This window comes from Alcanivorax sp. MD8A (assembly GCF_002888555.1).
Lineage (GTDB): Bacteria > Pseudomonadota > Gammaproteobacteria > Pseudomonadales > Alcanivoracaceae > Alcanivorax.
The window spans coordinates 1-113715 of record NZ_AQOQ01000003.1; the positions used below are offsets into that span (position 1 = coordinate 1).

General features: G+C 59.0%; 111 protein-coding genes and 1 pseudogene. 48 read left to right on the forward strand and 64 right to left on the reverse strand.

Annotated features, from left to right (window positions below; genetic code table 11):
* Positions 1-90 precede the first annotated feature (90 nt).
* Complete coding sequence (locus A15D_RS02040) at positions 91-1587, reverse strand: CoA-acylating methylmalonate-semialdehyde dehydrogenase (RefSeq protein ID WP_102790560.1); 1497 nt, start codon at positions 1585-1587, stop codon at positions 91-93.
* A 101-nt stretch (positions 1588-1688) separates the two neighbouring features.
* Here A15D_RS02040 and A15D_RS02045 point away from each other — a divergent pair, with 101 nt between their 5' ends.
* Positions 1689-2597 carry an AraC family transcriptional regulator gene (locus tag A15D_RS02045; RefSeq protein ID WP_102790561.1) on the forward strand — a complete coding sequence of 303 codons (909 nt, stop codon included), beginning with the start codon at positions 1689-1691 and terminating at the stop codon, positions 2595-2597.
* Positions 2598-2599: 2 nt separating this feature from the next.
* On the opposite strand, the gene A15D_RS02050 is transcribed toward A15D_RS02045, so the two are convergent.
* The 4 genes from A15D_RS02050 to A15D_RS02065 form a co-directional block, all read right to left on the reverse strand.
* Positions 2600-3322 (reverse strand): DUF1963 domain-containing protein, encoded by a 723-nt coding sequence (locus tag A15D_RS02050; protein WP_102790562.1) that lies wholly within the window; start codon positions 3320-3322, stop codon positions 2600-2602.
* Between the two features lie 148 nt (positions 3323-3470).
* Positions 3471-4907, reverse strand: a complete 1437-nt coding sequence (locus tag A15D_RS02055; RefSeq protein WP_102790698.1) for a GTPase/DUF3482 domain-containing protein — start codon at positions 4905-4907, stop codon at positions 3471-3473.
* Positions 4897-6285, reverse strand: coding sequence for a DUF2868 domain-containing protein (locus A15D_RS02060; protein WP_102790563.1), 1389 nt, complete (start codon positions 6283-6285; stop codon positions 4897-4899). The genes A15D_RS02055 and A15D_RS02060 overlap by 11 nt, the downstream gene beginning before the upstream one ends.
* A 12-nt stretch (positions 6286-6297) precedes the next feature.
* A complete protein-coding gene (locus A15D_RS02065) occupies positions 6298-6606 on the reverse strand; it encodes a hypothetical protein (RefSeq protein ID WP_102790564.1) in 309 nt (102 codons plus the stop codon).
* A gap of 122 nt (positions 6607-6728) precedes the next feature.
* Between A15D_RS02065 and A15D_RS02070 the strand changes: the two genes are divergently transcribed.
* On the forward strand, positions 6729-7502 hold the full coding sequence (locus A15D_RS02070; protein ID WP_102790565.1) for an ATP-binding protein: 774 nt from the start codon (positions 6729-6731) through the stop codon (positions 7500-7502).
* A gap of 110 nt (positions 7503-7612) precedes the next feature.
* On the opposite strand, the gene A15D_RS02075 is transcribed toward A15D_RS02070, so the two are convergent.
* The gene (locus A15D_RS02075; protein ID WP_102790566.1) at positions 7613-8641 is read right to left on the reverse strand and encodes an alpha/beta hydrolase; all 1029 of its coding nucleotides are present in this window, start codon (positions 8639-8641) and stop codon (positions 7613-7615) included.
* A 28-nt stretch (positions 8642-8669) separates the two neighbouring features.
* On the reverse strand, positions 8670-9269 hold the full coding sequence (locus tag A15D_RS02080; RefSeq protein ID WP_102790567.1) for a porin family protein: 600 nt from the start codon (positions 9267-9269) through the stop codon (positions 8670-8672).
* A 90-nt stretch (positions 9270-9359) separates the two neighbouring features.
* Here A15D_RS02080 and A15D_RS02085 point away from each other — a divergent pair, with 90 nt between their 5' ends.
* Positions 9360-10277 (forward strand): phosphotransferase, encoded by a 918-nt coding sequence (locus A15D_RS02085; protein ID WP_102790568.1) that lies wholly within the window; start codon positions 9360-9362, stop codon positions 10275-10277.
* Positions 10278-10328: 51 nt separating this feature from the next.
* Here A15D_RS02085 and A15D_RS02090 read toward each other — a convergent pair whose 3' ends face one another.
* The gene (locus tag A15D_RS02090) at positions 10329-11420 is read right to left on the reverse strand and encodes a cellulase-like family protein (protein ID WP_233192007.1); all 1092 of its coding nucleotides are present in this window, start codon (positions 11418-11420) and stop codon (positions 10329-10331) included.
* Between the two features lie 149 nt (positions 11421-11569).
* On the opposite strand from A15D_RS02090, the gene A15D_RS02095 reads away from it, so the two are divergent.
* Positions 11570-11923 carry a hypothetical protein gene (locus tag A15D_RS02095; RefSeq protein ID WP_233192010.1) on the forward strand — a complete coding sequence of 118 codons (354 nt, stop codon included), beginning with the start codon at positions 11570-11572 and terminating at the stop codon, positions 11921-11923.
* A gap of 38 nt (positions 11924-11961) precedes the next feature.
* On the opposite strand, the gene A15D_RS02100 is transcribed toward A15D_RS02095, so the two are convergent.
* Entirely contained in the window at positions 11962-12858 is an 897-nt protein-coding gene (locus A15D_RS02100) for a metal ABC transporter substrate-binding protein (RefSeq protein WP_233192011.1), read from the reverse strand.
* 123 nt (positions 12859-12981) lie between these two features.
* Here A15D_RS02100 and znuC point away from each other — a divergent pair.
* From znuC to A15D_RS02115, 3 genes and pseudogenes are all read left to right on the forward strand, one after another.
* Positions 12982-13772: pseudogene (gene znuC, locus A15D_RS02105) on the forward strand (zinc ABC transporter ATP-binding protein ZnuC).
* Entirely contained in the window at positions 13765-14544 is a 780-nt protein-coding gene (gene znuB / locus A15D_RS02110) for a zinc ABC transporter permease subunit ZnuB (protein WP_102790571.1), read from the forward strand. The pseudogene znuC and the gene znuB overlap by 8 nt, the downstream one beginning before the upstream one ends.
* Before the next feature lie 213 nt (positions 14545-14757).
* Positions 14758-16038, forward strand: a complete 1281-nt coding sequence (locus A15D_RS02115; RefSeq protein ID WP_102790572.1) for an MATE family efflux transporter — start codon at positions 14758-14760, stop codon at positions 16036-16038.
* On the opposite strand, the gene A15D_RS02120 is transcribed toward A15D_RS02115, so the two are convergent.
* From A15D_RS02120 to rd, 5 genes are all read right to left on the reverse strand, one after another.
* The gene (locus A15D_RS02120; protein WP_102790573.1) at positions 16035-17096 is read right to left on the reverse strand and encodes a GGDEF domain-containing protein; all 1062 of its coding nucleotides are present in this window, start codon (positions 17094-17096) and stop codon (positions 16035-16037) included. The two genes, A15D_RS02115 and A15D_RS02120, sit on opposite strands and share 4 nt — an antisense overlap.
* 230 nt (positions 17097-17326) lie before the next feature.
* On the reverse strand, positions 17327-17968 hold the full coding sequence (locus tag A15D_RS02125) for a hypothetical protein (RefSeq protein ID WP_102790574.1): 642 nt from the start codon (positions 17966-17968) through the stop codon (positions 17327-17329).
* A 206-nt stretch (positions 17969-18174) separates the two neighbouring features.
* Positions 18175-18552 carry a hypothetical protein gene (locus A15D_RS02130; protein WP_102790575.1) on the reverse strand — a complete coding sequence of 126 codons (378 nt, stop codon included), beginning with the start codon at positions 18550-18552 and terminating at the stop codon, positions 18175-18177.
* 175 nt (positions 18553-18727) lie between these two features.
* The gene (locus A15D_RS02135; protein WP_102790576.1) at positions 18728-19876 is read right to left on the reverse strand and encodes an NAD(P)/FAD-dependent oxidoreductase; all 1149 of its coding nucleotides are present in this window, start codon (positions 19874-19876) and stop codon (positions 18728-18730) included.
* Positions 19877-19984: 108 nt separating this feature from the next.
* On the reverse strand, positions 19985-20149 hold the full coding sequence (rd, locus tag A15D_RS02140) for a rubredoxin (RefSeq protein ID WP_008929914.1): 165 nt from the start codon (positions 20147-20149) through the stop codon (positions 19985-19987).
* 227 nt (positions 20150-20376) lie between these two features.
* On the opposite strand from rd, the gene A15D_RS02145 reads away from it, so the two are divergent.
* The 6 genes from A15D_RS02145 (at position 20377) to A15D_RS02170 (ending at position 25565) form a co-directional block, all read left to right on the forward strand.
* The gene (locus A15D_RS02145) at positions 20377-20946 is read left to right on the forward strand and encodes a chorismate lyase (protein WP_102790577.1); all 570 of its coding nucleotides are present in this window, start codon (positions 20377-20379) and stop codon (positions 20944-20946) included.
* A gap of 377 nt (positions 20947-21323) precedes the next feature.
* Positions 21324-22196, forward strand: a complete 873-nt coding sequence (ubiA, locus tag A15D_RS02150; protein WP_102790578.1) for a 4-hydroxybenzoate octaprenyltransferase — start codon at positions 21324-21326, stop codon at positions 22194-22196.
* Positions 22197-22496: 300 nt separating this feature from the next.
* Positions 22497-23201 (forward strand): phosphate regulon transcriptional regulator PhoB, encoded by a 705-nt coding sequence (phoB, locus tag A15D_RS02155; RefSeq protein ID WP_102790579.1) that lies wholly within the window; start codon positions 22497-22499, stop codon positions 23199-23201.
* Positions 23202-23256: 55 nt separating this feature from the next.
* On the forward strand, positions 23257-24567 hold the full coding sequence (gene phoR / locus A15D_RS02160) for a phosphate regulon sensor histidine kinase PhoR (RefSeq protein WP_102790580.1): 1311 nt from the start codon (positions 23257-23259) through the stop codon (positions 24565-24567).
* Between the two features lie 68 nt (positions 24568-24635).
* Positions 24636-25220: a TIGR00730 family Rossman fold protein gene (locus A15D_RS02165; RefSeq protein WP_102790581.1), complete on the forward strand. Its 585-nt coding sequence runs from the start codon at positions 24636-24638 to the stop codon at positions 25218-25220.
* A gap of 168 nt (positions 25221-25388) precedes the next feature.
* Positions 25389-25565 carry a DUF1328 domain-containing protein gene (locus A15D_RS02170; protein WP_022986037.1) on the forward strand — a complete coding sequence of 59 codons (177 nt, stop codon included), beginning with the start codon at positions 25389-25391 and terminating at the stop codon, positions 25563-25565.
* Between the two features lie 4 nt (positions 25566-25569).
* Here the strand turns inward: A15D_RS02170 and A15D_RS02175 are convergent, their stop codons facing one another.
* Positions 25570-26115: an NADPH-dependent FMN reductase gene (locus A15D_RS02175; RefSeq protein ID WP_102790582.1), complete on the reverse strand. Its 546-nt coding sequence runs from the start codon at positions 26113-26115 to the stop codon at positions 25570-25572.
* Positions 26116-26262: 147 nt separating this feature from the next.
* Between A15D_RS02175 and A15D_RS02180 the strand changes: the two genes are divergently transcribed.
* Complete coding sequence (locus tag A15D_RS02180; RefSeq protein WP_102790583.1) at positions 26263-26421, forward strand: YqaE/Pmp3 family membrane protein; 159 nt, start codon at positions 26263-26265, stop codon at positions 26419-26421.
* A 72-nt stretch (positions 26422-26493) separates the two neighbouring features.
* Here the strand turns inward: A15D_RS02180 and A15D_RS02185 are convergent, their stop codons facing one another.
* From A15D_RS02185 to A15D_RS02195, 3 genes are all read right to left on the reverse strand, one after another.
* Positions 26494-27354 (reverse strand): pirin family protein, encoded by an 861-nt coding sequence (locus tag A15D_RS02185; protein WP_102790584.1) that lies wholly within the window; start codon positions 27352-27354, stop codon positions 26494-26496.
* A 90-nt stretch (positions 27355-27444) separates the two neighbouring features.
* On the reverse strand, positions 27445-28446 hold the full coding sequence (locus tag A15D_RS02190) for a glutathione S-transferase family protein (protein ID WP_102790585.1): 1002 nt from the start codon (positions 28444-28446) through the stop codon (positions 27445-27447).
* 51 nt (positions 28447-28497) lie between these two features.
* Complete coding sequence (locus A15D_RS02195; RefSeq protein WP_102790586.1) at positions 28498-29088, reverse strand: FMN-dependent NADH-azoreductase; 591 nt, start codon at positions 29086-29088, stop codon at positions 28498-28500.
* A 122-nt stretch (positions 29089-29210) separates the two neighbouring features.
* Between A15D_RS02195 and A15D_RS02200 the strand changes: the two genes are divergently transcribed.
* The 3 genes from A15D_RS02200 to dsbG are packed head-to-tail and all read left to right on the forward strand — an operon-like array spanning position 29211 to position 31266.
* Positions 29211-30113, forward strand: coding sequence for a LysR family transcriptional regulator (locus A15D_RS02200; RefSeq protein ID WP_102790587.1), 903 nt, complete (start codon positions 29211-29213; stop codon positions 30111-30113).
* A 47-nt stretch (positions 30114-30160) separates the two neighbouring features.
* On the forward strand, positions 30161-30679 hold the full coding sequence (locus tag A15D_RS02205) for a DUF4136 domain-containing protein (RefSeq protein ID WP_102790588.1): 519 nt from the start codon (positions 30161-30163) through the stop codon (positions 30677-30679).
* On the forward strand, positions 30679-31266 hold the full coding sequence (dsbG, locus tag A15D_RS02210) for a thiol:disulfide interchange protein DsbG (RefSeq protein ID WP_233192013.1): 588 nt from the start codon (positions 30679-30681) through the stop codon (positions 31264-31266). Before A15D_RS02205 ends, dsbG begins: the two co-directional genes overlap by 1 nt.
* On the opposite strand, the gene A15D_RS02215 is transcribed toward dsbG, so the two are convergent.
* Entirely contained in the window at positions 31242-32228 is a 987-nt protein-coding gene (locus A15D_RS02215; protein ID WP_102790589.1) for a YheT family hydrolase, read from the reverse strand. The two genes, dsbG and A15D_RS02215, sit on opposite strands and share 25 nt — an antisense overlap.
* A gap of 86 nt (positions 32229-32314) precedes the next feature.
* Between A15D_RS02215 and A15D_RS02220 the strand changes: the two genes are divergently transcribed.
* The 7 genes from A15D_RS02220 (at position 32315) to A15D_RS02250 (ending at position 36157) form a co-directional block, all read left to right on the forward strand.
* Entirely contained in the window at positions 32315-33034 is a 720-nt protein-coding gene (locus A15D_RS02220) for a 16S rRNA (uracil(1498)-N(3))-methyltransferase (RefSeq protein WP_102790590.1), read from the forward strand.
* Positions 33035-33039: 5 nt separating this feature from the next.
* Positions 33040-33480: a DUF1294 domain-containing protein gene (locus tag A15D_RS02225; RefSeq protein WP_102790591.1), complete on the forward strand. Its 441-nt coding sequence runs from the start codon at positions 33040-33042 to the stop codon at positions 33478-33480.
* 155 nt (positions 33481-33635) lie between these two features.
* Entirely contained in the window at positions 33636-33878 is a 243-nt protein-coding gene (locus A15D_RS02230; protein ID WP_102790592.1) for a hypothetical protein, read from the forward strand.
* Positions 33879-33941: 63 nt separating this feature from the next.
* Positions 33942-34367, forward strand: coding sequence for an MAPEG family protein (locus A15D_RS02235; protein WP_022986025.1), 426 nt, complete (start codon positions 33942-33944; stop codon positions 34365-34367).
* On the forward strand, positions 34367-35230 hold the full coding sequence (locus A15D_RS02240) for a DMT family transporter (protein WP_102790593.1): 864 nt from the start codon (positions 34367-34369) through the stop codon (positions 35228-35230). The genes A15D_RS02235 and A15D_RS02240 overlap by 1 nt, the downstream gene beginning before the upstream one ends.
* Positions 35230-35565: a TfoX/Sxy family protein gene (locus tag A15D_RS02245; protein WP_102790594.1), complete on the forward strand. Its 336-nt coding sequence runs from the start codon at positions 35230-35232 to the stop codon at positions 35563-35565. The genes A15D_RS02240 and A15D_RS02245 overlap by 1 nt, the downstream gene beginning before the upstream one ends.
* A gap of 16 nt (positions 35566-35581) precedes the next feature.
* Positions 35582-36157, forward strand: coding sequence for a DJ-1/PfpI family protein (locus A15D_RS02250; RefSeq protein WP_199175737.1), 576 nt, complete (start codon positions 35582-35584; stop codon positions 36155-36157).
* A 57-nt stretch (positions 36158-36214) separates the two neighbouring features.
* Here the strand turns inward: A15D_RS02250 and A15D_RS17230 are convergent, their stop codons facing one another.
* The 16 genes from A15D_RS17230 to pilG form a co-directional block, all read right to left on the reverse strand.
* The gene (locus tag A15D_RS17230) at positions 36215-36649 is read right to left on the reverse strand and encodes a helix-turn-helix domain-containing protein (protein ID WP_158245774.1); all 435 of its coding nucleotides are present in this window, start codon (positions 36647-36649) and stop codon (positions 36215-36217) included.
* Between the two features lie 99 nt (positions 36650-36748).
* Complete coding sequence (gloA, locus tag A15D_RS02260; protein WP_102790596.1) at positions 36749-37291, reverse strand: lactoylglutathione lyase; 543 nt, start codon at positions 37289-37291, stop codon at positions 36749-36751.
* Positions 37292-37414: 123 nt separating this feature from the next.
* Positions 37415-38743: a DUF1254 domain-containing protein gene (locus tag A15D_RS02265; protein ID WP_233192015.1), complete on the reverse strand. Its 1329-nt coding sequence runs from the start codon at positions 38741-38743 to the stop codon at positions 37415-37417.
* Positions 38744-39107: 364 nt separating this feature from the next.
* The gene (locus A15D_RS02270) at positions 39108-40067 is read right to left on the reverse strand and encodes an SPFH domain-containing protein (protein WP_102790598.1); all 960 of its coding nucleotides are present in this window, start codon (positions 40065-40067) and stop codon (positions 39108-39110) included.
* 32 nt (positions 40068-40099) lie between these two features.
* Entirely contained in the window at positions 40100-40552 is a 453-nt protein-coding gene (locus A15D_RS02275) for an NfeD family protein (protein ID WP_102790599.1), read from the reverse strand.
* Positions 40553-40942: 390 nt separating this feature from the next.
* Positions 40943-41431 carry a peptidylprolyl isomerase gene (locus tag A15D_RS02280; RefSeq protein ID WP_102790600.1) on the reverse strand — a complete coding sequence of 163 codons (489 nt, stop codon included), beginning with the start codon at positions 41429-41431 and terminating at the stop codon, positions 40943-40945.
* Between the two features lie 27 nt (positions 41432-41458).
* Positions 41459-42451 carry a lysophospholipid acyltransferase family protein gene (locus tag A15D_RS02285; RefSeq protein ID WP_102790601.1) on the reverse strand — a complete coding sequence of 331 codons (993 nt, stop codon included), beginning with the start codon at positions 42449-42451 and terminating at the stop codon, positions 41459-41461.
* Positions 42444-43442, reverse strand: a complete 999-nt coding sequence (locus A15D_RS02290; RefSeq protein WP_102790602.1) for an MBL fold metallo-hydrolase — start codon at positions 43440-43442, stop codon at positions 42444-42446. The genes A15D_RS02285 and A15D_RS02290 overlap by 8 nt, the downstream gene beginning before the upstream one ends.
* Positions 43439-43885, reverse strand: coding sequence for a chemotaxis protein CheW (locus A15D_RS02295; RefSeq protein ID WP_102790603.1), 447 nt, complete (start codon positions 43883-43885; stop codon positions 43439-43441). Before A15D_RS02295 ends, A15D_RS02290 begins: the two co-directional genes overlap by 4 nt.
* Positions 43886-43914: 29 nt before the next feature.
* On the reverse strand, positions 43915-44928 hold the full coding sequence (locus tag A15D_RS02300; RefSeq protein ID WP_102790604.1) for a chemotaxis protein CheB: 1014 nt from the start codon (positions 44926-44928) through the stop codon (positions 43915-43917).
* A complete protein-coding gene (locus tag A15D_RS02305; protein ID WP_102790605.1) occupies positions 44925-52103 on the reverse strand; it encodes an Hpt domain-containing protein in 7179 nt (2392 codons plus the stop codon). The genes A15D_RS02300 and A15D_RS02305 overlap by 4 nt, the downstream gene beginning before the upstream one ends.
* A gap of 49 nt (positions 52104-52152) precedes the next feature.
* Entirely contained in the window at positions 52153-53031 is an 879-nt protein-coding gene (locus A15D_RS02310) for a protein-glutamate O-methyltransferase CheR (protein WP_102790606.1), read from the reverse strand.
* A gap of 31 nt (positions 53032-53062) precedes the next feature.
* Positions 53063-55090 (reverse strand): methyl-accepting chemotaxis protein, encoded by a 2028-nt coding sequence (locus A15D_RS02315; protein WP_102790607.1) that lies wholly within the window; start codon positions 55088-55090, stop codon positions 53063-53065.
* Positions 55091-55148: 58 nt separating this feature from the next.
* The gene (locus A15D_RS02320) at positions 55149-55697 is read right to left on the reverse strand and encodes a chemotaxis protein CheW (RefSeq protein ID WP_102790608.1); all 549 of its coding nucleotides are present in this window, start codon (positions 55695-55697) and stop codon (positions 55149-55151) included.
* A 14-nt stretch (positions 55698-55711) separates the two neighbouring features.
* Entirely contained in the window at positions 55712-56080 is a 369-nt protein-coding gene (gene pilH / locus A15D_RS02325) for a twitching motility response regulator PilH (RefSeq protein WP_022986008.1), read from the reverse strand.
* Positions 56081-56112: 32 nt separating this feature from the next.
* Complete coding sequence (gene pilG / locus A15D_RS02330) at positions 56113-56496, reverse strand: twitching motility response regulator PilG (RefSeq protein ID WP_102790609.1); 384 nt, start codon at positions 56494-56496, stop codon at positions 56113-56115.
* Positions 56497-56740: 244 nt separating this feature from the next.
* On the opposite strand from pilG, the gene gshB reads away from it, so the two are divergent.
* From gshB to ruvX, 4 genes are all read left to right on the forward strand, one after another.
* Positions 56741-57694 (forward strand): glutathione synthase, encoded by a 954-nt coding sequence (gene gshB / locus A15D_RS02335; protein ID WP_102790610.1) that lies wholly within the window; start codon positions 56741-56743, stop codon positions 57692-57694.
* A gap of 133 nt (positions 57695-57827) precedes the next feature.
* A complete protein-coding gene (locus A15D_RS02340; protein WP_102790611.1) occupies positions 57828-58703 on the forward strand; it encodes an energy transducer TonB in 876 nt (291 codons plus the stop codon).
* 192 nt (positions 58704-58895) lie between these two features.
* On the forward strand, positions 58896-59456 hold the full coding sequence (locus tag A15D_RS02345) for a YqgE/AlgH family protein (protein WP_022986004.1): 561 nt from the start codon (positions 58896-58898) through the stop codon (positions 59454-59456).
* A gap of 124 nt (positions 59457-59580) precedes the next feature.
* Positions 59581-59982, forward strand: a complete 402-nt coding sequence (gene ruvX, locus A15D_RS02350; RefSeq protein WP_102790612.1) for a Holliday junction resolvase RuvX — start codon at positions 59581-59583, stop codon at positions 59980-59982.
* 57 nt (positions 59983-60039) lie between these two features.
* Here the strand turns inward: ruvX and A15D_RS02355 are convergent, their stop codons facing one another.
* On the reverse strand, positions 60040-60627 hold the full coding sequence (locus A15D_RS02355) for a YceI family protein (RefSeq protein ID WP_233192032.1): 588 nt from the start codon (positions 60625-60627) through the stop codon (positions 60040-60042).
* Positions 60627-61214, reverse strand: a complete 588-nt coding sequence (locus A15D_RS02360; protein ID WP_022986001.1) for a cytochrome b — start codon at positions 61212-61214, stop codon at positions 60627-60629. Before A15D_RS02360 ends, A15D_RS02355 begins: the two co-directional genes overlap by 1 nt.
* A gap of 362 nt (positions 61215-61576) precedes the next feature.
* Here A15D_RS02360 and pyrR point away from each other — a divergent pair, with 362 nt between their 5' ends.
* From pyrR to A15D_RS02375, 3 genes are all read left to right on the forward strand, one after another.
* Complete coding sequence (gene pyrR / locus A15D_RS02365) at positions 61577-62143, forward strand: bifunctional pyr operon transcriptional regulator/uracil phosphoribosyltransferase PyrR (RefSeq protein WP_369825808.1); 567 nt, start codon at positions 61577-61579, stop codon at positions 62141-62143.
* 268 nt (positions 62144-62411) lie between these two features.
* Entirely contained in the window at positions 62412-63413 is a 1002-nt protein-coding gene (locus A15D_RS02370) for an aspartate carbamoyltransferase catalytic subunit (protein WP_022985999.1), read from the forward strand.
* The gene (locus A15D_RS02375) at positions 63403-64683 is read left to right on the forward strand and encodes a dihydroorotase (RefSeq protein ID WP_102790613.1); all 1281 of its coding nucleotides are present in this window, start codon (positions 63403-63405) and stop codon (positions 64681-64683) included. The genes A15D_RS02370 and A15D_RS02375 overlap by 11 nt, the downstream gene beginning before the upstream one ends.
* Before the next feature lie 49 nt (positions 64684-64732).
* On the opposite strand, the gene A15D_RS02380 is transcribed toward A15D_RS02375, so the two are convergent.
* Positions 64733-65428 carry a TetR/AcrR family transcriptional regulator gene (locus A15D_RS02380; protein ID WP_022985997.1) on the reverse strand — a complete coding sequence of 232 codons (696 nt, stop codon included), beginning with the start codon at positions 65426-65428 and terminating at the stop codon, positions 64733-64735.
* 171 nt (positions 65429-65599) lie between these two features.
* Here A15D_RS02380 and A15D_RS02385 point away from each other — a divergent pair, with 171 nt between their 5' ends.
* The 3 genes from A15D_RS02385 to A15D_RS02395 all read left to right on the forward strand — a co-directional run bounded on the left by A15D_RS02385 (position 65600) and on the right by A15D_RS02395 (position 69372).
* Complete coding sequence (locus A15D_RS02385) at positions 65600-67042, forward strand: coniferyl aldehyde dehydrogenase (protein ID WP_102790614.1); 1443 nt, start codon at positions 65600-65602, stop codon at positions 67040-67042.
* Between the two features lie 151 nt (positions 67043-67193).
* A complete protein-coding gene (locus A15D_RS02390; RefSeq protein WP_102790615.1) occupies positions 67194-67727 on the forward strand; it encodes a Tat pathway signal protein in 534 nt (177 codons plus the stop codon).
* Positions 67728-67758: 31 nt separating this feature from the next.
* On the forward strand, positions 67759-69372 hold the full coding sequence (locus A15D_RS02395) for a GMC family oxidoreductase (RefSeq protein ID WP_102790616.1): 1614 nt from the start codon (positions 67759-67761) through the stop codon (positions 69370-69372).
* Between the two features lie 117 nt (positions 69373-69489).
* Here A15D_RS02395 and A15D_RS02400 read toward each other — a convergent pair whose 3' ends face one another.
* From A15D_RS02400 to A15D_RS02410, 3 genes are read right to left on the reverse strand one after another with little or no spacing between them, the layout of a single operon-like run.
* Positions 69490-69744: a hypothetical protein gene (locus A15D_RS02400; RefSeq protein WP_022985993.1), complete on the reverse strand. Its 255-nt coding sequence runs from the start codon at positions 69742-69744 to the stop codon at positions 69490-69492.
* Positions 69745-69751: 7 nt separating this feature from the next.
* A complete protein-coding gene (locus A15D_RS02405; RefSeq protein WP_146026830.1) occupies positions 69752-70240 on the reverse strand; it encodes a hypothetical protein in 489 nt (162 codons plus the stop codon).
* A complete protein-coding gene (locus tag A15D_RS02410; protein WP_022985991.1) occupies positions 70233-70610 on the reverse strand; it encodes a MerR family transcriptional regulator in 378 nt (125 codons plus the stop codon). The genes A15D_RS02405 and A15D_RS02410 overlap by 8 nt, the downstream gene beginning before the upstream one ends.
* Positions 70611-70723: 113 nt before the next feature.
* On the opposite strand from A15D_RS02410, the gene A15D_RS02415 reads away from it, so the two are divergent.
* Entirely contained in the window at positions 70724-71776 is a 1053-nt protein-coding gene (locus A15D_RS02415) for an NAD-dependent epimerase/dehydratase family protein (protein WP_102790618.1), read from the forward strand.
* On the opposite strand, the gene A15D_RS02420 is transcribed toward A15D_RS02415, so the two are convergent.
* The 5 genes from A15D_RS02420 to A15D_RS02440 all read right to left on the reverse strand — a co-directional run bounded on the left by A15D_RS02420 (position 71773) and on the right by A15D_RS02440 (position 74935).
* The gene (locus A15D_RS02420) at positions 71773-72348 is read right to left on the reverse strand and encodes a DUF4334 domain-containing protein (protein ID WP_022985989.1); all 576 of its coding nucleotides are present in this window, start codon (positions 72346-72348) and stop codon (positions 71773-71775) included. The two genes, A15D_RS02415 and A15D_RS02420, sit on opposite strands and share 4 nt — an antisense overlap.
* Positions 72349-72592: 244 nt before the next feature.
* The gene (locus A15D_RS02425; protein WP_102790619.1) at positions 72593-72952 is read right to left on the reverse strand and encodes a hypothetical protein; all 360 of its coding nucleotides are present in this window, start codon (positions 72950-72952) and stop codon (positions 72593-72595) included.
* 38 nt (positions 72953-72990) lie between these two features.
* Complete coding sequence (locus A15D_RS02430; RefSeq protein ID WP_102790620.1) at positions 72991-73401, reverse strand: roadblock/LC7 domain-containing protein; 411 nt, start codon at positions 73399-73401, stop codon at positions 72991-72993.
* Complete coding sequence (locus A15D_RS02435; protein WP_102790621.1) at positions 73398-73949, reverse strand: ATP/GTP-binding protein; 552 nt, start codon at positions 73947-73949, stop codon at positions 73398-73400. Before A15D_RS02435 ends, A15D_RS02430 begins: the two co-directional genes overlap by 4 nt.
* Before the next feature lie 2 nt (positions 73950-73951).
* Positions 73952-74935, reverse strand: coding sequence for a hypothetical protein (locus A15D_RS02440; protein ID WP_146026831.1), 984 nt, complete (start codon positions 74933-74935; stop codon positions 73952-73954).
* Between the two features lie 491 nt (positions 74936-75426).
* On the opposite strand from A15D_RS02440, the gene coaD reads away from it, so the two are divergent.
* The 3 genes from coaD to A15D_RS02455 all read left to right on the forward strand — a co-directional run bounded on the left by coaD (position 75427) and on the right by A15D_RS02455 (position 78236).
* The gene (coaD, locus tag A15D_RS02445; protein ID WP_022985984.1) at positions 75427-75918 is read left to right on the forward strand and encodes a pantetheine-phosphate adenylyltransferase; all 492 of its coding nucleotides are present in this window, start codon (positions 75427-75429) and stop codon (positions 75916-75918) included.
* Positions 75919-76128: 210 nt separating this feature from the next.
* Positions 76129-77838 carry a gamma-glutamyltransferase gene (ggt, locus tag A15D_RS02450; RefSeq protein WP_102790623.1) on the forward strand — a complete coding sequence of 570 codons (1710 nt, stop codon included), beginning with the start codon at positions 76129-76131 and terminating at the stop codon, positions 77836-77838.
* A complete protein-coding gene (locus A15D_RS02455) occupies positions 77835-78236 on the forward strand; it encodes an SRPBCC family protein (protein ID WP_102790624.1) in 402 nt (133 codons plus the stop codon). Before ggt ends, A15D_RS02455 begins: the two co-directional genes overlap by 4 nt.
* 99 nt (positions 78237-78335) lie before the next feature.
* Here the strand turns inward: A15D_RS02455 and A15D_RS02460 are convergent, their stop codons facing one another.
* Positions 78336-80126, reverse strand: coding sequence for an alpha/beta hydrolase (locus A15D_RS02460; protein ID WP_233192019.1), 1791 nt, complete (start codon positions 80124-80126; stop codon positions 78336-78338).
* A gap of 366 nt (positions 80127-80492) precedes the next feature.
* Between A15D_RS02460 and A15D_RS02465 the strand changes: the two genes are divergently transcribed.
* Complete coding sequence (locus tag A15D_RS02465) at positions 80493-81530, forward strand: nitronate monooxygenase family protein (protein WP_102790626.1); 1038 nt, start codon at positions 80493-80495, stop codon at positions 81528-81530.
* A gap of 122 nt (positions 81531-81652) precedes the next feature.
* Positions 81653-82072, forward strand: coding sequence for an SRPBCC family protein (locus A15D_RS02470; RefSeq protein ID WP_102790627.1), 420 nt, complete (start codon positions 81653-81655; stop codon positions 82070-82072).
* A gap of 52 nt (positions 82073-82124) precedes the next feature.
* Here the strand turns inward: A15D_RS02470 and A15D_RS02475 are convergent, their stop codons facing one another.
* Positions 82125-83888: a monovalent cation:proton antiporter-2 (CPA2) family protein gene (locus A15D_RS02475; protein WP_102790628.1), complete on the reverse strand. Its 1764-nt coding sequence runs from the start codon at positions 83886-83888 to the stop codon at positions 82125-82127.
* 183 nt (positions 83889-84071) lie between these two features.
* Between A15D_RS02475 and A15D_RS02480 the strand changes: the two genes are divergently transcribed.
* Entirely contained in the window at positions 84072-84665 is a 594-nt protein-coding gene (locus A15D_RS02480) for an HPP family protein (protein WP_102790629.1), read from the forward strand.
* 92 nt (positions 84666-84757) lie between these two features.
* Positions 84758-86017 carry a PepSY domain-containing protein gene (locus tag A15D_RS02485; protein ID WP_102790630.1) on the forward strand — a complete coding sequence of 420 codons (1260 nt, stop codon included), beginning with the start codon at positions 84758-84760 and terminating at the stop codon, positions 86015-86017.
* Positions 86018-86095: 78 nt separating this feature from the next.
* Here the strand turns inward: A15D_RS02485 and A15D_RS02490 are convergent, their stop codons facing one another.
* The 5 genes from A15D_RS02490 to serA form a co-directional block, all read right to left on the reverse strand.
* The gene (locus A15D_RS02490; protein ID WP_102790631.1) at positions 86096-87391 is read right to left on the reverse strand and encodes a CsgG/HfaB family protein; all 1296 of its coding nucleotides are present in this window, start codon (positions 87389-87391) and stop codon (positions 86096-86098) included.
* 136 nt (positions 87392-87527) lie between these two features.
* Complete coding sequence (gene lpoB / locus A15D_RS02495; RefSeq protein ID WP_102790632.1) at positions 87528-88118, reverse strand: penicillin-binding protein activator LpoB; 591 nt, start codon at positions 88116-88118, stop codon at positions 87528-87530.
* 41 nt (positions 88119-88159) lie between these two features.
* Positions 88160-88558 (reverse strand): YcfL family protein, encoded by a 399-nt coding sequence (locus A15D_RS02500; RefSeq protein ID WP_022985973.1) that lies wholly within the window; start codon positions 88556-88558, stop codon positions 88160-88162.
* A complete protein-coding gene (locus A15D_RS02505) occupies positions 88555-89922 on the reverse strand; it encodes a COG3014 family protein (RefSeq protein WP_102790633.1) in 1368 nt (455 codons plus the stop codon). Before A15D_RS02505 ends, A15D_RS02500 begins: the two co-directional genes overlap by 4 nt.
* A 113-nt stretch (positions 89923-90035) precedes the next feature.
* Positions 90036-91265: a phosphoglycerate dehydrogenase gene (serA, locus tag A15D_RS02510; RefSeq protein ID WP_102790634.1), complete on the reverse strand. Its 1230-nt coding sequence runs from the start codon at positions 91263-91265 to the stop codon at positions 90036-90038.
* A 143-nt stretch (positions 91266-91408) separates the two neighbouring features.
* On the opposite strand from serA, the gene A15D_RS02515 reads away from it, so the two are divergent.
* Together A15D_RS02515 and A15D_RS02520 are read left to right on the forward strand one after the other, a co-directional pair.
* Positions 91409-92803 carry an FAD-binding oxidoreductase gene (locus A15D_RS02515; protein WP_102790635.1) on the forward strand — a complete coding sequence of 465 codons (1395 nt, stop codon included), beginning with the start codon at positions 91409-91411 and terminating at the stop codon, positions 92801-92803.
* A complete protein-coding gene (locus tag A15D_RS02520; RefSeq protein WP_102790636.1) occupies positions 92796-93497 on the forward strand; it encodes a fumarylacetoacetate hydrolase family protein in 702 nt (233 codons plus the stop codon). The genes A15D_RS02515 and A15D_RS02520 overlap by 8 nt, the downstream gene beginning before the upstream one ends.
* Positions 93498-93741: 244 nt before the next feature.
* On the opposite strand, the gene A15D_RS02525 is transcribed toward A15D_RS02520, so the two are convergent.
* From A15D_RS02525 to A15D_RS02540, 4 genes are all read right to left on the reverse strand, one after another.
* Positions 93742-94872, reverse strand: coding sequence for a Fic family protein (locus A15D_RS02525; RefSeq protein ID WP_102790637.1), 1131 nt, complete (start codon positions 94870-94872; stop codon positions 93742-93744).
* A gap of 158 nt (positions 94873-95030) precedes the next feature.
* The gene (locus A15D_RS02530) at positions 95031-96374 is read right to left on the reverse strand and encodes an ankyrin repeat domain-containing protein (protein WP_102790638.1); all 1344 of its coding nucleotides are present in this window, start codon (positions 96372-96374) and stop codon (positions 95031-95033) included.
* 135 nt (positions 96375-96509) lie between these two features.
* On the reverse strand, positions 96510-97880 hold the full coding sequence (locus A15D_RS02535; RefSeq protein ID WP_102790639.1) for a PepSY domain-containing protein: 1371 nt from the start codon (positions 97878-97880) through the stop codon (positions 96510-96512).
* Between the two features lie 23 nt (positions 97881-97903).
* Positions 97904-99997, reverse strand: coding sequence for a TonB-dependent receptor domain-containing protein (locus A15D_RS02540; protein WP_102790640.1), 2094 nt, complete (start codon positions 99995-99997; stop codon positions 97904-97906).
* A gap of 255 nt (positions 99998-100252) precedes the next feature.
* On the opposite strand from A15D_RS02540, the gene prpD reads away from it, so the two are divergent.
* Complete coding sequence (gene prpD / locus A15D_RS02545) at positions 100253-101737, forward strand: 2-methylcitrate dehydratase (RefSeq protein ID WP_102790641.1); 1485 nt, start codon at positions 100253-100255, stop codon at positions 101735-101737.
* 43 nt (positions 101738-101780) lie between these two features.
* Here prpD and A15D_RS02550 read toward each other — a convergent pair whose 3' ends face one another.
* Together A15D_RS02550 and arfB are read right to left on the reverse strand one after the other, a co-directional pair.
* Positions 101781-102731, reverse strand: coding sequence for an NAD(P)-dependent alcohol dehydrogenase (locus A15D_RS02550; protein ID WP_102790642.1), 951 nt, complete (start codon positions 102729-102731; stop codon positions 101781-101783).
* Positions 102732-102982: 251 nt separating this feature from the next.
* Positions 102983-103399, reverse strand: a complete 417-nt coding sequence (gene arfB / locus A15D_RS02555; protein WP_102790643.1) for an alternative ribosome rescue aminoacyl-tRNA hydrolase ArfB — start codon at positions 103397-103399, stop codon at positions 102983-102985.
* A gap of 43 nt (positions 103400-103442) precedes the next feature.
* Here arfB and A15D_RS02560 point away from each other — a divergent pair, with 43 nt between their 5' ends.
* From A15D_RS02560 to A15D_RS02570, 3 genes are all read left to right on the forward strand, one after another.
* On the forward strand, positions 103443-105131 hold the full coding sequence (locus A15D_RS02560) for an Hsp70 family protein (protein ID WP_102790644.1): 1689 nt from the start codon (positions 103443-103445) through the stop codon (positions 105129-105131).
* Between the two features lie 119 nt (positions 105132-105250).
* A complete protein-coding gene (locus A15D_RS02565) occupies positions 105251-106321 on the forward strand; it encodes an RDD family protein (protein WP_146026832.1) in 1071 nt (356 codons plus the stop codon).
* 1 nt (position 106322) lies between these two features.
* On the forward strand, positions 106323-107447 hold the full coding sequence (locus A15D_RS02570; protein WP_102790646.1) for an RDD family protein: 1125 nt from the start codon (positions 106323-106325) through the stop codon (positions 107445-107447).
* A 44-nt stretch (positions 107448-107491) separates the two neighbouring features.
* Here the strand turns inward: A15D_RS02570 and A15D_RS02575 are convergent, their stop codons facing one another.
* From A15D_RS02575 to A15D_RS02595, 5 genes are all read right to left on the reverse strand, one after another.
* Positions 107492-108844 carry an SPFH domain-containing protein gene (locus A15D_RS02575; protein WP_102790647.1) on the reverse strand — a complete coding sequence of 451 codons (1353 nt, stop codon included), beginning with the start codon at positions 108842-108844 and terminating at the stop codon, positions 107492-107494.
* Between the two features lie 160 nt (positions 108845-109004).
* Positions 109005-109535 carry a cytochrome b gene (locus A15D_RS02580; RefSeq protein WP_102790648.1) on the reverse strand — a complete coding sequence of 177 codons (531 nt, stop codon included), beginning with the start codon at positions 109533-109535 and terminating at the stop codon, positions 109005-109007.
* Between the two features lie 127 nt (positions 109536-109662).
* Positions 109663-110856, reverse strand: a complete 1194-nt coding sequence (locus tag A15D_RS02585) for a DUF445 domain-containing protein (RefSeq protein WP_369825811.1) — start codon at positions 110854-110856, stop codon at positions 109663-109665.
* A gap of 66 nt (positions 110857-110922) precedes the next feature.
* Positions 110923-111597, reverse strand: a complete 675-nt coding sequence (locus tag A15D_RS02590) for a hypothetical protein (protein WP_233192021.1) — start codon at positions 111595-111597, stop codon at positions 110923-110925.
* 127 nt (positions 111598-111724) lie between these two features.
* Positions 111725-113596 (reverse strand): MFS transporter, encoded by a 1872-nt coding sequence (locus tag A15D_RS02595; RefSeq protein ID WP_102790650.1) that lies wholly within the window; start codon positions 113594-113596, stop codon positions 111725-111727.
* Between the last annotated feature and the right edge of the window lie 119 nt (positions 113597-113715).

A 113715-nucleotide genomic window follows, 5' to 3' on the forward strand; every position in this document is an offset into this window, starting at 1 on the left:
TCGCGCCGCCAGCGACGCTCCTACAGTGATGTATCTCCACCATCGAACGCAGAATGCGGAGATGGGCATTCGCCCATTTCCGCCCTACGATCATTTCAAATGAATACTCATATTCGGGCCGCTTGCCGGGATGTCATCGTCGAACCAGCGGCTGGTGACGGTCTTGGTTTCCGTATAGAACCGCACCGCCTGTTTGCCGTACGCATGCTGGTCGCCGTAGAACGATCCTTTCCAGCCCGTGAAGCTGAAGAACGGCAGCGGCACCGGGATCGGTACGTTGATCCCCACCTGCCCCACTTCCACTTCGTGCTGGTATTTACGGGCGGCAGCACCGCTGGCGGTAAAGATGGAAGTGCCATTGCCGTAGGGGCTGTTATTCACCAACGCCAATGCTTCTTCCAGGGAATCCACGGTGACACAGCACAACACCGGGCCGAAAATTTCTTCCCGGTAAATGGCCATGTCCGGGGTCACATCGGTGAACAGGGTAGGGCCGACCCAGTTGCCATCGGGCAGGCCTTCCACGGTGCAATCGGAGCCATCCAGCAAACAGGTTGCGCCCTCCTCCTTGCCCTGCTTGATCAGTGTCAGCACCCGTTGTTTGGCCTGGGGGCTGATCTGTGGTCCGTAGGCCGCTTGCGGATCGTTCCAGGCACCGGGACGGATGTTGGCGAACTCGTTTTTCAGTTCATCCACCCAGGCTTTTGAGTCCCCTACGAATACGGCCACGCTGATGGCCATGCAACGCTGCCCCGCCGCCCCACAGGACGCCCCCACCAGGCTGTTGATCACCTGGTTCTTGTTGGCATCAGGCATGATCACCATGTGGTTCTTTGCACCGGCGAAACACTGGGCCCGTTTCATGTGATCCGTGGCGGTGCGGTAAACGTGCTGCCCCACCGGCACCGAACCAACAAAGGACACAGCCTTGATATCAGGATGGGTGAGCAGGGTGTCCACCTGCTCCTTGCCGCCATGCACCAGCTGCAGCACTCCCGGGGGCGCGCCCGCTTGAAGAAACAGTTCCACCAACCGGTTGGGGGTCATGGGGTCCTGCTCGGAGGGCTTGAGGACAAAGGTATTCCCCGCAGCAATGGCCAGCGGGAACATCCACAGCGGGATCATGGCGGGAAAGTTGAAGGGGGTAATGCCTGCGCATACGCCCAGCGGCTGGGTCCAGGAATGCGTGTCGATGCTGCGCGCCACGTTTTCCACCGTTTCCCCCATCATCAACGAAGCGATGTTAGCGGCTTGTTCGGCGACTTCGATACCGCGCCAGACATCCCCCTTGGCATCCTCGAAGGTCTTGCCGGTTTCCTGGCTGAGGATCTCGGCAATCTCTTCCTGATGCTCTTTCAGCAACGCCTGATAACGCAGCATCAACCGTGCCCGCTCGGATACCGGCACTTCCTTCCAGCTTTCAAACGCCGCCTTGGCAGCGGCGATGGCTTGCGCCATTTCGTCTGCCGTGGCAGCAGGGGCCTCACAAAGAATTGCCTGGGTAGCCGGGTTGGTCACGGGGATCCACTCACGGGTCTGACTGGCAACGAACTCGCCGTTGATCAACAGGGGCAGGCGATGGGGCATAACAACTCTCCAGAGGGTATCGGTTCTGGTTCCAGTTGTAGCACAGCCCCAGCCGATGGCAGATAGTCCTTTTTGCCGCCTAATGGACTATATTGCGGTTTATGAGCCTCTCAACATCCTCTTCACACGGTCACGCGGAGCCCTCCAGCTGGCCACTGTCAGAACGCGGTCAGCGGACGGTTATCCCGCCCGCGGTACTGGACAGCATTGCCGGGCACCCACTGTGTGCAGGCTGCATGCCTCATGGTGTCGGCTTTTATCCACGTGCACGGGGGCATCGCATGCAGCGGCGCATGCCTGCGGATGACCTGTTGATCTACTGCATTGCCGGGCAAGGAATCTTGCAGGTGGATGGCCACGAACAATCCATCGACGCTGGCGATTTGGTGTTGTTGCCCAGTGGGGTCGCGCATCAATACCAGGCCGACCCGGCCCAACCGTGGAGCATCTACTGGGTGCATCTGGGCGGCCATGATGTAGCACAGTTTTTTGACGAAATTGCCGGTCAGCCCGGTCACTACAAGGTCCATATCGGGGTTCATTCACGACTGGCGGAGACCTTCCAGGCCCTGCTGGTGGCGGCTACCCGGGTTCAACCGGAACACCTGGTGTATGCCGCCAACCTGCTACGCAGCCTGCTGGCCTTTGCCGCCCTGATGCGCCATCAACATCTGGCTCGCCATGCCACGCTGGACGTTACCCGGGTCAACAGTTACCTGCAAACCGCCCTGGATCGGCGCCTGTCGCTGGACGAGTTGGTCGATGCCACCAGCACGCTGTCCCGTTATCACTTTATTCGTGAATACAAACGGCAGACCGGACAAACCCCCATGCAGGCTTTTCAGCGCATCAAGGTCAGCCATGCCTGTTATTTGCTGGATATTACCGAGGAAACGGTGGTGCAGATCGCCGCCCGGCTTGGCTACGACGATCCCTATTATTTTTCACGATTGTTCAAGAAACAGATAGGGGTCTCGCCGCAGCAGTATCGCCGAGAGCGGGGACAATAAGACTACATCGGGCGATTTTCCCAGGTGAGGGTCATGATCTCGCGATGGGTCTCGCACTGAAACACATGGGCACAGCCATAGTAGCCAAAACAGAACGGCAAGGTGTCCGAGGAGTCCAGTTGCAACACAAACTGCATGGGTTGCTGACAGCAGGGGCAACTCGGGTATGCCACCCCCTCCACCCAGTGCGGCCAGCCAAGCAACTTGTCACCGGGGCGCGGGGCAGGGCGGTGTGAGTGCAGCAGGGCCAGCGTCCCCTCCGGGTGGCGATCGTTAACGGCAGCGGTTTCTTCACTGTCCGGGTAATCGGTCAAGGGAATCCAGCCGGTCAGGGCCTGCTCCGCGAACGCATTGGGCTGGTTGAGGGGCAGGGCGTCGAAGCCCTGGGCCTGATCCCGGGGAATCACCCGTACCAGAGACGCTTCGGAAAAGGGCAGGTGCGCCTGGCCCAGCACTTCGCAATCCTCGTCGCCGTTGATGCAGTAAAACACCTGCAATACGCCATCGCCGAACGGGGAGGCCGCCGGCAGATCACGGGAATCCAGCTGCACCATCAGCTGCATGGGCTCGTAACAGCAGCCACAGCACGGCCAGCTTTCATCCGGCTTGAGCAGCGGCAGGCCGCCGAATTTGGACATGGCACCGGGCACCGCCGGGCCCGCCTGGGGGCGCCAGGCAGGGCGGGAAAAGGAATCCAGTCTGAGTTTGATCTCTTCGGGCAGCATGTCACGTCCTCTTACGTCCGTGCCAGATTGCCCCTACGCCCACCAATGGCGCAATGAATGACTTTCAGAAGGGCGATTTTATCGCCCCAGTGGCGTGCAAATTTTATCCTGAGCGCCAGCAACCCTGCTGCTGAAGCGCCTTGCGCCGTCAGAATTGCTCCAGTTGCCACTGGGCAAAGGCCTGTTGCGCCAACTCCAGCTGCTCGATCAAGCGCTGTCGCTTGCTTGGGTCAAAGCGGCGGCGGGCCAGCGCTTGCAGGCTCTTCTGCAGGGCATTGCGGTCCCCACGGGATAACACGTCTAGCCAATGGCCATCGCTGTCGGTGACCACCAGCACATCTCGACCGGCGTGATTACGCTGGCTGACCTGATACCAGTGCACCAACGCCCGTCCCAGCACCACATAGGCGAATTGTGGATCCTTGAGCGGACCGTAGACCGCTTCGCGGAAACCCCCACTGAGCGGGCCCACTTTGACCTTGTTGAGCTTGTCACTGTAGAAATAACTGCCCGCCGCCCCCAACAAGCCGCCCACCAGGGCCCCGGTACCCAGGGAATGACCGAAGGTGACCGCATCGAGCCCGGCACCGCCCACCGCCCCCGCCCCGAAACCGGCGGCGGCCAGTTGCCCCTTGCTGATCCCCCATAACTGGCGGGTTCGCTCGCTGAACAGATCACTTTCGTCTGGCAGGGTCAGATCCGACTCTTCGCGCTGCAGCCGCCTGTGCAGGTAGATATCTTCTACCGCGCGGCGCTGGCGCTGCTCCCGCTCCCGCTGCCAGGCCTGCCAGCGCTGGCGCAGCTGCGGCAACAGGGGCCTGGCATCCTGATGCTCCCCTAGCCGGGCCGTTTCCTGATGGCCCAGCATGTCGATGAGAGCATCGGCGATCTGCTCCAGGGCCTGGTGGTCCCGGCCGAACTTCAACGCCTGCAGGTATTCCAGCGCCGCATCCAGGGTTTCGCGCCAGTTCGGCGCCAGTTCACCGAAACTTCGCAGCAGATCAAGGTGTTTTTCGAACGGCGCCCGCACCGCGTCAAAGCGCCGCACGATCTGGAAGTACTGGCCCAGGGCCGCTTCCCAGTCGGCACTGTAGTCGTCACTGCCGATCTGGTTGATCAGCGCCAGACTGGGCCGACCAGTCCAGCGCAGGATATTCATTTCCGCTTCGTGCTCGCGGTTGTAGGGCACCGACCCATCGACCACGTAGATAATCCCGGCGCCCGCCACAATGGGCCGCAGCAACTCGCATTCGTCGTGATAACGGGGGTCATCGCTATGCTGGTTCACGAACGCGGCCACGGTATCGGGGCGGTCGGACGCAGACAGGCTGTGCCCCTGCAGCCAGGCCAACAGCTTGCGCGGTCGCTGGAACCCCGGGGTGTCGATCAATTCATAGAGGGTGACGTCATCCACCTTCATGGGATAGCGGTGGCTGTCGCGGGTGGTGCCGGGCTCCATGGCGATGGCAATGGAGTCATTCTGGGCGAGGGTCGCCACCACGCTGGACTTGCCTTTGTTGGGGTGACCCACCACCGCGAAGCGGGGCAGGCTGTCAGCGGCCTTGCCGGTGTCGTTAGCGTCCATGGTCTGCATCAACCGGAGTATTGTCGGATTGGGCCTCAGGGGCACAGAGCAGGAGATGAGGGTCCTGCTGGCGTTCCACAAACCGTTGCCATTGGGCCTGCAAGCCGCGGTCAGTCAACGCCGCCCCCTCTTCATCAGCCAGCGGCACCAATGCCAGCAGGGTGCCTGCAGGCCACTGCTCGCGGGCATCCATAATGAAATCACTGAGCTCACCCGTGGGCGGTTCCCAGCCCCGCGCCACCAGAATCACTGGCTCCCGGCGTCGGCCCGCCTCACGCAGGGCCTCTGCATCCTGCTCGAGCGTGCTGTTGCCTCCGGCCCGTAATTGCCGGGGCCCCGGCCCTCGACTCAGGGTCCCCGCCACGGCACCTGAGCGCATGCCGGCACCGGCCCAGTGAATCAGGGTGCTACTGGCAGGCAAGGGCGACAGGGCTACGGTGGCCTCTGCCGGGGCCCTCGGCGCCTCTTCTTCACCGCGGGTTTCCACCCACGGAGTCTCGAACCGGTACAGCAGGGGGGCATAGCCCGGGTGCCGGGCCAGTGCCCGTCGGGCCTGCCAACGCACCTGCAGACCCGCCAGCACCAATAACACCAGTCGAGGCAGCAGCACGTAGCTGAGCCACAGCATCAACACAAAGGGCCACCAGGTGCCCAACAAGGCGGGATCACTGACTGCCCCCTCGCTGTTGAGGCGGTAAAACTGGGAGGCGGAGACCAGCGCCTGGCTCGGCACAGCCTCTGGCCACAGCGTCTGCCAGGGTTGGGCCAACAGACTGACCAGAGCGTGATAGCCCTCGGCAGAGGTCTGCAAGGTAGTACTCCAGCCAAAGGCCAGATCCTGTACCACCACCATGACCAGCAAGGCCAGCAAACCACTGATGGCAAACAGCAGCCCACCGGTATGGGCGATACGGGCAGACAGGGCAGGGCGCAGCGAGGCCAGTGGGTCGTCATCCGCCTGAGCACCGAACAGGCCGCGCCAGGGTTGCCAGCCCAGCCAGGCCTGCACACTGGTCAGCACCGCCAACAGGCATTGCAGGGCGACCAGCGCCATCAGCAGGGTCAGGTTGATCTGACGGCCACCGTCGTACACCAGCAACCCCAGCATGAAGGCGGCCCCCAACACCGTGCCAAGGCCGGCAAACACCCAACGGGCTTGCCGCCAACGGCGCAGACGGACATCCGGGCCGGAGTCACGACGCTGGTCATTGAGCGCATGGAGCGCCTGTAGCCACGCGGGCACCGTCAGCGGCTGGCGTTGCTCCTGTTGCTGCTGGGCAAAACGTCGGTCACGCCGGTGCAGGAAGGCCTGACCTTGTTTCTGGTCACGCCGGTACTGGTCATCAAAATCCAGCAACCGGGTCAGGGCTCGACTCAATCGCGGCCCCGCTTACTGGCCGCTGGCGGGCGGATTTTGCTGTGGCGCCGGGCGCGGCACCTCCGGATTGAGCTTCGGTGAAGTGTATTTCACCGCATCCTGACCACAGGCCATGCAGGCGTTGCCGAACTCCCCCAGAATGCCGCCGTTCTCGTCATAGCCGTAGGCCGGGCGGTAATCCTGGGTACACTGCTGCGGCGGATCTTCCGGGCAGCTTTCCGTATCTGTCGGCAGGCCCATGGGGTAATCCGTGTCGTATTTGTGGGTACAGCCCGCCATCAACAACACAAGGGCAGGCAAGGCCAGTGCAGCAGCTTTCATCAAAGCATCTCCTGAATTCATGAGCGTTCTGCCCCAAGCATAGTCAAAGCTGACGGCAGACGCATGTATGATGAACCGGATTTCTCGACTATTTTTCCCTTTCTGTCCGTTGTGGAGTTTTCATGAACGCCTCCTCCCCTCTCGACTGGCGCACCCTGCCTGCGGCCATCTGGCGCGGGCGCACCGCGTCACTGCGCCCGGTGCAACATCCCGACCCGGTACGACTGGATGATCTGCTCGGCATCGACGAACAAAAGCGAAAGATTATCCAGAACACCGAGCGCTTTCTGGCCGGCCAACCCTGCAACCATGTGTTGCTGTGGGGCAGCCGCGGCACCGGCAAGTCGTCCATCGTCAAGGCCCTGCTCAATGCGTATGCCCCTCGTGGCCTGCGCGTGATCGAGGTAGACAAGGATGACCTGCACGACTTGCCGGAAATCGTCGATGACATTCGCGATCGAAGCCAGCGGTTCATCATTTATTGCGACGATCTGTCGTTCGAAGACGGCGAGAACCAATACAAACATTTGAAAAGCGTACTGGAAGGGTCACTGGAACTGCCGCCGGAAAATGTCCGTATTTACGCCACCAGCAACCGCCGACATCTGTTGCCGGAATACATGAAAGACAATGCGCAATCACAGGTGGTGGGGCGGGAAATACACCACGGTGATGCCGTGGAAGAAAAGATTTCCCTGGCGGACCGTTTTGGGCTGGGGCTGAGCTTTTATCCAATCAGCGAGCCACAATTTTTCGAGATTGTGGATCACCTGTTCGGTGAGATTGAAGACCGCGAACAGCTCCACATTCGTGCGCGGCGCTTTTCCATTGAAAAGGGTGTGCGCTCAGGGCGCACCGCACGGCAGTTTTATAATCAGTTTGTGGGGGAATTTTAAGAGCAGCTGCGAGCTATGAGCTTTGAGCTATGAGGAAGCCCCTGCTTTGATGAAGCCGCTTTTCCGGGCTTTTCACTCGAAGCTGTTAGCTCAAAGCTCATATCTCGTAGCTAGATGTGATTTGCCGTCGCGTCGCAGATCGCATCCAGGGCCGCTTTCGCCGCGGGGATTACTCCACCCATGGTGAAAAAACCGTGGACCAGCCTGGGGAAATCCAGACTGCTGACGGACACGCCGGCCTCACGCAGTTTTTCCCCGTAAGCCAACCCTTCATCGCGCAGCGGGTCGGTGGCAGTAATCAGCAACGTCGCCGGTTGACCGGCCAGATCCGGGTTACGCAGGGGCGACACGCGGTAATCCTCGACCAGCTTTTCATCCTGTATGAAGTGGCTACGAAACCAGGTCAGCAACGGTAAGTCCAGACCAAAGCCCTGCCCCAGGTTCTGAATCGAGGGATGCGCCAGGGCCCCATCGGTAGTGGGATACACCAGCACTTGCAAGGCCGGCACTGGCAGCCCGGCCAATGCCGCCTGCTGGGATACGACGGCACTGAGATTGCCCCCCGCGCTGTCGCCCATTACCGCCAATCGGGCCGGGTCCAAGCCCAGCTCGGCCGTGTTGGCCAGCAACCATTGCCAGGCGGCGAGGCAATCGTCAGCCGCTACCGGTGACGGATGTTCCGGCGCCAACCGGTAGTCGACACTCAGCACCACGGCACCGGTGCGCTCTGCGATGTAGCGGCACACCCGGTCGTAGTCTTCCACGCTACCAACAGTGAACCCGCCGCCGTGGAAGAACAGGATGGCCGGCGCCAAGCGGGGCGCCTGAGCCGGACGATAACGCCGCACCAGCAAGCTGTGTCCCTGCGCACCCGGTACCTGGTGATCCACCACCACCGGCAAGGGCCGCTCCGCCACATCAAGCAGCTCAATGACCTGACGGTACAGCGCGCGCGCCTGACCTACTGTGCCACTGTTGAGGGTGGGCTTGGCACTGCTCAAGGCCAGCAAAAAACGGATACGCGAATCCAGATGAGAACGCCCGAGAGTCTCCAGCCCGGCAGACAACCGATCCAGCACCGGCCCCGGCAGGGCCATCAGGGCCTTCAGGGCAGCGCGCTCAAATACTGCGGAATTCATGATGTCTCCTTGGTCATGTTCAGCGGTGTCAGAAATACCACTCCAGCCCACCTTCAATGGCTTTTACGGTGACCGGATCTTCATAGGTGTATTGCATGTATTGCAGACTCAGCCCCAGATTGAATTCAGTGCGAATGCCGACCCCGGCACCAAAAGCAAAACTGAAATAATCACGACGGGACACCTCATTGCTGCATTGCGCCCCCTGGCACGTCACCGTATCGGTCTTAACCCGCACAGCGGCACCGCCAGCAAAGGCTTGGGCATAGAGGGAATCCACCATAGGCAGGGCCACTGGCAGCTTGAACGGCAACCGGAAAGTGCCCAGCAAGGCGCCGACATGATCCAGTGAATAATCCACCTTGTCTGCCGTGCCTTCCGTGCGGAACGTATCGCCGGACGGTGCTGCGCCAACACGAAGCTCGACCCCCCAGTTAGGGTCCATCATGCCACCCAGGCGCAGGTTCACACCGGTGGGCGTCATGGTGTCATCGATCTTGTCTTCCTCGACCGTGAAGTGCCCCAGGTTACCCGCAATGTAGCCATAACGCTGGTCCTGATAGTGAGCCACAGTGTCGGCCCACAGCGGAGCACTGAACAACAACCCCAAAAGCATCCAGTAACGCATGCGAGATCTTCCTTTTGTTATTGTTTGAGTACGCAATGGTTGCCTGTTATACCATTGCCGGAAGGCAGTGTCTGTTCCCAGGAAGTCGCCATGTCCGTTTACACTCCGCTCTCCCGACAACAAATGTCCGCGCTGCTGGCCGACTACGGCTTCCAGCTGGTGGACTTTCGTGGCGCCAGCCATGGCATTGAGAACAGCACTTTTCTGATTGAGGCCCGTGACCCGCAGGGTCAACCCAGCCCGCTGGTGCTGACCGTATTCGAGACGCTGGAGCCAGACGCGCTCACCCCCTACCTGGAGCTGCTCGCACAACTGGCCGACCATGAGCACCTGCCGGTCCCCGCCCCCCTGCCCGCCCCTGACGGACACTGGCAATGCCGGGTCGCCAATAAAGCCGCCGTCTTGATGCCGCGCCTGCCCGGCGACCATGATTTTGCCGTTGATGCCCACCGCTGCCGCCAGGTCGGAGCGCTGCTGGCCCGCTTGCATCAATGTCCGGTGAACACCCTGGCGCCACTGCCCGGCGAGCGCGAACGGCTGGCTGGACTGACAGAACAACTCCGCCACCTGCCCGATCAATGGCAGAACGCCGCCCGCGAGTGTCTGACGCGCTGGCAGGCAACCCCTGCCGGCCAAACCCTGATCCATGGAGACCTGTTCCGCGACAACCTGCTGTGGCAGGACGGCCAGATAAGCGCGCTACTGGATTTCTACAACGCGTGTCTGGACCACCCGGAATATGACCTGGCGGTAACGCTCAACGATTGGTGTGTGGACGAGGCAGGCAAACCTGTGGCGGCACGGCAAACCGCCTTGCTCGACGCCTACCGGGAGCAGGGCGGAACCGTTGATGACGCCCGCCTGACCCTGGCCCTGCAAGTGGCCGCCTTGCGCTTCTGGCTGTCACGACTGGCCGGACCGGTAGCGGAACAGAGTGAAGGGCAGGGCAGCAAGGACCCGGCGGAGTTTGCACGGATTTTTGCCTGGCGGACGCAAGGTCTCGATTGATTCTGCCTTCATCGAAGGCGCATCGCTTGCCGACTCTCCCTCCCGGTCAGGTCAGCGTGTCCCCGCCAGAATCATGTGATTCAGGTGAGCCAGATAATCCTGCTCCTGCCACAGCCAGTCATAGTCCGGTGAGGCCAGCGAGGTGGGGGTCATGGCTTCAACGCCCTGGGTCAGGGCATTGACCACCATCATTTCGTGCAGATCCGCCCAGCCCGTCGGCATGCTGCGCAGCCCCCTTGGCTGACGGACAAAGCCGTTCCCCAATACCGGGCTAAGCCGCCGCAGACGGGTAAAGGCCATTCGCCGCTGCAATTGGTCTTCCAGCCGCCGCTGCCAGTGGTTGCCTGCCGCATCCAGCAGCACCTGTTTCACCGGGCTCGCCAGACGCCCCAACAGCCCGGACATGGGCATGGCCTCACCACTGGCAAGCCGATAGCGCGGGTCATCATCCAGCCACAGGCTGAAATCGAGAAAATCCAGCTCGCTGGTATCAAGCTGACGCAGCTGCTCGCTGAGCGCGGTGGTGGTGCTGAGCCCCACCGGCACAGAGGGAAACAGGGCATGCAACGCCCGTGGCACATCCAGCAGATACGCCTCCAATCGCTCGGCAGCGGTGGGCGACCAACGAGACGGCAAGCCACGCTCCGGCGAACGATTGAATACCCGGCGAGTCACTCCGTGGGCCGCCGGCAGAGACGGGAACTGATAGCAGAAATCCACCCCTGCCACGTCGTCCAGATAACCCCATTCCTGAATCAGCGAGAGGGTATCGCTCCACACCGCCACATAATCTTCCGGGCGGCGGACAAAGGAACGGCGGGCACGGCTGTCATTAATGAAGTGGCTGCTGAACCAGAGTTTCATGCCCCGCTCATGGGTGGACTGCATCAGCTGCTGCAAGGCATGGCGAATCTTCACTTCCACCGGCGGACCCGAATTCGGCATCAATTCGCAGCGATCCAGATGGATGCCATTTTCCGGGGTTGCGATCAGGTGGGGGCAGGGGTCCACGCGCAACGCGTTGAACCCGCGCAGCTGGGTGTCGTCGAGCACACGCTCCAACGAGGCAAAGGCACCGTCGCGCAAGTCGCGGTGCAACAGCCAGGACAAATCCCAGCATGCCATTGCCAACGGTTGAACCATGTGTATCCCTCGTAGAAAGCGAACCAGCATACCGGTTTCCGAACCGGCCTCAATGGCTGAGCTTCCTGTTATCGGCGAAATGACCCACCTTGACATCCCGGACCGGGAAAACATTCCCCTTTCAGGGGGCGGCAGCTATGATTCCGGACATGAAAAGACTAATAACAAGTTTGCTGCTGGCACCAGGCCTGAGCCTGGCCGCAGAACAATTGCCCGATACGGCGCCGCCTGATGATCAGGCCCCGCAAACCCGCGAGTCCGGCCCGGCGACCCCGCTCAATGGCGAGGAGCTGGAGTCGCTGTACCTGCAATCTCCGGTGGAGCTGGACACCAGCGATGAAAGTCAGGGGCTCAACGCCATGAGCAACGAGGCACGTTTTCTGGAAAACGAGCAACAGGAAATGCGTCAGCGGCAAGCGGAAACGGCACGGCCACCTGCCCCCCCGCCCAGTGACACACCCCCACCGCCACCGCCAACACTGATCCCGATCCGGGATTTGTAAGCGCGCTCTGCAGGGTTACCCCCGACTGAGCGCCCCGCTCAGGGACCAGCTTGCAGGCAACGCTGAAAACCGTCAGCCAGGGTGTTGAGCCAGGGGAGGTAGTTGAGCGACGGCTGGTCTCGCCCCAGGGGATCCAGCGCCACCGCCTTACACTCCGGGCAGAGCCTGTGCAGCATGGCGGCACGGGCTTCCGGCTCCACGATCATGCAGTGCAGCTTACGGTCACGGATCTCCTGGGCCAGCGCCACAAAGCGGCGGCTGCCAGGCCCCGCATCCAGCTGCTGACTCACCTGCAACGGCTCGGCCAGCCCCACTACCGCGCTGAAATACCCCCAAGGCTGGTGATAACTCAGCCAGTCCGTAGACGCATAGGGCCCCAGTTGCTCACGGAGCTGCCCCAACGTCAGCTCAGCCTGCTGCCGCCATAGCCCGGGCTGCCCCTGCTGCAATCCTTCGGGCATGACGCTGGCCACCGCTTCCGCCAGCAACTGCATGTTCTTTATCGACAACCACAGATGCGGGTCCAGATTGGCATTGTGATGCGCGCCATTCTCATCGTGGTGGTCATGATCATCATGGCCATGCCCATGATCAGCGTGCCCACCTTCCCGACGCTCCACGTTCGCCAGCTCCAGTAGCGCCACCGACACCCTGTCGCGACGCGCCACCAGCGGCGCCAGCGGCGCCTCCACACCGGCACCCACCCAGACCAGCAAATCCGCGTCACGCACTTGCATGACCTGGCGCGGAGACAACGCCAGCTGATGCGGGTTCTGGTTGGCCTGCAAGAGAGTGACCACCTCAACCTCTGGGCCATACAGACTGCGCAGCAGCTTGGCCAGCGGCTCCACACTGGCCACGATGGTCTGGCTCCAGGCCGGACCGGCAACCAACAGCAGAACAATCAACCCCAAACAGCGCATAGCGTCATTCACTCTCAGACCTTTGCTGTCAGCCCCCTGCCTGAGTGCCGCCAACAACGTTGTTTACCGCCCGCTTCGTGCAGGCGAAAGGGCAGCAGTATATCATTGCGCCTTTGTTCTTCGGGCGGGTTTCTCATGTCGGAACCACTGGTCAAGGTTGAGTCGGTCTCGGTCACCCTGGGTGGCACCTCGGTGCTATCGGAGGTGAGCCTGAATCTGGCGCCCGGCCGCATCACCACGCTGATTGGTCCCAATGGGGCAGGCAAGAGCACCCTGGCGCGCCTGGTACTGGGTCTGGTGACCCCGGATCAGGGTACGGTGGTGCGCCGGCGCGGCCTGCGGGTCGGCTACATGCCCCAGCACCTCAATATCGACGACAGCCTGCCTCTCACCGTGGACCGCTTCCTGTGGCTGGGCGCCAGCGGCCCCAGGGCGCCAGCGGCCCCACCGCCGCCCGCCGTGCCGCCCTGGAACGGGCAGGTGTCGCGCATTTGCGGCGTCGTGCGGTGCAGAAGCTGTCTGGCGGCGAAATGCAGCGGGTATTGCTGGCCCGGGCCCTGCTGCGCAAACCCGACCTGCTGGTCCTGGACGAACCGGCTCAAGGCGTGGATGTGGCCGGCCAGAATGCCCTCTATGGGTTGCTCAAGGATGTCCGAGACGAACTGGGCTGCGCCATCCTGCTGATTTCCCACGATCTGCACCTGGTGATGGCCGCCACCGACGAGGTGATCTGCCTGCAACGCCATGTGTGCTGTTCTGGCAGCCCGGAAACCGTCAGCCGGGACCCGGCCTACCACGAGCTGTTTGGCCCCACTGCGGGCACGCCGAACCTGGCGCTCTACACCCACGATCATGACCATGACCATGATCTGCATGGCAATGCCCACCATCACCACGACCACGAAGGCCCCTGCAACCATGATTGAACTGCTGCTCCCTCCCTTGCTTGCAGGGCTGGCCGTGGCGCTGGTCTCTGGTCCCATGGGCGCGTTTGTGGTGTGGCGTCGCATGGCCTTTTTCGGCGACACCCTGGCCCACGGAGCCTTGCTCGGCGCCGCCCTCGGGCTGGCACTGGATATCAGCCTGTATGTGGCGGTAGTGGCCATGTGTCTTGGCCTGGCCGCCGCGTTGACCGCACTGCAACATCAGCGCCAACTGGCCAGCGATACCCTGCTCGGGATTGTGGCCCATACCACCCTGGCACTGGGGGTGATTGCCATCAGCCTGCAAACCGGCATCCAGGTAGACCTGTTTGCCTACCTGTTCGGTGATCTGCTGGCCGTGGGCTGGCAAGAAGTGGTCGGGCTGTGGGCTGGTGCGCTGGTGATTCTTGCCATGATGGTGTGGCAATGGCGTGCCCTGTTGAGCATCACTGTCAATGAAGAGCTGGCACAGGTCGAAGGGGTCGCGGTGCAACGCACCCGCCTGTTGCTGATGCTGCTGCTGGCGCTACTGATTGCCGGCGCCATTCGTACCGTCGGGGTGCTGTTGATTACTTCGCTGCTGGTCATCCCCGCTGCCAGCGCCCGGCGTTTGACGCACACCCCTGCCCAGATGGCGATCGTCGCCAGCGTCCTCGGCACCCTGTCTGTGCTCGCCGGGCTGACGGTGAGCTGGTTTGCCAATACGCCCGTGGGGCCGTCGATCGTGGTCGCCGCCAGTGGCTTGTTTATGCTGACGCTGTTGCGCAAAACCTAGTAGGAGCGTCGCTGGCGGCGCGATTCCAGACCAGGATCAAAAACGTTTCCACCGCAGAGATCACGGAGACCACTGAGGAAAGCCATTGTTTTGACTCAGTGAACGCTATGTCCTCTGTGGTAAATCTGCCTTTAACAACGCAGGCGATCGCGCCGCCACCGAGCGTAGCGAATAACCGACGCTCCTGCGGCGGGGCATTTTGCCGGAGCATGAATGAGTCTGTCGCTTAACCAACGCATCTGGATGCTGGCCTGGCCATTGCTGCTGTCGAACCTGACCGCACCGCTGCTCGGGCTGGTCGACACAGCGGTGGTCGGCCATCTGGAACACCCTCGCTATCTGGCCGCGGTGGCGCTGGGCGGCAATTTCTTCATGTTCCTGTACTTCTCGTTCAATTTCCTGCGCATGGGGACCACCGGTTTTGCGTCCCAGGCCCGTGGCGGGGGCCGGGACACCCGCGTGGTGCTGTTACGCGGGCTGGTGCTGTCCTGCGCACTGGGGCTCGCCCTGATTGCCCTGAGCCCCCTGCTACGCGAGGCCGGCCTGTGGCTGTTGGGCGGCAGTGACGAGGTGCAAGGCCTGGCGCGCGATTACATCGATATCCGTATTCTGGGTGCCCCTGCCGCACTGGCCAATTTCGCCCTGATCGGCTTTGCCATCGGCACCCATAACACCCGGGTACCACTGAAAATGACCGTGCTGATGCACAGCACCAATGCCCTGCTGGATGTGCTGCTGGTACAGGTGTGGCACTGGGATGTGCGCGGGGTTGCCACGGCCAGCGCCATCGCCGAGTACGTGGGCCTGATTGGCGGGCTATTCTGGCTACGTCATGCATTGCGTTCGCCATCGCAGCCCGAACCGGTATGGCGGCTCAGTGCGCTGCTGGCGTTGATGAGTGTGAACCGCGATATCTTCATTCGCAGCCTGGCGCTGCTGACCGCCTTCTTTTTCTTTACCGCGCAAGGCGCCCGTTTGGGGGATACGGTACTGGCCGCCAACGCCGTCCTGATCACCTTTCTGCTGATCCTCAGCAACCTGCTGGACGGCTTCGCCAATGCCGCCGAGGCGCTGGTGGGGGAAGCACAGGGCAAAGGAGATCACGCCGGATTTCGTGAGGCCGTGAGCGCCACCGGGCGCTGGACCATTGGCTGCGCGACCCTGGGCTTGGCGAGCTTTGCGTTGGGCGGCGCCCCTTTGATTGGGTTGCTGACCGACCTGCCCGGGATCCGTGATACGGCCACGGCATATCTGCCGTGGGTGTTGCTGTTGCCACTGACTGCCAGCGCCGGCTTCTGGCTGGACGGCATCTTCGTCGGTGCTACCTGGGGCGCCGCCATGCGCAATACCATGCTGGTCTCGGTGGCCCTCTTTTTCGCCATCTGGGCGCTGACCCAGCCCTGGGAAAACCATGGCCTGTGGCTCACCATGAACGCCTTCATGGCCGCCAGGGGGATGTGTATGGGCTGGGTGCTGTGGCGTAACCACCGCTAGCCGGCGGCTACATCCTTGCCGGCAGATTTGTTCAGGTACATACGCCGGTCGGCAGACTTGAGCAGGGCATCGGCATCTTCGAAATGATCGGGCCCGGTCTGCACCACTCCCATGCTGATACTCACTTCCGGCAACCGCTCCGCCAGCAACCGCCGAATCCGCTGGCAATAGGCGGCCTCCGCCTGCTCCTCGGTGCTGTTGGCCAGCAGCACACAGAACTCATCACCACCATAACGAACACAGGTGTCCTCGCCCCGTGCCGTTTCCAGCAAGACCTTGCCCAGCTCCGTCAGCACGCGGTCTCCATAGGCGTGGCCGCGGCGATCGTTAAGCCCCTTGAAGTCATCGACATCCACAAATATCAACGAAACTGGCTCGCTGCGCCGCTGCGCCGCCTTGACGGTCCGCTGCAGGGCTTCATTCAGATAACGGCGTGTTGTCAGCCCGGTCAGTGCATCAGTACGCAACTGGCCATTGCGCATGGCAACCGTTTCCTCCAGGGCCCTGGCATATTCTTCCGTGCGGTTTTTCACTGCCTCGATTTCAGAAACCAGGCTGAGAATATAGGTTTCAAACACCAGGGTGACGTCAAAATAGATCAGCTTGTCCAGTGCCACCAATGCCCGCTGCAGCTCGAGCCCAGACTCCATGGCGTCATTAAGATTCTGCACCAGCAACCGGTGTAACAGATATACCGCTGACAGATAGAATTTGGGTTCCACACCAATGCGCTTGTGGACCAGTCCAATCCTCAAGCGGTTATTGGTGTATTCAAGGTCATAAGCGCCGGAAAAGAGATCCATGATATAACGACGCTGGGCGGTTTCCAGACGCTCAAGAGTGTCAGAATCCCCAATCAGTGATGCAATATCCGGATTGCTGGTCTGAATGCCGTAGAAGGTTTCAACAATGTCATCCAGACGGCGTTCGATATGATCCCGGCAACGGAGCAGCGCGACCACATCCTGATCATCAAACTCCAGCAGCCGCTTTCGTGCACCGATATCCATCTCGGTGATACGCATCTGTTCCAGAAGGGTTTTCATATTGGAATGCATGCACGCTCCCTCGCCCCAAACAGGCCATCCTGGCCCCATACAAACATGACGGTGATGTCAGCATAGTACCCCGTTGTCCGAACATGACCATAGGACCAAGGTGAAACTTGTCCTTAAGGGGCAGAGCTGAGGATGAACAGAGTTCAGAAGCAGTGAGAGACGGAACAATCGCAGGAACGTAAAGGGGGGGCAGAAAACAGGGCCAGCGACAGGCCAGCCCTGGGGAGCACTTAGCGCTTGAGCGCGCCATCCTTGTCGAGCTGGCTGGCGACACTCTTGGCGTAACCTTCGGCGCCACTCTTGAGGCTGTAGGGGTTCATGCTGCGCGACTGAGCCTGCCACACCGGCTTTTCAGTTGCCGCACTGTAGAGCTGGGTCTGCAGGTAGTAGTCCGTGGCGTTCTGGTAATAGCCCGGCTGGTAGATGGCGCTATAGCTGTAGCCCACATAGGGGCCATAGCCAAGGTACATCGGCGCAGAGGTCATCGGCATATAGTCCACGGTGGGGGGAACATACTCATCCCGCTCCTGGGTTTTCAGCAGGCTGACCACCATCACCCCGTCGGCACCGCTTTCCTTGACGGCCGCTTCCACCTGCTGGCGGAAGTCACTGGCTTGCTGGCGCTCACCCGCCAGCGTCTCTGTGGAAAGACTGGTTTCGATGGCGCGCTTCTTCAGGCTTTTGCGCACCTGCTGCTCCACGGCAGCCGAGGTCACCGCGGTATCTGCCAGCACCACCACATACAGGTGCTCAAAGGCCGGGCGCGGTTCGCCGGTTCGGGTCTGCCAGGTGGATTGCGTTTCGGTGGTGGTGGCACAGGCTGCCAGCATCAGTACGGCAACGGCAACAAATACGTGTTTAACCATCTGCATGGTGAGTCCTTCGTTATGCAAGGGAGTGCCTGACAGGGTAATGGGGCAGCGGCGACGGGCCAAGCAGATTTACACTTTGTCCTGGATCTGGCCCCAGGAAGAATGGGGAAGTGATGCTCCGGATCCTCTACGAAGAGAGCGCACCGGGTCCACTGAAGGGGCACAGAGGGCGCTCTTTACACCCTCTGAGGGAATTCACGAAAGCCTTATTTCTTGCCACCAGGCATGATGAATTTCATCAACGTCATGAACCACATCAGCTGACCCGGATCGCCTTCGATCTTGATATCACCGGACTGCATCCCTTCCATGAACGCCATCTGGTTCTTGCCGGCCTTTTGCAGGGTATCGAAGGCGTAGCCCGCATCCTTGAAGTTCAGGGTCACAGTGGGTGCCGGGTGAATCCCCCCTTTGGCCTCGACCTTGCCCGGGGTGAATTGGAACCAGCGCGCCGGCTTACCGTTGAAAGTCCGCCATTGCATGATGACATTGCGGTTTTCCAGCTGCTTGCGGAAACCTTCGTTACGCCACGCCAACCAGCGCAAACGCCACCCGAGAACCAGCAACACCAATGCAAACTTCATGAAAATTCCTTCTTCAAGGTAAAAGCTTCAAGCCTTAAGCGACAAGCTGCAACACGGTGATGGGCCATGCAAACTGAATACCGCATCTACCGCGCCCGAAACGCGGGAAAGGCCTTGTCGTTTGACCTCCGATCGATCCCGCGCCTTGTAGCTCGCAGCTTGTAGCTTGTGGCGACTAAGGCATCACCGCCGGCAGTTCCTTGTTGAGCTTCATCTTTTCCTTCACCGCATCTCCGGTGAGGGCATAGCCCAGCAGGTTACCGTCCTTGCCGCGGAACAGGGCCTGGACCGTGTTGCCATCGGCTTCCACTTCCCAGTCGCCTTCGCTGCCTTCCGGAGCCGGGCACACCACCACCGGGCAGGCCGGGGTCTTGATGGTGACAGGCATCACGCCGTAGCTGACATCGGTGGGCTCACCAGCCAGAGTCTTGGCCAGAGCCCGGGCCGACGCCATCAGCGGCAGCACGTAGGGCAGCACATGGCCTTCCACTTCGGCACAGTCGCCCAGGGCAAAAATATCCTCGGCACTGGTGCGCAGTCCCTTGTCGGTGAGGATGCCACGGTTGGTGTTCAGGCCCGCTTCCTTGGCCATGCCGATACGCGGGCGCAGGCCGATGGCAGACAGCACCACATCGGATTCCAGCTTGCTGCCATCAGACAGCTCGGTCACCAGCTTGCCACCGTCACCGTGGTGCACCGCCTTGGCCAGCGGGCCAAAGTGGAACTGCACACCCAGATCCTGCAGGCCGCGACCAACCGCTTCAGAAGCGGCTTCCGGCAGCAGCAAGGGCAGGCAGCGGCCCATCGGCTCAACCAGCTGTACCTGGAACCCACCGTTGGACAGGTCGTTGGCAAATTCACAGCCGATCAGACCACCCCCGAGAATGGTGATTGTCTTCTTGCCCTCAATGGCCGCACGGAATTTGGCGTAGTCCATCAGGTCGTTGACGGAGAACACCTCGCCAACCGCGTTGCCTTCCAGAGGCGGAGTCCAGGTATCGGCACCCAGCGCCAGCACCAGCTTGCTGTAATCCAGATGGTCATCGGGCAACAGCACACGCTTCTTCTGCGGATCGATTCCGGCCACATGGACACCGGTGCGCACATCCACATTGAACTGCTCGGCCACCTTTTCCGGTGTCGCCATGCACAGGTCATCGGCGGTCTTTTCCTTGGTAAAACCGGCGGACAGCATGGGCTTAGAATAGTTACGGCCGTCGTCTGCAGTGAGCATGACGATGGGCGTTTCCTTATCCAGCTTGCGGAATTCCTTGACGGTATTAAAGCCGGCGAGGCCGGTGCCGATGATGACGATGGGCTGCATGAATGATCCTTTCACTGTTCAATGGACGGGCGGGGTGCGCGGGCGCTCAGAATGCACTGATGCCAGAAGAGATCGGGCGGCCCCTGCCGGGGCCAGACCTCAGTGGAATCAGATTTCCACCATCTCGAAGTCTTCCTTGCCCACACCACAGTCCGGGCAAACCCAGTCTTCCGGCACGTCGTCCCAGGCGGTACCCGGGGCAATACCTTCGTCCGGCAGACCTTCGGCTTCGTCATAAATGAAACCGCACACTACACATTCCCACTTCTTCATGGTGAACCTCATCGGATTGAAGTAAGCACTCGCTTACTCTGCTACATACAGGGTGTATCTCGGGGGTCGTTAACCTATCGGGGCAGCGCCCAAAAATCAATGACACTGGGCGCTGTCATATTCGGTCGGCCCGGCCGGTTTTCGCCCACCATTGCTGGTGAGCGGTCCCGCTTGCTCTCTGCACAACCATGGGCCATAGTCCGCCGGCCTGAAGCCCGGAAGATGCCATGCTGCCTGCCGCCCTGCATCCTGACAGCCTTTGGCGCCCGCTGGAACAGCTGGTGCTGCCCCCGATAATCCGCGACTGGATGGCGGATCCCGACTCGCTCACTCGCCGGCTATCCCGCTACGGCGCCTTCCGTGTCGTCCCCGGCTTCCATGCCCATGCGGTTCCGCGGGCCGATGAACGGCAACTGCTGGCTCTCCCTGCCCGGCAGGTAGCACTGATTCGCGAAGTCACCCTGATGCTGGATGACACCCCGGTGGTCGCCGCCCGCAGCGTGCTGCCGGTCACCAGCCTGACCGGCGCCAACCGCTCACTGGGGCATATGGGCAGCCGCTCACTGGGGCTTGAACTGTACAAACGGCCCCTCTGTCAGCGCGACCAGGTATGGGCAAGGCTGGCCTCCCCCGGTCAGGACCTGCCCGCCTGTTGGGGCCGCCAATCCCGCTTCATCAAGCGTGGTGCACCGCTACTGGTAGCGGAGTATTTCCTGCCGGCGTTGTGGGAGAAGGTGGGAACAGAGCTGCAAGCGACAAGCTTCAAGCTGCAAGGCGCGGAAGACGGCCCGATCTGACCGGCAGACCAGGGCTTTTAAAGGTCCATCGCGGATTAGCCGGAAAACAGGTTGTGTCAGGCGTCTGACGTTCGACCAAGCCACGCAAGTCTACCTCAAAGCTGTGAAGACCTTTTAGGTTATTCGCAAGCAGACGGCCAAGAGCGCAAGGACGGCTTTTCTCTGTGGGCCCAGTGCTCTCTGTGGTGAAAACGCGTTTGATCCAGACCAGGAATCGCGCCGCGAGCGACGCTCCTACGGCAATTCGGGAGGAGTCAATCGGGCTTTTCCCTCAGTGATCTCCGTGACCTCTGTGGTAATAACGCTTTTATCTTCTCAGCTTGAAACTTGCAGCTTGTCGCTTGAAACTCTTTTCGCCCCTGACAACTGGATGTCCCATGTTTGCCTTTGTTGAAAACCGCTATCCCGCCCTGTGGCCCTACCTTCAGCTGATGCGCCTGGACCGGCCCATCGGCACCCTGCTGCTGCTGTGGCCGACGCTGTGGGCGGTGTGGATTGCGGGGGCCGGCACCCCCAGCCTGAAAACCATCGTGATCTTCTTCCTGGGGGTGGTCATCATGCGCGCGGCAGGCTGCGTGATTAACGATTTTGCCGACCGGGATTTCGACGGCGACGTGGAGCGCACCCAGGGCCGCCCGCTGGCCACTGGCGCCATCAGCAGCAAAAAGGCGCTGGCACTGTTCGCCGGGCTGGGACTGCTGGCCTTCGTGCTGGTGCTGTTCCTCAATGAACTGACCTTCTGGCTGTCCTTCGGCGGCCTTGGGCTGGCCGTGCTTTACCCGTTTACCAAACGCTTCACCTTTATGCCGCAGCTGTTTCTGGGGGCCGCCTTCAGCTGGGCCATCCCCATGGCCTTTGCCGCAGAAACCGGCGAGGTCCCGGAAATCGCCTGGCTGCTGTATGTGGCCAACGTGGTATGGACGGTGGCCTACGATACCCAGTACGCCATGTGTGACCGTGAAGACGACCTGAAACTGGGCATCAAGAGCACCGCCATCCTGTTTGGCGATGCAGACCGGCTAATGATCGGTGCCCTCCAGGGCCTGACACTGCTGGCTCTGGTCATGGTCGGCCACCGCCTGGGCTTCAGCTGGCCCTGGTACGCCGGCCTCATCGCTATGGCCACCACCTTCCTCTATCAACACACTCTGATCCGCTATCGCGAACGCTGGCCCAGCTTCCATGCCTTCCTGAACAATCACTGGAGCGGGGCGTGTGTGTTTGTGGGGTTGTATTTCCAGTACTTTTGAGTGACAGGCTCCAAGCTGCAAGCTACAACGCGGGTCAGGGTTTCAGGTTCTGCCATGCCGTGCCCGCGCTGAAAACGTCAGGCGATGCAAACGCCGGCAATACAAACCGGTTACCTGTTCTTTCCCGCCCTGAATCGCGGCGCCCTGGTCAAATAGGTGGCTCCTCCATAAATCCGCGTTGTCGCTTGTAGCTTGCGGCTTGCATTTCCCCCACATCCGGCTCAACTTGTCATACGCATGTCATAAAAGAGCAATCTAATAGGGCACCAACAAAAGACAGACAGGCGAAGGAAGGAAGCCATGTCCCGTAACCGAATTTTGATTGTTGATGACGAGCCGGCCATTCGTGAAATGGTCGCTGTCGCTCTGGAACTGGCGGATTTCGATGTACTGGAAGCCGAAAATGCCCAGCGCGGCCACGAGATCATTGTCGACGAGCGCCCGGATCTGGTACTGCTGGACTGGATGCTGCCCTCCGTGACCGGTATTGAGCTGGCCCGCCGCCTGAAGCGTGATGAGACCACCAATGAAGTGCCGATCATCATGCTTACCGCCAAGAGTGAAGAAGACAACAAGGTGCAGGGCCTGGATGTAGGCGCCGACGACTACATTACCAAGCCGTTTTCCACTCGCGAGCTGATTTCCCGCATCAAGGCGGTGCTGCGTCGCTCTTCCAGCGCTGCCGCCGAAAAGGCCATCGAAGTGGAAGGACTGTGCCTGGATCCGGTCAGCCACCGCATCAGCGCCAACGACGAGCCGGTGGATATGGGGCCAACCGAATACCGCCTGCTGGAGTTCTTCATGAGCCATCAGGAACGGGCCTACTCTCGCACCCAGCTGCTCGATCAGGTGTGGGGTGCCAATGTGTACGTGGAAGACCGCACCATCGACGTGCATATCCGTCGTTTGCGCAAGGCGCTTGCCCCCTACGGATTTGACCGCTTTATCCAGACCGTTCGCGGTACCGGCTATCGCTTCTCGGTCAAGGCCGCCAAGGCGAGCTGATACCAATAATGTGTTAGGGTGCGTTAGCACTCAGTCTGACCCCACAAGGGCAATCATGAAAGCCAGCCTGGCCAAAGAAGTTAATCGTATTGCCGGCCTGATCGCTCTCGCCGCTCTGGCCGCCCTCGCCGTTGGCCATATCTGGCCACTGCTGGTGGGCCTGGTGGGTTACATCTTCTGGAGCACCCGGCAGCTCTTCGCCCTCTACAGCTGGCTGGTCCGCGATGACCACACCGAACCGCCCGATAGCATCGGCCTGTGGGGCGAGTTCTATACCCGACTCGAGCACCTGTTCCAGAAAGAACGGCGCGCCCAGGAAAACCTGCAAAGCATCATTCACCGGGCCCAGCAATCTGTGAACGCCCTGGAAGAAGTGGTGATCCTGATTGACCAACATGGCTACCTGGAATACTGGAATGCCGCCGCAGAGCGTTACATGGGCTTCAACGCCAGCCAGGATTTGGGGCAGCCACTGACCAATCTGATCCGCCACCCCAGATTTACCGAGTACCTTCACCTTGCTGATTTCCGTGAGCCTCTGGAAATTCCGTCGCCGGTAAACGACAACCGTATTCTGCAATTCAGGGTGACGGAGTTCGGCGTCGGCGAACAGCTTCTCATGGCACGTGATGTCACTCGGCTCCATCACCTTGAACAGATGCGCAAGGACTTCGTTGCCAATGTCAGTCATGAGTTGAAAACGCCACTGACTGTTCTTAAAGGCTATCTGGAAACCCTGCTCGACACCGTGCCCGAAGAACAAAACCGGTTGCGCCGTGCGTTATCGCAAATGGAAAGCCAGTCCGATCGCATGGAAGCCCTGGTCACGGATTTGCTGCTGCTGTCGAGACTGGAAAACACCGATGCCGATAACGATCGTCAGGCCGTCGCGGTGCATGGCATGCTGAATCGCATGCGCGAAAACGCCCTGGCATTAAGCGCCGATAAAAAGCACCAGATTGAACTGGATGTCCCCACTGAGGCCCGGCTGGTCGCTAACCCGGCCGAACTGGAAAGCGCCTTTGGCAACCTGATCACCAATGCCGTGAAATACACCCCCTCGGGCGGGCTGATCCAGATTCGCTGGTGGCAGGACGAAAAAGGCGCCCACCTGTCTGTTACCGACAACGGGCTGGGCATCGACCCCGCGCATATCCCCCGGCTAACGGAACGCTTTTATCGTCCCGACAACAGCCGGGTTACCCAGACCGGCGGCACCGGCTTGGGCCTTGCTATTGTCAAACACGTGATGATTCGCCATAACGGTAAACTCGACATCAAAAGCGAGCTCGGCAAAGGCAGCACCTTCACCTGCCATTTTCCAACGGAAAGGCTGGTAAACCGGCCCACTGCGGTAGCAGGATAACGCCGTTGCCTTCTGCCTCATCTGCCGCCGCAACATCGACAAAACAAAAGACGCCAGCAGGAAACAAGATGAAAAAAATCTGCGTTTATTGCGCATCCAGCACCGGTAACGATCCTGCTTTTGGCGCTGCAGCCCAAAGACTCGCCGAGGCACTGGTCAACCACGATCTGGGGCTGGTCTATGGTGGTGCCAGCGTCGGCATCATGGGCGCCCTGGCCAACGCAGTCATGCAGAAAGGCGGTGAGGTGACAGGCATCATCCCCCAAGCCCTGTTACGCCGCGAAATTGGCAATCATCATCTGACAGAATTGCAAATCGTTGACTCCATGCACGAACGCAAAGCGGCGATGGCGGATCAAGCCGATGCTTTTATTGCTTTACCCGGAGGCATGGGCACACTGGAAGAACTGTTTGAAATTCTCACCTGGGCGCAACTCGGTTTTCATCACAAGCCGGTTGGCCTGCTGAACGTCAATGGTTACTACGATCACCTGGTGGCATTCCTTGCCCACAGTGTCGACAAGGGCCTGCTCAAGCCAGAGCACCGGGAGCTACTACTGGTCGACGACAATGCGGACGCTCTACTGGAACGCTTTGTTGACTGGAAATCTCCCCCATTGGAAGCCTGGCTGGAGGCAAGTCATCAGCTGTAAGAACCTTTAGCGAGCCCTGACCATGCTTAGGGTACTGGCCACCCCAAGTAACAGCGTGCTCTCCAAATCGCAAAATATAAAAACTCGTTAAAGCACTAACTGTTCCACGGAAGTGTCAACACATAAGCGTCAATCTGGTACCACATTCATTACGGTGAGGATATTCTCATGCTTGGATGGGCACTGACGTTTTTTATTGTTGCCATTATCGCTGGCGTACTCGGGTTTGGAGGCATTGCCTCTGGCGCCGCCTCTATCGCGAAAATTATCTTTTTCCTTTTCCTGATACTGCTGGTGATCAGCCTGGTCGCCAACGCCTTGCGGGGTCGAGGCCCCAAAGTCTGACGGTTCACGAAAAATGGGCTGACCATGCCTGCAACGCCACCAACTGATCGGCGATCAGGGATTTTGTCTTGTCGTCGGTCAGGTTGCCTTGCTCGTCACATTTTTCGTGTGCGCTCGAGACAAAGACTTCGGGCTTGTTAAGCAGGTAGGCATCCAACCCCACCAGTATCTGCCGCAGATGGTATTGGCTTCGGCTGCTACCCATTCCGCCCATGGACGCCCCCATGATAGCGGTGGGTTTACCCGCGAAGACTTTGTCCGGCACCCGGGACAGCCAGTCCAGCGTATTCTTCAACACGCCGGGAACGGAGTAATTATATTCCGGTGTGGCAATCAGCAGGGCATCGGCCTTCTGCAGTTTTTCTGCCAGCGCCAACACTTCGGCAGGGCGTTCCTTGTCATTATCGACATCGCCGTTGTACAAGGGGATGCTAGAGATATCGACGATCTCGATATCCATGCCTTTCGGGGCACAATCAACGGCAGCACGCACCAGGCCTTGATTGAAAGATTGCTGTCTGAGACTGCCTGCAATGGCGATAACTTTCATGGCTGACATTCCTTTGAACGCGAGAAAGTGAATGGGTTGATGCTCTTTGACAAACCTTGAGGAGTCAACCCGATTTCCGTGAAGATTCAGCATGGGATGCCCGTCGTTTATCCCGTGCCTTAACGACAATCCAAGAGGAAAATCCGTATGGACCTTTTACGCATATTGATTGCCATTCTACTCCCGCCCCTTGGCGTTTTTCTTCAAGAGGGCCTGGGTAAGCATTTCTGGATCAACATTGTCCTGACCCTATTAGGCTATATTCCCGGGATCGTTCACGCGGTATGGGTGATTGCATCACGCTAAGGAAACGCGGGTAAGGCCGTTCCCGGTGGCTCGGCACGAGCCTCGCCAACGGGAAAGCCTTTCCTTTGATGGCTAGAGTTGTGACGGTTCAGCAGTCAGGGTGCCATTGCGATAATCACTCAGGGCCTGATTGATTTCTTCCTGGGTGTTCATCACAAAGGGGCCGTACTGGGCAATGGGTTCTCCCAAGGGACGACCTGCCAGTAGCAGCAGCCTTGCACCCTCACGGCCCGCCTCGACCGTGAGTTGATCACCGTCAGTGAGCGTCGCCAGGTGATCCTGCTGTACCGTTTCTCCTGCCACGGTTATCAGGCCTTCAAACACATAGACAAAGCTGTTGTAGCCCTGAGTGACCGGTACAGTCAGCGCTTCTCCCGGACGCAGTTTCACATCCAGATACAACGGATCGGTGCTACCGCCTTTCATCGGCGCGGTCAGTAATTCACCCGCCACCGTAACTTCACCGGCAATTGCCTTGATCTGTCCGCCGCTGGCCAGGTCCAGGCGTGGCATCTCTGTATCCGCCACATCCCGGTACCCTGCCGCGGTCATTTTTTCTGCAGCAGGCAGATTGATCCACAGCTGAAAGCCACGCAACAGACCGTCTTTTTGTTGAGGCATTTCTTCATGAATGATGCCCCGGCCTGCCGTCATCCATTGCACACCACCCTGCGTCAGATCCCCCTCGTTACCAAGGTGATCCCGGTGGCGCATATGTCCTTCCACCAGGTACGTTACCGTTTCAAAACCACGGTGGGGGTGCGGTGGGAAACCGGCAATATAATCATCTGGATTCTCCGAAGAAAAGGCATCCAGCATCAGAAACGGATCCAGACGCACCATGGGGTTATAACCCAGCGCCCGTTTCAGGCGAACCCCTGCGCCATCGGATGTATCCAGTGCGCGAATCGTGTTGAGAAGGGTGCGTTCCATGGGAACCTCCTGTGCAAAGAAGCTACGAGCTATCAGCTTCGAGTTAACATCAAAATCTTTTCCTCATAGCTGATCGCTCACGGCTCACAGCTAGTCGCTGATCTTTCTCTCCCCCAATCGCTCACGGTCATGGGGAGTTTGCCAATCCAGTTGCGGTCCGATGGAGATGATCCCGTGGGGGTTCACCGTCGGATGGCTGCAGAAGTAGTGATGGCGGATGTGCGCCAGGTTCACGGTTTCTTCCACGCCGGGCAGCTGGTAAATATCTTTTAAAAAACCCTGCAAATTCGGGTAATCGCTAATGCGTTTTCGGTCACACTTGAAGTGGGTGACGTATACCGGATCGAATCTCACCAGAGTGGTCCACAAACGAATGTCGGCTTCTGTGAGGGTGTTACCCACCAGATAGCGCTGCTCGCTTAACCTTTGTTCCAGCTCATCAAGCCTGTCGAACAGCGTCGTGACAGCTTCGTCATAGGCGTCTTGACTGGTGGCAAAACCACTCTTGTACACGCCATTATTCACATCGTGATACACGCGCTCGTTAATGGCATCGATGTCGGCCTGGAGTGCATCCGGATAGTAATTCCCCGGCGTGGCACCCAATGCATCAAAGCTGCTGTTGAGCATGCGAATAATGTCTGCAGACTCATTGCTGACAATCGTTTCGCGTTGCGTATCCCACAACACGGGCACTGTGACACGGCCGCTGTAGCGATCATCGGCTTTCAGGTAAAGCTCATACAGTTTGCTGAAGCCGTGCAACGCATCGCCAGTCGCACCGGCAAAGTCATCGCGCAACTCCCAACCGTTTTCCAGCATGTGGGGGTGGACCACCGAGACACCGATGTGGTCTTGCAACCCTTTCAGTGCACGCACGACCAGGGTGCGATGCGCCCAGGGACAGGCATAGGACACATACAGGTGGTAACGCCCACTTTCCGCCGGGAAACCCTTGTCCCCACTGGGGCCCGCACTGCCGTCCGCCGTCACCCAGTGACGGAACTGACTCTCAGAGCGTTTGAAGCGGCCACCGGTGCTTTTGGTGTCGTACCATTTGTCCTGCCACTGTCCATCCACTAACAGTCCCATGATGCCTCCTGATCGTTGCCCATGACGTTTTCGGTGTAGAAACCTCGAGCCTTATCCTGCAATCACGGACTTCGCTTCCTTCATCGCGTTTTCTTTGGCCTCATCACCCATATTCAGGCCTTCCGCATACACCAGCTCTACAGACGTGATGCCAACAAAACCGAAGAACAATTTGATGTAGGGGGTCACGGTATCGTTATCGGTTCCCGCATACAGCCCCCCTCGGGCCGCCAGCACCGTTACCGGCTTGTCTTCCAGCAAACCCTGAGGGCCATTCTCGGTATAACGGAAGGTAATACCGGCACGGGCCACGTGATCAATCCAGCTTTTCAGCTGGCTGGGAATGCCAAAGTTGTACATCGGCAAGCCAAGCACGACATGATCCGCGGCTTTCAATTCTTCAATCAGCGTCAGGGAAAAATCGTCCACCTGTTGCTGCTCGGCAGTACGCTCTTCGGCCGGGGTGAAAAAGGCACCGACACGCTCTCCATCCAAGTGTGGAATCGGCTGTGCAGACAGGTCACGCACCACCACGGTTGCTCCCGGATTGGCTGCCTTGAGCTGCTCCACCTTGGTATTGACCAACGCAGAAGAATTGCCGTTATCACCGAATACACTGCTTTTAATAACCAGAATGTTCATGTCTGCCACTCCTTGTGAAATTTGGGTACGACCCGGTGTCGAATCGTTATGGGGCTATTGTGATTTCAGCTGATCCGATATAAAACGGGACAAATTCGCACGTTTAGCTCAGGATTTTTGATATGTCAGCCAAAATCACGCTGGATCAATGGCAAGCCTTGCTGGCCGTGGTCGACGAGGGCGGCTACGCCAACGCCGCCGAGGCCCTGGACAAGAGCCAGTCGGCCATCAGTTATGCCGTGCAGAAGATCGAAACCGAGCTGGGCGTGCGCGCCTTCAGCCTGGAAGGCCGCAAGGCCAAGCTCACCGAAACCGGGCAAATGCTCTATCGCCAGGCCAAAGTGCTGGTGGAAGAGGCGGAGCGTATCGAGAGCACGGCCATCCAGCTGAGCCAGGGCTGGGAACCGCTGGTGCGGGTCGCCGCAGATGCCCTGTTCCCGCAGCACTGCATGCTGACCGCGCTGGACGCCTTTGCCCAACAGAGCCCTCTGACACGCGTCGAATACAGCGAAACCGTGCTGTCCGGTTCTGATGAAGCCCTGCTACGCAAGGAAGCCGATGTGGTGGTGAACGCCCGCATCCCCCCCGGCTTTGTGGGCGAACCACTGATGCGGGTGCGCTTTCTGGCCGTGGCGTCTGCTGACCATCCGCTCAATCAGGTCGACACCCTCACCCACGAGGACCTGCGCCAGCATCGCCAGATCGTGATTCGCGACTCCGGCAGCCGCCGCATTGATGCCGGCTGGCTGGGCGCCGAACAGCGCTGGACGGTATCTCATACCTCCACCCGGATTGCCGCGATTCGCCGGGGGCTGGGCTTCGCCTGGATCCCGGAAGCCGAAATTGGCGATGGTCTGGAAACCGGTGCACTCAAGGTCCTGCCGCTCAAAGAAGGGGTAGAGCGCTTTGTGGACTTACACCTGATCTACGCAGAGGGCCAGTATGCCGGCCAGGCCGCACGCTATCTTGGGGAACAGATTCATGCTGCCGTGGCCAAACCCTGTCCAGGCGTCACCGTTTCATGACGTCATCGCCGCTATACTGAACGTTCTTTCGCCTGAAGGAGACAGCCATGCGCTTTATCGCCCCCACCCTGGGCCTGCTGATCAGCCTGCTGCTGACAGCCTGCGTCAGCCCGGTGGTCATCGACCGCCAGAGCGACGCCAATCTGGCCAATCTTCAGACCTACCGCCTTGTCAGCCAGGACGAAGACAAACCCCGTGAACTGGATGACCAGCGTGCCCGCAGCGCCCTGACGCTGTCGCTGGCTGACAAGGGGCTACGCCCCGATGACAGCCAACCAGACGTGGAAGTAAAACACTTCTTCAAACGCCAGCAACGCTTCGATGGCTCCACCCTGCAGTTCGGTTTTGGCTTCACCCGCAACAATGTGGGCCTGGGTGCCAGCACCCCAACCGAAGGTGAAATCACCGAGGAATACAAACTGGTCGTGCAACTGATCGACCCCCAGAGCAACAATGTCCTCTGGCAAGCCACCAGCCGGGATGAGCTTTATGACGAGATGAGCAGCGCACGCCGTGAAGCGCATATTCAGCGAGCGGTGCAGGACATGTTCAAGAGGTTCCCGTAATGCCGTTGCGTGCGTGGTTGGCCAGCCTGTTGATGCTGGCCACGTTGGGCGCTCATGCCAGCCAGGCGAACAGCGAAAGCCGCGAAGGCGCCAGCATGGATTCCTTGCTTGCACGACTGGAGAACAGCAGCTGGGTCGCAGAAGGCCCCGCGAAGCCGCAGCGGGTGGCCTATGTATTTACCGACATGGCCTGCCCGTATTGCGCACAGTTGTGGGAAAACATGCAGCCACTGGTGACCGATCCCGCCAACAAGCTACAGGTGCGACACATCATTGTCGGCATGATCAACCCCAAGCGCAGCTTCAGCCAGGGTGGGGCCGTGCTCGCCGCCGACAACCCGGCCGCCGCCCTGGCCCTGCATGAATCCCGCTTTGAAGCCGGCGGCATTGAACCGCTGCTACCCGTACCGGCAGCGATTCGCAGCCAGATCCACAACAATACGGGCCTGATGATCGGGCTTGGCCTTGGCGGCACGCCCACCCTGGTATTCGAAGATCGACAGGGGCAGTGGCGAGTCGCGCCGGGGGTCGTCAAACCCGACGCCCTGCGCGATGAAGTGTTTCAGCTGGAAAAACCGAAGCCCTGAACCCAGGCCAACAGGCGCTGCTCCAGCCAGTAGGGATTCCCCGCGCCGACAAACCCTACATGACCACCGTGGTCACTGATTTCTGCCGTCACCGCGGGGCCCAGCTCCTCACGGCGAGGCAGGGTCTCTGGCGTCATGAAAGGGTCGTCCCGATTCTGCATCAACAGGGTAGGGGTGCGTATCCCTTGCAGACGCGGCCCCGCACTGCACTGGGCGTAGTAATGACTGGCGCCGCGAAAGCCGTAAAGCGGGGCAATAATCTGATCGTCGTACCGCCAGAACGAACGGATGCCCGACATGTTCAGGCGATACAGCCGCTTGGCTTCCGCCGGATTGACCTGATCCAGATGTCGCTTCTGGTTGTCCAGGTAACCCAGCAAGGCCTTGAGCAAATGGCCGCGATACAGTCGTGACAGGCCGCGGTCCAGCCGGTTGGCGCACAGGTCCAGGCGCAACGGGGCGCATACCGTCGCCACCCCTGCCAGGCGACCGGAATCCCGATGGATCAACCAGTTGAGCAGCCGGCTGCCCCCCAGCGACACACCAATAGCGATACGATGCCCGGTGGGATCCTGGTGGAACACATGCTCAATCACGGCGTCCACATCATCGGTTTCCCCGGCGTGATAGCACAGGGCCGTGTCATTGGGGCCCTTGGCCCCGCGGCTGTTGATTGCCACTGAACGGATACCGGCGCCGGCCAGGGTTTTCTGGATACCGCGCATGTAGTGCGAGTCACTGCAACCGGATAACCCGTGCAGCAGTATCACGGTGAGGTGCCCCGGGCCATGTCGGGGACCGGCCCAGTCCAGCAGCAGAAAATCACCATCGGCCAGATCCAACCGCTCACTGTGACGCGCCACCTCCGGCAACGACCGGCCCAACGGCCCCCACAGGGTTTGCAGGTGCGCATTGCGCAGCCACAGAGGGGGCCGGAACGCAGAACGGACAATCTCGCCCATGTTTTACTCGCTTGATAGCAGCCTGTTTGACCGGCGCTATGGTAGCCTTTTGCTTTCCGCCCTGGCACCTGTTTAACGGAGAATTCATGGCCCGCCGTTTTTTTGATGATCAGCCATTCAGTCACGCTGTTGCCACCGAGCTGGGCGCCAATGCCAGTCACCATATTGGCAAGGTGCTGCGCATGGCGGTCGGTGATGCCGTGACCCTGTTCAACGGCCAAGGCGGCGAATGGTCGGCGCAGATCACCGCCATCAGCAAAAAAAGCGTGACGGTGGAACCGCAGGTTTTCACCGCCGACAACCGGACCCCGCCCCTGAACGTGACCGTAGCCCTGCCCATGATCAAGGGCGACCGGATGGATTATGCCATCCAGAAGGCCACCGAACTGGGCGCCGCCACGATCGTGGTGCTGGACACGGAACGCTGTGAAGTGCGCCTGAAAGGCGAGCGAGCCGACAAGAAAATCGCTCACTGGCAACAGGTGGCGGTCAGCGCCTGCGAACAATGCGGCCTGAATATTCCCCCGCTCATTGAGGGGACCGTGGAGCTGAAACACTGGCTGAACCGAGACTTGCCGGATCTTCGCCTGATCGCCCACCCGGGTGAACAACCCTTTGATCCCGGGGTGCTGTCCACCACCCAAAACCTGGCACTGCTCACCGGTCCGGAAGGCGGGTTTTCGGACGACGAACTGAACGCCGCCCAGGCCGCCGGCTTTACCCCCTTCGCCCTGGGTGAGCGGGTATTGCGGGCGGAAACCGCGCCCGTGGCGCTGCTGGCGGCCCTCTGGGCCTGGCGAGGATAACCCCCATGCGCGGCCTCACCTTGCCCATCGCCCTCGGGCTGGCTATCGGCTATTTCGCCGGGCTTTACAGCATCACCCATGAATACCACTTTTCTCCCTTTCTGCTTGTCAGCACCGGATTGATCAGCCTGTGCACCCTGATCATCTATGGTCTGGACAAGCGCGCAGCACGACGGGAGCACCAACGCACGCCGGAAAACACCCTGCATCTACTGGCACTGTTCGGGGGCTGGCCCGGCGCACTGGTGGCACGGCCATTGTTTCGTCACAAGACCCGCAAGCAGCCCTTTGTCGGCCTCTTCTGGGGGACAACAGTGGTTAGCCTGTTAATGCTTGGCAGCCTGCTCTTTAGTTCACCACTGGCCCCCGCCAGAGACTGGCTCGATGAGAAAGCCCTGCAGTGGCAACTGGACATCCAGCAGCACCTCAACACTGTTAACCGTTAGCTTCGCTAGCCAATAACCGCTTTGAATGCACCTTCTGTCACTGCAACTGGCAGCACCGCCCCCTTCTGCGTGATACTGAATGAACCGCGCTGATGGCAGATCGCCACTAGCGGGTACCCTGGCCAGGAGGCCAGGGCATTGCAGAGAGGGAAGGCATGCGACTACCGGAAGATGTGGAAACCATCTGGCAACACCACGGCAAGCTGGCGGCTATTCGCTATTTGCATTCGGAATATCAACTAGGCTGGCGCTACGCCACCCTGTGCATCACCCGACAATCCCCCCACCTTGTTCACCTTGAGCCGCTGCTGATTGCCAACCGTTGGCACTATCTCTCGCTCACGGGAATGTTCGCTGTTGGCATCGCTCTCGGTTACTGGCTGGACCACGCGTTCTGACCCCGCCTGCACCCTGAGGTATGATCGCAATTCATAACAACGAAACGCTCAGGGAGATTTCACATGGAACCCACCAGTCCCATTCTTGCCCCCGTCGTGACACTGGTTGCCTGGTCCATGGTCATGTGGCTGTGGATGTACCTGACCCGGTTGCCGGCCATGAAAGCCGCCAACATGACCCCCGATCCCCAGGCCCCGCGCGGGGAGCAAATGAACACCCTGCCCGCCAACGTGCGCTGGAAGGCGGACAACTACAATCACCTGATGGAACAGCCCACCGTGTTCTACGCCATTGCCTTGTCGTTGGCGATGCTGGGACAGGGCGACGGTATCAACCTGACACTGGCCTGGACCTATGTGGGCATTCGCGTCGTGCATTCCTTGCTGCAAGCGCTGGTGAACAAGATTGAAGTGCGCTTCGTGCTGTTTTTCCTGTCGTCCCTGGCGCTGATTGGCCTGACCATCAACGCCCTTCGCACCGTGTTTTGATGCCGCTTCGGCACCCCCTGGTCTTGACCGCGATCGCCATGCTGGCCTTCGCGGCAAACTCGGTATTGTGCCGGCTGGCCCTGCACGATGGCGCCATCGATGCGGCCAGCTTTACGGCGGTGCGACTGGTTGCCGGTGCACTTACCCTGGTGCTGATTCTTGGCATTCGCCAGAACACCTGGCCGCGCCCACTTGCCTACGGCAATCACCGCTCCGCACTGGCGTTGTTTGTCTATGCGGCAGGGTTTTCCCTCGCCTATGTGCAGCTCGCAACAGGCACTGGCGCATTGCTGCTGTTTGGCGCCGTTCAGGCCACCATGATTGGTTATGGGCGGTATCGGGGTGAACGCCTCAATCGCTGGCAATGGGTAGGGCTTGCCCTGGCACTGGCCGGGCTATTGGCCCTGTTGTTGCCCGGCGCCACCGCACCGCCTGTCACTGCAGCCTTGCTCATGCTGCTGGCCGGCATCGGCTGGGGTGTCTATTCGCTGCGCGGCAAGGGCGCCGCCGATGCCACAGCCGAAACCACCGGCAACTTCCTGCGCTCCTTGCTCTGGCTGGCACCGCTGTTGATTATCGCCTGGCCGCAACACCTGCCCACCGGGGAGGGGCTGCTCTATGCCCTGTTATCCGGGGCGCTGGCCTCCGGAGCGGGGTACGCCATCTGGTATCTGGCCCTGCCTGCACTTGCCACCAGTACCGCCGCCACTGTCCAGCTTGGCGTCCCGGTTCTGGCAGCCCTCGCCGGCATCCTCTGGCTGGACGAATCCGTCAACGTCAGGCTGGTGATCGCATCAGTGGCCATTCTTGGCGGCATCGCCCTGGTGATCCGCGGTCCTCTGAGCGCCGGGGAAAACACGTAATGGCTTACGACACCGATCTGGCCGATCGCATCCGTGAGGCATTACTTGCCGTGACCGGAGCCCTGCCTGATGAAAAGCGCATGTTTGGCGGGCTTTGCTTTCTGATCGCGGGCAATATGTGTTGTGGCATCCTGGCAGAGCGGCTGATGGCCCGGGTCGGGCCGCAGGCCTATGACACGCTGCTTGCCAGCCCCGGTGCCGCCGAAATGGATTTCACTGGACGTCCCATGCGCGGCATGATCATGCTGGAAAGCGATGCCGTAGCGGACGAGGATGCTTTACAGGAATGGCTTGGCCACTGCTTCGCTTTCGTCCGCACCCTGCCACCGAAATAATGTCACGAGAGTTGCCATGCTGCAGATTGGTATTGTGATCTATGATGAAGCAGAAGTGCTCGATTTCGCCGGTCCCTACGAGGTGTTCGCTACCGCGGCACGGTTGTGCGGTAGCAAGCCCTGGTCGGTGTCACTGATCAGTGAACGCAAAACTGTCCGGGCCAGGGGAAGCTTCCCGGTACAAAGCCATTTCACTTTGGATAATCATCCCCCGCTTGACGTCCTGCTGGTTAGCGGAGGGGTGCATACCTGGGCAATGAACAACACCGTCTTGCTGGATTCGCTTCGCCGCGCAGCTCGCTCCGCCCAATGGATTACCTCGGTCTGTACTGGTGCTTTTATATTGGCGCAGGCAGGCTTGCTGACCCATCAGAACGTGACCACCCACTGGGAGGACATCGACGAACTTGGAACACGCTTTCCTGACTTGAGCATCAAGGAGAACGTACGCTGGGTAGAAGATGGGAACCGCATAACGTCGGCAGGAATTTCGGCAGGAATAGACATGAGCCTGCATCTGGTTGAAAAACTGCACAGCCGTGATCTCGCACTCAACACAGCGAAACAGATGGACTACTTCTGGGCATATTGACGGTCAGAACGGAACATCTCATCGGGAAATCGTCAACCTTGACCACGAATAAACGTTCTATTTTTTCTTCTTTTTTCCCTTGTTTTTCTTCTCTGCTTTTTTGATTTTTTTATCTTTTTTCTTGTTCTTTTGTTTCGGTTTTTTTATTTCTTTTTTGTCATTTTCGTTTTTATTTTTTGATTTTTTCTTTTTCCCTTTCTTGTCTTTCTTGTTGTTTTTTTCTGGGACAATAACAACATCGCTAACGGAGCCATTGCCTGAATCGCCACTCGGTTTTGACAACTCAAACATGGCCATTCCAACAGAACGGAATCGACGCACACAGTAACGGACCTGCCCCAGGGTCAAGCCAGATTTTTCAGCCGCTTGCGATTGTGTCACCCCTTGATTCAAGGCCAGCAAGGCTGCCGCTCTAGGACTGTCTTTTGACGACTTTTTTTGTAACTCAAGGCAGATTTCTTTCTGCGCATCTGTAAGCAAGGCCGCCATCATGATTTCTCCCGCTGTGAGCTTGACGTAATGCCAAACCCACACCTTAAGGGAGAAGAGAAAGAAAATGCAAAAAAGAAATTTTTTGTCAAAAAAGTGACATCAACTCTGCTGGCTCTCCAACATGTCAGCCTGAAGAATTTCGATCCAGTAGCCATCCGGGTCCTTGATAAAGGCCAGCCCTTTCATTTTTCCGTCATCCGGTCGTTTGACGAATTCCACGTTCATTTTTTCAAACCGCTCCGCCGCCGCGTACACGTCAGGTACCGTGATGCCAATGTGCCCGAATCCCTGGGGCTGCGCATTGCCGTCGTGGTAACTGAAGGCCTCATCATCTTCAGTCCCCCAGTTATGGGTTAATTCCAGCATGGCCTCGCGGGCAAAGGTAAACGTCAGGCGCTTGGCATCATCTGCAGGTACCTCACCGGCGTCTTCCTCGCTCAAGTAACCAAGAAAATACAGGCTGAATTGCATCTCCGGAAAATCAATCTTGCGCACCAGTCGCATGCCGAGCACACGGCTATAAAAATCCAGGCTGCGCTTGGGCTCCTTGATACGCAGCATGGTCTGATTAAACAGGTATTCCTGGGTCACCTCATCCGGGTGCTCGTGCAGGCCTTCGGCTTTCTCAAAATGACGGGACATGGGAGGCTCCTGAAAGTTGAAAGAGGATGAGTAAACAGGATATCGGGTTGGGCAGGGAAAAATGCAACCCATTGGAAATAGAGATGAGGAAAGGGGCGCTCTGAGCGCCCCTTGGGTGGGGCGTTACTGAGAGAGTTTCTTGATTACTGGCGGTTGCCAGCTGCCGTCGAGAATCGCTTGCTCACCCCAATAGGCGCGGATATACAACGAGAAAGTACCTTGCGGTGCCGGCAGCCAGTTACTCAGCTTGTCTCCATCGGGTTGGCTATGCCCTGCGTACAGCGTCAGGGAGCCATCCTCGTTCAGTTCCAGATCCTTGTTCTTGGTACCCAGTGAGTAGCGCTGCAGCTCATTGGGGTAGAACAGGTGCTTGTCGTTATACAGGGTCAGTGACCAGAAACCTTTTACAGGAGGTGTCTCGCCCTTGGCAAAGGTAATGCTGTAGAGGTTGTCACCGGTCAGCTGTTGGCCGTTGCCGTCGTTATCAGTATAGAAATACTGGGTTTCGTTCGGACGGTTGTCGAACATGTTGGAACGGGCTGTACCGGTGCGCATGGCATAGTCGATGCCCCAGTCAGCATTATTCACCGAACGGTTCCAGCCGTTACCTGCGGGTTTGCCGTTATTTTCCCATTTAAAGAAGTCAGCAATAACGGTTTTTTCTGTCTCCTTGGCGACCTCTACCAGAGCTTGTCTGATCTGTGGGTCTTGTTCGGCGGCTGCCAGTAGAGCACGAATGTTGGCATACAGTGCTTCTTCACCAGGCAGCGGAGGAACCTGATCCAGTACGGCAGGCAATTGGTCAAAGAATTTCTCAGGGGAGACCCACTTGGTTTCCCCGTCACTCTTGGGTGCAGGGAAGTGTGGGAGCTTGGACCAATCGGTGACCTTCATTTCGCCATCAAACTCAGACAGCGGGTAAACATTGATCTGGCTGATGACGGGTTGAATGGCTGCTTTGTCTTCCGCAGTAGAGTCCATAAAGGCCCGTGGGATGATATTGGCCAGCTCGGTGGAAGAACGGATCACGCGATTGATGCCGTCCGGGACTTCGCCTTCCCAGTTAGGGCCAACCAACAGGTAAAAGCCGGGTTCGGTGCCATAGGGCTTGCCGAGTTCTCCCACTTGGTCGGTGCGTTGATCGTAGATGGCATAGACCCAGAAACGATCGCCGAAATCGGGAACCTGAATAACCACGGGTTGCTTGTCCAGTGAGAAAAAGCCAAGGCCGTAGACCACATCCTGATTGGGGCAGGTGACGAAGGTTTCTGCCGGATCGATATAGTCGGAGAGCATCCCCATATGACCCTGAGGAGCCACGGGTACGATTCCGTTCATCAGACCCGGCTCCGGGGCCTGAGTGATGCCTGCCCGCCGGTTGGCCTGGTTTACCATGGGCCAGGCCCATACATAGGCCTGAGCGGCAATCACTTTGGCATAGGAAAGTGGCATGGCGGCGTTAGCTTGGGGCTGACTAAGGTCCTGAAATGTAGTGGCAGCCGGCTTCGTCGATGGTGCAGCTGAGGTTTCGACTTTGTCATTATTACAACCGACAAGGGCGGCAGTACCCAATAGTCCAAAGGCGAGAATCGCGGGCTTCATTTTACGCTCCATGTGAAATTTTAGTTTTTTGAATCTATAGAAGCCTCCGCAGACTGGCCAGGGTTCATTGAGCAAGACACAACTTGCAGCACAGTTTGAACGCAGGCGTGTAACGCGCGGTAAAAAAGGGGGGAATGTGGGGAGTGTGTCGCGAAGACAATAAGCTTGCCTGCTGACGATGTTCGCGTGCAGGCAAGCTTCTACCAGAGAGAGATCAGCCCGGGGTTTTTTCCACGGTCTTGAGAACTTTCTGCAGGCCGGCCACAGCAGCGCCAATATCGCTCAGGCCATTGGGCAGCAGCATGGTGGTGGATTCCTTGGCCACTTTCTCGAAAGCGGCAACGTATTGCTCGGCGATGCGCAAGCTGACGGCTTCTTCGCCGCCGTCTTCACGCACGGCACGGCCTACCATCTGCAGACCCTTGGCGGTCGCCAGGGCGACCAGCTCGATCTGCTTGGCGCGACCTTCCGCCTCATTGATCTGCTTCATCTTCTCCCCTTCGGAGATATTGATCATCTCCTGCTTTTCCCCTTCCGAACGGTTGATCGCGGCCTGACGATCCCCTTCGGAACGGTTGATGGCGGCCTGGCGCTCCCCTTCGGATTCTGCCACCACCGCACGACGCTCACGCTCGGCCCGTACTTGCTTCTCCATCGCGTCTTTGATGGACACCGGCAGGTTGATATCGGCCACTTCATAACGCAGGACTTTGACACCCCAGGGCTGTGCGGCTTCATCCACCGCTTTCACCACTTCCATGTTGATTTCACCCCGTTCTTCGAACGTCTTGTCCAGATCAATTTTACCGATCACCGAACGAAGAGTGGTCTGGGCCAATTGCTGTGCCGCCAGCACGTAGTCATCGACACCGTAGCTGGCCGCTTTCGGATCGATGACCTGCAAGTACATGACACCATCAATGGACACTTCGATATTGTCCTTGGTGATACAGCTTTGACGGGGTACGTCACGAACAATTTCCTTGAGGGAGTGCTTATAGGCGACACGGTCAATAAAAGGCATCAGAAAATGCAGACCGGCATCCAGCGAGGTCTGGAACTTGCCCAATCGCTCCACCACAAACACCTGCCGCTGCGGCACGATGCGGATGACCATGAACAGCAGAACGACTGCACCAATGGCAATCAAACCGGAAATAATCAGACCTTCCATTTAACTTTCCTTGTGTCGTTGTCGGGATGAATTTAATTAGAGGCGGCGGGGTCCCAGGGTTCCACCGTGAGCCACAGGCCGTCGTGCTTGACGATCCGTACCATCTGGCCTGGCTTGAGAGGCTGGCTGCTTTGCGCCTGCCAGCGGGCGCCACGATAATTCACCGTGCCGGTTCCATCAGTAAAGGGATCTGCCACCGTAGCGCGCTGACCGATCAGCCCGGCGCTGTCTTCCTCACCTTCGTGCCGTTGCTCTTTCCCCATCAGCTTTTCGCTAAGCACGCGGCGAACAAAGACCAGCAACAACACGCTGATGAGCGCGAACAGGGTGAGTTCCCAGGTGGTGTCGTCGAGCAGACCGATAAACTTGAGACTGCCGACCACAATGGCGGCGATACCGAAAAAAATCACCACCAGACCAGAGATGGCGAACTCGGCGATGATCAGTGCCAGACCGGCAATAATCCAGTAACTGTATTCCGGCATTCCCGTGCCCTCTTTCTCATGCTTTTGGCTGAGTACGATAGCACAAATCCGCTGGCATGCAGCACTCGACAACATGAGAGATATGGGGAAGAGGAAAGCGGCAAGCTACAAGCTTCAACGCGGGAAAGGAAGGCGGGGCGGGTGATGCTGCAGGCCGCGATTCGGGAGAGGGTGCGAGTGACGAGTTTCGAGTCACTAAAAACCCAAACCCTGAGCCCGATTGTGCCTTTCGCAACTCGAGACTCGCTTCTTTGGAATCCTCACCTCGCCAAGGCCCGGATCGCCATGCAAGCATGAGCTCCTACAGCAACTTCGTTTTGGGATACAAAAAACCCGGCCGCATTGGGCCGGGTTTTCCTTGTAGCTTGCAGCTTGAGACTTGTCGCTAAATCAGTGCTGATGGCCACCGACACCGTGGGCATGCTTGTGGGCCTTCTCTTCGTCGCTGGCGTCACGGATATCGGTGATATCCACCACAAAACGCAGCGCCTTGCCGGCCAGCGGGTGGTTGGCATCCACGTCCACGGTCTTCAAGCCGACTTTCAGTACGGTCAGCATACGCGGACCTTCTTCAGTGCTGACGGTGACCACCTTGCCGGGGACCAGCTTGCCCGCATGCTTGAGATACTTGCGGGAGATTCGCTGGAACAGGGTATTGTCGTACTCACCATAGGCCTCTTTGGCCTCCACGGTGACGTCCACCTGTTCGCCAACCCCCTTGCCTTCCAGTGCCTTCTCCAGCCCGGCAATGATGTTGTTATAACCATGCAGGTAGGCCATGGGCTCACCGGTTTCGTTGGAGTTTTCGATCTCGCTGCCATCTTCGGCATTGAAAAGCTGGTAGTGCAGGGTAACAACCTTGCCGTTTTCGATGGTCATGGGATTCTCCAGAAAAATAAGACCGAATTACATATCCGCGTCCGGATGCAGACCCAGGGTCTTGCGATCCACCCCCTGCTCGATCTGCCTGAGCAAAGGCATGGACTCGCGATACCAGTTGCGTCGCCCCTGGGGGCTCCACTTGAAACGCTTGTAGGTCCACTGGTACTGCGCCACGTTACGATCAATACAGCGCTGCAATGCCGCATTCATTTCCGTGAGAATCGCGGTGCAATCACTGGCCTGCTCGATGTCAGGGGAATGCTCGAAATGGATATGGATATCCTTCACTCCGCCCTCGCCACGCTGGCAGGACACAATGAACACATGGGGCCGGTATCGTTGAACCAGTTTGTCGATCAGGGCGGGCGTGGGCACATCATACCCGAAGAAGGGAACACAGGGATTACTGCGGTTACCGGGATTATGGTCAGACAGAATACCCAGGGTACCGCCCGCCTTCATTGCCGCCAGCGCCTTCTTCACCCCCTGGCTGTTGGTGGGAATCAGGACCGAGCCGGTGCGCTCCCGCGCCGCTTTGACCATGGCATCCATCAGGGTCGCGGGGTGCGGCTGGTACATGATCAGGGTTTTTTCCGGGTCTGTCTTGTCGCCCAGATACAGGTTGCTGATTTCCCAGCTGCCCTGGTGCAAAGACAGTAACAGCACCGGGCGCTCACTGGCCGTAGCCTCAAGAAATGCCTGCTCGCCATGGATACGGGTCACCCGGCCAAGCGTTTGTGCCACCGGCCGATGCCAGACATGACTGAACTCGGTCAGGGTACGCCCAAGCTCCGCCATGCTCTTGCGTCCGATCCGCCGGGCCTCGGCCAGACTCATGTCCGGATGGGTGGCCAGCAAATTGATTAACACCACGCGGTAGGCACTGGCATAGCGCAATGGCACCAGTGTGATCAGGCTCGCCACCAATGCGCCAAAGGCAGTCACCAGCGGCAAGGGAAGCCAGGCAAGAAAACGGACAACCAGCCACAACCGGTGCCCCTTGTAGGATTTACTCATGGTGCTCATCAAATGTCAGGGTCTCGCCGTGCTGGGCGACCCGAAATGTCTCAGGGTTAATCTGTTGTTGTTGCAGGGCCGCTGCCAGTGCCTTGGGAGGCGCATCCATGGCCTCGTCTGTCAGGACAAAGGTGCCCCAGTGCATCGCCACCGAGTGGCGCGCCTGGATCTCCTGGTGTATCTGCACCGCCTCTGCCGGATTGATATGTACCGGCGACATGAACCAGCGTGGCTCATAGGCACCGATAGGCAGCAACGCCAGATCTACCGGCCCCAGAATCTCACCAATCTGTGAAAACAGCGGCGCATACCCGGTATCGCCGGCAAAATACAATGAGAACGCGGGAAATTCCAGACGCCAGCTGCACCACAGGCTACGATTATTGTCACCGGGCCCCCGGCCACTGAAATGCTGTGCAGGCAGACAGAACGCTTCGACCTGGCCATGAAAACCGCTCTGCCACCAGCCCAGCTCAATGATTCTTTCCACTCCCAGCTTACGCAGCCAATCGGCCACGCCGGTTGGCACAAACCACTGAATATCCGCGCCATACTTCGCCTGCAGAGCCGTTACCGAGGCCTTGTCCAGATGGTCATAGTGATTGTGGGAGACCAGCACCGCATTGATGGGCGGCAACTCGTCAATGGTGAGGGCCGGCGGCACCGCCCGTTTCGGTCCGGCAAAGGAGAAGGGCGAACACCGCTCCGAGAACACCGGATCGGTGAGCAAATTCCAGCCGTTGTACTGAAACAGAAAAGTGGAATGACCAATCCAGGTCAGCCTGGGCGTGTGGGCTGGCTGGGCCAGCGACGCCAGGTCCGGCTTTTGTAGCGGGAAAGCCTGATGACGGGGGAAGCGACCACGGGTATCCCATTGCCAGCGCAGGAAATCCTTCAGCCCGTGCTGCGGGGTAGGGTAGAGGTTGCGAAAACGCCCCCTGGCTGGCGGCTGCTGCGCCGCCATTGCCTGCAGCCGGTCACGATCGATCATGACAGACCGGCGACCGCCCCCTCGATGGCATCCAGATCGGGGATCACGGCCAGATCCCCACCAACCTGGATATACATGGACTCTGCCGGGCCGGTGTCCACCGGCTCTTCGACCGGATCATCCTTGCCGACTTTAAGGAGACGCGGAATCCCCTGCACGATCACCGCATAAAAGGGCGTCTTGCCGGCCACGGTATTGAGCACCGCAATCCGGGCATCCTGACCAATGGTGATCTGACCAGACTCGTTGAGCTTCTCGAAAGACACCAGCGGAATGTTCTGGTCACGCCAGCTGAGCCAGCCCAGCAGCCACTCCGGCCCCTGTCCGGGCCGGTCCGGCTGGCGCAAGGGGATTACCTCGGCCACCACAATGTTCGGCACCAGCCAGGGGCGCCCCTGCATGGGAATCAGCAAACTGTTGATGTCGGATGGCAAGCTCGCCATAAGCATTCCTCAATGGTTCGTGCCGGCCGCTAACCCGCCTGCACGTTCAGTTCTTTTCTTACCCGTTCTACCAGCTGCAGGGCAAGCTGTTCCGGGGAGCCACTGAAACTGACGCACCCGGTTTCACGCACCGAATCCGGCTGACTGCTCACCGCACAGGTGTCGGCACTCTGTGCCCAAACCGGACACCCCATGGCTGACAGCCTAGGTGCCGCGATGGCGCCGTCATTGCCCATCCCGGAAAACAGGATGGCACCACTGGCCTGGCCAAACCCCTCACCCACGTGCTGGATGACCTGATCAATGGAGGGCGCATAAGGCCCTTCCCAAGGCTGATGGGTAGACTGGATGCGACCATCATGGCGAAACTGTACCGCATACTCCACCGGGGCAATGGCCAGCTCACCATGACGCAGGGCTTCGCCGTCACGCCCTACCTTGCAATGAATCTTGTTATCGCGGCCCAGCACACCGCACAGCGTATCCAGAAAGCTGCCATCAATGTGTTGGGCCAGCACAAACGCCACCGGCAAATTGTCTGGCAGGCAATCAAGAAACACCTTTACTGCGGCAGGGCCACCGAGACTGGCACCCAATACCCAGACCCGCTGTGGCCGGTCCGCAGGAGCGATAGCCTGAAATTCCCGCGGCGCAGGAATTTGCTGACGCGGTGGTTTCGCCGGAATGACATCGAGGCGCTCTTCCACTGCCGGTTTGCCGATAAAGCTGACCAGCTTGGTCACCAACCGTCGCTCCCATTTCGGGTAGCGGGCATCGGTACGGGCCGGGGCCTGACCGTCACAAAACAGGATTGGCGCATCCGCCCGCTCAAGCAGGGTATCCAGAAACGCCTGCCAACGGTCCTCGCTGGACAGGTCGACCACCCACAAATCCAGGGCATCTTCCGAAAGCCAACGGTCTTCCAGAGCATCGGGCTCCGTGCTGACCACCACCTGATACCCCTGGCTTTTCACCGCACTGGAAAGCAGGTGGCCCTGCAGTGTGTCGTCGGCAATCACACCGACGCGGCCGGGCGCGGTCATTCGTTGTGACTTTCCTGCAACTCACCCAGCAGTTCACGGATGGTGTTGAGCAGTTCGTTTTCCTGGAAGGGTTTGCCCATGTAGCAATTCACCCCGATATCAAACGCCCGCTCGCGGTGTTTCTCACCGGTCCGTGAGGTAATCATGATGATCGGTACATCCATCAGGCGGGTGTCATGCCGCACATGGGTTGCCACTTCGAAACCGTCCATGCGTGGCATTTCGATATCCAGCAGCATGACATCCGGTTTGACGTCTTCCAGTTTGGCGATGGCGTCCATCCCGTCTTTGGCAGTAACCACTTCGTAGCCATTGCGCTCCAGAAGACGCGTGGTCACCTTTCTCACCGTTACCGAGTCGTCCGTTACCATCACCACTGGCGTCTCGCGGGCTGGCGCAGGCTCGACATCCGGTAGCGCCGGGGTTTCTTCCACCTCGACCACCGGCAGGGTCGGCACTTGAACGTGCGCTGCACGGATCAACGAATGGATATCGAGAATGATCACCACGGAGCCATCCCCAAGGATGGTGGCACCACTGATACCCGCCACACTGGCAAGCTGCGGCCCCACGGACTTCACTACCACTTCCCGGGAGCCCACCAGGTCATCTACCACAATGGCCACCGTGTGTTCGGTGCTGCGAATCAGCAGTACCGGCATGGGAGTGGTCTGGTTTTCCAGATGCGGGGCGCGGTTACCATGGACAAAGTTGCCCAGGTAGACCAATTCGTAATCCTGGCCTACGTAGGTGTACACCGGATTGTCTTCTTCAAAATAATGCTGCAGTTCGAAGGGGCTGATACGCACAATGCCTTCGATCTGATTCAGCGGAATGGCATAGGTATCTTCCGCCGCTTTCACCATCAAGGCGCGGTTCATGGCCAGGGTGAAGGGCAGGCGAATAATGAAACGCGTGCCTTGCCCCTTGCGCGAATCAATGGTGACCGAGCCACCCATCTGCTTGATTTCGCTGGCCACCACATCCATGCCTACGCCTCGCCCGGAAATCTGGGTCACGGCGGCCGCCGTCGAGAAGCCGGCATGGAAGATAAATTGCTGGATTTCCTGATCCGAGAGCTGCGCATCCGGCGCCACCAGGCCTCGCTCGATGGCTTTATTCAGTACCGCTTCGGTATCAATCCCCTTGCCGTCATCGGACAGGGTGATCACCACCTCGCCCCCTTCTCGGCCCAGTTCCAGATTGATGCGACCGGTATCATCCTTGCCGGCAGACTGACGTCCCTCGGCGGTTTCGATACCGTGGTCCACCGCGTTACGCAGCATGTGCTCCAGCGGCGCGACCACACGCTCCATCAGCGAGCGGTCCAGTTCGCCTTCCGGGTTAAGCACATCGAAGTCCACACGCTTGCCCACTTCACCGGAAATCTGGCGCACGATACGGCGCAGACGCGGTACCAGTCGGGTGAACGGTACCATGCGCGTGCGCATGAGTTTTTCCTGCAGCTCGGTGTTGATACGTGATTGCTGCAACAGCAGGGTTTCGGTGTCTTTGGTGCGGTCGATCAGGGTATTACGCAAATCCAGCAAGTCAGAGGCGGATTCCGACAACTGCTTGGTAATCTGATGCAGCTCGGAGTACTGGTCCATTTCCAGAGGATCGAAGTCCTCATCGAATTCACCGCGATCCACGCCCTTCTGATAGTTGGACATGATCTGCGCTTCGGTTTCTGAATCCAGGCGGCGCAGCTGCTCGTAGAGACGGTTAACGGTATTGCCCATCTCTTCCAGGTTGAAGGTGAATTCGGAAATCCCCTGTTCCACCCGACCACGGTTAATGGAAGTCTCACCGGCCAGGTTAACCAGCGCTTCCAGCACATCCGCGCCCACCCGAACCATTTCCTGTGGCTGAGCCTGCGTCTGGCGCTGGCGGCGATCATCCGGTTTCGGTTGTTGTGGCTGCGGGCTGGCAGCGGGGATCACTTCTGTGGCGGGGGCCGCTTCAGGCTCCGCCGTGACCTCTGGCAGGTTGGCGCTACGGGCCACACTTTCCATACCGCGACTGATCTGGTCATGCCAGGCCAGCATGGGTTTGAAGTCGTCCTGGCTGGGCGCACCGGTACGCTTGTCCAGATCCAGCAGATAGGTTTCGAAATCGTGGCTGATATCACCCAGCTCTTTCAGGCCGGCCAGACGCGCACCGCCCTTGAGGGTATGCAGGGCGCGCTTGAGATCATCCACAAAGTCATGACTTTCCGGGTGATCTTTCCAGCTGCTCAGGCAGCCATCAATGATTTCCGACAGCTCTTCCGACTCTTCCAGGAAAATCGCGAGAATTTCCGGGTCGGTATCCGGCTGCCAGTTTTCGCCAAGCACCACAGGCTGCGGGGCAGCGGCTTGCTCCGGCTGTACAACCGGCTTATCTACGGCGGTGGTGTCTTCGATCGCGGGTTGCGCTGCAGGCACCTGGGCGGGTGCGGTATCCATGGCCGGCAGGACAAAGCCGGCAGGATCGGCCACGTAATCATGGATCGCGACCATCAGCACATCGCCGGAAGGCAACGGACGATTGGCCTTGAGCGCTTCGACCATTTCAGCCAGCCGATCGTGGCAGCGATGCAGCAAGTCGATCAGTGATGGCTCCACCGACAGTTGGCTCTGCGCCAACCCTTCATACAGGGTCTCCAGCTCATGCCCCAAGTCACCCAGTTCCGGCACCTCGGCCATACGGGCGCCGCCCTTGAGGGTGTGCAGGTCACGCTGCAGAGACTGCAACTCGATCAGGTTATCCTGCTGCTCTACCCAGGTGTCCAGGCTGTTACCGGCAGACTCGAGAATCTCGTCGGCTTCTTCCAGGAAGATTTCTACCAGCTCCGGGTCTCGCTCCGGTTGGGGCAGCGCCTCGCCGGAGTGCGCATCCTCAACCGCAGCGGGCTCGGCAGCCGGAGCTGGCGCAGGTGTCACCTCAGTAAATTCAGGGGCACTTTCCAGGGGGGAGGTGTCTGCCACACTCGTGGTGTCGGCAGACTCAGCCGGCTCACCGGACATAAAAGCACGAATGTCGGCTTCCAGCTCCGGGGAGCCCCCAGGCGCACCCCCGCCCTTGAGGCTATCGATCATGTCTGCCAGTCGGTCGTGGCAGCGGTGCAACAGTGCGAACAGGGACGGCGCTACAACCACCTGACCGGCGTTATAGCCCTCGTAAAGATTTTCCAGCTCGTGGGACAAGTCCCCAACCGGCGCGATACCGGCCATGCGGGCACCGCCTTTCAGGGTATGCAGGTCGCGCTGCAGGGCGCCGACGTTGCTGCTATCGCCGTTTTCCCACTGGTCGAGAATGTTGCTGGCGGACTCAAGAATTTCTTCCGCTTCTTCCAGGAACAGTTCGACCAGCTCCGGGTCAAGATGGGCCTGATACTGGCTGCTGGTGCTGTCTGGCGCGTCCGGCAGGGTGTCAGGGACGCCCTCGCTACCCACATCCATGGCGGCGGCGTCGTTCAGCGGCGCGCCGCCGGGGCCGTCATCCTCCGGGCCGGGGCCACTGGCCACCAGTTCACGCAGGGTATCGACCAGCCCCAGCTCTGCCCGCACAGTCTGTCCGGCGGCCAGGCAGTCCATCATGTTCATCAGGGCATCCTGGCCCTCGGCGGTTTGCTCAAGCAGTTGTTCGCTGAAGGCCAGCCGACCACTTTCTACTGCGCTGTAGCAATCTGCCAACGCAGCGGCCAGCTCCTGGATCTCACCGAGCCCGGCGGTGCTGGCACTGTTGGCCAACAGGTTCAGCTCATCACGCAGACGGACCAGTTCTTCTGTCTGCTGAGGGTGCTGCCCCCACTGCGCCAGCAGCTGCTCCGCATCCACAATCAGGTCCATGCCTTCGGACAGGAAGACCGCCAGAATGTGCGGATCGGCCTGATTAAGGCTGGCACCGGTGCTGCTGTCCTGCTGCTGTAGGGCCGCGATCAACGCATCTGCGCCGGGCAGGTGCTCCTGATGAAGCCCCTGATCCAGATTATCGGCAATCAGCTCACCGACCTGACGGATCAGGCCAACCTGTTCATTGCTGGCTCTGCGGTTATTGCTGATCAGATCACGCACCAGCTTTTCCGCTGGCTCCGCCACTTCTGCCACGGCCTCGATCTCGGCCATACGAGCACTGCCCTTGAGGGTGTGCAGAGCCCGGTGAACCTCGTCATCGACGGTGTGTTCGGAGAGGTCATTATCCAGGCTAAACAACCAGCGCGTGACCAGTGCCAGGTTACGACGGGCTTCACTGGCAAAGATCTCCAGCAACACCGGATCCTTGCCACTGGCCGCATCGGAGGCATCACCCTCGTCCAAGGTCGCCATGTCGGGGATATCGGCCAGGGTATCTGCCTCGCCGTAATCGGGCTCCTGCTCCGGCAGGGTCAGCTCGATGGTGTCATCGAATTGGGTTGCGTCTTCCTCTTCGTCGTCACCACCGAGATCGATATCAATGGCGTCATCCAGCGTCCCCTCATTGCTGGACTCCAGATTCCAGGGATCCTGCTTTGGCGCATCACTAACGGCATCTTGAAAGGCGCTGACGTCATCGTCAGACAACGACAGACCCGTTTCCGGCCCGTCTTCCGTCTGCGGCTCGTCGCTGCCTTGCAGACTGTCCTGAGTCGGAGCCACCTCCGTCAGGGTCAGCGTGATGTCATCCGTGGACTCATCGCCCCGGGCATCGTCGGACTCAGCACTTTCCGCTGTCGCATCGCTGTCACCGGCAGTGGCAGTGGCAGTGGCAGTGGCCCCGACCTGCGGGACCGCATCAATTTGCCCCCCTGCCGCCAGCGTGTCGGCAGCATCCGCCAGCGGCTGAACGTCATAGGGATCGGGCTGGCGCCGGGTAAAGGCATCAACCAGCGCCGGAACACGATCACGCACCTGCTGAACCAGCTCGATCAGGGTCGGGGTCGGCTCGATGGTCTTGTCGATCACCCGGTTCATCATGTTTTCCACTGACCAGGCCAACTCGCCAACGGTGGTGGCACCCACCATACGACCAGAGCCCTTCAGGGTGTGGAAAGCTCGGCGGAACTCCACCAGTGACTCTTCGTCACTGGTGTTGGCGACCCAGCGGGGGAAAAATTCGTCCAGGGCTTCCAGCACTTCGCTGGCTTCTTCCTGGAAGATTTCGATGATCTCATCGTCGATCAGGTCATCGCTGTCGTCCCCGGCATCGCTGCTGGCAGATTCCTCTGCCGCGACCACGTCGAGGGTTTCAACCGGTTCAGCCAGCTCCGGGGTGTCATCGACATCCACCGCTTCGGCTTCGATCACATCGCTTTGCGCCGGACTCTGCGGCAGCGTCAGCTCGATAGTGTCGTCCTGCTCTTCGCTGACGACAGCCTCGTCATCGTCAAACGCCAGCGGTTCGACATCCTGCTCCACCGTCTCGGGGGCAACCTCATCGCTAGCAGGCGCTTCTTCCAACTCGGTGACGGCAGCGGCGTCCAGCTCGATGCGCTCTACATCGACGGCACTGCTATCAAATTCGGTATCGTCCGCGAGCGGATAACCCAACGCATCCACACTGGCACGGGCCAGATGCAGAATGTCATCGGTGGTTTCCGGGTCGTCGCTGAGACGCTCCAGATAATATTCCACCGAGGTAATCGCATCGGCCAGGGTATCCATGCTGCGCCAATCCGGTTTCGGCTTGTCACTGGCCAGCAGTTGCTCTTCGATAAAACGCACACACTGGCGCAGAATGGCGCCTGGTCGTGCCAGCTGAATGACTTCCAGACCACCGCGCACCGCATTCAGACGGTCCGGCACCGGCGCCAGATGTTCGGTGCTCCATTGCGAGGCAATGAATTCGACAATACCGTCTTTGGCTTCTTCCAGGCCTGCACGGCATTCCCGCAGCACCGCATCCATGGCCTGGCCCACGTGGCCTGGTATATCACCCAGCTCGCCACCGGCCTGTCCACGGCGGTCCCCGCCGCTGATGCCCGCCAGCGTTGCTTCTACATAGAGCAGCGCCCCGGCAATATCCATCAAGGCTTCTCGCTCGGCGGGGTGCTTGCCTGCCACGATGTCTTCCATGGCACGCAGCTGTTCTTCTACCAGCGCGCGTGGCTGGCCCAGCCCCAGCACGGCCACGGTATCGGCCACCTGTTTCAGGGTGACCGTCTGCGGTTGCAGGGTGGATGCATCGGTATTGCCGTTATGGACAAACGATTCCAGGGCATCCTTGACGGTGGTGAGCTCTTCGGAAAGGGCCTGCACCACAGAGCTCATGGCCTCCGCATCCGGGCCGGTCATCCGTGCCCGTTCGGCATTCACCAGATCATCGGAGGGCAGGGCATCGTCAAGGCGATAGCGAGCCTTGATATCGCGGATACGGGCACTGGCAGATTCGGCCTTGGCCACGTAGTAAAGCAGGTTCTTGAGCAGGTCGGTGGGCGCGGGCTGGTTAAGGCTTGCCGCCCCCTCAGTCACCAGCGCACGCATCGTGCGGTCGATCTGGCCGAGCATCATCTTGACGGAGGTACCCAGCACGATGGCGTCTTCGGACAGACCATCCACCAGTGCGTGGCTGATAGACCACAAGGGCGCGCGTGGCGCATCCCCCGTCACTTGCTCAAGCTTGGTGAAAACCTTGGCCATGTAACCGAGATTTTCACCCATGCGATCGTTACGCAGCACCCCAAGCAGTGCGATCTGGAACATCTGACGAATCTTTTTCGCCAGTGCCACAAAACGCGGATCGTCCAGCAACGCCTGGGGTACCTGACCCCGGCCGGCGGCCTCACTCAAGTCGGGCTTGAACAGTGCGGTTTCAGAAAGCAGGGACTCGCCACGGGCCGCGCGCAGATCATTCAGCAACGGCAGCAGGACCACCGGGAGATCACGACGATTGCTGGCCACCCGATCCAGATAAGGAGGCAGCTGCAGGATCGCCCGCATCAGGGTTTCCTGCCCGTCGGCCACATTGCCAACGCGACCTTCCAGCAACGCCTGGGCCAGCTTTTCCATTTCTTCGGCCAGCAGGGCAGCGCCGTAGAACTCTACCATCTGCAGGGTGCCGAACACCTGATGCAGGTGGGCCTGGCAAAAACGCATACGGGTGGCGTCGTCCGGGTTTTCCACGAACGCTTCCAGAGCCTGCTGCGCCTGGTTCAGGGTTTCCTGGATTTCCCCGCGAACCCAGTCCAGAGCCAGATAGTCGTGACGGTCACTCATGACGTCTCCTGTCATACATCAACCTGCCTTCCTTGAGGCAGGCTTTTTGTTATCTACAGCGCCGAAAGGCCAGCGTATCGGCAAAGTGCACCCGTTCCAGATCCGGATGCTGCCAGTCTGTTACTTCCCCGGGGCCCAGTACCAGCATCCCCCCGGGGGCCAGCCGCTCGGCCAGCCGGTTGACGATCTGTCGTTTCCGCCAGCGCCGGAAATAGATCAACATGTTCTGGCAAAAAATCAGGTCCATGTTGTTCATGGGCGCATTGCCCAGATCCAGCACATTGAGCCGGGCGAAGCAGATGCGCTCCTTGAGCTGTGGCGCGACGCTGACTGTCTGGCCGTTCTCGGACGGCAGAAAATATTTTTCCCGCAGGCTCGGATCCACCTGCAGGATGCGTCTCGCCGGATACTCGCCTCGGCGGGCTTTCGACAGGGTGGGGAGGCTGATGTCCGTTGCCGTGATGCCATAGAACAGCTTGCGGTCGTTACCGGAAAACTGTTCGTTGATCAGCATGGCAAGGGAGTAGGCTTCCTCACCGGTGGAGCACCCCACGCTCCACACGTCCAGATTGGCAGCGTCAGGCTGCTCAGCCATGAAGCGCTGTACGAATTCCTCCACCAGGGCAAACGAGCCGGGGTGACGGAAAAAACTGGTTTCCTGCACGGTAAGCCGGTCCACCAGCACCGACCATTCCATGGCCCGTGATTCGGTGGTGCCCACCATCAGGTGTTCATAAAAGGTATCGTAGTCCTCGATGCCCAGCTCGCGCATGCGAATGCTCAAGCTGGTTTCAAGGAAGGTCTTGCGCTCATTGGACAGCGTCATGCCGGTACGATCTTCCAGCAACGCCTGCCATAGCTGGAATTGCTCCATATCCATGGCTGGCGTGTTCTTGATCGACCAGCGATCTGTCATGGCCGCACCCATCGCAAGACTCCGTTACCCGGCATCAACCGGATCAGGAGTGCTCCGGCAGGCGGAAGCCGGCAACGGAGTTACGCATTTCCTGAGCCATCTCGGCCAGGTTACCAATGGACCGTGCGGTGGCAGTGGTACCCGCCGAGGTCTGAGAGGTAATTTCCTGGATCACGTTCATGGTGTTGGAAATGTGACCTGCTGACGCCGCCTGCTGGCGCGCCGCGTTGGAAATGTTCTGGATCAGGTCAGCCAGGGTCTTGGATACGTTTTCAATCTCTTCCAGTGCCACACCCGCATCCTGCGCCAGGCGAGCCCCTTTCACTACTTCGGCCGTGGTGGCCTCCATGGAGATAACCGCTTCGTTGGTATCGGTCTGAATGGTTTTTACCAGGGTCTCAATCTGCTTGGTGGCCGCCGCAGAACGTTCCGCAAGGCGCTGTACCTCATCCGCTACCACCGCGAAGCCCCGGCCGGCTTCACCGGCCATGGACGCCTGAATGGCAGCATTCAGTGCGAGGATGTTGGTTTGGTCCGCAATATCGTTAATCAACGATACGATGTCACCAATCTCCTGGGAGGACTCACCCAGACGCTTGATCCGCTTGGAAGTTTCCTGAATCTGCTCGCGGATCGTGTCCATACCGTGAATGGTTGCCTGTACCACTTCGGCACCCTTGTTGGCGATGGCTACCGCCCGTTCCGCTACCGCGGCAGATTCCGCGGCGTTGGCCGATACCTGGTCAATGGACACCGCCATCTCGTTCACCGCCGCCGATGCCCCGGCGATTTCCTGCGCCTGGTGCTCGGACGCCTCGGCCAGGTGCATGGCCGTAGACTGGGTTTCCTGGGCCGCCGATGCTACCTGTACCGCCGTGTTGTTAATGGTCTGTACCAGGCTGCGCAGCTGGTCAATGGAGTAGTTGATGGAGTCCGCGATGGCCCCGGTGAAGTCCTCGGTTACCGTCGCCTGTACGGTCAGGTCACCGTCAGCAAGGTCGCCCAGCTCATCCAGCAGACGCAGAATCGCCGCCTGGTTACGCTGGTTTTCGCTTTCCAGTTCTTCTTTCTTTTTCGCTTCCTGACGGTTCCGCTGAGCCATGATCAGGAAGAACAGCAACACCGCGATGGCGGCAGACATGCCGCCCAGGGTCACCGACGGGAAGAAGGAACCGGTGGAGTCCTCGAACTGGTTGTTCAGGTTGGTCGCTTCCTGGAGCAGATCCTGTGAGCGACGGAAGATGGTGTCCGCCGCGTTACGCACCTGGAACAGCTCCGGGGCCGTTTCCAGGATCTCGTCCACGGACTGGGTAACGAATTCGTCAAACAGATCGGCCACCTCGGCCAGATAATCCAGCGCGTCCGGGTCGTTGACCTGATCAATACCCATGGCGCTGTCACCTTCGATCATGCCATTCATGACACGACCGAACAGGCTGGCATCACGCCCAAAGGAATCCGCTGCGATCACCGCACCGTCGCCACCCTCCAGCACCTTGGAGATGGAACGCACGATACGCTCGGCCAGCCAGGATTGGCGCTGCGCAAAGGCGATCTGTTCCGGATCGGAATCCGTGGTTACCAGAATCTCCACAACGCCTTCGTATTCCGCCTGCAGGGAAGGAATGGTCTGGGCCAGGGTGTCTGCCACTTCGTGCAGATCCAGAACCGGGTCTTCCCCTTTCAGGATGGTGGAGGCGTTGTTGTTTACTTCGTTCCAGAGTGTCTCCAGACGCTGCTTCACCTGCGGGTCGGCCATGGGCTCGTCTTTTACCGCATCCCAGGCGTCCTGGAACCCTTTCCGGGATTTGTCGAGAAGCTCGAAGGCGTCGGCGTTACCGGCAGCCGCTTCCAGGGCATTCTTGGCGAGCTGCTGGGAAATTACCCGCATCTCGGAGGCCCGGGTGATGTTTTCCTGGGCCCGGTTCGCCGTGGTGGCAGAAAGCAGGAAGTTGACCAGTGCCAATACAATAAAGATGGCAAGGCCGATATACAGTGCAATGTTCAGCGAATTACCGCCGCTCGCACCCCCCCGCAGTTTGTCGAAAAATGCTCCCGGATTGAACTTCATAGTCTGGCTCCTGGCCTGGCGTTCACTCTTCTTATGTACCCCAAAGTACGCGCTGCAGTTAGCCGGTGCGGGCTACCTGCATGAAGCGCGGGTCCTCTGCCAGCCGGCTAAGGCTAAACACGGACCAGTACTCCCCTTCCCGCCGATAGGCCCCGCGCACATACCCTGTGACGGAGGGGTCGCTGACCGGCAGTGATTCCACAAATTCATCAATGGGGAAATGTTGCATCCCCAGCACCTCATCCACCGTCATCCCGGTGTAGAGGTCATCCTGATCCAGCACCAGCAGTCTTCGCCGCCGCTCCTGAATCGGTGAACTTTTTTCCAGAAAACCGCTGAGATCCATCACGGTCATCAGGCGACCCCGCACGTTGGCGATCCCCTTCATCCAACTTTGTGCGCCCGGTATCCGGGTATAAGAAGGCACCGTCAGGATTTCGGAAACCTCATCCAGCGGTGCCACATATTTCTTGCCATCGAGCACAAAACCCACGCCGCTCCAGTAACTCACCGCATCCTGCTGCATGGGCAGGTCACGGGCCTGCTCACGGCAACGCTGATGGTATTCGGCAAGCTTGATATAGGGGGCTGACGCGGTTGCACTCATGGAAAGCTCCTGGTTCAGCTGTCGGCCAGCATGCGGTCGACGGTTTGCAGGAGCACATCTTCATCCACCGGCTTGGTCAGGTAATCCCGGGCGCCCTGGCGTTTACCCCAGACACGGTCGGTTTCCTGGTCCTTGGTGGTCACGATGACGATGGGAATGTGAGCGGTATCGGCACCTTTGGTGAGCTGGCGGGTGGCCTGGAAGCCATTCAGGCCCGGCATGACCACATCCATCAAAACCAGCTCTGGCAACTCGGAGCGGGCCATGGCCACGCCGTCTGCCCCGTTGGCGGCCTCGAGAACCTCGTGGCCGTGCTTTTCCAGAATCTCCCGCAACTTGTAGGTCTCGGTGGGAGAGTCATCCACAATCAGAATACGTGCCATCTTTTCCTCTTCCGGTTACGCGGCTACGCCGCTTAACCTGACATATGCTGACGAATCGCCCCAAGCAGCTCGTCCTTGGAGAACGGCTTGGTCAGGTATTCGTCGGAACCCACGATGCGGCCCTTAGCCTTGTCGAACAGGCCGTCCTTGGAGGACAGCATGATCACCGGGGTGGACTTGAAGGCACTGTTGTTCTTGATCAGCGCGCAGGTCTGATAACCATCCAGCCGCGGCATCATGATATCCACGAAAATGATATTGGGTTTGCTGTCGGCGATTTTGGCCAAGGCATCGAAGCCATCGGTGGCGGTGATCACTTCACAACCTGCTTTTTTCAACAAGGTTTCGGCGGTACGACGAATGGTTTTGGAATCGTCGATCACCATTACCTTGAGGTCTTGGAAATTGTCAGTCATGGAAACTGCCTTTAACCGTGAACCGTAATTGGCCGCAACTTATTGTAATTTTTGGCCTTTTTAGTAATTCGATGGGCGGGGCCTATGGCATTATCAACCCAAGCGAAGTTTTTAACACAGATTCTACAATCAATCTATAAGACCCTGTGAAACTTGAGAAAGCAGGCCGCAGTTGACTGCATAGCGAACACCCTTCAGCGCTGCTAAGATTGGCCAGCCCCGTACCCGTCCCAGTGGAGACCCCATGAGCCTGCGCATTGGCGTGGTGATGGACCCCATCGCCAAGATCAAACCCTGGAAAGACAGCACCTTCGCCATGATGCTGGAGGCCCAGCGCCGCGGCTGGTCCCTGCACTACATGGAGCCAGGCGATCTGTATGTGCGCGATGGTCGCACCTTTGCCGCCACCCGGACACTGACCGTCACTGACAATAACGACGATTGGTACCGTATGGCCGATGCCGTGAATCACGATCTGGCGGATCTGGACATTATCCTGATGCGCCAGGACCCGCCGTTCAACACGGAATACATCTACGCCACCTATCTGCTGGAGAAGGCGGAGCGCGAGGGCGTACTGGTCGTCAACCGCCCCGGCAGCGTGCGCGACAGCAACGAAAAGCTGTTCGCCACCGACTTCCCGCAGTGCTGCGCCCCCACCCTGGTCAGCAGCCAGGCCGGCCTGCTGCGCGATTTTGTACGGGAATTCGGTGACACTGTGATGAAGCCGCTGGATGGCATGGGCGGCAGCAATATTTTCCGGGTCCGCAAGGACAGCCCCAACATCTCAGTCGTGATCGAGGTACTGACCCAGCACGGCAAGACCCCGATCATGGCCCAGCGTTTCGTGCCGGAAATCAAGGATGGCGACAAGCGCATCCTGATGATCAACGGCGAACCGGTGCCCTATGCGCTGGCACGCATTCCCAAGGAAGGCGAGCTGCGAGGCAACCTGGCCGCTGGCGGTACCGGCCAGGGCCGCGAGCTCACCGACCGCGACCGCTGGATCTGCGAACAGGTGGGCCCAACCCTGAAACGCAAGGGCCTGTATTTTGTCGGGCTGGACGTTATCGGCGACTATCTGACCGAAATCAACGTCACCAGCCCCACCTGCATCCGCGAGCTGGATGCCATTTTTGATATCAATATTGCCGGGCAGCTGTTTGACACCCTGCTGGAGTTACGTGAAGGCGCCTGACGGCGCCCTTCCTGCAATCGTTCGACCTGCGTCTAAGTTCAACGCATCATCGCTTGCAGACAGACTCCCGCGACACCCAGAATAGCCGCTCGCATGATCAATAATTAAAAAGCAGTAGCGATAAGACAAACTCATGGCAGCCAATTCCCCCGTCAGCGCCAACGACCGCCTCACCTTTACGGTATTTCTGGCGCTGGCCTTCCACGGCATCCTTGTTTTCGGGGTCAATTTCGCCCCGGAAAAACAGCGCGCCGCGCCCCATACACTGGAAGTCACCCTCGCCCAGTTCCAGAGCGACAACGCCCCGGACGAAGCGGACTTTATCGCCCAGAGCAACCAGGAAGGCTCCGGTGACCAGGCCGACAAGCAGGAACTGACCACCACCGAACAGGCCGACTTTGCTGATAACAAGCTCGAAAACGTGCAGCTCAAGGAGCAGACCACCACCGAGCAGTACCAGCGTCAGTCGCAACTGCTGGTCATCACCACCCAGCGCGACAGCGACTACAAGATCAACACCGAGCAGAAAGACAAGGCGGAGAAAAAGCCGCTGAAAGTGGCCGAACAGGAAAACCTGGCGGACCTGAGCCGGGAGATCGCCAGCCTGCAAGCCCGCCTGGCCGAGCAGAAGCAAGCCTACGCCAAGCGCCCGCGCATCCGCCGCCTGACCTCGGTCTCCGCCAAAGCGCACTATGAAGCCCAGTACATCGATACCTTCCGCCGCGAAGTGGAAGCCATGGGCACCCGCCACTTCCCGCCCCAGGCCCTCAACAGCAACACCTTTGGCGCCGTGCGCCTGCTGGTGGCACTGAACAAGGACGGCAGCATCAAGGAAACCCGCGTACTCCAGTCATCCGGCCACAAGTTCCTGGACCAGGCTGCCGTGCAGAGTGTACGCCTGGCCGCCCCCTTCGATCCGTTCAGCGCCGAAATGCGCCAGAACATGGATGTACTGGAAATCATCCGCACCTGGAAATTCGACAGTAACCGGCGGGTCTCGTCGAAGTAACACCGGCAAGCTACAAGCTACAACGCGGGGAAGCATCCGGAGCCATTCCGCAAACGCACGCGCCGCGCCGCAGCCATGTGCCGATCTTTGGACATTGCAGCGCGGAGTGCCAATCTTGCAATCAACTCCGCCCTGCTTTCGTGTTGAAGCTTGAAGCTTGCAGCCCCTCCCCCGGCGCCGGATACTGTCCCCATGGACGAGACAACCCTGAAACACCAGTTGCTGGTGGCCATGCCGCAAATGGCCGACCCCAACTTCGAACATTCAGTAACCTATATCGTTGAGCACAGCAGCGAGGGAGCCATGGGGCTGACCCTCAACCGCCCGGTGCAGATCAGTCTCGGCGATATTCTTGCCGACATGGATATCGAGATCGAAGTGCCGCCGTCTGAACGACACCGCGTCGTGGCCGGTGGCCCGGTGCAACAGGAAGCCGGCTTCATCCTCCACGCGGCCAGCACCCATTGGCAGTCCAGCATCCTGCTCAGCGATGGCCTGATGCTCACCACCAGCCGCGACATCCTCGAAGCCATCGCCATCGGCGAAGGCCCGGAGCAGTCACTGGTATGTCTGGGCTATGCGGGGTGGGAAGCCGGACAACTGGAACAGGAACTGGTCGAAAACGCCTGGCTCAGCACCCCCGCCAGCCGAGAGCTGATCCTCGACACCCCCTTTGAACAAACCTGGCATGCCGCCGCCGCCCGTATCGGCGTCGACATGAGCCTGATTGCAACCCAGGCAGGACACAGCTGACATGCCCTCTTGCACCGTAGGAGCCATGCTTGCATGGCGAAAAACGCTCTGAGGCACACGCCCAAATCAAAACCTTTCGCCATGCAAGCATAGCTCCTACAGCCTTAAATACCTGACTCGTACTATGATTCTAGCGTTTGATTACGGCACACAAAAAATCGGCGTGGCCAGCGGCAACGAACTGCTGGGTACCGCCTCGCCCCTGAAAGCCCTGCCTTGCAAGAACACCCAACCTAACTGGGATGACATCGCTGCCCTGTTGAAAGAATGGGAGCCTGAGGCGTTGGTGGTGGGCTTGCCTTTGAACATGGACGGTACTGACAGTGAATCCACTGCCCGGGCAAAGAAATTTGCCGGCCGCCTGAAGGGTCGCTTTGGCATAAAGGTCTGGTTGGTAGATGAGCGTCTCACGACTCGTGAAGCGCGCGAGCGAACCGGCATTCAAAAAGCTGACAGCCGGGTGGACTCCATGGCAGCAGTGATTATTGCCGAAGGGTTTTTGAGCGAGGGCGGCCAGCCGGTCTAGCAATTGGCGTAGGGCGGAAATTGGCGTTAGCCAATCTCCGCCGTAGCAGAAGCCCTGTTACTTCTTGATCCCTTCCACCGAGATAATGATCTCTACGGTCTCAGAGGCCGGGCCAAGATTCTTGGTGATGCCGAAGTCGGCCAGTTTGAGTGTGGTACTGGCTTCCAGGCCCATACGGTAACCGCCCCAGGGATCATCGCCGTAGCCAATGAGTTTGGCATCCAACGTCACCGGCTTGGTGACGCCGTGCAGGGTGAAGTCACCGGTGATTTTGGCGGTCTTGTCGCCGGTTTTTTCAATACTGGTGCTCTGGAAGGTGGCGGTGGGGTACTTGTCCACATCCAGGAAGTCGTCACCGCGCAGGTGCTTGTCACGCTCGGCGTGATTGGAATCGACACTGGCGGTCTGGATGGTAGCCTGGACACTGCTTTTTTCCGGATTGTCAGCATCCACAGTGAAAGTGCCATTGAAGTCATTGAAGCGGCCATACAACCAGCTGTAACCCAGGTGGGAAATCTTGAACATGACAAACTGGTGTGCGTCTTTCTTGTCGAACTGATAGGTGCCGCCAGGTTCGGCAAAAGCCAGGGTACTGAGCATCAGGGCGGCGGTGGCCAGGCCCGCTTTTTTCATCAGACTTACCATCATTGTGACTCTCCAGGTGATGACGGGGTTGGGTGTCGCGGCGACAGTCCCAGCATACGGCGCAGGGTATCGTCACGATCAAGAAAATGGTGTTTGAGCGCGGCCAGGGCATGCAGCCCCGCCAACACGATAAGGCTCCAGACAGCGACTTCATGAATATCGCCTGCGATGTCTTCCAGCCCGGATTGATGCCCGGTAAGGGAGGGTACCGAAAACCCGCCAAACACCGACACCGATGAACCATCCGCACTGCTGATCAGGTAACCGCTAACCATCGCCACAAATAACAACAGGTACAGGGCCCAATGGGCGAGATGAGCCAACAGGGTTTCCCAGCGCTGGTGGGTTGGCAGGGATGCCGGGGGAGGGGATAACCATCGCCAGAGCAATCGCACCAGCATGACCGCAAACAACAGAATCCCAATGCTGCGATGGATATCCGGGCCGGTGCGATACCAGGGGTCGTAGTAGCCCAGGTCCACCATCCACAGGCCCAGGGCAAACAGGCCGATCACTGTGGCGGCCACCAGCCAGTGCAGGCCAATGCTGAGCCAGCCATAGCGTGTACGGTCATTGCGTATCGGCATCCTGCTTTCCCTACCCCTCACCGTCGTCCCGTCTTTGGTTGGAGCCGTTCAGACGGCACAAGTTTCAACACTGTACAAAACTTACCGTGAGGGACCGGGTGACTCCCATCCCAAAAAACTGAAGGGTTTGATCGGATGGTTAGTGATGAGGGTGGCTGCGGGAGATCCTTGGGTGTCCTGCAGCCGCTCACAGGCGCTAGGCGATAGAGTGGGAGCGTTCGTTCGACCGCAATGGCCACGCTCGGGCCTTTGTTCGCAGTGGAACCACCGGTCCCACCGTTCGGGAGGAAGGCTTTGCCTTTCAAAACCTGTATCTCGCAACTCGCGCCTGATCAGGCTTTATTCTTTGCACAACAGAGGCCATGCTTGTCTTTCGCCATACAAGCATGGCACCTACCGTCAGTATAGATTTTCTGGAGAGCCCCTTGAGTTGGGACGAACAACAACTACAGACACACCTCAGCAGCATGGCCGCAGCCATTGATGCCCACTTTCACGGCCGCAGCCCGTTGCTGATAGGCATCGAATCCGGCGGCGCCTGGGTCGCCACCGCACTGAACAACAAACTGGCCAAGCCGCTGCCCATGGGCACCCTGAATCCAGCCTTCTACCGGGACGACTTCGATACACGGGGCCTGAAAGCCACAGTCACCCCCTCCAAGCTGCCCTTTGATGTGGATGGCCAGCACATTTTGCTGGTGGATGATGTGCTGATGACCGGCCGCACCATACGTGCAGCCATGAATGAACTGTTCGATTTTGGCCGCCCGGCGTCCATCAGCCTGGCAGTGCTGTTTGATATCGGCCACCGGGAATTGCCGATTCGTGCCGATATTTGTGGCGAAACTTTGGCATTGCCCCCCCATCAACGGGTAGAATTACGCGGGCCCGCCCCCCTTGTGGCGGAGATACGAGACACAATGGCCTAGGCCTGTTATCAGTTTCCTGGGCCGCCGTGTTGCGCCGTAAATAGCGCCAGGCAAGGCGCGAGGAGTGATGTTTGGTTTATCCAAATGAACGACGAGCAACACGGCATGGCGCTATTTACGGCACAACCCGAAGGGCCGGGTCCCTTTTTCCGCAATACGGTGTTGCCGTTCGCTTATGTAGAATAACTACACGGTGCTCACGGCGCCTTGTCTTGCGAAAAAACTGCCACCGGCACGGTGGCCCAGGAAACTGATAACAGGCCTCCGAATGACGCTTGCGCCATCCTCCCGCGTACAACTTACCGACGACGGTAAGCTTCGCCATTTCCTCACCACCGAGCACCTCCCCCGTCCCCTGTTGGAAGACATCCTTGATACCGCCGCCAGTTTTGTCGATGTGGGTGGACGGTCCATCAAGAAGGTGCCGCTGCTGCGCGGCAAGACCGTGGTGAATCTGTTCTTCGAATCGAGTACCCGCACCCGCAGCACCTTCGAGCTGGCTGCCCAGCGCCTGAGCGCGGACGTACTCAACCTGGACATTGCCAAGTCGGCGACCAGCAAGGGCGAAACCCTGCTCGATACCCTGCGCAATCTGGAAGCCATGGCCGCCGACATGTTCGTAGTGCGCCACCAGGATTCCGGCGCACCGTTTTTTATCGCCAACGAGGTCACCCCCAATGTGGCCGTGATCAACGCCGGCGACGGGCGCCATGCCCACCCGACCCAGGCCATGCTCGACATGTACACCATTCGCCACTACAAGGGCGGGTTTGCCGGCCTGAAGGTGGCCATTGTCGGCGATATCCTGCACTCCCGAGTGGCCCGCTCCCAGGTCCACGCCCTGAATACGCTGGGGGCCGAAGAAGTCCGCCTGATCGGCCCCAAAACCCTGTTACCCGTGGATGCCGAAGCCCTGGGCGCCACTGTTTTTACCGATATGGCCCAGGGCCTCAAAGAGGTAGATGTGGTCATCATGTTGCGCCTTCAAAAAGAGCGCATGGACTCTGCCTTGCTACCCAGTGAAGGGGAATTCTTCCGGCTGTACGGGCTCAACAACGACAAACTGCAATTCGCCAAAGAGGACGCCATCGTGATGCATCCGGGCCCCATCAACCGGGGGGTGGAAATCGCGTCAGAGGTGGCTGACGGCCCCCGCTCGGTGATTCTCAACCAGGTCACCTTCGGGATCGCCGTGCGGATGGCGGTCATGTCCATGGCGATCAGCGGTCAGGACAGCGTGGCCGCACAAGGAGGCGCCCATGGCAGCTAAGGCCAATATCCTGATCCGCAAAGGTCGGGTGATCGACCCCGCCTCTGGTCGCGATGATGTGGCTGACCTGTTGATCGAAAACGGGCGCCTGACACGTATCGGCGCCAGTCTCGACGCCCCCGGTGCCGACATTATTGAAGCGGACGGCCATTGGGTGTTGCCAGGTCTGGTGGATGCCTGTGTGCACCTGTCGCTGCCAGGCAGTGGTCGCACTGGCGACATCGCCAGCGAAACCCGCGCTGCCGCTGCCGGTGGTATTACCCACATGGCGGCCCAGCCCGATTGCGGACCGGTCGATTCCACTGCGGTGGTGCGCCTGATTCGCGAACAGGCCGGGCAGGCGGGCTTTGCCCGCATTATGCCCATCGCGGCCATGACCCAGGGGCTGCAGGGTGAACAGCTGGCGGAAATGGCCACCCTGGCCAAGGCGGGTTGTATTGCTGCCGGTAATGCCGGGCGCCGTATTGCCAGCGCCCTGGTGCTGAAACGCTGCCTGGAATATGCCGCCACCTTCGATATGCCCGTCATGTTCCGCCCACAGGACTCGGCCCTCAGTGCCGGCGGTTGTGCCCATGAAGGGCCCGTGGCCACCCGTCTGGGGCTGCCCGGCATCCCGGCCATCGCTGAGAGCGTCGATTTGTCCCGGGATCTGCTGCTGGTGGAAGCCACCGGGGTGCGTGCGCACTTTCAACAGATTTCCAGCCGTCAGTCCCTGCGCTTGCTGCGTGAAGCCAAGCAGCAGGGCCTGCCGGTAACGGCCGATGTCAGCATTCAGCATCTGCTGCTGGACGAATCCGCACTGGAAGGCTTCAACAGCCACTGCCACGTGATCCCCCCGCTGCGCAGTGCCCAGGACCGCGAAGCCCTGCTGGAGGCAGTCGCCGACGGCACCATCGACGCCATTTGCTCCCAGCACACCCCTATCGGTTCGTCCAGCAAGGCGGCACCGTTCCCGGCAACCCGGCCAGGCATGGCTGGCGTGGATACTCTGCTGTCACTGGTGCTGGAACTGGTGGACGAGGGCAAGCTGAGCCTGACCCGGGCACTGGATGCAGTCACCGCCGCGCCGGCACGCTCCCTGGGTATTCAGGCAGGTCAGCTGGAAACCGGTCGCCCGGCCAGCCTGTGTGTGGTGGATGCGCAAAGCCGCAAGGATTATGGCGAACACTGGCTATCCGCCGGCAACAACTCGCCGTGGCGCCGCGCAGTACTGAAAGGCAATGTGAAGCTCACCGTATGCCAGGGCAAGGTCAGCTGGCTGACCGACTGAACCGAGAGAGCGCGGCGGCCGCAAGCCGCGCTCGCCGCCACACCCGGCCTCATTCTTCCCCGGCAAGCTCCATGGGAAACCCCATCAACAGCTGCATGGTGCTGTCCGCCGAGCGGTAACGGTCTTTCATCTCCTGAAGATGGTCACGGGCCTCACCGCGCAGAAAAGGCTCTTCCAGACAGATAATCTGGTAGATGCCGTGGCGCATCAGCCCTTCGTCCAGGGCTTCATCGCTGGCCGCATCCGGGCGCAAACCGTGCACCAGCGCCGCCCAGGTGGACATGATGATCCAGGTGTTCACCATCAGCCCCTGCAGCTGTTCGTCATCGACCTCGATAATGCCACTGCTGCGCAATTCCTCGTAAATCACCGTCCCGCGAACCAGTACCGCCTGCACAAAACGGTGGTAGCTGGCGGCCAGCTGTGGGTCCGCCTGCAGGAAGTGGGACAGGTCCCGGTGAAAAAAGCGGTACTGCCACATGGCCGCCAGCAACCCTTCGAAATAGTACACCTTCACCCGCCAGCTCAGCGGTCCCTGAGGCGCTTCGAGCAGTTGCAGCAACTGCTGCTGATAGCGATCGAACAACCCAGCCACAATCACTCCCTTGTTACGGAAGTGGTAGTACAGGTTGCCCGGGCTGATGCCCAGCGCCTCGGCAATGTGATTGGTGGTCACGTTGCGTTCTCCCTGCTGGTTGAACAGGGCCAGGCTGGTTTCGAGGATACGGTCTTTAGTGCTGGTCATTATGGGCCAAAGGTCGACGTTTACAGAAGCGCTGTTGACTCTTAGAGTAATTACTCTAAAAATCGATTCAAGATTAATTTTTAGGCGGTAGCGAACCGGACTTTGCCGTGGGCTACCGGCAGCCATCTTATACAAAACGGTCACAACAATTGAACTCGGGAGGCGAAGACCATGGTCGCCGAAGTGAAAGAACTGCAGCAGAACAATACTGAAATCCAGCGCATGCAGCGCATTTTTGATGCCCAGAAGGCGGCCTACCGCCAGCATCCCTATCCCACTGCCGAACAGCGTATTGACCTGATCAGCCGCATTCGCCCCATGCTGGTGGACCACCAGGATGCCTGGGCCAATGCCATCAGCGCGGATTTCACCAACCGTGCGGTGGACGAGACCAAGCTGGCCGAGATCATGATTACCCTGGAAGGCCTGAAGTACACCACCAAGCGACTGCGCAAGTGGATGAAGCCCAGCAAGCGTCATGTCAGCGCCCTGAGCTGGCCCGGCAAGACCTGGGTGGAATACCAGCCGCTGGGTGTGGTGGGCATCATGGTGCCCTGGAACTATCCGATTCAGCTGGCCGTCGTACCGCTGATCACGGCGCTCGCCGCCGGCAACCGGGTGATGGTGAAAATGAGTGAAGCCACTCCCCGCACCGGCGCGCTGCTGGAGAAGCTGATTGGCGAATTGTTCCCGGAAGACCAGGTCGCCGTCATCAACGGTGAAGTGGACGTGGCCCAGGCCTTCTCCCAGCTGCCCTTCGACCATCTGCTGTTCACCGGCTCCACCGCGGTGGGCAAACATGTGATGCGTGCCGCCGCCAATAATCTGACGCCGGTGACCCTGGAACTGGGCGGCAAGAGCCCCTGCATCATCGGCCAGGATTTCCCCATGAAGGACGCCGCCGAACGGATTGCCTTCGGCAAATGCCTGAACTCCGGCCAGACCTGTGTCGCCCCGGATTACATTCTGTGCCCGGAACATCGCATGGATGAATTCATCGAGGCCTGGAAAGCCCAGGTGGCGCAGTCGTACCCGACCATGGTGAACAACCCGGACTTCACGGCCATCGTCAATGAGCGTCAGCACAGCCGCCTCACAGGCTACATTCAGGAGGCTCGCGAAAAAGGCGCCACGGTGATCGAGATCAACCCTGCCAACGAAGATTTCACCGGCAGCCAGAAGATACCTCACACCATGGTGCTCAATGTCACCGATGACATGCGCATTGCCCAGGATGAGATCTTCGGCCCGCTGATGATTGTCGTGCCCTACAAGACACTCAATGAGGCCATCGAGTACGTCAATGACCGCCCCCGTCCGCTGGCGTTGTACTACTTCGACTGGAACCAGGACAACTGCGACCAGGTGCTCAAGCACACCCATTCCGGTGGCGTCTGCCTCAACGACACCATCTCGCATGTGGGCGTGGATGACATTCCGTTTGGCGGTATCGGCCCCTCCGGCATGGGGGCCTACCACGGCCCGGAAGGTTTCCAGACCTTCTCCAAGGCAAAAGGGATTTACAAGAAGGGCAAGTTCAACGCCACTAGGTTTATCCTGCCGCCTTATGGCCGGGGCATGCACAAGTTCATGTTCAAGCACATGCTGAAATAATCCTGGAGCCGACCGCAGGACACCACGTCATCCCGGTGCACCCGGGGTGACGTTTTTCACCTTGTTATTAACCGTTTATGGCTTGTTCGTCCTGTGGATTTATTCAAAGCTGGTCTCCACTACCAACACTAACAACAAACAAGAGTGCGCTATGGATCAGGGAATCAACCGTCGCGGCTTCCTCAAATTGGGCGCCTTTGGCAGCGCCATGCTCGCCACCGGCTCCGGGCTCGCCCTGCTGAGTGGCTGCGCCAGCAATGATGGCCCAGCGACGGGCTACCGCTACTTTCGTAAGCAAGACATCGAACTGCTCACCCCGTTGGTTGGCGCGGTCATGGGCCCGGCGCTGGCCGCGGTCAACGCGTCTGCCGAAGATGGCATGAAGGCCTATGACGATCTGCTGGAAGGCGCCATGCCCGGCACACGGGCGACCTTGTTCCAGTTACTGGATCTGCTGCAATTGGGCGCCGCCCGCTGGTTTCTGACCGGAACCTGGGCAAGCTTTGCCGAGCAAAGTGACGAGCAACTGCAACAGACCCTGGCCGACTGGTCAGCCAAGGAAAACAGCATTGCCCGCATGGCCCTCAAGGGCCTTACCCAGCCAATGCACATGGCCTGGTATGTGAAACCGGAGGCCGCGCGCAGCACCGGCTACCCCGGCCCGCCAAAGAAAATACTTGCCTGATTGTCTGCCAGCCAAATAACAAGGATTAGCCATGCAGGACCTCAGTTCTCTCCCGATCAAGGTGTCCGATCCGTGGAAAGACCCCGCCGCCAATGGCTGGGACGTGATCGACGGCCGAACCATTCACGACAACCGCACCCTGGAAGCCGATGTCGTCATTATCGGCAGTGGTGCCGGTGGCGGCGTCAGCGCCGAAATTCTCAGCCAGCAAGGCTTGAAGGTCATCATCGTCGAGGCCGCCCGGCTGAAAACCTCTGACCAGTTCAACATGGACGAAGGCGAGGCCTACCGCGACCTGTATCAGGAAGGCGCCATGCGTGCCACCAAGGATGCCGGCATGACCATCCTGCAGGGAAGGGCAGTGGGCGGCACCACCGTGGTCAACTGGACCAGTTCTTTCCGCACCCCTCACGAAACCCTGAATTTCTGGCGCGATCGCTACGGCGTGGACGGGCTCGACCGGGCGTCCCTGGATCCCTGGTTTGCCAAAATGGAGCAGCGCCTGAACATCGAAAAGTGGATCATGCCCCCCAACGCCAACAACGATGTGCTCAAGCGCGGTTGCGATGCCAAGGGCTGGCATGTGGATGTGATCCCCCGCAATGTGAGCGGCTGCTGGAACATCGGCTACTGCGGCATGGGCTGCCCGACCAATGCCAAGATGTCCATGCTGGTCACCACCCTTCCGGAAGCGCTCAACCAAGGCGCTACCCTGATCCACAGCGCCCAGGCACACCAGCTGGTGATTGAGGGTGACACGGTCACCGGGGTGATCGTCCATCCCCTGCAAAACGACAAACAGCCCACTGGCGCCACGGTCACCCTGAAGGCCCGTGCCGTGGTCACCGCCGGTGGCAGCATGCAGAGCCCGGCGTTGCTGTTACGCTCTGAGGCGCCGGACCCCAAGGGGCTGGTCGGCACACGGACCTTCCTGCACCCCACCAATTTTGCCTACGGCATTTACGACAAGGAGATCGCTCCTTACTACGGTGCCCCGCAATCCATGTACTCCGATGAGTTTGTCTTCAAGCATGGAGTCGACGGCCCGGCAGGCTACAAGCTGGAAATGATGCCCATGCATCCTGGCCTGAATACGGCGCTGGTCGGCGGTTACGGCATCGATGCACGACAGCAGGCGGAACAGTTGCCCAACCTGGCCGCGTCCATCGCCCTGCTTCGCGACGGCTTCCATGAAGACAGCCAAGGCGGCCGTGTAGAACTGCGGGACAATGGCGAGCCGCTGCTGGACTACCCGGTGAATGACTACCTGCTCGACGGCACCCGACGTGCCCATCTGACCATGCTGGAAATGCAGTTTGCGGCGGGCGCCAAACAGGTTCGGCCAGGGCACCACGATGCCCCGTACTACAAAAGCTGGAAGGAAGCCAAAGCCGGCATTGCCAGCCTGGACTATGCGCCCACCATTACCGGCCTGGGCAGCGCCCATGTGATGGGAGGCTTAACCATGGGTCAGGATGACAGCCACTGCACCGTTAACAGTGACGGCAGCTACAAGTACCTGAATGGCCTGTACGTCATTGATGGATCGGTGTTCCCCACCAGCCTCGGGGTTAACCCACAGCTCACCATCTACGGCATCAGTGCCCGCAACGCGACACGACTGGCGGAAGCGCTGAGCGTGTGACTCGCGTTTACCGGCAAGCCCCGGAGACAACGCCCAGCGCCTTGTCTCCGGGGCCCGGCAGGCTCAGTGCACAAAGGGCACCGCAAAGGGCCTTCATCCCGGCGGGACCGGCAACCCCTACCAGAACGTCACCACCGCACCCCAGATCACACCCCCGACACCGATCGGGGCCGTGAAAATCATCAGCCAGTGGCACATGAACAGCGTGTAGAGCACACCACTGATATCCACACCTGCCACGAAACAGGGCTCAGCTTCGGCGGCATCCAGCCGTGTGCCTTTCAACCGGGCAATGCCACTGCCCAGCAGCGCCAACCCCAATGGGGCAAAGCCAATCACCACCAACACCGTCACCCACTGTGCTGTGCTCATGTTGTCCTCATCTCTCGATCCCCGAAAAACACACGGACAAATCCGGCGTCAATTTTGGCAGAAGATTACCTGCCCACACCCAGCCTTGCGCCGACAAACCGCACACCAACAACACAACCATGAAAAACAACGCCGGGCGCAAACGGGCCCGCCGGCCGTACACATAGCGGGTCGGGCGCAACACCTTTTCTCCTGGCAGGGGGAACTGCCCGAGCCGCCAGGTGCGCCAGCTTCGTCGCCCTTCCAACAACACCACCACGACCACCAGCGAAGCGGGCAAGCCGACTAACACGCCATAGATCACCAGCGTCAATCCATTGATACCCAGGTATTCATGGCAGTGGGCAAGGGGCACAACCGCGTCGAACCAGGGCAGGAAAATTTTTGTTGTCAGCAACAATAACGGCACCGCCCAAAGCAACGTCAGCAACAGCATCCGCCAACGCTCACGCAACGTATATTGTGGAGCAAAACCCGAGGGGGGCAGATTATTCATGAATGGCCTGCCCATGCTCACGGGCCTGCTGCTCCAACCGCGCTTGCTCTTTGCCCAGCAGAGCGCTGAGCTGTCTGAGTTCGCGGATTCGCGCCTTCACGGCCGCCCGCTTGCTCGCCATCAACCTCGCCCCCTCAGCACAGTTGATACTGTCTGCCCGCAATGCATCCAACACGTCGCGAATTTCCCGCAGGGTGAAACCCAGCCCCTTGAGTTGGGTCAACATGGCCACCCGCTCCACCGCCTTTTCCGGATAATCCCGGTAGTTATTGCCGCTGCGAGAGACCTCCTGCAGCAGTCCTTCCTTTTCGTAATAGCGAAGCGTATCCCGGCTTACACCGGTGCGAGCTTCCAACTCGGCAATTCGCATCGGACACCCTCCCTGTCTCAGTGGCTGAAGGTCGTGCTTGACCTTGGAGCTTACTCCAGCCTTTAGGGTGACAACAGACCCCACCCATCACGCACTGCAAGGAGCCTGACCCAATGACCATTCTGGTTACCGGTGCCACCGGTTTTATTGGCCGCCATGTCTGCGCCACACTGACGAGCCAACAGCATCATGTCGTTGCGCTACTGCGGGACCCGACCACACAACTACCCGCATTGAAGCAACAGATCCGCCAACTTGGGGGTGACGAACACGCACTCAGCGCCGTAAAAGGCGACCTGGATGAAACCTCGCTGGGGCTGCAGGGCCCGTTACCCGCGCTGTCCGCGATCGTACATCTGGGCGCCCGTTTTGCCTGGCAGCTCGCCATGGCAGAAGCCCGGCGCACCAACGTGGCGGGCAGCCTGGCGGTAGCGGAACTGGCCAGACAACAACAATGCCGGCTGGTGTTCATCAGTGGTTTCATGCTCGAAAACCACGCGCATCTGGCTCGATTGGGGATCGATACCCAACCTGGAGGAAAGACCGAATGGCCCAGTGTCTACACGCGGGCAGGCGGTTACGAAGCCAGCAAGCTGGAAGCGGCCATCCGGGTTCGGGAGTTTGCCCGTCAACACCAGCTGGACATGGTAGAAATCCAGCCGGCGACGGTGTCCGGTCACAGCCAACGCGGAGAACTGGACCCCCAGCAACCGCTTTACCAGCTGATTGCCAACCTGCACACCGGCCGGTTGGCCATGATCCCGGGGAGTCAACGCCACTGGTTGCCGCTGGTCTGCGTGGACGGGCTCGCCGAGCTTATCGCCCTTGCCTGTGTTGACCCACAGGCCCCTGCACGACTGCTCGCGCTGGATCCAAACACGCCATCACTGGGCGGGCTCCTGCAACACTGTGCGGCAGCACTGGGACGTAAACCGCCCCGCCACTATATGCCGATACCACTATTGAGAGGATTATTACGGCTGCCCGGGTTACCACGGTTAATGAATACCTGGCCGGAAGCCTTGCACTTCATTCAGACAACCCGGTTCGATACACGGGCCAGCAGCGACTACATGAAACAGCACGGGTTGGTGCACCCGGACACGGACGAGGTGCTGACTCTCTGCGTGCAGCACTTTTTGTGCTGCACGCAGCGCGAGCATTAGCCGTCGCGACGCAGCACAAAGAAGAAAGGCTGCTTCATGCCTTTCAGGTCCATGATGCCGAGCACGGTATTATCATCCACCTTGCGAAAGACATCATTGATGGGCAGGTTGTCGTACACCATGGTCGCGGTGGGCTTGCCGCGGTAGGTGGTCATGCGCAGACGGGCAGCAGACTTGTTGCCGGACAGCAGGGGAATCAGGGTTTGGAACATGGACCCTGCGGCATCGGTTTTCAGGAAGGTGAGCTTGTCCAGCAGGCCGAGGCCCGGCATGGCCAGCAGCGGCTTGACGCTGGACAGCTCGCCGTTGCGTTTGCGAAACACCAGCGGGTGCACATGCTCGGTGGTGTCGAAACGCTTGCCGTGCCAATGGCAACGCTCAAGCATACCGTCCATGGGGTGGCCAGTCTCAAAACCTTCCCCTTTCCACGCCCCCAGCATGAAATCGGTCTCCACCGGCTCCAGTGCATCGAAAATCGCCAGGGCTTCCTCACTGCTTGTGCCGGTCTGTTGTGCCTGGGCAAATCCCGTCACGGCATTATCGTGTGCCATTTCACTTTGGGTGGCGGCCATGCTGAACTCCTTGGTATGCATTCACAGTTGGCTCCAACCTAGAAGCCAAACTTGGCAGACACCAGAAAAGTCAGCGAATTGTCAGGCAGGGCGGGTTACCAAAAAGATCAGAATTGACCGTTACTATCATTGGCGGGCAAATAGCGGTCCGGGCGCGGACCTGTGTGCGTCCCGGCGATGCCAAGACATCCCGAAAAAAGAGCCGCCGGCATGGGAGTGCCGGCGGTAACACGAGACAGAAAACTTACAGCTCCAGCGAGCTTTCCACTTCCTGACAGGCTCGACGAGCCAGTGCCAGATTCGACTTGGCCTTATCCAGCACCAGGTAGATGAACAACCCTTCCTTCGAAGACACCGGTCGGATGATGTGATACTGGGTACCGAGGGTAATCAGAATGTCCTCGATCTTGTCGTTCAGACCCAGAGACTTCATGGTTTTCATCTTCGCACGCACCACTTCGGTGTTACCTGCGGCAGCCAGCTCCAGATCCAGACCCGTCCCCTGCTGCCCCAGAACCATACCGCTGTTGGCATCCACAATAGCGGTACACATTGCACCATCGGGTTCCAACAGGGCCGCCATGCTGTCTTTTACATTCGCCATAATACTTCTCCTAAAGAAAGGCTTTTTTCTACGTAGATTCAGGATTGGTTACCCAGTTTCTTGCTTAACTCTTCACAGCAGGTTTTGGCTCCCCAAAGAAGCTGCCCAAGCAAAGAGGCATCATTCGCCACCACGGCAAGTGCCATGGGGGGTTCAAGATTCGGAATTTTCATAACGGCCACGACACCCTCGTCAGACTCCACGATCAGGCGGCTGCATTCAGAGATGCCCGCTTCCTTGGCAATCGCCGAACTGATCGCCGCCAGCGAACTTCCCATGGCCGCCAGACGGCTGGCACTTTTCTTGTCCACTTGCAGTGCAGCCACTTCGAAACCATCGCTGCTCAACAACACCGCCGAGGTCACCCCCTTGGTACTGTCACTGAAAATTTTCAGCTGTTTTTCGGCCATGCTGATGGCTGTCTTGCTGATAACGGATCCTGCTTTCATGCTTCCGCCAACCCCAGTTCGTTAACTTCAATCTGACAAAGCAGTGCCTCTACCAGAAGCAGCACATCGTCTTTTCTGCGCACATCCACAGACAACACCGGCGGGTTGATATTGCGTTCCACCAGCGCTTCAGTGATGGCATCCACAGTGAAAAAGTCGTCATCGGACAACCGGCCCACACCGATCACCATGGGCATGCTGCCACCCTCCCAGAAGGCATCCACAAAGGTAGAGAGATGCTCATCCAGATCCGGATGCTGACCATTTAGAAGCACAATCACTCCCGCCGCATTGTTGGCCAGGATCGGCCACATGAAACGGAAGCGCTCCTGGCCTGGGGTGCCGTACAAACGCACACCGCTGGCACCGGGAATATCGATATGACCGTAATCCAGTGCGGCCGTAGTCAGCTCCTTGTCACACTGCTCAAGATCGGTATTCACCACGTCGGTGGAGACACATTCCTGATCACTCAGCGCGGTGATTGCGGTGGTTTTTCCTGCGCCCATCGGGCCGGTAAAAATGATTTTGAATTCGCCGTCCGTCATCGCTAAGCACTCAATCCCAATCGACTGCGCAGTCCCTTGATCAGGCCCCCGAAGCGGCTACCCCACGCCTCATCGGTGGCGTCAGGCACTGCCTGTAAATCGGCCTTGTCATAACGCATCAGGCCACTCATTGCGCAGGCATTGATAAAACGGTCAACGTCATCTCCCGCCGCCTGCGAGAGAGCCAGCACCTGCTCACGGCTAAGCGCCTTTTTCGTCAACAGGGCGCACAGGGTAAGATCCGAACGGCTCTTGGCCAGGCTGCCAAAGCTTGGCCAACGCAGCAGCTGGAATGCGCTATCAGAGCTGATCCAGGAGGAAAGGCCGGCAGGCAGATGGGGCGTTACTAACCAGCTCATGGCGAACAGGGAACATGCCACAGCGCCTTCGGTCGCAGGGGCATTACAGGCCCGAAGCACACCGGGACGAATGTTGTGATGCATCATGCGTTTGAGGAGTGCCGGGTCTGCCATGAAACGACGGCTACGGGCATCCAGCCACAACTCCCCCTCATCGCTTTGTGCGACATACCAATGCGCTGAAGCAGGCACCTCACCGTAGAGCAGATCGTGGAGGCTGTTCCAGAACTCACCCACATCCGCCACGTTGCTGGAAGGTGTCACTCCAGAAGACGTTTTCTCGGTTGGGGAGACAGGTTCTGCACGGACTGCCCCAAGCAGCGTAGAGACATCTTCCAGAACACTGAGTAACTGCATGACACGAAAGGGGTGTTGCAAGACAAAAGAGGAAGAGGGTTTTTGCTCGTTGTGGTGATAAACAATGATGCGGGGCTTGCTGGAGTGATCCCAACGCCGGGTTTCATCGGTGCTTTCGTTGGCCACCATCAGTACATCCGCCGAATCCGGATCGCTGAGACTCCAACTGATCCCGGAGCGCCCATCCATGATTTTCAACATGGATAAACAGGCACTGGCCGTGTCATCCCCCAAACCTACAAATCCAAGCCGCTGCTGCTTCATCGTCATTCACATCCATGGAGTGATACTTCCTTATGCCCAGTAAGGGTATGCCTTTACCCCTTTGTTTCACTTCTCTACCAAGTAGTGATCTGCTTCTCACGCTAGTCCTCCCTGGCTGGATCAGGAAACCATGGGGCGACAAGCGGCCGTTATTTGGTGATGAAGAAAATTTCACATGCCAAGATCAAAATCTGACCAATTGTGCAAGGCAAAACAACACGGAAATCACCTATTTTTTTGTAGGATATTGCTTACACGATGGGCACAAATCTTCGCCTTTTGTGGTGTTTAACCGATTTTTGCTGTCACCATTCTGTCATCTTGGCCAGCAAGCCCAGAGTCAGCGCCTACATGACGACATAGTTGGTGCCCCTACGGCGGCCAGCAGAGTAACCCGACAGGCCTGCACGGCAGCCGGCGCTTGGGGTATCCTTGCGCCACGGTAATGGCGGACCTTGTACCGCCATCGATCCTGCAGACAGAGAGGCAATTCCCCTATGACCAACCGCGTAATCTACCCCGGCACCTTCGATCCTATTACCAATGGCCACCTGGACCTGGTGGAACGGGCTGCCAAGATGTTCGATGAAGTGGTGGTCGGCATTGCTGCCAGCGAAAAGAAAGGGCCATTGTTCACCCTTGAAGAACGGGTCGAACTTACACAGCGGGTGCTGTCCCACCTCCCCAATGTCAGGGTCTGCGGCTTTTCCAAACTGCTGGCGCATTTCTGTGAAGAGCAGGGCGGCAACATCCTGCTACGGGGCTTGCGCGCCGTCAGCGACTTTGAATATGAGTTCCAGCTGGCCAATATGAACCGCCAACTGGCCCCGGATCTGGAAACCGTGTTTCTCACCCCCGCCGAACACTTGTCCTTTATTTCCAGCTCCCTGATCCGCGAGATCGCCCTGCTGGACGGGGATGTAAACAACTTCGTCCCACCGCTGGTGGCAGACGCGCTGGAAGAGAAGCGCAAGGCGCGGCAGAAGTAAAAAGCAGCTGCGAGCTATGAGCCTTGAGCTACGAGAAGAGCAAAAAGCGGAGGCACCCTCAGCCCACTGCCAGTCTTCACAGCTTGAGAATGGCAATAGCCCGCAATCCGCTTACGGTTTTACTCGTAGCTCAAGGCTCATAGCTCGCAGCTGCCATAACAACAACGCCGGACACTGCTCACCAACACCGGCCTTCAAGGAGGACCCCCCATGCGCTACCTGATCCCTCTACTGTTGCTGCTCACACTGACCGCCCAGGCCGCGGGCCCGGGCAAAAATGCCGTGGCCAGTGCGCACCCGTTAGCCACTGAGGCCGGCCTGGAGATCCTGGATCAGGGCGGCAACGCCTTCGACGCCGCCGTCGCCGTCGCCGCCGCTCTGGCGGTGGTCGAGCCCTATTCCGCGGGCATGGGCGGTGGCGGTTTCTGGCTGCTGCATCGTCAAAGCGACCAGTTCCAGACCTTTGTGGATGCCCGCGAAACCGCTCCCGGCGCCGCCTCCGCCACCATGTATCAGGACAAGGACGGCAACGTCATGCGTGACTGGGCGGTGAACGGCCCCAGCGCCGCTGGCATTCCCGGCCAGGCGGCTGCCTTTGTGCATCTGGCCAGTCGCTATGGGCGACTGCCGCTCAGCACCACCCTGGCGCCCGCCATCACGCTGGCACGGGACGGCTTTGCCATCGACCCCCATTACCGCAAGTTGGCTGGCTACCGTGAAGAGGTGCTCAACCGGTTCCCGGACGCCGCGGCCATCTTCCTGCACAACGGCAAGGTGCCGCCCACTGGCCATGTGATCAAACAGGCTGATCTGGCCCGCGTGCTCACGGCCATCGCTGAGAACGGCAAGGCCGGCTTCTATCAGGGAGACGTTGCCCGGCAACTGGTCGAGGGGGTTCAGCAGGGCGGCGGCATCTGGACATTGGATGATCTCGCCAACTACTCGGTGGTAGAGCGCCCCCCCACGGTCAGCCACTTTCGGGGCGGACGCATCGTTTCGGCACCGCCACCGTCTTCCGGGGGCATTGTCATGGGCAACGCTCTCAACATCATCAGCCAGTTCAACGACGGCCATACCGGCGACATGACGCCACACATCGCCATCGAGGCCATGCGGCGCGCCTATCAGGACCGGGCCCGCTATCTGGGCGATCCCGACTTTGTGGATATGCCTGTGGATAAGCTGTTGAGCACGGAATATGCCCGCCAGCGCGCCGCCAGCATCACTCTCGACAAGGCCACCCCCAGCAGCAGTCTGGGCAAACCGGTTGGCGTGGATGAGGGAACCCACACCACCCACCTGTCGGTACTCGACAGCGAGGGCAACCGGGTCGCCGCCACGCTCAGCATCAACCTGCCATTTGGCAGCGGTTTTGTGGCCCCCGGCACCGGCGTCCTGCTCAACAACGAAATGGATGATTTCTCCGCCAAGCCCGGCAGCCCCAATGCCTACGGTCTGGTCGGCAGCGAGGCCAATGCCATCGCGCCCGGCAAACGCCCGCTGTCCTCCATGACGCCCACCTTTGTGGAGTTCGACGATCGCATTGCCATCCTCGGCACCCCCGGTGGCAGCCGCATTATTTCCATGGTCATGCTCGGTGTGCTGGAAGCGGCCAATAACCAGCCCGTCGAAGATTGGGTGGGCAGGGTGCGGTATCACCACCAGTACCTGCCCGATGAAGTTCAGGCAGAACCCGCGTTTGTCGGCAGCGAGGAAGCCAAACAGCTGATGCTGCTGGGCCACAAGGTCGTCTCTACCGGCCGGGATTATGGCGATATGCATGCCATCCTGTGGCGAACCGACAGCAACGAACTGACCGCGGCAAGCGATCCCCGCGGGATTGGCCAGGCGACCGTAGGGGCGCCGGCCAGCGCCCCGGCACCCTCTGACGACACCCACAAGGAAGGCAGCGCACCGTGAAGCCGGTGATTCACATCAGCGTGTCGATCCAGTGCTCCGCACAGCAGGTGTACGACTTTGCCTCAGACCCGGCAAATCTGCCGCTCTGGGCAGCCGGCCTTACCCAGGCGGAACTGGTGCAGGACGGCGACACCTGGATTGCCCAGGCCCCCTTCGGCCGGGCACGAATCCGCTTCGCTGAGCGCAATGCCTATGGGGTGATGGATCACGCGGTAGAAATGGACGACGGGCAGGTGGTGTACAACCCCCTGCGCGTGGTGCCCAATGGCGACGGCAGCGAATGCACCTTTACCCTGTTTCGCCGTGACGACATGGACGATCAGCAGTTCCAGGCAGATCACGACGCGGTGGTTGCAGACCTGCAAACCCTGAAGCGTCACCTTGAAAGCCCGTCATAAGCATGCGGGAAGCACACCGCTGACATTGCGAAAATCATGCCCCTGCCAGTGGCAAGGGCATGCAAGTGTTATGGGTTACCTGTTATTTTTCTTTTGGCATTACAGCTCGACACGCTGCAGCAATAAATCGGTCATTTGAATACTGCCTGCGGGCTTCTGATCGAACACCAATGACACGGCATTGACGTTGTTGAAGTCGATACCTGCAAAGGCCGTCAGCGGAATATCAACACCGTTGAGCACCGTTTTACGCGAACCATCGTCATCAAAATCCCGTCCAGGCGGATAGAACAATGCCTCGCTGTAATCACTCGCCAGTACCGATACGCTGTTGCCATCCAGGTCTTCCATCACGATGGTGAAATCCTGTCCGTCCAGATTGTCTTCATCGCCGTGAGACACACCTACCCGCAGCGACAGCACCTGATAGTCGGTGACATCCACCCCCAACAACTCGGTACGGTAGGTCGCCGCTGCATCCCAGGTCATATAAACCTGCTCTGCGGTATTGAACGTGGGCTCGGCAACCGCGCAGCCTTCACCGGGGCGCCCATTGGTCTGACACACCCCAAAATCGGAGAAACCGTCGAAAGTCACGTTACCGCCCAGGTTATTGATGAAGAGGCTGGCAGCATCCAGAGTGTCATCAATGACCATGCGTTGTGCCGAAGGCGCATGGATGCTCAGCAGATAGCGTTCGTCACAGGGCCCCACGCCATCGGGACAAATGTTACCCGGTACTGTGGTTTGGCCATTCCAGTAGCTGGCAAACTCCGTTTCACCGCCAACAAAGGTACGGAAAAATGACGCCATGAAGAACAGGCCATGCGCTTTCTGTACCTCACGGGTATCGCGCCCGCTGTCGGCCACCGCAGTGCCACAGTGGGGATCGGTCTGCTCGGAGTCGAGAATACTCCAGTCATCAGGGCGACTTTCAAGCTCGGCGTCTGCCCACTTGGTATTGTAGTAATTGTGGTTTGCGCCCATCGGGATCAACTGAAACTTCGGGTACATATCGTTTTGCATGGCATAACGTGAGGTATCAAAGGCAAAGTTACCCATCAGATCCTCTACATCGCCATCGCAGTATCCGGCCAATGCAGCGAAAGCCACATTGTTCACCGTCAGGGTGTTGTAATCTGTCGGCGCCAGCGAAAACACCGCAACAATGTTATGGGGCTCGGCCTGGTCACGGTTGTACGAAACCGTCTTGTTCACCCCCTCACCACCGCGTGAATGCCCCATGATGCCGATGGCGCTCATGTCCAGCTTGCCCACCAGATCATCCATGCCAAACCCGCCATAGGTATTTACCGTACGGAATTCGTCCAGATGCCGAACCACCAGCTGCGCACGCTGCAAAGCGCCAGCATCGCCATTGCTGGGGCCGCTATCGTTGGCGTTCACATAGTTTGCATCGATGGAAATCACCGCATAACCATGGCTTGCCAGGTTACGGGACAGGTACTCATAGCCGCGGTAACTGGGAATGGGATCTTCACACTCCTCATAAGGCATGCCCCAGGAGCCGCTATAGCAGGTGCCATGGCGACCATGCAGGAGCAGGACTACCGGTGCCGGCTCTGTACTGGCTTCCGGGTAATGGATGTAGCCGTGCAGCGTGCTCTGGTAGGTGTAGTCACGCTTGTCATCGTAAAGATCCATGGTGCCGAAATCGTACTCGTGCTCGGCAACCGCATAGGGACCCATCGCTGAAGGATCAGCTGCCTCACCACTAAACACGGCATCAGGTGTCGTTTTCGCCGTTGGCGTTTCTTCAACAGCCGGGTCAGAAGAGGAATCACCTCCGCACCCGGCCAGCGCCAGTGTTCCAGACAATAGTAGTGACGATATGATCCCCTTCGGTGAAATGCTGTCAGGCATATTCATTGTTACCCTCTCTATCACTCGTTAATTGGCGTCCTTGAAAAAGACGACACCAGTGAAGGCAATCCATATGCCATTAAGAGATAAGTAAGCGGGGTGATATTTGCTTTTCTTTGAATTTCATTCACTTAAATGAACTCAATTCACAAAGCATACATACTCACCGGTATGAGAGGGCTATTTCGCAAGCACCAGCACGGTGCCCCCGCGCCTTTAATGTGCACAAAACCCTTTTAATTCATGCAACTAACGCCCCAGGGATAGGCACATCAAGCGCGCCTGAAAAGTGCAAAATCTTCCGCAGACTCCTGACATATGCGCAGATATCACGGTAAGGTCGCTTTAGTTTGAGCCCACCGCGGAGTCCACATGCCCTGTTTTACTGGCACACATTTACCCCTCATCCAGGCACCCATGGCCGGGGTACAAGATTGGCGGCTGGCTGCAGCGGTCAGCGAGGCCGGAGGGCTGGGGTCGCTGCCCGCAGGCATGCTGTCTGCCGCACAGCTGGAAGAGCAGCTTGGCGCCCTGGCACAAGCCACCCGCCGCCCATGGGGAGTGAATTTTTTCTGCCATTCCGCCCCTGACAATGACCCGCAAGGCGAAGCACGTTGGGCCAGTGCCCTGGGGCCGCTTTACCAGACCTATGACGCCAACCCTGCCGACATCCCGACAGGCCCGTCCCGCAAACCCTTCGATGCCGATGCCGCCAGTCTGATCGAACAATTTCGGCCTGCGGTGGTGAGCTTTCACTACGGCCTGCCCGCAGAAGGACTGCTGGAGCAGGTAAAGGCCTGCGGTGCGCAAGTCATCTCCAGCGCGACCACAGTGGAAGAAGCGCTATGGCTACAGCATCACGGCGCCGATGCGATCATTGCCCAGGGGCTTGAAGCAGGCGGTCACCGCGGTCATTTTCTCAGTGACGACCTGACACGGCAGCAAGGCACACTGGCGTTGGTTCCACAGGTGCGCGAGGCCGTGACGGTCCCGGTCATTGCCGCAGGGGGGATTGCCACCCCGCAAGGGGTCAGTGCGGCGTTTAGTCTTGGCGCCGATGCCGTTCAGGTGGGTACCGCCTATCTGCTGTGCCCGGAAGCCACCACCAAACCGGTTCACCGCGCCTGGCTGCAAAGTGATCGGGCCAGGCATACCGCACTGACCACCGCGTTTTCCGGTCGCCCAGCGCGCGGTATGGTGAATCGTTTGATGGAAGAGCTTGGCCATTTCCCGCCACAGGCGCCCGTTTTTCCGCTGGCAGGCAATGCCATCGGGCCCCTGCGGGCTGCGGCAGAAGCCGCTGGCAGTGGCGATTGCTCCCCGTTATGGGCCGGGCAGTCCGCCAGCTTGTGCCGTGAAGAAAGCGCTGCCGTTATTACCCGTTGGCTGGCCAACGGATGTCCAACCTGAACATCGCCCCGAACACCCACACACTGCTATGGCCCGAACTAACCTTGCGACCGTATGGCCAGCGTTCAGAATCAACAGCCTGTATAGGGCCCGGTTCGGGCCAGAGCTAATGTGGAGCCAGCATGCAACGTATCGAGATTTCCAAAACCTTCCCCTTTTCCGTGGACAAGCTGTTCGACTTTCTCAGCGACCACGAAAACCTGGAGCTGATTTTCGCCCCGGCCAAGATTCAGCGTATCAAGGAAGGCAAGGACAGCCCCAACGGAGTGGGCTCCACCCGTAACATGAAAATCCTGATCGCTCCGGCCTTCCACGAAACCGTTACCCGGGTCGTGCCCAACGAACTGATCGAGTACACGATCACCAAAGGCAGTCCGCTGAAGAATCACAAGGGTGTGATGCGTTTTTCCGACACCGGTACGGGCGGCAGCCGACTGGATTACACCATCGAGTTTGAAGGCAAACTGCCGCTGATCGGCCCCATCATCAAGGCAGGTCTGGACCAGGGCATCCGTCGCGGTCTCAATAAACTGAAGTTGTAATTCACCCTTCAGTCCCGAGCGGTTAGCGCCCTGCCTGCCAGGGCGCCCCCTCTCAACGATCCCCGCCCGACAGCAACGATTCCAGCTCTTCGCGACCCTTGCGGTTGGTCTCGACCAGCATGTCCATGTCCCCCCGATGCTCGATCTGTTCTCGCAACAGCCGCTCATCAAGATCCTTGAAGCTGCGCACCAGATCCAGGGCGGTAGACTCTGGCACCCCCAACTGCATCAAGGTAACCCTGGCCGACAACAGAGCCGACTCAAACGTTTCACGAATCACCTGGTCTACACCCAATTCATGGAGACGGTAGGCGTGATAACGGTCCCGTGCGCGCGCGACGATCGTCACCGCAGGGAAATGCTGTCGCACCAGTTCCACGGCTTTCAATGAGTCCTCCACATCGTCCACCGCCAGCACCAGTACCCGGGCGTGGTCGAGCCCGGCATTACGCAACAGGTCCAGCCGGGTGACATCACCGAAATACACCTCATTGCCATAGCGCCGCAACAGGTCAATCTCGTCCGGGTCCGAGTCCAGCGCGGTAAACGGGATATTGCGCCCCACCAAAATTCGCGCGGTGATCTGGCCGAAACGGCCCAGCCCGGCAATCACCACCTGTGGATGATGGCTCGGCAGCGTCTCCTCCTCGAGATCCGGACGTGCACGCGAAGGACGGTCCTCACGCCACAACAACGCGACCAGCTTCAACAACAGCGGTGTTGCCGCCATGGACAATGCCACCACCAGATTCAGTTGCCCTGCCACCGCGCTATCCAGCAGGTTCAGGCTTTGCGCCTGCGTCAGCAGTACAAAGGCAAATTCGCCGCCCTGACAGAGCAACCCGCCAAACAACACCGTGCTACGCCACGTCTGTTTTCGCACACGGCTGATGGCCATCAGTACCGCCGCCTTGATCACCAACAAGGCCACCAGATAAAGCACAATCTCACCGGGGTGATCACGCAGCAGTCGCAGGTCCATGGTCATGCCGATGGCCAGGAAAAACAGCCCGAGCAAGAGTCCCTTGAACGGCTGAATATCCGTTTCGAGCTGCTCCCGATAGGGCGAGTTAGCCAGCAATACCCCGGCCACAAAGGCCCCCAACCCCATGGACAGCCCCAGGTGTTCCATCAACGCCGCCGAGCCCAGCACCACCATCAAGGCGCTGGCACTCATCAGCTCCGGGTTGCGCAAGCGGGCCAGCTTTCCCAGCCACGGGTTAAGCACATAACGTCCCGCCAGCACCATTGCAATCAGGGCCGCCAGCCCGGCCAGTAATTGTGGGCTGTCGTCACCGGCCTGGGTGCCCGCCAGCACCGGCAGCAGTAGCAGAATTGGGATGACGGCCAAGTCCTGGAACAACAGAATCGAAAACGCCGACCGCCCCTGGGGGGTGCCAAGCTGATTGGTTTCCACCAGCATCTGAACCACAAAGGCCGTGGATGACAGCGCCAGCGTCGCGCCAATGGCAAGACTCTGAGGAGCACCGAACCCGAACAGCATAAAGGCCCCTGCCAGCAACAGCGCACTCAGCACCATCTGCGTCGCTCCGAGCCCCACTAACCTGTGCCGTTGTGCCCACAGCTGTTGCGGCGCCAACTCCAGCCCCACCACAAACAGCATCAACACCACGCCCAGCTCAGCAAAGTGCAGGACATCGGTACCCCCACTCACCAACCCCAGCCCCAATGGTCCCACTGCGATCCCTGCCGCCAGATACCCCAGAATGCTGCCAAGACCCAGCCGCTGAAACAGCGGTAGCAGGATGAGGGTGGCGCCCAGTAACACCAGTGCCTGCGAGAAAAATCCGTCCACGTTGTTCTCCCGATTATCTAGCTGCTGATGCTACCGGATTTCGCTGTCAGCGGTTGGATTATGCCGACACCGGATTACCCGATTTCTTCGCACCAACCAGCAACACAATGCGCACCATTATTGATCACCAAACCCCCAGGCCTTACCATTCGCGCTCTTTTAATGCCCGCATATGGTGCACCAATGAGCGAACAGACAGATCAGGTCCGCCAGCAGCTGGTTGGCGGGCTGCTGAGGCAGCTGCACCTTGAAGTGCTAAGTCAGCGCTTCAATCCGCGACTGGTGCTGGCGGCCTTCAACCTGGTCAACGGCGGACTCAGCATTGCCCTGATCGCCATGGTCGCGCTGGTGACGCAGCAGGCTTTTATCTTTCCCTCCCTCGGCGCCACCGCCTTTCTGCTGTTTCATGTGCCCACCGCTGATGCGGCATCGCCGCGCAATGTATTGTGCGGACACATTATCGGTGCACTGTGTGGCTGGGCCTCCCTCTGGCTGTTCGGTCTGCACGATGCCCCTGCCGCCTTTATTACCGGCGTAGAATGGTCCCGGGTCGCCGCCGCAGGACTATCGCTCGGGCTCACCAGTGCGCTGATGATTCTCTTTCGAGTGGCACACCCGCCTGCCGGCGCCACGGCCCTGATCGTCTCGCTGGGTTTGATGCACGAATTACAGCAACTGCCGATCCTGGTCAGTGCCGTGGCCCTGCTGGTCGCGCAGGCATTCGTTATCAACCGCCTGGCCGGTATTCCCTATCCTGTGTGGGGCGGCAAGCCCTGACACCTTACATTTGTAATGAGAATGATTGGCATCTGTGCTAGGCTCCGCGTCACCCAGACAGGCTTTATCGCGGACTTTCCAGGTAATTTCTCATGCGCTCGCTGCTCGTTGTCCTTCATCGCTGGTTCGGCCTCTTCATTGCCGTCTTCCTGATCATTGCCGGGCTTACCGGCGCAATCATTTCCTGGGACCACGAACTGGACGAATGGCTTAATCCTCACCTGTTCGAGAGCCAGAGCGAAGGCGAACCGCTGCCCATGCTGGAGCTGGTCAAGATCGTGGAAGCGGACGACCCCCGTGTCCGGGTCAGTTTCTTCCCGCTGGCCGCCGAGCCCGGCCACAACGCCGAGATCTGGGTGGATGCCCTGAAAAACCCGGACACCGGCAAGCGCTATGAACTGGACTACAACCACGCCTTTGTGGATCCGGTCACCGGCGAGATCGTCGGCAAGCGCGAGTGGGGCAAGATTTCCCTGCATCCGGAACACCTGATGTCATTCCTCTACAAACTCCATTATTCCCTGCACATTCCGGAATGGCGGGGCATTGATGAGTGGGGCGTGTGGTTGATGGGGGGTGTCGCGCTGGTCTGGTTGTTCGATACCTTTATTGCCATGGCCCTGACTCTGCCGCGCCGTCGACGCACCGCCAACGCCGGCGGCAAAAGCTGGATGCAGCGCTGGAAACCGGCCTGGATGATTCGCCGCGGGGCCGGGCCCTACAAACTGAATTTCGATCTGCACCGGGCCGTGGGCCTGTGGGTATTCGGGCTGTTGCTGCTGCTGGCCTTTACCTCGTTCTCGCTGAACCTGTACCGGGAAGTCTTCTACCCGATCATGTCCACGATTTCCGAAACCACCCCGGGCCCCTTCATGAAACGCGCCCCCACGGCCCTGCATGACCCGGTGGAGCCAGAGGTATCCTGGCCGCAACTGTTTGAACAGGCCCGCGCAGAAGCCGATAACCGTGGCTGGGACGAGCCCATTGGCGATACGTTCTATAGCGACAACTTCGCCATCTTTGGGGTGCGTTTTTACTTCCCCGGGGAAGACCACGACAGCGGTGGCATGAAAGTGAAAAGCCTGTACTACGACGGCAACACCGCTGAGCTGCTGGGTGACGAAGTCCCCTGGACCGGCACCGCCGCCGACGTCTTCAACCAGCTGCAGTTCCCTCTGCACTCCGGCCGTATCGCCGGCCTGCCTGGTCGTATCATCATTTCCATCATGGGCATCGCTGTCGCGATGCTGTCGATCACCGGGCTGGTGATCTGGTGGAAGAAACGCAAGGCGAGAGTGACAAGCAAGCGCAAGAAGCAAGCCGCTGCGCTGGCCGCGAATCCGGCATCCTGATAATCGCGTCGCCGTCCCTTTGCAGGAGCTATACTCCTACATAAAAACAAAAACCCCCGCAGTGCGGGGGTTTTTGTTTTACCACTGGATCGGCGCGTCAGACGATCCCGGGGTGGCAGGCTGGCCGGCGGGTTGAGCCGCCGGGTTATTGGCCTGCTTGTCCGGGCGCACCCGGTCACCCACCTTGAGCGAGCTGCTGGCATCACCTTCAATCACGGCAATCCCATAATCCGGACGGATTTCACTCACTTTGAGTGTGGCCAGTGCAGCGCCTTCCATCTTGATGGTCATGCCGGTGTCCGGATCTTTCATTTCTCCGGCAGGGCGATACACCTTCATCAGCGCATCCTGCTCCAGACGCCCTTCACCCTGGGAGAGGAAGACCGTGCTGCCGTCTACCTTGATCACCTGAACCGGGTAGAGCACGTCCGTGGCATCCCCGGCGATGGCCCGGGCAATTTCCGGGTACATCACATCGGCAAGGCGCTCAGGATGATTACGGTCATCAATGTTCAACTGGCGGGCCACTTCGCGAATTTCCGCTTCAGACTTGTCCCACACATACAGGTCACTCCACAGTATTTCTGTCGTCGTGGTATCGATCAGACGATAACGCACCCGTACATAGGGCTCATAACCGCCCATCTTGGCACCGTAGAATTCCCGCTCGCTGTCACCAATCTGGAAATCTTCAATGGTCCCTACCAGCAACAGGTCTGCCCCTTTGCGCTGCCCCAGGCGAGCCATTTCTTCCGGGGCAATGCTACCGGACGCCACCACACCCAGCTCCTTGTCGACATCAGACAAGTAGGCACGGTCCAGCACCCGGAAACGGCCTGATTGAGTGAAGGCCATGGACAGGTTTTCCGCCAGATCCCGCTGTACTTCCGAGGCGGAAACCTTGACGTCGCCCAGGTCATAACTGGCGGCACGGGTATCAAAGGTCGCAATGGCAATACCGGGAAGATGAGAGCGGTCCGGCCCAATGGACTTGGGACGCAAGATATCGGCCTGGATATCCGCCTGCCACATGCCGTCGTCCACCTGCTTCACAGACTGCACCTGATAGGTCTTGATGTTGCCCATGGTCGGCAGTTGGGGCTCTGGCACCGAGGTTTCCTTGCCCATCCAGGTGGACACATCCCCTTGCTGCTGAATCACCCACTCGTACACATCCGTACGGAAGTTGGGATCCACCGCCAGGGTCACACCGCCTCCCTGACGCACCGCCGCCACCAGCGCATTGGTCATGGCCTGCTCGGGGTTGTCGCCAAACCCGCGGGCCGTGACGGACACCGTTTCGGTCAGCGCATGGCTTGCCGTTGAGCACATCGCCAGCAAGAGAAACAGTGGAGCAAATAGACGTTTGAACATGTGACCTCCTTGTTCTGACGGGCGATATTCGCACCGCGGGATACCAAAGAGACCACAGAGCTCACCGTATAGTTTCCCGGTAGGCTCCGCGGGCTCTATGGCGGGAACGTTTAGCAACCAGGCGTTAGCCCGCTACTTACATTCCGAACAGACTTTTCTTCTGGGTCTTGCGGATTTCTTTCTCGTTCGCCCACTCGATGATGCCGGTCTGAATGTTCATCAGCTTGAGGGTGAACTTGTAGTACACATCCTTGGTGCTGCCTTCACGCTTCACAATGGAAGAGAAGTTACCGTACATCATGAACTCGGCACCGATCTGACGACCCATCTGCGCAGCGGTGTTTGGATCCACCAGGCCGGATTCGCTCTGGTAGTCCAGCTGCTCACGCACGCTTTCTACCTTGGTCATGTCCACGAAACGGAACTTGCCCGAGTTAAGCAGTTTGGACTGGATGGTGTCGGTGATGGACTCAGTGTCGATGTGTTCGGTGGTCTTGTTCTTGATGCTATCCACAAACACCACCGGACGACGGCTCTGGGTCAGTTGTACGATGGGCGGGAACACCAACATGTCATCGACCATCTTGCTGGCAATCATCTGCAGGTCGGTGGAACCGAAATCGGTATTCACGGTTTCACGGGCTTGGGCATCGCCGTAGTCCACGGTGGAACAGCCGGACAGCGCCACAGCGGCACCCAGCATGATCATGGTTAGTACACGTCGCATTCTTGTCTCCTTGTTCCTTTTAGTCTCTCAAACGCGAGAGGTTATTCCTGTACCCAGATTTCAAAGCGCACGGCCGACGGGTTCGGGGCGATGGCCTTGATATTGTTCTGGCTGCGACCGGCCATCACCACCTGCCGCCAGGGTTGCGCTTCCGGCTGCAGTTCAAAGCCGTCGGCGTCAAAAAACTTCACCTTGTACTGAAAATCGAGCTGGAATTTCCAATCGTTTTCCAGCGTGGCCTGCATGTAGAGCAGGTCTCCCACCTTTTTCTGCTTCAGGTCAGGCACGGAAATACGGCTGGAAAGCAGGCTGTTATTGGAATAGACCCTGGTAACCGTCTCTCCGTTCTCATCCACTTCCAGCTGCCCCATGTTGCTGGCCGAACAGGCCGTAAGAAGCAGCGCTACCAGCAGCGCCATCAATGGGCGGAATATCGTCATAAGGGTCCCTCCTGAACGGGTAACACGCGAGTTATCAAGCGGCCGGGAATGGCCACGGCATGGATCACGGTGAGGCCCCGGTCTACTACCGGTACTGTCAACGTAGCATTGCCCTGAGGGGTGCTCAACAACAAGGTGTGTTCACCGGGTTCCAGGGTAAAACGGGTGGCCTGGGCATAGGCGGGCAGCGTCAGCCAGCTGCGCTGGTCGGCCTGCTCACTGACCAGGTTATAGATCTGGGTGCTCAGAGAGCCTATCAGACCGAAATTGTCGTTGGCCTGCTTCTGCACATTGTATTTGGCAGTGGCTCGCAGCGTCTGGCGTACCAGCATGCCGGGCATGCGTTCCTTCAGGTCCTTGGCTGCCAGGGCGCCCACATCCGCCAGCACCTGGGTTTCTCCCAACGGCTGGCTGGCACTGTCCAGCACCCGCAGGGTATTGGGCATGGGTTTGTCAGCCAGAGCATAGGTGGGGAAGGCGACGGAGAACAGACCATGCACGGTGGGGATTGGCAGACTGAACTCCTGACGGGGCTGGACGAAACCCTGCTCATAGATGACCGCGACCATGCCACCGTCGACCTTGCGGCGTTTCATCCGGTTGGAAACGCGCTCCACATCTTCCTTGAGCATGGTCGAGGAGGAGTGGATCTCCAGGGCTTTCTTGTAATCCACCAAGGCGTCGTTGTATTCGCCGTGAGCTTCCCAGAACAGGGCGGAAAGATAAAAGGTCCAGGCATTCTGGAAGCTGGCCTTTACATCGCCGGCCACCGCATTGAGCCCTTCGAAATAGCCATCAAACTGATTCAGATCGATGCTGTTTTCGTCAGCGTCTTCTTCTGCCTTGGCGATTTCCTTGTCGCGCTTGTTGGCGGCCACCTGCTGCTCAAGTGCCGCGGCGCGCAGTTCCACCGAGGTACCGGTGGCATCGCCGGCCGCCCAATAGTTGAGCGCCTGATATGCCCGAGTGAAGATCCGCTCGTAATCAGGCGCCACATAAGGGCGGGCATTGTCATTGGTGAGCATGGCCGTGCCGGTCGCCGCGAGGGAAGACACCTGGATTTTGGCGCTGGCATCTTCCTTGTCGTATTCCGCCACCGCACTGGCAAAGGCGTTGCGACTGGCCTCAGGCTGATCGGTCAGCTGGCTGACACGACCCAGTTCCTGAAAATACAGTACACCATCACCCCCGGCGGTGGACTGTTCCAGTTTGCCCAGTACTGCCGGGTTGGGCGTCTCGCTGGCCAGCGAGGTTTTCCATTTTTGTGCCTGGCTGGGATACGACACGAACAACGAGTTGGTCGCACATCCCGACAGTGCTGCTAGCAGCACCAGCGCCAGCCATCCCTTGGCTAGACTCATCATTTCCCGGTTGGTCCCCAAAATGTAAAAAGCCGAAGCAGGCAAGGTAGCCCGACTTCGGCTTTTTGTCGAGCAGGTCACACTCCACCCGCCCGTTTACTGGCACTTCCTGTCAATCAGAACAGCACGCGGGTACGGATAGTGCCCTCGATAGTGCGCAGTTTGTCCAGCGCCAGCTGGCTGTACTCTTTATTGACGTCGATCACCACATAACCAATGTCTTCATTGGTCTGCAGGTACTGACCACAGATGTTGATGCCATTCTCGGAGAAAATGGTATTGATCTGGGTGAGTACGCCGGGCACGTTCTTGTGAATGTGCAGCAGGCGGTGCATGTCCGGGTGCGCCGGCAGGGCCACTTCCGGGAAGTTCACCGCACCCAGGGTGGCGCCGTTGTCGGAGTAACGGGCCAGCTTTTCGGACACCTCGGTGCCGATGTTGACCTGGGCTTCCTGGGTCGAGCCACCGATATGCGGGGTCAGGATCACATTGTCGAATTCGCGCAGCGGGCTGACGAACTCGTCATCATTACCTTTCGGCTCTTCCGGGAACACGTCGATGGCGGCACCCAGCAGATGGCCGTCCTTCAGCGCTGCCGCCAGGGCATCAATGTCCACCACCTTGCCGCGGGCGTAGTTGATCAGGTAGCCCTTGGGCTTCATGGCGCGAATCTGCTCTTCCTTGATCATCCAGCGGGTGTCGGCGGTATCCGGCACATGCAGGCTGACCACGTCAGACTGACCCAGCAGGTCGTTCAGGTTGCTGACCTGCTCGGCGTTACCCAGCGGCAACTTGGGAATCACGTCGTAGAACTTCACCTTCATCCCCATGGATTCAGCCAGCACCGACACCTGCGCGCCGATATTGCCGTAACCCACGATACCCAGGGTCTTGCCACGAATTTCGTAGCTGTCCTTGGCCGACTTGAGCCAGCCGCCACGGTGGGCAGAGGCGTTCTTCTCGGGAATGCCACGCATCAGGTTGATAGTGTGGGCAATCACCAGCTCGGCCACGGAGCGGGTGTTGGAGTAGGGGGCATTGAACACCGGAATACCGCGCTTCAGGGCCGCCTTCAGGTCCACCTGGTTGGTACCGATACAGAAGCAGCCGACACCAATCAGTTTCTCCGCCGCAGCAAACACCTCTTCGGTGAGCTGGGTGCGGGAGCGGATACCAATAAAATGGGCATCCTGGATCTTGTCCGTCAGATCGCTGCCAGTCAGGGCGGTGGGCAGCAGTTCCACGTTGGTGTAGCCGTGTGCCTTCAGGTTTTCCACGGCATTTTCGTGGATGCCCTCGAGCAGGAGAACGCGGATCTTGTCCTTCTCAAGAGAAGTATCGGCCATGATTGAAGTCTCGGTAGCCTGTGAAATGGGCGCGTATGTTAACATAGCGCGCTCAAATTGAGAGCAACCCGGCAGTCGGATTGCTCAAGTTGTCGTGAGAACGCCTCAAGATCGTGCGTTTTACCCCGCTCAGGAGACCCTTGATGACCGCCCTTGCCCATGCCGCGCTGGAGCAACTGACTGATTTGCTTGGCAAACGCCTGCTCACCGATCCGGACAGCGCCGAGCGCTACGGGGTCGACTGGACCAAGGTGTGGGCCCCGGCCCCCTGTGCCATCGCGCTGCCGGAGACCATCGAGGAAGTGCAGCAGATCGTGGAAATCGCCAACGAGCACGGCCTGCACCTGGTGCCGTCCGGTGGCCGTACCGGTCTGTCTGCCGGCGCCGTGGCCGCCAACAACGAGCTGGTAGTGGCCTTCGATCGCATGAACAAGGTGCTCGATTTCAACGAATTCGATCGCGCTGTCACCGTGCAACCCGGTGTGGTCACCCAGCAGCTGCAGGAATTCGCCGAGGAAAAGGGCCTGTTTTACCCGGTGGATTTTGCCTCCGCCGGCTCCAGCCAGATCGGTGGCAACATCGGCACCAACGCCGGCGGCATCAAGGTGATCCGCTACGGCATGACCCGCGACTGGATCACCGGCCTGAAAGTCATCACCGGCAAGGGTGAACTGCTGGAACTGAACAAGGGGCTGATCAAGAACGCCACCGGCTACGACTTCCGTCACCTGTTTATCGGCTCTGAAGGCACCCTGGGCCTGGTGGTAGAAGCCACCGTCAAACTCACTCGCCAGCCGAAAGACCTGACCGCCCTGGTACTGGGCGCGCCGGGCTTCCGCGAAGTGATGAGCATCCTGCACGCGTTCCAGCAGGACATCGACCTGACCGCCTTTGAGTTCTTCTCCGACAAGGCCATAGCCCACGTACTGGCCCACGGCGTGCCCAAGCCCTTCGAGACCGAGTGCCCGTTCTACTGCCTGCTGGAATTCGAACAGCTTTCCGAGCAGGTCGGCGAGCAGGCCATGGCCATCTTCGAGAAATGCGTGGAAGAAGGCTGGGTACTGGACGGCGTCATGAGCCAGTCCCTGCAGCAGCTCGACCAGCTGTGGCAGCTGCGTGAGCGCATCTCCGAATCCATCGCCCCGCACACCCCGTACAAGAACGACATTTCGGTGAGCATCGCCAAGGTGCCGGACTTTGTGGAAGACGTGGACACCGTGGTGCAGGACGCCTACCCGGATTTCGAGATTGTCTGGTTTGGCCACATCGGCGACGGCAACATGCACCTCAACATCCTCAAGCCGGCGGACCTGGCCAAGGAAGACTTCTTTGCCAAGTGCAACAACGTCTCCAAGTGGGTGTTCGAGATCGTCGAGAAGTACAACGGGTCTATCTCAGCCGAGCACGGCGTGGGCATGACCAAGAAGCCGTACCTGGAATACTCCCGCAGCCCGGAAGAAATCGCCTGCATGAAAGCCGTCAAGCAGGTGTTCGATCCCAACAACATCATGAACCCCGGGAAGCTGTTTGATGTTTGATGATGCCATCACCCTGAACCGCGACGACGATGGCTACGTGCACCGCTGGATCGACGGCTCCCCCATTGATATCCCGGTGGGCAAGGTCGTGTGCGTGGGTCGCAACTACGTCGACCACGCCCGCGAGCTGGGCAACGAGGTACCCGAGTCCCCAATCCTGTTCATGAAGCCGGCCTCTGCGCTGGCCAGCCTGCACGAACCGGTGGTGATCCCGACAGGGCAGGGGCCGGTGCATCATGAAGTGGAAATGGTGGTGCTGATCGGCAAACGCATCCGCAAGGAAACCGATCTGGAGAACATTCGTTTCAGCATCGCCGCCTACGGCGTCGGTCTGGATCTGACCCTGCGTGAACTGCAAAACCAGCTAAAGGAAAAAGGGCTCCCCTGGGAACGGGCCAAGGCCTTCGACGGCGCCGCCCCGGTATCCGGCTTTATCGATGCCCGCGGCATCTCCGTGCGCCAGAACCTGGATGTGACCCTGGAGATCAACGAGGAAGTGAAACAACACGGCCACACCGGCCTGATGCTGTTTCCCACCTTCGAACTGCTGGCCGAAATCAGCCAGACCTTCACTCTGGAACCCGGCGACGTGGTCTTCACCGGCACCCCCGCCGGCGTCGGCCCGCTGAACAGCGGCGACAAGTTCACTGCTCGACTGGGCAACATCATTCAGGTGTTCGGCACCGTCACCTGAGCGTAGGAGCGTCGCTTGCGGCGCGATTCCACGACCAGGATCAAAAGCGTTCTCACCACAGAGGGCAAAGAGGTCACCGAGAAAACAGGTTTTCACTCTGTGTGCTCTGTGACCTCTGTGCTAAATATCGTTTTTCAGATTTGGGTATCGCGCCGCGAGCGACGCTCCTACGGAAAGGGGGAGGCTTGAATCGGGCTTTTCCCGGAAATCCGTGATGAACCCAATATAAGCCCCCTGAAAGCACTCAAGGCAGCCAAGCCTGCACTACGCAAGCAACAACATAGCGCGTATTACGTCCTCCACCCGGCAATTTCTCAAGGCATCCTTTTTCCAACAAATCCGCCAGATCCCGGGTCGCGGTTGCCTTGCTGACTTTGGCCAGAGACTGGTATTTGCGCGCGTTGATACCGTGCTCAAATTCTTCGCCTGCAGTATCCAGTAACCGGTTAAGCACCTTGATCTGGCGCTCGCTCAAGACGGTGGTGGCATGGCGCTGCCAGAAGCGGGTTTTATCCAGCACCCGGTCGATGCTTGCCAATGCATCTTGCAAGGCCGCTTCCAGTGTTTCCAGAAACCAGACCAGCCAGCCGGTGATATCCAGCTCACCTTTCTGGGTTTGCTCAAGGTGATCATAGTAGGCGCTGCGCCTTGCCATGATGGCGGCGCTGAGGGAATAGAAACGCACAGACTGACGTTCTGCCTGTGCAAGAGCCCGGTCGGTTACCGCGCGGGCCAGTCGCCCGTTGCCGTCGTCAAAGGGAAGCAGGGTAACCAACCACAAGTGCGCCACGCCTGCTCGCGTTAACGCATCCATCTCAACCGGCGGCTGATTGAACCAGTCCACAAACGCTGCCAGCTCTTTCTCCAGCCTGTCGCGAGGCGGGGCTTCGAAGTGCACCTTGGGCCTGTCTATACGCCCTGAGACCACTTGCATGGGCTGTTCACCACGCAAGCTGCCGATATTGATGTTAGCCAGCGACACTGCGCCTTCGGGGAACAGCATGGCTTGCCAATGGCAGAGCTGTTCGAGCGACAAGGCGGTATCCGGCTGACGGGTGGCTTCCAGCAGCAATGCCACCAGCGAATCCGAAACGGGAGTGGCGCGATTCACCACGCCAGCCTGCTCCAGGCCCAACTGCCGGGCCACCGAAGAGCGCACGGAGCCCACATCCAGATGCTCGCCTTCGATTTCACTCGTGCGGATGGCATTCTGAATCAGGGCATCCATCTCCACCTCCAGATCTGCCTGTTCTGGAGTAGCTTCAGCCCGACCCAGTAACCGCCCCTGCAGCAAGCGAATATTGTCGAGCCAGGGCTTTAGCTTGCTCGCATCCCAGCGGAAATGGGGCCAATCCGGTTGTTCCCAGATATACATGAGCCGAATAACCTGCTTTTTTGGATCATATTATGAGCCGATTATGCATCAGATTCGGCTCATTAACCAACCCCGGCTCTGGATTTCGGCAACCTCGGTCTCTACCCCGTTGCCCCCCCTACAGCAGGTAACCCGCCTTTCCATTCAACTGACCTGCGTCAGAAACCCCACGCGCTGTCAGATTTCTCTGGCTCTTCCCAGCTCACCCCATTGTCGCGAAGATAGCGAAGCAGGGGCCCATAACCCTTGCTGGTGGCGGTCTTGATGGCATAGTTCGCCCAGGTGTCCAGGTCGGCCCCGGCCTCGTGCAGCAGCTTGACCATGTGCGTGTAGCCCATGTCGGCCGCGTAGGGCAGTGCTGAATTCAATGCCTTTAGTGGCGGATTTTCGGTTTTCAGGTGCTGCTCCAATGCCGCCGCGTAACCGCTTTCACAGAGCTGTCGCAAGGTCAGCGAGCCCGCTGAAAACTGTTCCCGTTTCACCTCTTCATAAAAGGGCAGAACATCAAACCGGAAACGGGGCGGGTGGCCGTACAAGGCGACAAAATGACGGATGAAGGTCAGCAAGCCTCGTCGATGGTTGGCGTAGCGCTTTAACAGCGACACGGCATCCTGTGTTCTGCCGGTGACCAGGGCCCGCAAGAGGTAAGGCTCGCTTTCTATCGCCACCGCCAGTCGATCATCGAGCAGGGCAGCGATGGCGGCCTGTTCACCCTGGGCTTCACGAAGGTAGCGAAACTGTCGCTCTGTGAAACCCAGCATCACGCCGGGCGCCAAAAACGGTTTCCACTCTGCGCCAGCAATAAAATGGTAGCGAGCCACCGCTTGCTGCACGCTTGGGGGCTGCGGAGCAAAGCTTTCGTCAAACAATGACAACAGAGTCGATTGCGGATCACGGCCCCGCTGTTTTTCCTGGTAATCGCTGCCGGCACGAAACAGCTCATTGTCATACAGGGCGCACAGCTCTTGCTCCGCCAGCAAACCGCTTTTGACATAACTGCGCAGCAAAGCCACCGGGACTTTGTCCATGACGTCGACAATGCCTTGTGGCTTTAACCGGAAGACTGCCAGACAGTCACGATCCAAAGAGGCCTGCAACCCCTGCACCAGCACCGCAATAAAATCATTCGGCGAGCCAATCAGCGCGCCATGCAGCTGCTGGATAAACTCGGATGCCGCCAGTCGCATCAGGTCATCCCGCTCCGACAAAGTCCAGCTCTCGACAATCTCCGCGTCGGACAACAGCACATACTCCAGCGTGCTGAAACTGGATGCCCCGTCATGGTGACCCTCTTCATGAACATGCGCGATCTGACTATCGTCATACGACACGCGATGCAGATAACGGTGCGTCGGCTTGAGAAAGCCCGCGATATAACTGGCTCGGGTGGCCAGAATGCCGGATTGGCTGGCCAGGTCACCGAACAAGTCGCTGCTATGGGAAGGCGATTCTGTACAGAGGGTCTCGCAATCTGAAAGGTGATACGCCGAATACTGGCCCATGCTGATTCCATTTTTCTGCCGCAGTGAATCCGGTTAGATGGACAGCCATCGCATTTTCACCGGTGCCGTTCATCTTCCCGTTAAGGAGATAACAGCGTCAATGCGCAGAGGGAAACCGCAGTGCTCCTGCGGGCGCTAGGGTGTTGCGCGCCGTGGCAGACAGACATCCACTGCGATCATCACCAGCATGGCCAGTGCCGACAGAGGGAACATCAACGCCACCAGCAACATGACAGTCCCCACCGCAAGGGCGGGCTTTGGGGGCGCCGAGGGTGCAGCACGGCGAGTTTGGCGTTTCCACCAGAGCATGCCTCCAGTGACAATCAATGCCAGAATCAGGCACACAAACAGCAGGTTCAGCCACCAGTTCCACGGCCCCAGATCACCCTGATGAAAAGGAATCGACGCGGCCATGGCCTTGCCCATGGCGGGGTAATCGGCAAAGCGGATCTGTTTCAGTATTTCACCATTACCCGGATTCAGGTGCAGGATGCGCTCGTCCAACGGGTTGTTGATATCGCCGGCAATGGTGGTGGCCGACAGGGTCCAGACGCCGCGTTCGCCCTGTGGCCCACCCTGTGGAAAGTGCACGCGAAAGTGTTCGAAGCCCTGCTCACCGGCCCGCTTGACCACCGCATCCAGATCCAGCGGCGAAGGGCCTGATGATCCTTGCGGCAGGGGCGTCTGCTCCACGGCCCAGGGCACCCGATGCAGACCGTGCTCGTTCATGCTGGCGTGATCCATCGCCGGCGCTGGCTGACTTTCCGGCAGCTCAAAGCGCGTGCCAGGCAGGGAGCCCCAGGGCTGCACCAGCTTGCCACCCCAGATGCTGGTCCAGGCCATGCCGGAGATCAGAAAGAACAGCAGTGGCACCGCTATCAGCCAGCCAAGACTCAGGTGCCAGCGCCGCCAGGCAGCACGATTGGCCAGCGTGCGGGTGGGGATGAGTGCCCGCCAACCCTTGTTCGGCCAGGCTAGATACAGGCCAGTGACGATCATCAATACCGCCAGGCCAGCGGCCATTTCAATCAACAGCTCGCCGGTACGGCCAAGATAGAGCGTGCCATGCCACTGCTTCACCATGGCGTAGACACTATCCGCCGGGTCCATGCTACCCAGCAATTCCCCGGTGTAGGGATTCAGGTGCGCCACGGTACTCGGTGCACCATGCCCACCATGACCTCCGCCATGACCGCTCTGTAACGAGAAACGCGCGGCCTGATCCGGTTGTTGTGGTGGCAGATAGAGCTTCACCATGGCATGGGGGTATGCCTCGCGCACCGTTTGCAGCAGTACCGACGCGGGCAGCCGGTTTTTCCCGGGCTCCACCACCAACAGCTTCTGGTTCAGGACGTTATCCAGAGGCTTGCTCAACAGCATCAAGGCACCACTGCCCGCCAGCATGAACAGGAAAGGAATCACCAGCATCCCGATCAGGAAATGCCAGCGCCACACAGCCGCATGGAAGCGGCCGGGGCGGGTTGAAGGGGGCGCAGAGGCGGTCATGGTGATCCGTTCCTGATGAATGACTAGAAGTCGAAGCGCACGCCGGCGTAGAACGAGCGCGGCTCACCGGCCTGCAGAATCGCGGCAGCGCCTGCTGTCGCCGGATTGCTCAAATCATTGCGGGCACTCACATTAGCCACATAGGCTTCGTCTGTCAGGTTGCGGCCTTCCAGGTAGACTTCCCAGTTGTCACGGTTCAAGCCCGTGCGCAGGCCCAGTAATTCATAGCCGTCAACTTTGTAGCTGTTAGCAAAATCTGCGTAGCGATCGTCGACAATGTCGAAGGTGGGGCCGGCATAGAAACCGTTGGCATGGCGGTACATTACCTCGCCCTTAATAAAGAATTCAGGGGCTACCGGCAGCTGGTTGTCGCCATAGAGCGGATCATTGTCGAAGGTGAAATCATTCCAGGTCATGCTCAGTAGCGGCGCGATACGGTGGTCGCTGTTGCCCAGCGCAATGCTGGCACCAAACAGGGCTTCCACACCGGCATGGATGGTGTCATCCACATTGGTGGCCAGACTGGTGCCCGTGGCATTGGGGTCATCCAGAGACAGGATTTCGTCTTCGATCTGCGCGTAGTAGACGGTGAATTCCCAGTTCCATTCGCTGGCCTGACCCAATGGCGCAGAGCCACGGGTGCCGACTTCAGCCACCTTGCCCTGCATGGCATCCAGCGCTTCGTCGCTGGCAGAGACGTCATCTTCCAGTTCGTAAAGGGTCGGGGCTTCAAACAACTTGCTGACGCTGGCGAACAGTTCGCTGCGATCTGCCAGCTGGTAAATCACGCCAACGCGAGGGTTGATGGAATCGAAGTCTTCTTCCGGGTTGCGCTCCGCACCACTGGAAACGGTCACGTTGCGCACTTCCCGGTTACCGGTTACTGCCTGGGCCCCATATACCAGCGACCAACGCTCGGCAAAGTGCCAACGATCCATGGCAAACACTTCCAGGTTGTCAGCCTTGTTATCCACCTTGGTAGACAGCGCACCACGAACCCCACCACTATGCTGATAGTTGCCGCCTTTCACGCGGGTTTCGCCATAGTTCAGGCCCAGCAGCAGATCATGATTGCCCAGTTTTTTGTCGTACCGAATGGTGGTGCCGAAAGTCGTCTGATCATTATCGATCAGCAGGCTGAAGAACGGGTTCTGGACGATCGGGTGATAGAGCGACTGGTCTTCGAATGAAAAGCCCACCACCAGACTGCTGGTGTCACTCAGGTTCCACGCGGTGCGGTTGGCAACACGCCACTTCTCCACATTCTTGAGGAAGTTACCGGTCTCGTTGGAGGCACCAGCCTGGTACGGGTCCGCATCGAACTGGCCCTGAGTCAGGGAGCCCGCCAGTTCCTGGTCATTGTCCACGTAAGTCAGATAGAGGCGGTTCTCAACGCTGTCGCTAATCTGCCAACCGGTATTGGCATAAACACCACTGCGTTGCTGCTCCTGATGGGCTCGAAAGCCGTCGTAGCTGCGTTGCTCCACGGTCACCAACGCATCCAGATTGCCGTGAACTGTACCGCCCGTCACGCTGTTCTGTACCGTGCCATGGCTACCCGCACTGAGGTAGGCCTGGTTATCGGTGGTACGCGCGGTCGGGCTGATAAAATCGATGGCCCCACCCAGGGTGCTGGCGCCATAGGTCATGGCATTGGCGCCACGGGCAATCACCGCATAGCGGGCCGCCAGCGGGTCGATAAAGCTGTTGTGGTTGTTGCCATCCGCCGCCGTCACCGGCAGGCCATCGATCATCAGCTTGACGCCATTGCCATCATAGTTGACCGAATCCAGATTGGAGCCGCGACTGGACAGGAAGGTGCCGTCCCCGGTGCTGCCGTCTGCGGTCCACATGCCCGGCACATACCGCAGCATGTCGCCCAGCGTGGCCACATTGCGCTCTTCCAGATCTTCCGCCTCGACCAGCGTTACCCCACCCGGCGTCAGCGCCAGTTCTCGTTGCAGGCCCGCGCGTTCCTTTTGCGCTTCGGAAACCGGTTGCTCCTGGACCGTGATCGGTGCCAGTTCGTTAGGGGCATTTTCTGCCGCAATGGCCGCAGCGGGCAGAACAATAACGACGCCGCCAAGCGTCACAAGGCGGGCGGTAGATAAACGCATGAGGTCATTCCCCAGAAGTAATCAACAGTGGCGGCGCGCATTCTAGGGGAGGGCAGAGTCGCCGCCCATGTGGCATATCGCCGCACGGCAAGACAGCATGAGGCCCACTGTGTACCCGTTGCATTGTCAGTAGTGACAGGCACACTGTGTTACACGCACCCCAGCTTTTAGCGGCCGCTCACGTCGCCACGCTTCTGGCCAGGTATTTCTTTCAGCACAACGTCATTCGACCGTTGCATGAGGAGTTACCGCGTTATGTCCTCCAATATGGATCTCGCCAACCGTCCAGATTACGACCAGGTAATCCAGGATATCGCCGACTATGTGATCAACTTTGATATTCAGTCCCAAGAGGCCATGGATACCGCCCGTAACTGTCTGATTGACACCCTGGGTTGTGGTTTGCTGGCTTTGCGCTTTCCCGAATGTACCAAGCACCTGGGCCCACTGGTGCAGGGCACCCTGGTCCCCAACGGCGCGCGCGTACCTGGGACGTCGTTCAGTCTCGACCCGGTGAAAGCCGCCTGGGACATCGGCTGCATCATTCGCTGGCTGGATTTCAACGACACCTGGCTGGCTGCGGAGTGGGGCCATCCTTCGGACAATCTGGGCGGCATTCTTGCTGTGGCCGATCACCTGTCCCAGCAGCGGCTGGCCAACGGCCAGGCGCCGCTGATCATGAAGGATGTGCTGGAAGCCATGGTCAAAGCCCACGAAATTCAGGGGGTGCTGGCGCTGGAGAACAGCTTCAACCGTGTCGGCCTGTGCCATGTGTTGCTGGTACGGGTGGCCTCCACCGCCGTGGTCACCCATATGCTGGGCGGCGACCGCGAGCAGATCATGGCGGCCCTGTCCCAGGCCTGGGTCGATGGCTCGTCCCTGCGCACCTATCGCCATGCCCCCAATGCCGGCTCACGCAAATCCTGGGCCGCAGGCGACGCCACCTCCCGCGCCGTGCGCCTGGCCGATATGTCCCTGCGCGGCGAAATGGGCATTCCCAGCGTGCTCACCGCCCCGCAGTGGGGCTTCTACGATGTGTCCTTCAGCCACACCAACAAGGACCTGGCCCTGAAACCGGAAGGCGAGCGCGAGTTCAGCTTCCAGCGGGACTACGGCACCTATGTGATGGAAAACATCCTGTTCAAGATCAGCTTCCCGGCGGAGTTCCACTCCCAGACCGCCTGTGAAGCTGCGGTGACCCTGCACCCGCAGGTGAAAGACCGGCTGGACGAAATCGAGCGTATCGTCATCACCACCCACGAATCCGCCATCCGTATCATTTCCAAGCACGGCACCCTGGCCAACCCGGCGGACCGCGATCACTGCATTCAGTACATGACGGCAGTGCCGCTGATCTTCGGCAACCTGACCGCAGAGCACTATGAAGACAGCTTCCACGCCGCCAACCCGTTGATCGACACCCTGCGCGAAAAAATGGAAATCGTGGAAGACGAGCGTTACACCCGCGAATACCTGGACCCGGACAAGCGCTCTATCGCCAATGCCATTCAGGTGTTTTTCAAGGACGGCAGCCACACCGAACAAGTGGCGGTGGAATACCCCATCGGCCACCGCCGCCGCCGTGAAGAAGGCATCCCGGTGCTGGAGGAGAAGTTCAAAAGCAACCTGGCGACCCGCTTCCCGTCCGGCCGCAGCGACGCAATCTTTACGCTGTGCAAGGACCAGAAGACTCTGGAGAGCACCCCGGTGAATGCCTTTATGGATATGCTGGTGATTTAAGGACGACGGGAGTGGCATATGCCGCTCCCGTCAAACACCCCCATCAACACACTTCGATTACAACCTTGCCCCGGCAACGACCGCTACGGTTGCGCTCATAGGCCGCTTCGCTGTCTTGCAGGGGAAAGACACTGTCGATAATGGGGGTCAGGGCACCCTGTTCGACCATCTCCGCCAGGGTATCCAGATCTTCGCGGTAGGATTCCACCACCACGGTGCCGGCCTTCTTGCCGAGCAGACGGTAGAACGGCGTGGCCACCATGGACGCTCCCTGGCCACCGGTGGAAATAAAGTGCCCGTGCTTGCCCAGCAATGCCTTGCAGGTCAGCGGTGTTTCATAAGAGGTCACATCGAACACGATGTCGAACTCGCCAGCGGTCTTGCGGTAGTCCCCCTGGGTGTAATCAATCAGGGCGTCAGCACCGAGCTCACGGACGAAATCCAGATTGCGGGTACTGCACACCCCGGTGACATGCAGCTTCATCTGCTTGGCGATCTGTACCGCCAGCGTGCCGACCCCGCCGGAGGCGCCAATGATCAACACGGACTTACCCGCCTTGGCACCGCCCTTGCGCAGCCCCTGCAGGGCGGTCAGGGCGGCTAGCGGCAGGGAGGCGGCTTCATTAAAACTGAGGCCCTTGGGTATCTTCGCCACCCGATGCTGGCTGATGATCGCCTGCTCGGCGAGCGAGGCGGTACGCAGCCGCATGTCCATGCCATAAACCGCATCACCGATTTCGAAATGACGTACATTGCGGCCTTTGGCTATCACCACGCCGGCCAGGTCATCACCAAAGATAGGCGGCAGACGCTTGATTCCCACCGGGGTCGCGGCCACGGCCAAGTGGTAATTGAGCTTCCAGTCCTTGGGATTCACGGATGCCGCATGCACCTGTACCAACACATCATCCGGCCCCGGCTGTTGCGGGGCATCGGTCTCGGTCAGGGTCAGTTTGGCGTTCAGGCCCCAGCCTGTGGTGACGATGGCTTTCATGGACAGCTCCGTGATGACAATTCGGTGCCCAGCTTAACAAAGCCCTGCGCGCAGGGGAGGGTCCGATAACGCCAAGGGGAGGGCGGGATTGTGTCAATGGAGCTGCAAGCCGCAGGCTTCAAGCTACAACGCGAATCAGTGTGAGTACCGGTTTTGACGCCAGGGCGCGCGCCCATGCCACCAGCGCGGAGTTCGGACTCACAAGCCGTCACCGTCCTTACCCCGTGTTGCAGCTTGTAGCTTGCGGCTGTTCACCCCGGATCGATCTTGCCACGCAGGGATTTGATCTGGCCGCGTTTGGTCTTGTTGTCCATGCGGCGCTTCTTGCTACCCAGGGTCGGGCGGGTGGGTTTACGCTTTTTCTGCTCTACCGTCACGCTCTGGATTAACTGGGCCAGCCTTGCCAGCGCGTTTTCCTTGTTTTTTTCCTGGGTGCGAAACTGCTGGGCCTTGATCACCACCACACCATCGCTGTTGATGCGCTGATCACTCAACGCCAACAGCCGCTCCTTGTAGACGTCCGGCAATGAGGAAGCACGGATATCAAAACGCAGATGAATGGCACTGGAGACCTTGTTCACGTTCTGGCCACCACTGCCCTGGGCACGAATGGCCTGCAGGTCGATCTCTGAATCAGGAATCTGTAAATTGTTGCCTATTTGAAGCATGTCCGTCCTCATAATGTGTCGGGCAGCATAACAGGGAAGGGATATGACCATCATCGGGATTGATCTGGGCACCACTAACAGTGCCTGCGGGGTATGGACAGAGGACGGGGTCAAACTGATCCCCAACCGGCTCGGCGAGGTGCTCACCCCATCCGTTGTTGGCCTGGACAAAAACGGGGAAATCATCGTCGGCCGTACCGCCCGGCAGCGTCTGATCAATCACAGTGATCGCACAGTAGCAGCGTTCAAACGGCTGATGGGCACAGACCATCAGGTCAAACTGGCCAAACGCACCTTCACTGCCACCGAACTCTCCTCGCTGGTGCTCCGTTCCCTCAAGGAAGATGCCGAAACGTTTCTGGGGGAAACGGTAACCGAAGCCGTCATCAGTGTACCGGCCTACTTCAATGACAATCAGCGCCAGGCCACCAAACAAGCTGCGGAGCTTGCAGGCCTCAAGGTCGAACGACTGATCAACGAACCCACCGCTGCGGCCATTGCCTATGGCCTGCATGAAAAGCAGGAGGGCCTGTTCCTGATTCTGGATCTTGGCGGCGGAACCTTTGATGTATCACTGCTCGAGTTCTTCGACGGCATCATGGAGGTTCACGCCAGTGCCGGGGACAACTTTCTTGGCGGGGAGGATTTTGTAGATGCGATGGTCGAAGACGTGCTACGCGAGCAAGGCATACAGCGCGACCACCTCACCCCGGTGCAGTTGCAGAACCTGTACCTGCAGATGGAAGGCGCCAAACGCAAGCTCAGCGCCCAGGAACAGACACTGACACTGGATCTCGGCAAGCAACCGATGGAATTTACCGTAACCAGTGACTGGTTCACCCGTGTCTGCACACCGCTGTTATTGCGCGCCAAACATCCCATCGAACGCGCTATTCGCGATGCCAATCTCAATCCCGGCAAAATTGATGATGTGGTACTGGTCGGCGGCTCGACCCGGCTCGGGATCTTCCGTTCAACTGTGGGCAAGATGTTTGGTCGCTTACCGTCATGTCATCTGGATCCGGACACCGTTGTCGCCATGGGCGCCGCGATTCAGGCCGGGCTGATGATGCGCGATGAAGCCCTGGACGATGTGGTGTTGACCGATGTTTGCCCCTATACCCTCGGTACCGGCGTTCTCAATCGTGATAACCCCCGCCAGGGCGATTACTTTCTACCCATTATCGAACGCAATTGTGTCGTGCCTGTGAGCATCGTCAAACAGGTCTACACTGCCCATGACAACCAAACGGAAGTCACCGTCAAGGTGTACCAGGGCGAAAACCGCCTGGTCGAAAAGAATGTATACCTGGGAGAGCTAACGGTACCGGTACCGGCCGCAGCCAAAGGGGAAGAAGCCATCGACATCCGCTACAGCTATGACATGAATGGATTGCTGTCGGTCGATGTCACCGTGGTCTCCAACGGAAAAGCCCACCATCACCTGATTGAGCACGCTCCCGGGGCGCTTGGCGAAGCCGAAAAACAGGCAGCATTGGCGAAACTGGAAAAACTCAAGTTTCATCCCCGTGACGGAGAAGAGAACAGAGCTTTGCTTGCCCGTGGTGAGCGACTCTATGAAAGCTGCCTCGGTGATCGACGGGACTACGTGGCAAATGTCATGCAACAATTCGAACGCGTGCTGGAAAGCCAGAACCCGGCGGAGATCGCCAAAATGAGAAAGCAGGTCAGCGATGCGCTGGCCCAACTGGAAAATGAGGACTGGTTCTGATGGATCGCTGGGGCATTCTTGAACTGGAACCCACCAGCGATGCGCGCGCCATCAAGCGGGCCTATGCCCGCCAGCTCAAACAAACCCGACCGGATGAACAGCCCGAGGCTTTCCAGCGATTGCATGAAGCGTACAAGCAGGCGCTTGCGCATGCGGCCCGGCAGTCCAGTGCACAGCAGCCTTGTGCCGGCCCCCTCGGCGAACAGAATACAACACCGGAAACACTGGCAAGCTGGACCCTTACCCTTTCGGATACAACGACAACCGGCAGCGACACGGTACAGACTGAGACTCAACAAGCCGAAGATATCCTGGCCCCACTGCTCCAGCGGTGCGAGGCACTGATGGCCGAGCACCACGGTGCCCGGCAACCGCAGTACTGGAACTTCCTGTTGCAGCAGCCCCTGTTCCTCGACGACGATTGTCACCGCCGCTTTGCCCGCCGTTTGTTCGATCTCATCATCGCACATGAAGCGGCCATTCTTGGCGGAGATACACGCCGCACACCAATGTCGCCAGCGGTGCTCTTCTCTCTCGACAATCTGTTTTTCTGGTCTTCCCTGGAGGCCGATGCGTTCCGGGGCCATGACCGCGTGATGCTTGAATCACTCTTTTCGCGAATAGATGACGCACAGCAAACTCAGCCCTTTGCGGGGGTGCGAGGAGGAAAAAAAAGGATCGCTCACCAGCCACTTGTTAGCCACCCGTCTGAGTTCGCCCTGGCTAACCCGTTACTGCGCGGGTTGGCGATGGTCGTTGATGTTGTGATGCTGGGCCTGGTGCTGAAAAGCCTATTCAATATTTCCTGGGTCGACACACACTTCAGTCACTTGCGTCCGCAAGGTGACGACATGCTTTTACTGATCCCGATCTACCTGCTCTTTGCAGCACTGTGCGAACTCAGCCCCTTGCGTGCCGCCCCCGCGCCCTGGCTGTTCGGCCTGCGTGTCATGACCCGAACGTTCAAACCAGTGACACTGCGGCATGTGCTTCGACGAGCCGCATTCCTGTTATGCCTGGCATTAATGCTGTACCTGAATCAGTGGGCATTGGGTCTCAACACCTTGGTACTGCTGGTCATGTTCATCAACCTTTTTCTGCAGGGCGACCTGCTGCAAGACCGCTTTTCTGGCACACGTATTATCAACTGGCCTGAAACACGCAATCGCCAACGAGAAAGGAGAGGCTGATATGCCCTGGGACCTGCTCGGCATTCAGCCCACTCAGGATGTACGGGCGATCAAACGCGCCTATGCGCAACGGCTCAAACACACCCGTCCAGATGATGATCCCCTTGCGTTTCAGCAGTTACATCAGGCCTACAAAACCGCCCTGGCGCTGGCGGCCAATGATACGACGGCCCCGCAGGAAACCCCTGACATAGACACCGCAGAGGTTATTGACAGTGCCTCGACACCCGAACCCTTGTCATACCCTGATACCGAAGCAATAACATTACGCCCGTCAGCCGAGGCCCCTAAGGAGGCGGTGTCACAATGGATCAGCAACGCCAAACAGTATCTTTCAAGCCCAGAGGGCCGTTCACAGCCTCAGCAATGGCAACCGCTTTTTACCCGCGCAGAACTACTGGATGACAGTTTCCATCATGCCGCCGGGCAGGAGCTTTTCAGGCTTATCGCTGAACAGCATCAGGCAACTGGCGAACTTGCTGATGTGGCGGTGCTATCGTATCTGAATGCGTTTTTTCACTGGACAGGTCAACGCACGGCATTGGCTAACACATTGGGCAGCACCGTGTGCGACCCCATTTTTGCCCGACTTGATGCACTCAGCGCCCCCCCGGTAGAGGGTCATGGAATACGGGGAGGAAAGCTGATTGGCCCCTCTGCGCAGCGTGTCGTCGCGAACCAGGATCATGATGTCCCGCCCACACACGCCTATGGCAGCTACAGCATTCGCATCCTGGCCTTTGTGATGGACCTGTTTTTTGTCATGGTGGCCATTGCGATTCTTCTCGTAGGTCCCATCAAAATGATCAGTGGTACGCAATCCGGATACGAAAGCCTGTTGCTACTTTGCACCTTGCCGGGTTATTTGCTGATGGGTCTGATTATGGAAACCACTCCCCTGCAAGCCACTCCGGGAAAGTATTTGCTCGGCTTGCGTGTCGTCAATCGTCATGGCCAGCGTTTGCCTTTCTGGCACAACGGGCTGCGCGTTATTGCCTTCATCCTCACCGGCTTGCTCTGGAAAGTGATTTTTATCGTCAACGCCTTTTTGGGAGGGCGGCTGTTGCATGATCGCATTAGCCGAACGGTAGTGATTTCGCAGCGTTCTGCGAACGGAGGGTACTGACATTGCAGGTGACGATGACCGGTGTCATCGCCACCTGAAAGAGGTTACTTCTTCACATCCCGGTCATAACTCAACCGCTTGGCCGCATCCAGGGTCAGCATCTGCATGAAGGCGCGGGTTTCGCCATCAGAGCCTGTAGGCGTGCCTCCTTCACCGCCACCGAATACATACTGTGGCACCTTGCGGTTGGCGAAAGCCTGGGCCCAGATTTTCTGGATTTCGATTTCCGCATCCAGTTTCTGCGCCAGGGCGTTATCCGCCTGCAGCACGGCTTTCTTCTGGTAGGCTTCCGCGTCAGCCAGGGTACGACGGGTTTCCGCTTCGATACGGGCTTTTTCCAGCTGGATCTGCGCGGTCTGTTTCTCGATTTCCGATTGCTCTTTCTGTTTCTGGGCTTCGGTAATGGCCAGCTGCTTTTCCGTCTCTGCTTCGGTAGTGCGCTGGATCTGATCCACCTTGGCCTTGGCCTGCCGTTCTGCCACTTCACGCTCCCCACGGGCAATGGCCAGCAACCGCTGCTCTTCTTCCTGAACCCGTTGCTCACGGGCGATGGCACGGTCGGCGGACGCCTTCTGTTTCAGTTGCATGCGCTCGACAAAACGCTGGTTGGGATCCATCTGTGTCACACGGGCTTCCACCACGGAGACGCCGTAATCGATAAACCGCTGGGATTTACGCAGTGGAATACCGGTGTCATCCAGCATCTTGCGCACCACGAAGATTACCTTGCTGTCATCTCCGTAATCCTGCTGATCCGTGCCCATGGCAACGTTGGCAGAGCCCTTGATGTCACCGACGCGTTTCTGGCTGACTTCTTCACGACGCACGATATAGATGCCGTTGATCATCTGGTTTTCGAATTCGGTATTGAATTCGGTACGGCCACCGGAGTAGTACTCTTCGGCGCTCATCAGTGAAGCGTTGGCCTGCAGAGTTTCCTTGAAGGCCGGAATCAGGGCCGTGCGCAACAGGTTTTCCGGGGTGCGATATTCATGGGCCAGGCGCAGGAAGGTGTCCTGGTCCGTGGGAATGGTAAAGCGCACCGTGGCCTGGGCATTGGCATCCACCTGATCCAGGAACATGATGTTCTGTGGCGGCAAGGCAGCGGATGTTTCCGAGTGTTCGACTTCCACATAATCCAGCGTTTCACTGCCGCCGCGCACGGCCTGTACCGTCAGGGCGCGCTTCCAGGAGTTCCAGCGCCCGAAGAAGAAGAACTGATACCCCACATCGCTGACCACATGTTCCTGACCCAGAATGGTCCGCACGTGATACACATATCCCGGTTCGGCATAGAAGATGGACTTGTTCGCTACCACCAGCAAGACCAGTGCCCCAACGATACCCCCCAGCAGTCCCTTGACCTCAAATACCCCTTTGAGTCGTTCCATAACCATGATTTTTCCCCAGTACTTTTTTATTAAAGGGCGCATTCTAAAGCGCCCTCCGGGGAAGGATAGTGGTCAATGTCTTAAATTGCGGATTTCAATCCGTTCCTGGAAAACCTGATCCGGGTCAGGGCGACTGCCAAGGGAGTGGAGAGAACTCGTTCAGCCGTCATTTACCCCACATGCGCGGCAGCACATTGATCTGACCGGGTTGGTGACGGTGCAGGAAGGCCATGGCGATGTGACCGGCGACCATGGCAAGCAGTACCCACCCCAGCTCCCCATGAAGCAGTGATCCCAGATCCACCATCCAGTCGATCTTGTCACCGCCACCCGGCATCAGCGCAATACCAAACGGATCAAAGGCCCGGCCGGAGCCATACTGTCGTAATAGTGCCAACGCTGGGACCAACAGCAGCAACGCATAGAGGCCAAGGTGACCCAGTTTGGCGGGCAGGTCGATGGAGGGCGGACGGCTGGCCAGGTTCTTCAGGGCCCACAGCAAGCGGACCACAATCAGGATCATCAGGACCAGGCCAAGAGGTTTGTGGGTCGGCCAGAAAAAGGCCTCGAACGCACTGTCTTCAAACCCATAATGCGCAATGGCCGACAGGAACTGCCAGGCAATCAGCAATGCCATGCTCCAGTGCAACAGGCGAGAGACGGTTCCGTAACGTTCAGTGGTGTCCTGGCTGGCCATTGGCTTGCTCCTGATTGACGGTTCAAATTCAAGATACTGTCAGCCAAATGTGCAGGCAATATGGACCTGCACTCCCTACGCTCTTACTGCCTTAACCGCAACGGTCTGCCAGGCTGCTGCAGGACCGTCACGTCACCGGCACCGCAAAGTGCAGCATCACGTGCACCTGCAATTCCCCTACCAGGAACCCCAGTAACGCGCCAACGGTAATTAGAATCCACTCGTCCTGTTGAAAAGCCGGCCGAAGGAGCCCCTCGAACTCTTCCTCGGTTAGCTCCTGCATCTTGTTGACCAACAGGTTCTTCAGGTCCATGGCTTCTTCGGCATAGGCTTCCATGTGGCTCAGGGTTTCCGGCAGCGCTTCCATAACCTTGTCGGCCACCGACCGTTTCATTTCCTGGTATTTGGTGCTGCCCACCGCAAACACCACCAGCGGCTTGGCCAGACCGGCCTGTTCGTCCAGGGTGCGTTGTACCTGTTTTTGTACCAGGCCAAACAAGCGATCCGACAACGGCCCCTTGAGAATCGCTTCAATCACCGCCGCCGGGGTGACAATCTCGCTGGCCACCAGTTCACCGTAACGGGCCGCCACCTGTTTGCGCCGTTTCAGGAACAGGCCCTGCCATTCGAACAACCCCAGGTAGCGCACCGGTTGCTTGGGATTGAAGATCATTTTCAGTGCCAGCCAATCGGTGAACCAACCGGTGAACAACCCAAACAGCGGAATCACCCAGACATTATGGGTCAAGGCCCAGACCACGGCCTGAACAATACCAATGGCAAACCCAAACCAGATACCGGAATTGCGGATAAACTTGAACTCCACATGACCGGCTTCCAGGAACACCCGGTTAAGCAGTTCCTTGTCCCGCACCAGGGCATTGATGACCAGATCCTTGAGGTCGAACACCCGGTGAATATTGCTTTTGATATCCTCCATGATCTGCTCGACCATGTGCGGTGCTTCTTTCTGGATGCGCTGAATCACCAGCCGTTTCACCGATTCCGGAGCAGACTCCCACAGGCCCGGCTGGTACTCCGCCGCAACCTGACGGGTGATGTCGTCCACCGAGCGAATCAGCGGATCGCGAATTTCTTCCGCCACCCGATGCGGGTCGAGCTTGTTGAAAACATCCTCCGGCTTGAGCAGCCGTTCCATCATCAGGTCACAGGCGATGCTGGCCATGGTGGCCGCCTTGCGCGGAACAATGCCCTGCCAGCCCAGAAACGGGCGGATACCCATAAAACTGAGCGGCTTGAACATCATCTTGATGGCCACCACCTTGGTGCCATAACCAATCGCCGCGGCCACGAAGGGCATGGACAGATACAACAACCAGTTAGCCTGGATGTCTGCAAGAATCAGGTCGATATCGGTAATCACGCCTTACTCCTCATCGCCTGACTGGTCCGCCTCAGCTGGCTGACTGAGCAGGGCCCACATCTGTTGACCCATGGGCCCGAGCCGCAGGGTTTCCCGGTGAGGTTTCACTTTCGGCCAGTGCGCCTGAAGCCCGGCCATGGCGCGGCGGAAACCGCTGTCGCCTTCCAGCAATTCATAGTCAGTCCGGCTGGCTTCTTCAAAACCGGTAGCAATCACCCAACCCTGGCTGAACAACCGCTGCAGGTAGGTGCCAATCATGTCGGTGCATTGAATTCCGGCGGCACGACCCACGTTGGAATGACGGAACAGGATTTGGCCACGGGAAAACCGGCCACCGCTGTACAGGGCCAGCATGGGAAACGCGCTGCCATCAGATAGTGCCGCCAGAATGCGCACCTCATCGGCGGTCAGCCCGGCCAGCAACTGGCGCACCAGCATATCTTCCGCCTGATCACGGCTTTGCTCCTGGGACACATTCAACAGCTGATGCAGGTTCTCCGGGGGGCCGGCCAATTCGCCAGGGGTCTCCAGCGCTTCAAGGCGCTGCTTCAGGGTCTGGAGCACATCATGCTCGACCTGATGAAAACGGGCATCCGCCCGTTGAACCGGGGGCAGTTGCAGCAGCAACTGCTGGAGGCGCGCCCGCAGTCCGGCGGGCGACAAGGAAGATTCTGACACGCTGAATCCCTATTGTTATTGTGGTGAGGGGTTACAGACCCACTATTATTGTCGAGTGTCCGGGATTTTGGCCAATTCGCAAGTTACCGTCCGTATGCTTTGCGCAACCTGCGCTGCCGCTGTGGCCTCAGGGGCGCTCACGCAGGGCCAGCACCCGGGTTCGCAAATCCGTAGCGTCAACCTGTTCTGGCGCCACCGGCTGTCCCACCGCCAGTTGGATCCGTGACCAGAACCGGCTGGGCAGGCGGGTAAGCGCCTTGCCCCCCTTGTGACTAAAGAAGCTCCCCCACAGCCCGGACAGTGCCATGGGCACTACCGGTACCGGCGTCTCCCCGACGATCTTCTCGATACCCGCACGGAATTCGTCAATCTCGCCGTCACTGGTGAGTTTGCCCTCCGGGAAGATGCACACGACCTCGCCAGCCGCCAGCTCTTCGCGAATACGCACAAACGCCTGTTCGTAAATGGCCGGGTTACGGGTTTTGGAATCGATGGGAATGGTTTTGCCGGTGCGGAAGATGTAGTTCAACAGCGGCATGTCATAGATCGGTTTGAACATCACAAAACGCACCGGGCGCCGGATCGCCCCGGCCAGCAGCAATGCATCCACGTAACTCACATGGTTACACACCAGCATGCATGGGCCTTCTTCAGGAATGTTGTCCATCCCCTCATGCTTCACCCGGTACAGGGTGTGGGTAAGCATCCACACCAACAGGCGTATCAGGAACTCCGGCACGACGCTGTAGATATAGCTCGCCACCAGTACATTGGTAATGGCCAGCGCCAGGAAAAACTGCGGAACCGTGAGCTCCAGAAAACCGATCAGCACGATGCCCGCCACCGCCGAAAGGACCATCAACAGGGCGTTGATGATGTTGTTGGCGGCAATGATCCGCGACAAGTGTTTTGGGTTGGCGCGGTGCTGGATAAACGCAAACAGCGGCACGATGTAGAATCCGCCGAACACGCCAATACCGAGCAGGTCGAGCAGCACCCGGTAGCCGCCTGCCTGCTGCAGGAAACCCGCGATATCCACCTGACCCGTACCGGCAAGACCGGCATAGGAGAAAAACAGGTCGATACCAAACACACTCAGGCCAATGGAGCCCAAAGGAACCAGCCCCAACTCCACCCGCTTGCCGGACAGTTTTTCACACAGGAACGAGCCCAGCCCGATACCGATGGAGAAAGTTCCCAACAACAGCGCATAGAGACCATCGGTGCCGAGCAGATAATCATCCACGTACACTTTCAGCTGAGTGGTATAGGCCGCCCCGAGAAACCAGAACCAGGAGATCCCCAACACACACATCCACACCGATTTCACTTCGCGGGCGTAGCCAACGATATGCCAGGTTTCCTTGAACAGATTCCAGTTCAGTTTCAGTTCGCCATCCGCCGCCGGGGCGGAGGGAATTCCCCGGGCCGCCAGATAGCCCAACACCGCCAGCCCGATGACTGCCACGGCCACCACCCCATCGCCGACCCCTTCCATCTTCAGCAGTACGCCGGAAATAGAGCCGAGTAAAATGGCCAGAAAGGTGCCCATTTCTACCAGTGCATTGCCGGAGACCAGTTCCTTGTCATCCAGATGCTGGGGAATGATGGAGTATTTGATCGGGCCAAAGAAAGTGGACTGCAGCCCCATGCAGAACAGCACGGCCAGCAGAAAATACACCGCGTCGAAGAAGAAACCCACCGCCGCCGCAGACATGATGCAGACCTCAACGAACTTGATCTTGCGCACCAGGCTGGCCTTGTCGTATTTGTCGGCCACCTGACCAGCCAGCGCCGAGAACAGGAAGAATGGCAGGATAAACAGCGCGAGGGCCACATTGTTCAGGGTGTTAACACTGAGGCCGGTGACCACACCGGAGGCAATCAGCAGAATCAGCGCCTGGCGAAACACATTATCGTTAAAGGCCCCCAAAAACTGGGTAAAAAAGAACGGCCCGAAACGGCGTGACGCCAGCAGAGAGAACAACCCTTTTTTCATTTTTTCGCCTTTTTCTTCCTTGGTAGGGAGCAGAGTGACAAGTTTCAAGCTGCAAGCTACAACGCGATTCAATCTTACTGCCCTACGGAAAGGTTTGAGCCGCGCCTCAGCATTTCATC

Bases quoted from the DNA above. Each gene is read 5' to 3' on its own strand.
- A15D_RS02040 (WP_102790560.1), bottom strand. From the start codon at position 1,587: ATGCCCCATCGCCTGCCCCTGTTGATCAACGGCGAGTTCGTTGCCAGT.
- A15D_RS02045 (WP_102790561.1), top strand. From the start codon at position 1,689: ATGAGCCTCTCAACATCCTCTTCACACGGTCACGCGGAGCCCTCCAGC.
- A15D_RS02050 (WP_102790562.1), bottom strand. From the start codon at position 3,322: ATGCTGCCCGAAGAGATCAAACTCAGACTGGATTCCTTTTCCCGCCCT.
- A15D_RS02055 (WP_102790698.1), bottom strand. From the start codon at position 4,907: ATGGACGCTAACGACACCGGCAAGGCCGCTGACAGCCTGCCCCGCTTC.
- A15D_RS02065 (WP_102790564.1), bottom strand. From the start codon at position 6,606: ATGAAAGCTGCTGCACTGGCCTTGCCTGCCCTTGTGTTGTTGATGGCG.
- A15D_RS02070 (WP_102790565.1), top strand. From the start codon at position 6,729: ATGAACGCCTCCTCCCCTCTCGACTGGCGCACCCTGCCTGCGGCCATC.
- A15D_RS02075 (WP_102790566.1), bottom strand. From the start codon at position 8,641: ATGAATTCCGCAGTATTTGAGCGCGCTGCCCTGAAGGCCCTGATGGCC.
- A15D_RS02080 (WP_102790567.1), bottom strand. From the start codon at position 9,269: ATGCGTTACTGGATGCTTTTGGGGTTGTTGTTCAGTGCTCCGCTGTGG.
- A15D_RS02085 (WP_102790568.1), top strand. From the start codon at position 9,360: ATGTCCGTTTACACTCCGCTCTCCCGACAACAAATGTCCGCGCTGCTG.
- A15D_RS02090 (WP_233192007.1), bottom strand. From the start codon at position 11,420: ATGGTTCAACCGTTGGCAATGGCATGCTGGGATTTGTCCTGGCTGTTG.
- A15D_RS02095 (WP_233192010.1), top strand. From the start codon at position 11,570: ATGAAAAGACTAATAACAAGTTTGCTGCTGGCACCAGGCCTGAGCCTG.
- znuB (WP_102790571.1), top strand. From the start codon at position 13,765: ATGATTGAACTGCTGCTCCCTCCCTTGCTTGCAGGGCTGGCCGTGGCG.
- A15D_RS02115 (WP_102790572.1), top strand. From the start codon at position 14,758: ATGAGTCTGTCGCTTAACCAACGCATCTGGATGCTGGCCTGGCCATTG.
- A15D_RS02120 (WP_102790573.1), bottom strand. From the start codon at position 17,096: ATGCATTCCAATATGAAAACCCTTCTGGAACAGATGCGTATCACCGAG.
- A15D_RS02125 (WP_102790574.1), bottom strand. From the start codon at position 17,968: ATGCAGATGGTTAAACACGTATTTGTTGCCGTTGCCGTACTGATGCTG.
- A15D_RS02130 (WP_102790575.1), bottom strand. From the start codon at position 18,552: ATGAAGTTTGCATTGGTGTTGCTGGTTCTCGGGTGGCGTTTGCGCTGG.
- A15D_RS02135 (WP_102790576.1), bottom strand. From the start codon at position 19,876: ATGCAGCCCATCGTCATCATCGGCACCGGCCTCGCCGGCTTTAATACC.
- rd (WP_008929914.1), bottom strand. From the start codon at position 20,149: ATGAAGAAGTGGGAATGTGTAGTGTGCGGTTTCATTTATGACGAAGCC.
- A15D_RS02145 (WP_102790577.1), top strand. From the start codon at position 20,377: ATGCTGCCTGCCGCCCTGCATCCTGACAGCCTTTGGCGCCCGCTGGAA.
- ubiA (WP_102790578.1), top strand. From the start codon at position 21,324: ATGTTTGCCTTTGTTGAAAACCGCTATCCCGCCCTGTGGCCCTACCTT.
- phoB (WP_102790579.1), top strand. From the start codon at position 22,497: ATGTCCCGTAACCGAATTTTGATTGTTGATGACGAGCCGGCCATTCGT.
- phoR (WP_102790580.1), top strand. From the start codon at position 23,257: ATGAAAGCCAGCCTGGCCAAAGAAGTTAATCGTATTGCCGGCCTGATC.
- A15D_RS02165 (WP_102790581.1), top strand. From the start codon at position 24,636: ATGAAAAAAATCTGCGTTTATTGCGCATCCAGCACCGGTAACGATCCT.
- A15D_RS02170 (WP_022986037.1), top strand. From the start codon at position 25,389: ATGCTTGGATGGGCACTGACGTTTTTTATTGTTGCCATTATCGCTGGC.
- A15D_RS02175 (WP_102790582.1), bottom strand. From the start codon at position 26,115: ATGAAAGTTATCGCCATTGCAGGCAGTCTCAGACAGCAATCTTTCAAT.
- A15D_RS02180 (WP_102790583.1), top strand. From the start codon at position 26,263: ATGGACCTTTTACGCATATTGATTGCCATTCTACTCCCGCCCCTTGGC.
- A15D_RS02185 (WP_102790584.1), bottom strand. From the start codon at position 27,354: ATGGAACGCACCCTTCTCAACACGATTCGCGCACTGGATACATCCGAT.
- A15D_RS02190 (WP_102790585.1), bottom strand. From the start codon at position 28,446: ATGGGACTGTTAGTGGATGGACAGTGGCAGGACAAATGGTACGACACC.
- A15D_RS02195 (WP_102790586.1), bottom strand. From the start codon at position 29,088: ATGAACATTCTGGTTATTAAAAGCAGTGTATTCGGTGATAACGGCAAT.
- A15D_RS02200 (WP_102790587.1), top strand. From the start codon at position 29,211: ATGTCAGCCAAAATCACGCTGGATCAATGGCAAGCCTTGCTGGCCGTG.
- A15D_RS02205 (WP_102790588.1), top strand. From the start codon at position 30,161: ATGCGCTTTATCGCCCCCACCCTGGGCCTGCTGATCAGCCTGCTGCTG.
- dsbG (WP_233192013.1), top strand. From the start codon at position 30,679: ATGCCGTTGCGTGCGTGGTTGGCCAGCCTGTTGATGCTGGCCACGTTG.
- A15D_RS02215 (WP_102790589.1), bottom strand. From the start codon at position 32,228: ATGGGCGAGATTGTCCGTTCTGCGTTCCGGCCCCCTCTGTGGCTGCGC.
- A15D_RS02220 (WP_102790590.1), top strand. From the start codon at position 32,315: ATGGCCCGCCGTTTTTTTGATGATCAGCCATTCAGTCACGCTGTTGCC.
- A15D_RS02225 (WP_102790591.1), top strand. From the start codon at position 33,040: ATGCGCGGCCTCACCTTGCCCATCGCCCTCGGGCTGGCTATCGGCTAT.
- A15D_RS02230 (WP_102790592.1), top strand. From the start codon at position 33,636: ATGCGACTACCGGAAGATGTGGAAACCATCTGGCAACACCACGGCAAG.
- A15D_RS02235 (WP_022986025.1), top strand. From the start codon at position 33,942: ATGGAACCCACCAGTCCCATTCTTGCCCCCGTCGTGACACTGGTTGCC.
- A15D_RS02240 (WP_102790593.1), top strand. From the start codon at position 34,367: ATGCCGCTTCGGCACCCCCTGGTCTTGACCGCGATCGCCATGCTGGCC.
- A15D_RS02245 (WP_102790594.1), top strand. From the start codon at position 35,230: ATGGCTTACGACACCGATCTGGCCGATCGCATCCGTGAGGCATTACTT.
- A15D_RS02250 (WP_199175737.1), top strand. From the start codon at position 35,582: ATGCTGCAGATTGGTATTGTGATCTATGATGAAGCAGAAGTGCTCGAT.
- A15D_RS17230 (WP_158245774.1), bottom strand. From the start codon at position 36,649: ATGATGGCGGCCTTGCTTACAGATGCGCAGAAAGAAATCTGCCTTGAG.
- gloA (WP_102790596.1), bottom strand. From the start codon at position 37,291: ATGTCCCGTCATTTTGAGAAAGCCGAAGGCCTGCACGAGCACCCGGAT.
- A15D_RS02265 (WP_233192015.1), bottom strand. From the start codon at position 38,743: ATGCCACTTTCCTATGCCAAAGTGATTGCCGCTCAGGCCTATGTATGG.
- A15D_RS02270 (WP_102790598.1), bottom strand. From the start codon at position 40,067: ATGGAAGGTCTGATTATTTCCGGTTTGATTGCCATTGGTGCAGTCGTT.
- A15D_RS02275 (WP_102790599.1), bottom strand. From the start codon at position 40,552: ATGCCGGAATACAGTTACTGGATTATTGCCGGTCTGGCACTGATCATC.
- A15D_RS02280 (WP_102790600.1), bottom strand. From the start codon at position 41,431: ATGACCATCGAAAACGGCAAGGTTGTTACCCTGCACTACCAGCTTTTC.
- A15D_RS02285 (WP_102790601.1), bottom strand. From the start codon at position 42,451: ATGAGTAAATCCTACAAGGGGCACCGGTTGTGGCTGGTTGTCCGTTTT.
- A15D_RS02290 (WP_102790602.1), bottom strand. From the start codon at position 43,442: ATGATCGATCGTGACCGGCTGCAGGCAATGGCGGCGCAGCAGCCGCCA.
- A15D_RS02295 (WP_102790603.1), bottom strand. From the start codon at position 43,885: ATGGCGAGCTTGCCATCCGACATCAACAGTTTGCTGATTCCCATGCAG.
- A15D_RS02300 (WP_102790604.1), bottom strand. From the start codon at position 44,928: ATGACCGCGCCCGGCCGCGTCGGTGTGATTGCCGACGACACACTGCAG.
- A15D_RS02305 (WP_102790605.1), bottom strand. From the start codon at position 52,103: ATGAGTGACCGTCACGACTATCTGGCTCTGGACTGGGTTCGCGGGGAA.
- A15D_RS02310 (WP_102790606.1), bottom strand. From the start codon at position 53,031: ATGGGTGCGGCCATGACAGATCGCTGGTCGATCAAGAACACGCCAGCC.
- A15D_RS02315 (WP_102790607.1), bottom strand. From the start codon at position 55,090: ATGAAGTTCAATCCGGGAGCATTTTTCGACAAACTGCGGGGGGGTGCG.
- A15D_RS02320 (WP_102790608.1), bottom strand. From the start codon at position 55,697: ATGAGTGCAACCGCGTCAGCCCCCTATATCAAGCTTGCCGAATACCAT.
- pilH (WP_022986008.1), bottom strand. From the start codon at position 56,080: ATGGCACGTATTCTGATTGTGGATGACTCTCCCACCGAGACCTACAAG.
- pilG (WP_102790609.1), bottom strand. From the start codon at position 56,496: ATGACTGACAATTTCCAAGACCTCAAGGTAATGGTGATCGACGATTCC.
- gshB (WP_102790610.1), top strand. From the start codon at position 56,741: ATGAGCCTGCGCATTGGCGTGGTGATGGACCCCATCGCCAAGATCAAA.
- A15D_RS02340 (WP_102790611.1), top strand. From the start codon at position 57,828: ATGGCAGCCAATTCCCCCGTCAGCGCCAACGACCGCCTCACCTTTACG.
- A15D_RS02345 (WP_022986004.1), top strand. From the start codon at position 58,896: ATGGACGAGACAACCCTGAAACACCAGTTGCTGGTGGCCATGCCGCAA.
- ruvX (WP_102790612.1), top strand. From the start codon at position 59,581: ATGATTCTAGCGTTTGATTACGGCACACAAAAAATCGGCGTGGCCAGC.
- A15D_RS02355 (WP_233192032.1), bottom strand. From the start codon at position 60,627: ATGGTAAGTCTGATGAAAAAAGCGGGCCTGGCCACCGCCGCCCTGATG.
- A15D_RS02360 (WP_022986001.1), bottom strand. From the start codon at position 61,214: ATGCCGATACGCAATGACCGTACACGCTATGGCTGGCTCAGCATTGGC.
- pyrR (WP_369825808.1), top strand. From the start codon at position 61,577: ATGCTTGTCTTTCGCCATACAAGCATGGCACCTACCGTCAGTATAGAT.
- A15D_RS02370 (WP_022985999.1), top strand. From the start codon at position 62,412: ATGACGCTTGCGCCATCCTCCCGCGTACAACTTACCGACGACGGTAAG.
- A15D_RS02375 (WP_102790613.1), top strand. From the start codon at position 63,403: ATGGCAGCTAAGGCCAATATCCTGATCCGCAAAGGTCGGGTGATCGAC.
- A15D_RS02380 (WP_022985997.1), bottom strand. From the start codon at position 65,428: ATGACCAGCACTAAAGACCGTATCCTCGAAACCAGCCTGGCCCTGTTC.
- A15D_RS02385 (WP_102790614.1), top strand. From the start codon at position 65,600: ATGGTCGCCGAAGTGAAAGAACTGCAGCAGAACAATACTGAAATCCAG.
- A15D_RS02390 (WP_102790615.1), top strand. From the start codon at position 67,194: ATGGATCAGGGAATCAACCGTCGCGGCTTCCTCAAATTGGGCGCCTTT.
- A15D_RS02395 (WP_102790616.1), top strand. From the start codon at position 67,759: ATGCAGGACCTCAGTTCTCTCCCGATCAAGGTGTCCGATCCGTGGAAA.
- A15D_RS02400 (WP_022985993.1), bottom strand. From the start codon at position 69,744: ATGAGCACAGCACAGTGGGTGACGGTGTTGGTGGTGATTGGCTTTGCC.
- A15D_RS02405 (WP_146026830.1), bottom strand. From the start codon at position 70,240: ATGAATAATCTGCCCCCCTCGGGTTTTGCTCCACAATATACGTTGCGT.
- A15D_RS02410 (WP_022985991.1), bottom strand. From the start codon at position 70,610: ATGCGAATTGCCGAGTTGGAAGCTCGCACCGGTGTAAGCCGGGATACG.
- A15D_RS02415 (WP_102790618.1), top strand. From the start codon at position 70,724: ATGACCATTCTGGTTACCGGTGCCACCGGTTTTATTGGCCGCCATGTC.
- A15D_RS02420 (WP_022985989.1), bottom strand. From the start codon at position 72,348: ATGGCCGCCACCCAAAGTGAAATGGCACACGATAATGCCGTGACGGGA.
- A15D_RS02425 (WP_102790619.1), bottom strand. From the start codon at position 72,952: ATGGCGAATGTAAAAGACAGCATGGCGGCCCTGTTGGAACCCGATGGT.
- A15D_RS02430 (WP_102790620.1), bottom strand. From the start codon at position 73,401: ATGAAAGCAGGATCCGTTATCAGCAAGACAGCCATCAGCATGGCCGAA.
- A15D_RS02435 (WP_102790621.1), bottom strand. From the start codon at position 73,949: ATGACGGACGGCGAATTCAAAATCATTTTTACCGGCCCGATGGGCGCA.
- A15D_RS02440 (WP_146026831.1), bottom strand. From the start codon at position 74,935: ATGACGATGAAGCAGCAGCGGCTTGGATTTGTAGGTTTGGGGGATGAC.
- coaD (WP_022985984.1), top strand. From the start codon at position 75,427: ATGACCAACCGCGTAATCTACCCCGGCACCTTCGATCCTATTACCAAT.
- ggt (WP_102790623.1), top strand. From the start codon at position 76,129: ATGCGCTACCTGATCCCTCTACTGTTGCTGCTCACACTGACCGCCCAG.
- A15D_RS02460 (WP_233192019.1), bottom strand. From the start codon at position 80,126: ATGAATATGCCTGACAGCATTTCACCGAAGGGGATCATATCGTCACTA.
- A15D_RS02465 (WP_102790626.1), top strand. From the start codon at position 80,493: ATGCCCTGTTTTACTGGCACACATTTACCCCTCATCCAGGCACCCATG.
- A15D_RS02470 (WP_102790627.1), top strand. From the start codon at position 81,653: ATGCAACGTATCGAGATTTCCAAAACCTTCCCCTTTTCCGTGGACAAG.
- A15D_RS02480 (WP_102790629.1), top strand. From the start codon at position 84,072: ATGAGCGAACAGACAGATCAGGTCCGCCAGCAGCTGGTTGGCGGGCTG.
- A15D_RS02485 (WP_102790630.1), top strand. From the start codon at position 84,758: ATGCGCTCGCTGCTCGTTGTCCTTCATCGCTGGTTCGGCCTCTTCATT.
- A15D_RS02490 (WP_102790631.1), bottom strand. From the start codon at position 87,391: ATGTTCAAACGTCTATTTGCTCCACTGTTTCTCTTGCTGGCGATGTGC.
- lpoB (WP_102790632.1), bottom strand. From the start codon at position 88,118: ATGCGACGTGTACTAACCATGATCATGCTGGGTGCCGCTGTGGCGCTG.
- A15D_RS02500 (WP_022985973.1), bottom strand. From the start codon at position 88,558: ATGACGATATTCCGCCCATTGATGGCGCTGCTGGTAGCGCTGCTTCTT.
- A15D_RS02505 (WP_102790633.1), bottom strand. From the start codon at position 89,922: ATGATGAGTCTAGCCAAGGGATGGCTGGCGCTGGTGCTGCTAGCAGCA.
- serA (WP_102790634.1), bottom strand. From the start codon at position 91,265: ATGGCCGATACTTCTCTTGAGAAGGACAAGATCCGCGTTCTCCTGCTC.
- A15D_RS02515 (WP_102790635.1), top strand. From the start codon at position 91,409: ATGACCGCCCTTGCCCATGCCGCGCTGGAGCAACTGACTGATTTGCTT.
- A15D_RS02520 (WP_102790636.1), top strand. From the start codon at position 92,796: ATGTTTGATGATGCCATCACCCTGAACCGCGACGACGATGGCTACGTG.
- A15D_RS02525 (WP_102790637.1), bottom strand. From the start codon at position 94,872: ATGTATATCTGGGAACAACCGGATTGGCCCCATTTCCGCTGGGATGCG.
- A15D_RS02530 (WP_102790638.1), bottom strand. From the start codon at position 96,374: ATGGGCCAGTATTCGGCGTATCACCTTTCAGATTGCGAGACCCTCTGT.
- A15D_RS02535 (WP_102790639.1), bottom strand. From the start codon at position 97,880: ATGACCGCCTCTGCGCCCCCTTCAACCCGCCCCGGCCGCTTCCATGCG.
- A15D_RS02540 (WP_102790640.1), bottom strand. From the start codon at position 99,997: ATGCGTTTATCTACCGCCCGCCTTGTGACGCTTGGCGGCGTCGTTATT.
- prpD (WP_102790641.1), top strand. From the start codon at position 100,253: ATGTCCTCCAATATGGATCTCGCCAACCGTCCAGATTACGACCAGGTA.
- A15D_RS02550 (WP_102790642.1), bottom strand. From the start codon at position 102,731: ATGAAAGCCATCGTCACCACAGGCTGGGGCCTGAACGCCAAACTGACC.
- arfB (WP_102790643.1), bottom strand. From the start codon at position 103,399: ATGCTTCAAATAGGCAACAATTTACAGATTCCTGATTCAGAGATCGAC.
- A15D_RS02560 (WP_102790644.1), top strand. From the start codon at position 103,443: ATGACCATCATCGGGATTGATCTGGGCACCACTAACAGTGCCTGCGGG.
- A15D_RS02570 (WP_102790646.1), top strand. From the start codon at position 106,323: ATGCCCTGGGACCTGCTCGGCATTCAGCCCACTCAGGATGTACGGGCG.
- A15D_RS02575 (WP_102790647.1), bottom strand. From the start codon at position 108,844: ATGGTTATGGAACGACTCAAAGGGGTATTTGAGGTCAAGGGACTGCTG.
- A15D_RS02580 (WP_102790648.1), bottom strand. From the start codon at position 109,535: ATGGCCAGCCAGGACACCACTGAACGTTACGGAACCGTCTCTCGCCTG.
- A15D_RS02585 (WP_369825811.1), bottom strand. From the start codon at position 110,856: ATGCCCTTCGTGGCCGCGGCGATTGGTTATGGCACCAAGGTGGTGGCC.
- A15D_RS02595 (WP_102790650.1), bottom strand. From the start codon at position 113,596: ATGAAAAAAGGGTTGTTCTCTCTGCTGGCGTCACGCCGTTTCGGGCCG.